Source organism: Acinetobacter sp. SWAC5, assembly GCF_003419885.1.
Classification (GTDB): Bacteria; Pseudomonadota; Gammaproteobacteria; order Pseudomonadales; family Moraxellaceae; genus Acinetobacter; species Acinetobacter cumulans.
In genome coordinates, this window is record NZ_QUWR01000001.1 from 57470 (window position 1) to 172812 (window position 115343).

97 protein-coding genes and 1 other RNA gene (1 of these 98 cut by a window edge) are annotated in these 115343 nt (G+C 40.7%); 73 read left to right on the plus strand and 25 right to left on the minus strand.

All coding sequences use genetic code 11. The annotated features are described in order from the left end of the window. From DYI81_RS00295 to DYI81_RS00305, 3 genes are all read right to left on the minus strand, one after another. A protein-coding gene (locus tag DYI81_RS00295; RefSeq protein ID WP_117006379.1) for an HlyD family secretion protein crosses the window boundary here: on the minus strand, positions 1-124 show its 5' end (the start). Its footprint begins 998 nt before the window's first position; only the first 124 of its 1122 coding nucleotides appear in the window; it begins with the start codon at positions 122-124; the stop codon falls past the left edge of the window. 71 nt (positions 125-195) lie between these two features. Then, complete coding sequence (locus tag DYI81_RS00300; RefSeq protein WP_117006380.1) at positions 196-1854, minus strand: MFS transporter; 1659 nt, start codon at positions 1852-1854, stop codon at positions 196-198. An 11-nt stretch (positions 1855-1865) separates the two neighbouring features. Then, positions 1866-2414 (minus strand): TetR/AcrR family transcriptional regulator, encoded by a 549-nt coding sequence (locus DYI81_RS00305; protein ID WP_117006381.1) that lies wholly within the window; start codon positions 2412-2414, stop codon positions 1866-1868. A gap of 392 nt (positions 2415-2806) precedes the next feature. Here DYI81_RS00305 and DYI81_RS00310 point away from each other — a divergent pair, with 392 nt between their 5' ends. From DYI81_RS00310 to DYI81_RS00335, 6 genes are all read left to right on the plus strand, one after another. Beyond that, entirely contained in the window at positions 2807-3034 is a 228-nt protein-coding gene (locus tag DYI81_RS00310) for an NF038215 family lipoprotein (protein ID WP_227865858.1), read from the plus strand. Between the two features lie 243 nt (positions 3035-3277). Further along, entirely contained in the window at positions 3278-3901 is a 624-nt protein-coding gene (locus tag DYI81_RS00315; protein WP_117006382.1) for a LysE family translocator, read from the plus strand. A gap of 138 nt (positions 3902-4039) precedes the next feature. After that, positions 4040-5134: a DUF6670 family protein gene (locus tag DYI81_RS00320; protein WP_117006383.1), complete on the plus strand. Its 1095-nt coding sequence runs from the start codon at positions 4040-4042 to the stop codon at positions 5132-5134. 612 nt (positions 5135-5746) lie between these two features. Next, positions 5747-6388: a CsgG/HfaB family protein gene (locus DYI81_RS00325; protein WP_106985960.1), complete on the plus strand. Its 642-nt coding sequence runs from the start codon at positions 5747-5749 to the stop codon at positions 6386-6388. A 12-nt stretch (positions 6389-6400) separates the two neighbouring features. Beyond that, complete coding sequence (locus DYI81_RS00330; RefSeq protein WP_106985961.1) at positions 6401-6778, plus strand: DUF4810 domain-containing protein; 378 nt, start codon at positions 6401-6403, stop codon at positions 6776-6778. Further along, positions 6775-7455, plus strand: coding sequence for a GNA1162 family protein (locus DYI81_RS00335; protein WP_106985962.1), 681 nt, complete (start codon positions 6775-6777; stop codon positions 7453-7455). Before DYI81_RS00330 ends, DYI81_RS00335 begins: the two co-directional genes overlap by 4 nt. Positions 7456-7795: 340 nt before the next feature. On the opposite strand, the gene DYI81_RS00340 is transcribed toward DYI81_RS00335, so the two are convergent. From DYI81_RS00340 to mutM, 4 genes are all read right to left on the minus strand, one after another. After that, entirely contained in the window at positions 7796-8536 is a 741-nt protein-coding gene (locus tag DYI81_RS00340) for a DUF4145 domain-containing protein (RefSeq protein WP_106985963.1), read from the minus strand. A 331-nt stretch (positions 8537-8867) separates the two neighbouring features. Beyond that, complete coding sequence (gene metG / locus DYI81_RS00345) at positions 8868-10925, minus strand: methionine--tRNA ligase (RefSeq protein WP_106985964.1); 2058 nt, start codon at positions 10923-10925, stop codon at positions 8868-8870. 349 nt (positions 10926-11274) lie between these two features. Then, positions 11275-11559, minus strand: a complete 285-nt coding sequence (locus DYI81_RS00350) for a peptidylprolyl isomerase (protein ID WP_117006384.1) — start codon at positions 11557-11559, stop codon at positions 11275-11277. Continuing rightward, on the minus strand, positions 11556-12395 hold the full coding sequence (gene mutM, locus DYI81_RS00355) for a bifunctional DNA-formamidopyrimidine glycosylase/DNA-(apurinic or apyrimidinic site) lyase (RefSeq protein WP_106985966.1): 840 nt from the start codon (positions 12393-12395) through the stop codon (positions 11556-11558). The genes DYI81_RS00350 and mutM overlap by 4 nt, the downstream gene beginning before the upstream one ends. A gap of 451 nt (positions 12396-12846) precedes the next feature. Here mutM and DYI81_RS00360 point away from each other — a divergent pair, with 451 nt between their 5' ends. The 3 genes from DYI81_RS00360 (at position 12847) to DYI81_RS00370 (ending at position 16719) form a co-directional block, all read left to right on the plus strand. Continuing rightward, a complete protein-coding gene (locus tag DYI81_RS00360) occupies positions 12847-14109 on the plus strand; it encodes a carbohydrate porin (RefSeq protein WP_117006385.1) in 1263 nt (420 codons plus the stop codon). A 431-nt stretch (positions 14110-14540) separates the two neighbouring features. After that, entirely contained in the window at positions 14541-15662 is a 1122-nt protein-coding gene (locus tag DYI81_RS00365) for an NADH:flavin oxidoreductase/NADH oxidase (RefSeq protein ID WP_117006386.1), read from the plus strand. A 130-nt stretch (positions 15663-15792) separates the two neighbouring features. Then, the gene (locus tag DYI81_RS00370; RefSeq protein ID WP_117006387.1) at positions 15793-16719 is read left to right on the plus strand and encodes an AEC family transporter; all 927 of its coding nucleotides are present in this window, start codon (positions 15793-15795) and stop codon (positions 16717-16719) included. Positions 16720-16880: 161 nt separating this feature from the next. On the opposite strand, the gene DYI81_RS00375 is transcribed toward DYI81_RS00370, so the two are convergent. Further along, positions 16881-17690, minus strand: coding sequence for a tetratricopeptide repeat protein (locus DYI81_RS00375; RefSeq protein ID WP_117006520.1), 810 nt, complete (start codon positions 17688-17690; stop codon positions 16881-16883). A 232-nt stretch (positions 17691-17922) separates the two neighbouring features. Between DYI81_RS00375 and DYI81_RS00380 the strand changes: the two genes are divergently transcribed. Next, positions 17923-18168 (plus strand): hypothetical protein, encoded by a 246-nt coding sequence (locus DYI81_RS00380; protein ID WP_106985968.1) that lies wholly within the window; start codon positions 17923-17925, stop codon positions 18166-18168. 158 nt (positions 18169-18326) lie between these two features. Here DYI81_RS00380 and DYI81_RS00385 read toward each other — a convergent pair whose 3' ends face one another. Then, complete coding sequence (locus DYI81_RS00385; RefSeq protein WP_117006388.1) at positions 18327-19772, minus strand: NCS1 family nucleobase:cation symporter-1; 1446 nt, start codon at positions 19770-19772, stop codon at positions 18327-18329. Between the two features lie 191 nt (positions 19773-19963). Between DYI81_RS00385 and DYI81_RS00390 the strand changes: the two genes are divergently transcribed. After that, positions 19964-20674 (plus strand): aspartate/glutamate racemase family protein, encoded by a 711-nt coding sequence (locus DYI81_RS00390; RefSeq protein ID WP_276310158.1) that lies wholly within the window; start codon positions 19964-19966, stop codon positions 20672-20674. Between the two features lie 179 nt (positions 20675-20853). Here DYI81_RS00390 and DYI81_RS00395 read toward each other — a convergent pair whose 3' ends face one another. Continuing rightward, on the minus strand, positions 20854-21582 hold the full coding sequence (locus DYI81_RS00395; RefSeq protein ID WP_117006390.1) for a folate-binding Fe/S cluster repair protein: 729 nt from the start codon (positions 21580-21582) through the stop codon (positions 20854-20856). A 619-nt stretch (positions 21583-22201) separates the two neighbouring features. On the opposite strand from DYI81_RS00395, the gene acnD reads away from it, so the two are divergent. From acnD to DYI81_RS00495, 20 genes are all read left to right on the plus strand, one after another. Beyond that, the gene (gene acnD / locus DYI81_RS00400) at positions 22202-24820 is read left to right on the plus strand and encodes a Fe/S-dependent 2-methylisocitrate dehydratase AcnD (RefSeq protein ID WP_117006391.1); all 2619 of its coding nucleotides are present in this window, start codon (positions 22202-22204) and stop codon (positions 24818-24820) included. Positions 24821-24897: 77 nt separating this feature from the next. Beyond that, positions 24898-26538 carry an AAA family ATPase gene (locus tag DYI81_RS00405; RefSeq protein ID WP_117006392.1) on the plus strand — a complete coding sequence of 547 codons (1641 nt, stop codon included), beginning with the start codon at positions 24898-24900 and terminating at the stop codon, positions 26536-26538. A 1-nt stretch (position 26539) separates the two neighbouring features. Continuing rightward, complete coding sequence (locus DYI81_RS00410; RefSeq protein WP_117006393.1) at positions 26540-27424, plus strand: hypothetical protein; 885 nt, start codon at positions 26540-26542, stop codon at positions 27422-27424. A 36-nt stretch (positions 27425-27460) separates the two neighbouring features. Then, complete coding sequence (locus DYI81_RS00415) at positions 27461-27826, plus strand: hypothetical protein (RefSeq protein ID WP_117006394.1); 366 nt, start codon at positions 27461-27463, stop codon at positions 27824-27826. Positions 27827-27915: 89 nt separating this feature from the next. Next, entirely contained in the window at positions 27916-28152 is a 237-nt protein-coding gene (locus DYI81_RS18200) for a hypothetical protein (protein WP_117006395.1), read from the plus strand. A gap of 122 nt (positions 28153-28274) precedes the next feature. Then, entirely contained in the window at positions 28275-28850 is a 576-nt protein-coding gene (locus DYI81_RS00425; protein WP_117006396.1) for a DUF4126 domain-containing protein, read from the plus strand. Positions 28851-29037: 187 nt separating this feature from the next. After that, positions 29038-29241, plus strand: coding sequence for a hypothetical protein (locus DYI81_RS00430; RefSeq protein ID WP_106986545.1), 204 nt, complete (start codon positions 29038-29040; stop codon positions 29239-29241). A gap of 363 nt (positions 29242-29604) precedes the next feature. After that, complete coding sequence (locus tag DYI81_RS00435; protein WP_106986546.1) at positions 29605-29862, plus strand: hypothetical protein; 258 nt, start codon at positions 29605-29607, stop codon at positions 29860-29862. A gap of 767 nt (positions 29863-30629) precedes the next feature. Next, positions 30630-31337, plus strand: a complete 708-nt coding sequence (locus tag DYI81_RS00440; RefSeq protein WP_106986547.1) for a DUF1003 domain-containing protein — start codon at positions 30630-30632, stop codon at positions 31335-31337. A 290-nt stretch (positions 31338-31627) separates the two neighbouring features. Next, the gene (locus DYI81_RS00445; protein WP_117006397.1) at positions 31628-32077 is read left to right on the plus strand and encodes a hypothetical protein; all 450 of its coding nucleotides are present in this window, start codon (positions 31628-31630) and stop codon (positions 32075-32077) included. A gap of 733 nt (positions 32078-32810) precedes the next feature. After that, positions 32811-33476 (plus strand): RluA family pseudouridine synthase, encoded by a 666-nt coding sequence (locus DYI81_RS00450; RefSeq protein WP_117006398.1) that lies wholly within the window; start codon positions 32811-32813, stop codon positions 33474-33476. 206 nt (positions 33477-33682) lie between these two features. Continuing rightward, entirely contained in the window at positions 33683-34066 is a 384-nt protein-coding gene (locus tag DYI81_RS00455) for a ribonuclease E inhibitor RraB (protein ID WP_106986550.1), read from the plus strand. 282 nt (positions 34067-34348) lie between these two features. Beyond that, positions 34349-34795 carry an SRPBCC family protein gene (locus tag DYI81_RS00460; RefSeq protein WP_106986551.1) on the plus strand — a complete coding sequence of 149 codons (447 nt, stop codon included), beginning with the start codon at positions 34349-34351 and terminating at the stop codon, positions 34793-34795. A 219-nt stretch (positions 34796-35014) separates the two neighbouring features. Further along, positions 35015-35359, plus strand: a complete 345-nt coding sequence (locus tag DYI81_RS00465; protein WP_117006399.1) for a zinc ribbon domain-containing protein YjdM — start codon at positions 35015-35017, stop codon at positions 35357-35359. A gap of 142 nt (positions 35360-35501) precedes the next feature. After that, positions 35502-35870, plus strand: a complete 369-nt coding sequence (locus tag DYI81_RS00470; protein WP_117006400.1) for a 5-carboxymethyl-2-hydroxymuconate isomerase — start codon at positions 35502-35504, stop codon at positions 35868-35870. Positions 35871-36035: 165 nt separating this feature from the next. Continuing rightward, a complete protein-coding gene (locus DYI81_RS00475) occupies positions 36036-36371 on the plus strand; it encodes a YegP family protein (protein ID WP_106986554.1) in 336 nt (111 codons plus the stop codon). Between the two features lie 165 nt (positions 36372-36536). After that, entirely contained in the window at positions 36537-37187 is a 651-nt protein-coding gene (locus tag DYI81_RS00480) for a DUF2939 domain-containing protein (RefSeq protein WP_165382514.1), read from the plus strand. 62 nt (positions 37188-37249) lie between these two features. Continuing rightward, positions 37250-37696 carry a nuclear transport factor 2 family protein gene (locus DYI81_RS00485; RefSeq protein WP_106986556.1) on the plus strand — a complete coding sequence of 149 codons (447 nt, stop codon included), beginning with the start codon at positions 37250-37252 and terminating at the stop codon, positions 37694-37696. Between the two features lie 185 nt (positions 37697-37881). Beyond that, the gene (locus tag DYI81_RS00490) at positions 37882-40296 is read left to right on the plus strand and encodes an AI-2E family transporter (RefSeq protein ID WP_117006402.1); all 2415 of its coding nucleotides are present in this window, start codon (positions 37882-37884) and stop codon (positions 40294-40296) included. Positions 40297-40410: 114 nt separating this feature from the next. Then, positions 40411-41463: a DUF1176 domain-containing protein gene (locus DYI81_RS00495; RefSeq protein ID WP_171356281.1), complete on the plus strand. Its 1053-nt coding sequence runs from the start codon at positions 40411-40413 to the stop codon at positions 41461-41463. Positions 41464-41510: 47 nt separating this feature from the next. Here DYI81_RS00495 and DYI81_RS00500 read toward each other — a convergent pair whose 3' ends face one another. Further along, positions 41511-42278 (minus strand): hydroxymethylpyrimidine/phosphomethylpyrimidine kinase, encoded by a 768-nt coding sequence (locus tag DYI81_RS00500; RefSeq protein ID WP_117006404.1) that lies wholly within the window; start codon positions 42276-42278, stop codon positions 41511-41513. A gap of 100 nt (positions 42279-42378) precedes the next feature. Here DYI81_RS00500 and DYI81_RS00505 point away from each other — a divergent pair, with 100 nt between their 5' ends. From DYI81_RS00505 to DYI81_RS00530, 6 genes are all read left to right on the plus strand, one after another. Further along, positions 42379-43023, plus strand: a complete 645-nt coding sequence (locus DYI81_RS00505; RefSeq protein WP_117006405.1) for an HAD-IA family hydrolase — start codon at positions 42379-42381, stop codon at positions 43021-43023. Positions 43024-43546: 523 nt separating this feature from the next. After that, a complete protein-coding gene (locus DYI81_RS00510) occupies positions 43547-48565 on the plus strand; it encodes a SwmB domain-containing protein (RefSeq protein WP_171356282.1) in 5019 nt (1672 codons plus the stop codon). Between the two features lie 128 nt (positions 48566-48693). After that, entirely contained in the window at positions 48694-49878 is a 1185-nt protein-coding gene (locus DYI81_RS00515) for a low temperature requirement protein A (RefSeq protein WP_106985471.1), read from the plus strand. A 289-nt stretch (positions 49879-50167) separates the two neighbouring features. Further along, positions 50168-51448, plus strand: coding sequence for a carbohydrate porin (locus DYI81_RS00520; RefSeq protein WP_117006407.1), 1281 nt, complete (start codon positions 50168-50170; stop codon positions 51446-51448). A gap of 165 nt (positions 51449-51613) precedes the next feature. Beyond that, positions 51614-54016 carry a glucose/quinate/shikimate family membrane-bound PQQ-dependent dehydrogenase gene (locus DYI81_RS00525; protein WP_117006408.1) on the plus strand — a complete coding sequence of 801 codons (2403 nt, stop codon included), beginning with the start codon at positions 51614-51616 and terminating at the stop codon, positions 54014-54016. A 234-nt stretch (positions 54017-54250) separates the two neighbouring features. Beyond that, entirely contained in the window at positions 54251-56359 is a 2109-nt protein-coding gene (locus DYI81_RS00530) for a TonB-dependent receptor (protein WP_117006409.1), read from the plus strand. Positions 56360-56406: 47 nt separating this feature from the next. Here DYI81_RS00530 and DYI81_RS00535 read toward each other — a convergent pair whose 3' ends face one another. From DYI81_RS00535 to DYI81_RS00545, 3 genes are all read right to left on the minus strand, one after another. After that, on the minus strand, positions 56407-57477 hold the full coding sequence (locus DYI81_RS00535; protein WP_117006410.1) for a hypothetical protein: 1071 nt from the start codon (positions 57475-57477) through the stop codon (positions 56407-56409). 94 nt (positions 57478-57571) lie between these two features. Next, on the minus strand, positions 57572-58861 hold the full coding sequence (locus DYI81_RS00540; protein WP_106985476.1) for a ribonucleotide-diphosphate reductase subunit beta: 1290 nt from the start codon (positions 58859-58861) through the stop codon (positions 57572-57574). Between the two features lie 958 nt (positions 58862-59819). Further along, positions 59820-62651 carry a ribonucleoside-diphosphate reductase subunit alpha gene (locus DYI81_RS00545; protein WP_117006411.1) on the minus strand — a complete coding sequence of 944 codons (2832 nt, stop codon included), beginning with the start codon at positions 62649-62651 and terminating at the stop codon, positions 59820-59822. A 600-nt stretch (positions 62652-63251) separates the two neighbouring features. Here DYI81_RS00545 and bfmR point away from each other — a divergent pair. Beyond that, a complete protein-coding gene (gene bfmR, locus DYI81_RS00550; protein WP_106985478.1) occupies positions 63252-63968 on the plus strand; it encodes a response regulator transcription factor BfmR in 717 nt (238 codons plus the stop codon). 40 nt (positions 63969-64008) lie between these two features. Continuing rightward, positions 64009-65667, plus strand: coding sequence for a sensor histidine kinase BfmS (gene bfmS, locus DYI81_RS00555; protein WP_117006412.1), 1659 nt, complete (start codon positions 64009-64011; stop codon positions 65665-65667). Between the two features lie 108 nt (positions 65668-65775). Here bfmS and DYI81_RS00560 read toward each other — a convergent pair whose 3' ends face one another. Further along, a complete protein-coding gene (locus DYI81_RS00560; protein WP_117006413.1) occupies positions 65776-66132 on the minus strand; it encodes a hypothetical protein in 357 nt (118 codons plus the stop codon). Positions 66133-66744: 612 nt separating this feature from the next. Between DYI81_RS00560 and ndhC the strand changes: the two genes are divergently transcribed. The 24 genes from ndhC (at position 66745) to DYI81_RS00680 (ending at position 92970) form a co-directional block, all read left to right on the plus strand. Then, positions 66745-67290, plus strand: coding sequence for an NADH-quinone oxidoreductase subunit A (gene ndhC, locus DYI81_RS00565; protein WP_106985481.1), 546 nt, complete (start codon positions 66745-66747; stop codon positions 67288-67290). 6 nt (positions 67291-67296) lie between these two features. Next, positions 67297-67974 carry an NADH-quinone oxidoreductase subunit B gene (locus tag DYI81_RS00570; RefSeq protein WP_086212662.1) on the plus strand — a complete coding sequence of 226 codons (678 nt, stop codon included), beginning with the start codon at positions 67297-67299 and terminating at the stop codon, positions 67972-67974. Between the two features lie 87 nt (positions 67975-68061). After that, positions 68062-69849, plus strand: a complete 1788-nt coding sequence (gene nuoC / locus DYI81_RS00575) for an NADH-quinone oxidoreductase subunit C/D (RefSeq protein ID WP_106985482.1) — start codon at positions 68062-68064, stop codon at positions 69847-69849. Between the two features lie 13 nt (positions 69850-69862). Then, the gene (nuoE, locus tag DYI81_RS00580; RefSeq protein ID WP_106985483.1) at positions 69863-70372 is read left to right on the plus strand and encodes an NADH-quinone oxidoreductase subunit NuoE; all 510 of its coding nucleotides are present in this window, start codon (positions 69863-69865) and stop codon (positions 70370-70372) included. Next, positions 70369-71700 (plus strand): NADH-quinone oxidoreductase subunit NuoF, encoded by a 1332-nt coding sequence (nuoF, locus tag DYI81_RS00585; protein WP_106985484.1) that lies wholly within the window; start codon positions 70369-70371, stop codon positions 71698-71700. The genes nuoE and nuoF overlap by 4 nt, the downstream gene beginning before the upstream one ends. An 11-nt stretch (positions 71701-71711) precedes the next feature. Beyond that, positions 71712-74390 (plus strand): NADH-quinone oxidoreductase subunit NuoG, encoded by a 2679-nt coding sequence (gene nuoG, locus DYI81_RS00590; RefSeq protein WP_117006414.1) that lies wholly within the window; start codon positions 71712-71714, stop codon positions 74388-74390. Positions 74391-74393: 3 nt separating this feature from the next. Further along, positions 74394-75401, plus strand: coding sequence for an NADH-quinone oxidoreductase subunit NuoH (gene nuoH, locus DYI81_RS00595; protein ID WP_117006415.1), 1008 nt, complete (start codon positions 74394-74396; stop codon positions 75399-75401). Between the two features lie 16 nt (positions 75402-75417). After that, positions 75418-75960, plus strand: a complete 543-nt coding sequence (gene nuoI / locus DYI81_RS00600; RefSeq protein WP_106985487.1) for an NADH-quinone oxidoreductase subunit NuoI — start codon at positions 75418-75420, stop codon at positions 75958-75960. Continuing rightward, positions 75960-76478, plus strand: coding sequence for an NADH-quinone oxidoreductase subunit J (nuoJ, locus tag DYI81_RS00605; RefSeq protein WP_171356291.1), 519 nt, complete (start codon positions 75960-75962; stop codon positions 76476-76478). The genes nuoI and nuoJ overlap by 1 nt, the downstream gene beginning before the upstream one ends. Further along, positions 76478-76786, plus strand: coding sequence for an NADH-quinone oxidoreductase subunit NuoK (gene nuoK / locus DYI81_RS00610; RefSeq protein WP_005007970.1), 309 nt, complete (start codon positions 76478-76480; stop codon positions 76784-76786). Before nuoJ ends, nuoK begins: the two co-directional genes overlap by 1 nt. Then, complete coding sequence (gene nuoL, locus DYI81_RS00615) at positions 76783-78672, plus strand: NADH-quinone oxidoreductase subunit L (protein WP_117006417.1); 1890 nt, start codon at positions 76783-76785, stop codon at positions 78670-78672. The genes nuoK and nuoL overlap by 4 nt, the downstream gene beginning before the upstream one ends. A gap of 1 nt (position 78673) precedes the next feature. Continuing rightward, positions 78674-80284: an NADH-quinone oxidoreductase subunit M gene (nuoM, locus tag DYI81_RS00620; RefSeq protein ID WP_117006418.1), complete on the plus strand. Its 1611-nt coding sequence runs from the start codon at positions 78674-78676 to the stop codon at positions 80282-80284. 3 nt (positions 80285-80287) lie between these two features. Then, positions 80288-81832 (plus strand): NADH-quinone oxidoreductase subunit NuoN, encoded by a 1545-nt coding sequence (gene nuoN / locus DYI81_RS00625; protein ID WP_106985491.1) that lies wholly within the window; start codon positions 80288-80290, stop codon positions 81830-81832. Positions 81833-81955: 123 nt separating this feature from the next. Continuing rightward, positions 81956-82591 (plus strand): uracil phosphoribosyltransferase, encoded by a 636-nt coding sequence (upp, locus tag DYI81_RS00630; protein WP_106985492.1) that lies wholly within the window; start codon positions 81956-81958, stop codon positions 82589-82591. Between the two features lie 83 nt (positions 82592-82674). Continuing rightward, entirely contained in the window at positions 82675-82968 is a 294-nt protein-coding gene (locus DYI81_RS00635; RefSeq protein ID WP_106985493.1) for a cold shock domain-containing protein, read from the plus strand. 379 nt (positions 82969-83347) lie between these two features. Beyond that, the gene (locus tag DYI81_RS00640) at positions 83348-85387 is read left to right on the plus strand and encodes a UvrD-helicase domain-containing protein (protein WP_117006419.1); all 2040 of its coding nucleotides are present in this window, start codon (positions 83348-83350) and stop codon (positions 85385-85387) included. Positions 85388-85430: 43 nt separating this feature from the next. Then, positions 85431-85883, plus strand: a complete 453-nt coding sequence (gene dut, locus DYI81_RS00645) for a dUTP diphosphatase (protein WP_106985495.1) — start codon at positions 85431-85433, stop codon at positions 85881-85883. A 585-nt stretch (positions 85884-86468) separates the two neighbouring features. Continuing rightward, complete coding sequence (locus DYI81_RS00650; RefSeq protein ID WP_117006420.1) at positions 86469-87890, plus strand: phosphomannomutase/phosphoglucomutase; 1422 nt, start codon at positions 86469-86471, stop codon at positions 87888-87890. A gap of 10 nt (positions 87891-87900) precedes the next feature. Further along, entirely contained in the window at positions 87901-88809 is a 909-nt protein-coding gene (gene argB, locus DYI81_RS00655; RefSeq protein ID WP_117006421.1) for an acetylglutamate kinase, read from the plus strand. A gap of 152 nt (positions 88810-88961) precedes the next feature. Beyond that, positions 88962-89741: a GNAT family N-acyltransferase gene (locus tag DYI81_RS00660; protein ID WP_117006521.1), complete on the plus strand. Its 780-nt coding sequence runs from the start codon at positions 88962-88964 to the stop codon at positions 89739-89741. Between the two features lie 101 nt (positions 89742-89842). After that, positions 89843-90691 (plus strand): class II glutamine amidotransferase, encoded by an 849-nt coding sequence (locus DYI81_RS00665; protein ID WP_106985522.1) that lies wholly within the window; start codon positions 89843-89845, stop codon positions 90689-90691. 276 nt (positions 90692-90967) lie between these two features. Beyond that, positions 90968-91423, plus strand: coding sequence for a bacteriohemerythrin (locus tag DYI81_RS00670; RefSeq protein ID WP_106985498.1), 456 nt, complete (start codon positions 90968-90970; stop codon positions 91421-91423). A 141-nt stretch (positions 91424-91564) separates the two neighbouring features. Next, positions 91565-92647, plus strand: a complete 1083-nt coding sequence (locus DYI81_RS00675) for a hypothetical protein (RefSeq protein ID WP_117006422.1) — start codon at positions 91565-91567, stop codon at positions 92645-92647. After that, positions 92647-92970, plus strand: a complete 324-nt coding sequence (locus tag DYI81_RS00680; protein WP_106985500.1) for an RnfH family protein — start codon at positions 92647-92649, stop codon at positions 92968-92970. The genes DYI81_RS00675 and DYI81_RS00680 overlap by 1 nt, the downstream gene beginning before the upstream one ends. Positions 92971-93013: 43 nt before the next feature. Here DYI81_RS00680 and bamE read toward each other — a convergent pair whose 3' ends face one another. Continuing rightward, positions 93014-93412 carry an outer membrane protein assembly factor BamE gene (gene bamE / locus DYI81_RS00685; RefSeq protein ID WP_117006423.1) on the minus strand — a complete coding sequence of 133 codons (399 nt, stop codon included), beginning with the start codon at positions 93410-93412 and terminating at the stop codon, positions 93014-93016. Positions 93413-93524: 112 nt separating this feature from the next. On the opposite strand from bamE, the gene fur reads away from it, so the two are divergent. After that, positions 93525-93962, plus strand: coding sequence for a ferric iron uptake transcriptional regulator (fur, locus tag DYI81_RS00690; protein WP_067766225.1), 438 nt, complete (start codon positions 93525-93527; stop codon positions 93960-93962). Positions 93963-94076: 114 nt separating this feature from the next. Here fur and DYI81_RS00695 read toward each other — a convergent pair whose 3' ends face one another. Further along, on the minus strand, positions 94077-95198 hold the full coding sequence (locus DYI81_RS00695) for a PilT/PilU family type 4a pilus ATPase (RefSeq protein WP_106985502.1): 1122 nt from the start codon (positions 95196-95198) through the stop codon (positions 94077-94079). 31 nt (positions 95199-95229) lie between these two features. Beyond that, positions 95230-96267, minus strand: a complete 1038-nt coding sequence (locus DYI81_RS00700; protein ID WP_106985503.1) for a type IV pilus twitching motility protein PilT — start codon at positions 96265-96267, stop codon at positions 95230-95232. 123 nt (positions 96268-96390) lie between these two features. Here DYI81_RS00700 and DYI81_RS00705 point away from each other — a divergent pair, with 123 nt between their 5' ends. After that, positions 96391-97080, plus strand: coding sequence for a YggS family pyridoxal phosphate-dependent enzyme (locus tag DYI81_RS00705; RefSeq protein WP_117006424.1), 690 nt, complete (start codon positions 96391-96393; stop codon positions 97078-97080). A gap of 57 nt (positions 97081-97137) precedes the next feature. On the opposite strand, the gene DYI81_RS00710 is transcribed toward DYI81_RS00705, so the two are convergent. The 3 genes from DYI81_RS00710 to DYI81_RS00720 form a co-directional block, all read right to left on the minus strand. After that, positions 97138-100734 carry an AAA family ATPase gene (locus tag DYI81_RS00710; protein WP_117006425.1) on the minus strand — a complete coding sequence of 1199 codons (3597 nt, stop codon included), beginning with the start codon at positions 100732-100734 and terminating at the stop codon, positions 97138-97140. A 9-nt stretch (positions 100735-100743) separates the two neighbouring features. After that, positions 100744-101997: an exonuclease SbcCD subunit D gene (locus DYI81_RS00715; RefSeq protein WP_106985506.1), complete on the minus strand. Its 1254-nt coding sequence runs from the start codon at positions 101995-101997 to the stop codon at positions 100744-100746. Between the two features lie 139 nt (positions 101998-102136). Beyond that, on the minus strand, positions 102137-102514 hold the full coding sequence (locus tag DYI81_RS00720) for a VOC family protein (RefSeq protein WP_117006426.1): 378 nt from the start codon (positions 102512-102514) through the stop codon (positions 102137-102139). Between the two features lie 440 nt (positions 102515-102954). On the opposite strand from DYI81_RS00720, the gene DYI81_RS00725 reads away from it, so the two are divergent. Continuing rightward, a complete protein-coding gene (locus DYI81_RS00725) occupies positions 102955-103404 on the plus strand; it encodes an ABZJ_00895 family protein (protein ID WP_117006427.1) in 450 nt (149 codons plus the stop codon). A gap of 65 nt (positions 103405-103469) precedes the next feature. After that, the gene (locus tag DYI81_RS00730) at positions 103470-104378 is read left to right on the plus strand and encodes a TIGR01777 family oxidoreductase (protein ID WP_117006428.1); all 909 of its coding nucleotides are present in this window, start codon (positions 103470-103472) and stop codon (positions 104376-104378) included. Between the two features lie 67 nt (positions 104379-104445). Here DYI81_RS00730 and DYI81_RS00735 read toward each other — a convergent pair whose 3' ends face one another. Continuing rightward, positions 104446-105555, minus strand: a complete 1110-nt coding sequence (locus DYI81_RS00735) for an FAD-dependent oxidoreductase (protein ID WP_117006429.1) — start codon at positions 105553-105555, stop codon at positions 104446-104448. A 199-nt stretch (positions 105556-105754) separates the two neighbouring features. On the opposite strand from DYI81_RS00735, the gene DYI81_RS00740 reads away from it, so the two are divergent. Beyond that, positions 105755-106996, plus strand: a complete 1242-nt coding sequence (locus DYI81_RS00740; RefSeq protein WP_106985511.1) for an outer membrane protein transport protein — start codon at positions 105755-105757, stop codon at positions 106994-106996. Positions 106997-107060: 64 nt separating this feature from the next. On the opposite strand, the gene hemB is transcribed toward DYI81_RS00740, so the two are convergent. Beyond that, positions 107061-108074: a porphobilinogen synthase gene (hemB, locus tag DYI81_RS00745; RefSeq protein WP_117006430.1), complete on the minus strand. Its 1014-nt coding sequence runs from the start codon at positions 108072-108074 to the stop codon at positions 107061-107063. A 107-nt stretch (positions 108075-108181) separates the two neighbouring features. On the opposite strand from hemB, the gene DYI81_RS00750 reads away from it, so the two are divergent. The 3 genes from DYI81_RS00750 (at position 108182) to DYI81_RS00760 (ending at position 111618) form a co-directional block, all read left to right on the plus strand. Then, positions 108182-108679 carry a thioesterase family protein gene (locus DYI81_RS00750; protein ID WP_117006431.1) on the plus strand — a complete coding sequence of 166 codons (498 nt, stop codon included), beginning with the start codon at positions 108182-108184 and terminating at the stop codon, positions 108677-108679. Positions 108680-108930: 251 nt separating this feature from the next. Next, positions 108931-110082, plus strand: a complete 1152-nt coding sequence (locus DYI81_RS00755) for an HlyD family efflux transporter periplasmic adaptor subunit (protein ID WP_106985514.1) — start codon at positions 108931-108933, stop codon at positions 110080-110082. Between the two features lie 6 nt (positions 110083-110088). Next, positions 110089-111618 carry a DHA2 family efflux MFS transporter permease subunit gene (locus DYI81_RS00760; RefSeq protein WP_117006432.1) on the plus strand — a complete coding sequence of 510 codons (1530 nt, stop codon included), beginning with the start codon at positions 110089-110091 and terminating at the stop codon, positions 111616-111618. Positions 111619-111691: 73 nt separating this feature from the next. Here the strand turns inward: DYI81_RS00760 and glpK are convergent, their stop codons facing one another. Further along, positions 111692-113176 (minus strand): glycerol kinase GlpK, encoded by a 1485-nt coding sequence (gene glpK, locus DYI81_RS00765; protein WP_117006433.1) that lies wholly within the window; start codon positions 113174-113176, stop codon positions 111692-111694. Between the two features lie 129 nt (positions 113177-113305). Between glpK and ssrA the strand changes: the two genes are divergently transcribed. Both ssrA and DYI81_RS00775 read left to right on the plus strand, forming a co-directional pair. Then, positions 113306-113664, plus strand: a transfer-messenger RNA (tmRNA) gene (ssrA, locus tag DYI81_RS00770). A gap of 514 nt (positions 113665-114178) precedes the next feature. Continuing rightward, positions 114179-114763, plus strand: coding sequence for a TetR/AcrR family transcriptional regulator (locus tag DYI81_RS00775; protein WP_117006434.1), 585 nt, complete (start codon positions 114179-114181; stop codon positions 114761-114763). 15 nt (positions 114764-114778) lie between these two features. Here the strand turns inward: DYI81_RS00775 and DYI81_RS00780 are convergent, their stop codons facing one another. Next, positions 114779-115135, minus strand: a complete 357-nt coding sequence (locus tag DYI81_RS00780; RefSeq protein WP_218646850.1) for a MarR family winged helix-turn-helix transcriptional regulator — start codon at positions 115133-115135, stop codon at positions 114779-114781. Between the last annotated feature and the right edge of the window lie 208 nt (positions 115136-115343).

Below are 115343 nucleotides of genomic sequence, written 5' to 3' on the forward strand. Positions count from 1 at the left end.
ACAATACAAAAAACATCAGTACCAACACACGTTTATCGGTTGGTATTAATTTACTACTGGGTGTAGCCACAGGTGCAGGTGTGGTCGTTGGAGTAGGTGTAGTCGGCTTTTCTTGTTCTGACATGAAAATTCTCTATATGCGCTAAATTTCAATCGGTATCGTGATTTTTAATGAGGGTACGTATTTGCTGTGCTTTAGCTGGTATTGTTTTGCACATGTTTAAGCGCACGATAATTACGGTAACGGTTGATGCCAATCGTATATAGCCCCCAAAAAAACAGCATCACTGCAAAAATTTGATTGAGAAAAATGACATCATTATAAGCACGTACTTGGGCTTCCTTGGTGACCGCTTGATTAAGCGTACGTAAGGCTTGATTTTGCTGTAATTGCGGGTCAAGGGTGTAAATATGTGCACTACGATTATAAGTTTCTAGCCGTTGTTCAACTTGTGGGCTGGTGAGGGGTAAATCATTCATAATTTCCGCTTGATAATGCTGTGTACGCATTTGCTGGTAGCTAGAATAAAATGACGATCCAACTAAGCCACCAAAAGTTTGACTGGCAGAAAATAAAACAATAAAGGTTACCATGTGGCTAGGGCCTTTTTGCAAAGCACTAATAATGCCTGTGAGCAATAAGGGACCAATAAACATGCCACTGGCAAAACCGACCAAAAACTGACTACGGTAAAAATTTTCTGGACGGACATCTACGGTTAAATGATGGTCTAAAGCACTGGCAATTAGAATGAGAAATACAGCAGCCAATAAATGGAGCACCATTTTTTCACGAGAAAAGGTAAGGGCGCTAAATAAGGTACCCAATACAATGCCCGCCATAATGACGGCATAAAAAGTCACAAATTGGTCTGGGCCCATGCCCATCGTTTTTAAGAAATTAACAGCAGCATAGCTTTGTTCGGACATTAAAAAACGAATGGCAAATGCGCCAATAATAAAACGCACTGTAGCCGAGGTACTCAGCCAGCGCGTAATAATCAGAGGGTTGACGCGATAATGTTCATAGCACAAGCCGACACAGATCAGCACCAAGGCGGTGATGAGTAAATAGGCCAGCCATTCGGCATTTTGCCACCACAAAATAGGCCCTTGGGTTAGCACGACACATAAGCATGCAAAGCCAGTTGCCAAAAGCACAAAGGTAAAGATGTCTTGAAATTCAAAGACGGCAATACGTAGGCTACGTGGGAGTTTGAGCGAAACGACCATGGCCAAACAGCACAGTGCTAAGCCCAACTCGAAGGTATATAACAGCGCCCAATCATTTACATCGACCAAATAAGGCGACATGATCCATGCCAAAGGGATGCCCAATTGCTGAAAGCCCAGTGCTAAATACAGACCACGACCAAAATTGACTCGCGAAAAGGCCTGCATAATGTAATACATGCCTAATGAGCTAAGCGGGGCTGCCACCAAACCACTGACAATGCGTACAAATACAGCCATTTCAAAGGTATGAACAAACAAATGTAAAATTAAAACTGCAATAAAGGCCACCAGACCAATTTCCGAAAATAGCCTTAGTCCGTATTGTTGGCGGGCTTTAAATAAAATCAGGTTTGAGCTGACATTGGCCATGACATAGGCTGCGGGAATCCATGCCACTTCAGAAGGTGTTAGGCCATATTCACCTTGGATTAGAGGCAAATTCGCGGTAATAAAACCATTACTTAAGCTGCCCGAAAGAGCAACAAAAAGCCCAATGCAGAAGTATAAATAGCGCTTATAAGTGGGGTGTGCAATGGCCGCGGGAGACCCAGGTAGAGTGGGTTTCTCTTCGGCAGTCCAATCGGGAGCAGGTTCTAAAAGACGCGGTGGCTGGCTCATAGTGAAGTGACCTAAGCACGTATACCATTGAGTAATAATTCAACTGCACGGGTGGCTAATTGTTCTTGTTCGGCATGGGTGTAGCCTTGTAGTGCAGAGCGAAGGATCGACGTTACCATGGCATAATCTTGGGTACTAAAGTCAGTACGACAAAGTCCATGTTGAATTGCTGTATCAATCAGCGGTTGTAAAATGCTGTCACGACGTTGGTAAATTTGTACCATTGCAGGGTCATGGCGGTCGATGACACGCCAGTATTCCATTAGCGCGGTAAGATAAGGAATATTATGAATATGGTCGTAAATGAGTCGAATAAAGCCATCTTGATATTGCGCATGCTGACGCGCTCGATACTCTAAACGATTGAGGGCTTGCTCCATCAATGCCAAGACCAACTCACGACGATCTGAAAAATTACGATAAAACGTTGCCCGTCCCACTTGAGCATCATCAATGATCAGTTGTAATGGAGCATTGATGCCATGCATACGAAAAATACGAATGGCTGCTGCCAAAAGCTCTTCACGGTTTTGGGTGGCACGTTCTTGGCGTAAAGACATAATAAGTTCTAAAGTAAATGTATATTTATAGTGTTATTTAACGGACAAAAATGTCCGTTGTAAATATTCTAAATTGTTGCAAATTGTAAGAGTAAATCATGTGGCCACAGCGAAAGATCGGCTGTGTACTGCTTATAACCAGATGAAAATTTTTAAGGAACGTGTTGTTTAGCGAGTAATTTTTTATAAAAAATAAATAAAATTATATATTTAAGATAAATCAGTTTATTGTATTCATTCAGCATGGGATTGGATTGTCGCGTGTAGTTTTCAGATGCTCTAAGCACATTGATCTCCCCAAAACAGCCTGAATATATACGATAAAAAGGGGATGCATCTTTGAATAATAATGCTATGCTGAAAATAACAACAATAATGATAGAGGGGATAACATGACAAAATTATCCGTGGCGATGTGCCAGAAATTCAGCACAGTCATACTGGTCGGCATAGTGATGAACCTCACTGCCTGCGAGTCCAAAGAGGATTTGAGTAAACCTCAAACTGAAGCGCGAACCATGATTATTGGCGGAGTTCCTGTCAATGAACGTGATTATAGAAGTCCAAAAGATGAACTCGCGTTAAATGAAGCAAGTGCACAAGATGATGATCGTTATTAAATAGATGTTCAAACACTACAAAGCAGAATAAGCGATTAAAAAAAGCCATACATCAACGTAGGGCTTTTTTTATATGTGCCGTTTAATCCATCTACTGAAGGCTTAAAACTGATGAATGATTCGCTGTTTTTTTCATCTTCTAGTGATTTATACGGTCAATTTGCGTATGTAGCGAAATAAATAGTGAGAAATTCAGTGATGATCCCGCTAAAATTAGGACGAATTTTTTAGACGAGAAGTGCTGTGGAATCATTGTGGATTTTAGGTTCAATTGCTGCTGCTTTATTATTAGGAGCAATGAGCCCAGGGCCAACCTCGATCTATGTGGCTAAAAACTCAATTGCGATTTCACGTCAGCATGGCTTATTTACAGCACTTGGCACAGGACTAGGCGCCGCTATTTTTGCTTTATTGGCCGTGCTTGGTTTACAAGCCTTTTTATTGGCAGTGCCGTCTGCATATTTGGCCTTAAAAATTTGTGGTGGTTTATATTTGCTTTGGATGGCATTTAAAATTATTAAACATGCCAAAGAACCGATTGATGCAGGGCAAGATGTTACAGCACAAATGTCTTTACGCAGAGCTTTTACCACGGGCTTAATTACCCAGCTGTCAAACCCTAAAATTGCCATTGTTTTGGCCAGTATTTTTACAGCACTTTTACCCAAAGAAATTCCAACCTATTTTTATTTTGTGTTGCCTCTGCTGTGCTTTTTTATTGATGCAGGTTGGTGCTCTTTGGTGGCAGTTGCGCTTTCTGCAGAAAAGCCACGCCGTATCTATCTGAAATTTAAAGCAGGCTTTGACCGCGCAGCTGGTGCTATAATGACTGTACTTGGTTTAAAGCTAATTTTTGGTATGAAATAAGTCTATTTTTACGCTAAAAAATTGTCTGACAATTTATGCTGTGTGACCTCAAAACACATTTGTCAGGCCTTATTGGCTATGAACAAGTCTAGATTTAGCCCGTAATTTGGAAGCATCTTATTCTCCCTAGAGCGATATATGCTTTCATTATTAAAAAGTAAACCGCAACAAAATACGCTCCGTCAGTTATTCAATTATCAGCTTGGGCAAGGCCTCACACCAATTTTAGGTGCTGTCCGTCCTGAACAGCAAGCAAGCCTCCCGCGTGACTTTAATTTTGATGCACATTTATTTCATGCTCAGTTTGGCAGTAGTCATTATGGCGTGATGATTCCTGACTTGCCTGAACCATATCGTTATCTTTCCTTTGCCTCGGTCATTGCTGAGCCAGGTGCGCAGATCACGCAAGCCTCAGCCAAATTGTCGGCCTATTCGCCTACAGACACAGCAACTTTGGTACATAGCACAGCGCTGTCGACTCAAGCTGAAGCATTTCGAATGTATTCAGTTTCACAAGATTTAAAATTTCAGCAATCGCCATTTCGAGTTGATTTTGCTAAGGATGCATCACTTTATGAAGAGGCGGGCATTTACCGTTTGGTGTCGGCCTTAGATGATTTAAAAGTGGATTTAAGCTTAACGCCTACAACAGCGTTGACATGGTTTGCACATAGTCGTTGGTATCAACATTTTAGTTTGCTTATGCGCTATGACGGCACGATTAGCCAACAGGGACATAGCGTGGAAGTCAGTGGTTTATGCACGTTAGAACATTTTAAATCGGCATCGGTTTCGATGTTGCCCAAGGCTTTAGGCTTACAGGATATAAGTTTGCCTTTAACGTCGTTTTCTTATCAGGTGATTAACTTAAATGCCGAAGAACAGTTGGTCTTGGCCTTTGTCGGATTTGCTGGTCAGCCTGCCTATACTTCGGTGAATTACCGTCATATCGACGGAACTTCTATTCAATATGATCATGCGTATTTTGAAGTAATTGCATCTAAAACAGAGCCTATGATTACACCCGATGGCCATGCGATGGAAGTACCACAGTCGTTCTGCTGGACGGCACATCATGAAGGTGTAAAAGTGTTGGATATTGTGGCGGTTATGGATACGCCTATGTGTTATGGCTTGGCCGCAGGATATGTGAGCTCTTATCAGTGGACGGGGGAGTTCCAACAGTTAAAAGCGCAGGGGCGTGGTTATGTTGAGTTTATTGATCGGCGTTAAGATTGCCACTTATGACTCATCTGTATATATAAAATATTGCAAATCTGTATATTGATTTTTGGGCATTAAACTGAAATTTATTTTTTAATAAAGTTTTATAAATTAATATCTTACATATATTTCCAATTTGTTGCTATTGCCTTTATGATGGTGTGTATCTGTATAGCTTTGGATGATGGTATGAGCTTTTGGAGAAAGAAAAATAACGCAAGTTTTGTGTTTTTTATTCTGGTGACGTATTCACTGCTTGGCTTTGGTCTAGGTTATATTATTTGGGATGTAATTCTGAACTAAGTATGTTGTGTTGTTTTAAAGCCTCTAGTGATAGGGGCTTTTTATTGCTTCATACAACCGCATTTTTAAAAAACAAGAAGCGCAAATACAAACAAAAATTTAAATGACATATCCAATTTTATGGCTGTTTTGCTCAATGAAATAAATCAACACTCAGAAAAACAACAACATTTTAGGTAATGAACAGTACAGCTTAAGTCATCTGCAGAAATACAGAAATACTGTTATTTTTACGTAATATTGCTATGATCTATTCGCGTTTTATAAAAAAATCAGAGGGATATAATGTCATATAAGTTTTTAGCAAGCATAGTTTTCATGGGTTTAACATTAAGTGCATGTTCGACCACTGAAACATCAAGAACGCTTCAAGCACCACAAGTAACTGCAGCTACGGCAACGGTAAAATATACAGGTGTTAAAACACCAGTATCTATTGGTAAATTTGATAACCGTTCGAGCTATATGCGTGGTATCTTTTCAGACAATGTTGACCGTTTAGGTGGTCAAGCAAAAACGATTTTAGAAACGCATCTTCAGCAAACAGGTTATTTCTCTGTTTTAAACCGCGATAACTTATCTGAACTTCAGCAAGAATCAGGTTTTAGCAAATCAGCGCAATCAATTAAGGGGGCGCGATTTGTATTAACTGGTGACGTGTCTGAGTTTGGTCGTAAAGAAGTTGGTGATCACCAACTCTTTGGTGTGCTCGGTCGAGGGAAAACTCAAATTGCTTATGCAAAAGTTAACTTAAATGTCGTTGATGTAAAAACGGCTGAAATTGTGCACTCTGTACAAGGTGCAGGTGAGTATGCATTAAGTGAGAGAGAAGTCCTTGGCTTTGGTTCTACTGCATCTTATGACTCAACTTTAAATGGTAAAGTTTTAGATTTAGCCGTACGTGAAGCAGTGAATAATCTTGTGCTTGATTTACAGACTGGCAAGTGGTCTAACAAGTAATAGGATGTTTCCGTGCGACATATTTTTTTATTGATGAGCGGTCTTATTTCGCTAAGTTTAGTTGGGTGCGCAACAGCGCCAAAGTCATTGTACAGCTGGGGTGAATTTCCGCAGCAAACTTATTTATCTTTAAGTTTGCCTGAGAAAGCGATGCCACAAGATCAAGTATTAAAACTTGAAAAAGACGTTGAAAAAGCTAAGGCGAAAAATTTAGCTGTTCCACCTGGACTATATGCACATTTGGGACTGCAATACCTAAATATGAATGATGCGCCGCGTGCGATTCAATATTTTGAGCTTGAGCGTCAGATTTATCCTGAGTCGACTGTGTTAATGGATCGTTTATTGAAAAAAATGACGGGTCAAACTTCAGCAGGAGCAAAAAAATGAAGAATTTAAAAACTTTATTTACAGTTACTGCTGTTGTTGGCTTATTAACAGGTTGTGCAACTGCACCTAAAAATACACGTGATTTAAGTACTTATACTGCGAATATGCCAAAATCTATTTTGGTGATGCCGCCTGTGAATGAGTCACCTGATACGCGTGCAAGCAATAGTTATTGGTCGACTGTGACCGTACCTGTTGCAGAAGCGGGCTATTATGTTTATCCAATTAGTGTTGTTGACACCATGTTTAAAGAAAACGGTGTGTATAACGGCGCGGATGCAGCAACGATTAGTCCTCAAAAACTTCAAGAAATTTTTGGTGCCGATGCTGCGCTTTATGTGAAAGTGAAAGAATACGGTTCTAAGTATCAAGTTATTCAAACTGTTGCAACGGTTGCTGTTGAAGCGAAGTTGGTTGACCTTAAAACGGGTGAGCTACTTTGGGAAGGAACGGAAAAGCAAGTAATGTCTAACAGCAATAATAATGCTGGTTTAGTGGGTATGCTTGTGGGTGCTTTGGTTGATCAAATTTCGAATCATTTAAGCGATAAAGCTTATGTGTTGTCGGGTACGGTGAGTCATTTACTTTATTCACCTCGTTTAAGTGAGCAGAAGGGCTTGTTGTATGGGCCTCGTTCGCCGAACTTTGCACAGAATGGATTAAGTCCTCAGAAATAATTAAAAGCCCCTCTAGTTAGGGGCTTTTTAGTTTTTATATTTTCTCAGATATTTTTTGAGTTTTCATAGATTTCTAAAAATTTAGTTCCGTAACTACGTTGCGATTCTTTGCTTCTAAACGGAAAGGAAATATAACGAAATTATTTATAGTAATAGTTTCTCCCTCTCCCTATGGGAGAGGGTTGGGGTGAGGGTGTTTTAATAATTGGGAATACGAGCCTTACTTTTGACGGATCAAAAGTAACAAAAATCCTTTGTTCGTTAGAGGGTGCGTCCGTATGCTCCTAACGAACGGGCGACATCCATGTCGCTAGTCACGTTATTAGATTTATAGTGAATTCTAAGATTTTGCTCGACGTTCCAATCTTCTTCTACTTGATTCTTTAATTTGTTCAGGCACTGTATAAATTTCAGTTAATAGTGCTTCTGTGAAATCTAAACAATCTAACGCTTCATTCTCACCAGTATTTCCATCATGTGCCGAATCATTGCCATCATGACGAATACAATGAGCAAGCTCCTCTAATCGTTTAGGTATTTTTTGTTTTTCAATTAGGAAATCAATTCGATTAGCTAATTTATTTCTTTGGTCTTTATTTAGTTGGTGCTCAGAGGTTTGATTTTCTTCTAAAAATTTGTTTAATAAATCTTTTGTGACAAGGTCGAGGCATAATCTAAACATAGAGCCACTCGCAACAAAACAACTCATCGAAAGACATTTTGTAGCTTCATCAAAAATATCTTTGATAGTTTCCGGTACAGAATGAGGGCACAACCTCTGATTTTTAGTTGGTGGAATAAGTAGTCTATTAACTTCAAAATGGTCATTTATATTTGTTTTTTCATTTAGACATAGGTTCGAGTCAAAAGAAGAATATTCGTTCGGGTAAAGATCTCTAAAGTTGTTTCCTTTTTGAATGATTAAAATACATCCTTTTTTACAATGACTACATTGAGAAAAAGCTTCCCAATGGATTTGGTGCTGATAATAGCTATTTTTATGAATAGTTGTAATAAATACATCAAAGCGAATATTGTTAGATCCGCAAAAATTACAATTATGAACGAGGAAATACTTCATTTTTTATCAGTTTATACAGATTTTAATCATAGAAATAATACACTGAATTATTCTTTAATCTAGAAGAAATCGAATGATCAGGAAGCGACATGGATGTCGCCGTTCACTTGTGGTACATGGACGTATCATCAAGTGGACAAAAGATTTTTGTTACTTTTGATCTTTCAAAAGTAAGGTACTGCCTACGCAAAGCAATTAATTTTTCATAAAGCCAACATGGGGGAGTGATTCAATAAATCCTCTCCCTAACCCTCTCCTAAAAAGAGAGGGAACTTAAAGGCATAAAAAAAGCCCCTACATCGTAGAGGCTTTTTATCTAAGACTTTAAATCTTAAGACACTTTATCACCAGCTTTAGCACCAGTTTCAGGTGAAATCACCCAAACACCTTCGCCATTACCCGCAGCGAGTACCATACCGTTAGAAATACCAAAACGCATCTTACGCGGTGCAAGGTTAGCCACCATCACCACCAATTTGCCTTTAAGGTCCTCAGGTTGGTAGAACTCACGAATACCGCTAAATACATTACGTGGCTCAGCTTCACCGACATTTAACGTCAATTGAAGTAGCTTGTCAGAACCTTCAACCGTTGCAGCTTCTAAAACTTCAGCTACACGTAGGTCAACTTTCATAAAGTCTTCGATGCCAATAATTTCAGCTTCACCGACTTTAGGCTCTGGTTTCTTTTCAGCTTTCTTCTCTTTTTTCTTTTCCGCTTTTGGCACTTCCGCAGGGGCAGCTAAAGAATCTTTAGATGCATCGACCATCGCAGCAACTGCTTTCGGGTCTACACGTTGCATCAATGGTTGGAATTGAGCAATTTCATGATCAACCAAAATCGTTTGTACAGAAGCAAAGTCGAAAGATTCTAATTTTAAGAAGCTCTGAACTTCTGCTGCCAATGTAGGCAATACAGGTGCAAGATACACCGCCAATTGACGGAATAAGTTAATACCGACAGAACATACATCATGAACTTGTTGTTCTTCGCCTTCAATTTTCGCTAAAGCCCAAGGCTTTTTCTCGTCGATATATTGGTTGGCTTTGTCAGCAAGCGCCATGATTTCACGGATTGCCGCAGAGAATTCACGCGCTTCGTATTGAGCAGCGATTGACGCACCTGCATCAATAAAGCTTTGAACCAATTCAGGCTCTGCACAAGTCGCAGAAAGTTTGTTATCAAATTTTGTATTAATGAATTTCGCACAACGGCTTGCGATGTTGACCACTTTACCAACAAGGTCTGAATTCACTTTCTGAACGAAATCATCAAGGTTCAAATCAGAATCTTCAACTTTGTCAGAAAGTTTAGACGCGAAGTAGTAACGTAAGTATTCAGGGTTTAAATGCTCAAGATACGTTTCCGCTTTAATGAACGTACCGCGAGATTTAGACATCTTCTGACCGTTTACAGTCAAGAAACCGTTTACGAATAAGCTTGTTGGGGTACGGTAGTTTGCACCTTCAAGCATTGCAGGCCAGAACAACGCATGGAAGTAAACGATGTCTTTACCAATGAAGTGATAAACTTCATTTTTCGAATCTTTTTTCCAGTAGTCGTCAAAGCTTAGGTCAGGACGTTTAGTTTTGATGTAGTTTTCAAAGCTCGACATATAGCCGATTGGCGCATCTACCCAAACGTAGAAGTATTTGTTTGGCGCATCTGGAATTTCAAAACCGAAGTAAGGCGCATCACGCGAGATATCCCAATCAGATAAACCTGCTTCAAACCATTCATCCAACTTGTTGGCAATCGACACAGGCAGACGACCTTCGTCACGTGTCCATTTTTGCAGGTATTCACCAAAGTTCGGCAGTTTAAAGAAGTAGTGATCTGAAGATTTTTCTACAGGTGTCGCACCGCTTAACGTCGATTTTGGATTCAACAATTCAGTTGCGTTGTATGTTGTACCGCAAACTTCACATGAATCGCCGTATTGGTCTTCTGCTTTACATTTCGGGCATGTGCCTTTAATGAAACGGTCCGACAAGAACATTGCTTTTTCAGGATCAAACAATTGCGTTACAGGACGTACTGCAATGTTGTTTGCTTCGCGGTTTTTAATATAAATCTCAGAAGCACGTGCTTGGTTTTCAGCACTGTTGGTTGAGTCGTAATGGTCAAAATCAACTTTAAAGCCAGCAAAGTCACGCTCATGTTCTTTTTGTACATTGGCAATTTGCTGTTCAGGTGTAATGCCGTTGGCTTCTGCACGTAGCATGATTGCTGTGCCGTGAGCATCGTCCGCACATACATAAGTCACGTTATGACCCATTGCACGCATGGCACGAACCCAAATATCTGCTTGGATATAACCGAGTAAATGACCCATGTGAATTGGGCCATTCGCGTATGGAAGGGCATTAGTAACTAAAATATTACGCACGGATTAACTCTCTCAGTCGTATTCATTATGCAATGGGCAATAATTTTACCTGATCAAAGAAGGAATACAAAGCAAAGCTTTATCTGAATGTCGGTCACGCAGACCGTGTAGACGCATATCGAAAGGGTGAGCATCGCAAGAGTTATCTATAAAATGAATAGGCTTTTGTGCTCATGCTTTGATCGGACTGGACTGAAGGCGGATGTGCTGAAGAAAGTTAGATTAGAAAATGTATGGGAATTTTAAGCGAGCGAATAAAAAAGGATCGATCATACTTTACATCATCGATCCTTGGTATTGCGCAGTGCTAGATGGCTAATTCAAATGCAACAGTGGCTATCTGCTGATATTAAAAATCCATACGGAATTTAATTTCTAATAAATGCCAGCCAAATTGGCTTTTGATTGGGCCATGTAATTCACGTTCTGGCAAAGTAAACACCGCTTTGTCGATTGGGCCAACCAGCTGACCTTTTTTAATGTCGCCGAGTTCACCGCCTTTTTTGCTTGAAGGGCAAGTCGAATGTTGCTTTGCAATTTTGGCAAAGTCTGCGCCGTCTTTAATTTTCTTTTTAAGCTGTTCAGCAAGTTCTTTATCTTTCACTAAAATGTGGCGGACAATGGCAGATTTCATTTTTTACCTCGTTGAACTGTTTTTACTTGCTTAAAGGGTTGGCATTCTGGACAAAACACGGATGCGCGTTGACCTAGTTTAATATTTTCCAAAGTCGTTTCACAGTTAATGCACATTTCACCCGCACGGCCATAAGCCAATAGGGTTTGCTGGAAATAGCCATTTTCGCCCATGGCATTGGTGTAGTCACGTAATGTCGAACCGCCTAGATCAATGGCTTGCTTTAAGATGCGTTTGATTTCAATAACTAATTTTTCAACCTGTTGCTGGCTTAAATCCTTTGCAGGTTGTGCGGGATGAATCCCCAAATTAAATAAACTTTCCGTGGCGTAAATATTGCCCACACCTACGACCACATGGTTGTCCATAATGGCCACTTTAATGGCGGTATTTTTATTTTTAAGCTTGTCGGCCAAATAGGGCGCATCAAAGTGATCACTTAAAGGTTCAGGCCCTAAGGTGTCAATGAGCTTGGTTTGTGAGTCTTCATTTAGCCATAAAATACAGCCAAAACGACGCGGGTCGTGGTAGCGCAGTTGCATATCTTCAAATTGAATAATCAGATGATCGTGCTTACGGTATTCCTCATGTGATTCACAGATCCGAAAACTGCCTGACATGCCCAAATGCCACAGCATGCTGTCTTGTTCAAAGCTGGCCAAAATATATTTTGAACGGCGTGAAAGTTGTTGCAAGCATTGGCCAACCAGTTTGTTTAGGTCATTTGGAATAGGCCAGCGCAAGCTACTTTGACGGACTTCAACGGATTGCACACGTTGACCGAGCAACGGTAAAAGACTGGTCTTGGTAGTTTCAACTTCTGGTAATTCAGGCATTGTGTCAGGTGTACTTTAAGGTTGTAGCTAATATTGGGATGTTTACGATGGTTTACAAGGCATAGCGCATAAAGCTTCGAACAGAATAAACATACCTTTTATTGGCTAATAGATGAAATAACAGATGCAAAATAACATCCGAACTATATAGATTAAATTTGAGTGATTTAGCACAATTTTTAACTGTTCTATATTTGATAAGACATTGAAATAATAAGACTTCAGTCTAAATAGGGAGGATTTTTTGTTGTGGAATTTTAAACACGATCAACTTAGTTAGATGTTTTTAAATAAATTTATATAACAATAAATATTTCATAAATTAAAGTTTGTTAAATAATAAAAATAATGCTGAGATTTAATCGTAAATATTATGTAACTATTACACCAAAATGGTGTAACCCTTTGTGTGGGGGCATCTTGTAACTCTCTCAAAATTTAGGTTTTTCCGATGAAAAATTTTACTCTAGCGATCATACCCCTTTGTCTTATGGCGAGTATGAGCAATGTCTTTGCTGCTGAACAGGCATTTGATAGCAAAGGTCAATATATGCTGGGTGATTGGAATGGTAAGCGTACCGAATTGGCTCAACAAGGTGTGAAATTTGAAGCCAATATTGCAGCCGATGTGGCTTATTTGGCTGAAGGTGGGCGCAATGAAGATCACGCTGCTACAGTAGCCAGCCAACTTTGGTTGGGAACAGCTTTAGATATGGAAAAACTTGCGGGTTGGGATGGGGTTACAGTTCGTGCTGTGGTTACAGCTCGCCAAGGCCAAAGTACAACATTAGATGACTTACAAGACCGCAGTGCACCACAACTGGCCAATGTACAAGCAAACTTTGGCCGTGGTAACCAAAAGACGCGTTTGTCTGAGCTTTCGATTGAAAAGAAATTTAAAGAGCAAGGTTTAAGTATTAAAGCTGGCCGTTTAGGTTTAGGCATGGACTTTAACGTGATGGCTTGTGATTTCCAAAGTACTGCATTTTGTGCTGCGCAAATGGGTAAATGGCAGGGCAATATGTGGATGAACACGCCTGTTTCTCAATGGGGCGCACGTGTAAAACAGCAGTTGAATCCTGAGTGGGCAGTACAAGTTGGTGTATATGAATTTAACCCTGAAAATGCATTAGAACGTCATGGTTGGAATTTAGATACAGACAATGCAGATGGTGTCACCATTCCTGCAGAAGTGATTTGGACACCAAAAACATTGGTGAATGGCTTGGCTGGTAGTTACCGCTTAGGGGCTTTGTATAACACTGCCAATGAAGTGAAAAACCAAAAAGATATTGCCAATACCACAGATGCGAAAAACCGTACTTTTGCAGGCTGGTTGGCGATAGAACAACAGCTCACTTCAACAGGTGAAGGCAAGCGCGGTTTACATAGCTTTGCAAACTTTACATGGCATGATCGTGTGACCAATAAAGTAGATAACTCACAGCAAGTCGGCTTGAAATATATTGGATTGGCAGATCGCTTACCTAACGACATGATTGGTTTAGGCTTAAACCGCGTGCACGTGAATGACCGTCTTTCACAAACCACTTACGATGCAAGTGCAGAATACAATATCGAGCTGAACTATAGCCATAACCCAACCAAATGGTTAACGCTACGTCCAAACTTACAATATGTCATTAACCCAGGTTCTACCAACCGTGTTGATAATGCATTGGTACTTGGCTTAAGTTCAAAAGTGACTTTCTAAGCACTTTACATCTTGTATAGCATATAAAAAACAGGCGATTTAAAGCCTGTTTTTTTATGCACGAGCATTGCTCAGACTTGGGTATAGACACTTAAGTTTAGAAGGGTAATTGAGAATGTAGTTTATGGAAATTTGTTGTGAGACCTCTGATGGGGAAGATAAAAGTGTGGCCATGATTGACGTTTAAGCTATGAATGTATACGCGTACGAAACGAAAACAGTCATCTTGAAAAAGTCATGATGATAGGGAATGATTTGCAAAAAAAAGTATGCATCAAAGCAATCATTATTCCTTTAAAATTGATGAAAAATATACAAATATTATGGTTGTCAATCCGCCTGATGAACGCTATTTTGAAGTGGCCAAAGGTTTAAACTAGACTGCTGGTGAAAGTATAAACAATCATTGAAAAATAAAACCGAGGATGAACGTGACTTTATTGTTTAAGCCTTTGCAGTTCGGACAGTTAATGCTGTCAAATCGAATTTTGATTGCACCCATGTGCCAATATTCTGCCAATGAGCAAGGGGAGCTCAGTTTTTGGCATGAACAGCAGTGGGCAAATTATGCGTTGTCTGGGGCGGGTCTGTGTATTGTTGAAGCAACAGCAGTACAGCCTGAAGGCCGAATTAGCTATGCAGATTTAGGTCTGTGGAATGATCAGCAAGCGGCACAGATGAAAGCATTGCTGACGAAAGTGAAAACACTGTCACCTATGCCATTTGCAATACAGTTGGCGCATGCAGGGCGTAAAGCTTCGACGGATAAACCGTGGCAAGGCCGAGGTCAAATTGCACCAGCGCATGCGCAGGGCTGGCAAACGGTTTCCGCCAGTGACATTCCATTTACGGAACAAGATCATGCACCGCATGCTTTAAGCCAAGTCGAAATTCAGCAGATCATTGCGGACTTTGCCGCTTCTGCTAAGCGTGCGGTCGATGCGGGCTTTGAACTGATTGAATTACACGCAGCACATGGCTATTTGTTGCATCAATTTATGTCGCCACTGTCGAATCACCGAGAGGATGAATATGGAGGTAGTTTTGCCAATCGTATTCGTTTAACTTTAGAAGTATTGCAAGCCATGAAGGATGCTGTACCTGAAGGCTATCCGATTGGCGTACGTATTTCTGCCAGTGATTGGATGGATCATGTAGACAGTTGGACACTTGAACAGAGTGTAGAATTGGCGCAATCTTTAGAACAGCTTGGCGCGGCCTATATTCATGTATCTTCGGCAGGTTTACATCAGGCGCAACAAATTGATATACATGCCAATTATCAAGTTCCTTTTGCGGCAGCTGTAAAGCAAGCTGTAAACATTCCTGTGATTGCCGTGGGTTTGATTACTGAAGCCATGCAGGCCGAAGGAATTTTACAGTATGAACAGGCCGATGCGATTGCCATTGCACGTGCCGTACTTTATGACCCACGTTGGCCTTGGCATGCAGCTGCGGAATTGGGTGAAGTGATTGCCATTGCACCGCAGTATTTACGCTGTCAGCCACATGCTTTAAACAGTCAATTTGAACCCTTTTCACTCAAGAATTGAGTTTAAGTGCATAGCATTACGCTAAAATGAAGCTATTGAGCTAAGAATTTTTAAACTGCAACTTCGGTTGCAGTTTATTTTTTTTGCACGTTTTTGGCTCAACGTATAATCGAAAACAGGAGTGTAAGGAATGGTTTTTGAAGTCATTATTCCCATATTTATACTATTGGCTTTGGGGTATTTAGCGGTCAAATTGCATGTGCTGGCTAAAGCTCAGGTCGAAGTGATTGGTAGTTTTGTCATCAAAATTGCTTTGCCTGCACTGATGTTTCAGTCCTTGGCCAGTAAAGACTTTTCCGAAATTTGGCTTCCAGATTTTTTTTTGGTGTTCGCAGTCGCGGCCTATTTCTGTTATGGCTTAGGGTTTTATCTTAGTATTCGGCATTTTAAACAGCGTATGAGCCACGCTTCTATCTTGGCCTTAGGCGCCAGTATGTCTAATACAGGCCTACTGGGGACTGCGGTGCTCAGTCTTTTGCTGGGTAGTAAAGCCATGACCTACATTATGCCAATTTTAATTTTTGAAAGTGTGTTGCTCATTCCAACGGTGTTAATTTTAATAGAATTGGGCAGTCAAAAGGGCGCGAGCGTGGTTGCTGTTTTTCGAAACACCTTTTTGATGCTTTTTAAAAATCCGCTTTTTGTTAGCGTCATTGCGGGTATTGTATTTGCGGTATTGCATATACCAATGCCAACGCAGTTGAATGCTGTATTGGATATGTTGGGGCATACCGCATCACCATTGGCTTTGTTTGCGATTGGTGGGGGTATTGTGGGTATGAGTTTGAAATATATGAACCTGCAAACCATTTATTTGGTCTTGAGCAATAATATTTTAATGCCTGTATTGGTATATGCGGGTTTACGTTATGGTGTAAATGCCAGCCAAGAAATGGTCTATGCTGGAACTATTATTGCAGCCCTACCCATGCCAACCATTTTTGCCATATTGGGCCAATTGAATGGCTTAAAGGATGAAGCGCTTACACCATTACTCATGAGCACCATTATTGGCTTTGCTGGGGTAAGCTGTTTAATTGCGCTGTGGTATGGCTAAGGATGTAAGTGATCCTCGCAAATGACGTTAATGTTGAGTAGCTATGTTTTTAAGTTTTAAAACTATAGTCTGAAATATATCGACACCTTACAATGGCATCTCATAATGCAAAAAAAACCCTGAAGAGTCAGGGCTTTTTTATCGCTTGCATAGCAATCAGATTAGCTCTTTTTCGCTGGTGCTTTGCTTCCACCTTTGGCTTGTTCAGCCATAAGTTTATCTACAACAGCTAAAGATTCTTTCGCTTGTGGAATGTTCTCTTTAGCTAAAGCTGCAAAGATTTTTTTCGCTTCAGGTAAGTTTTGCGGAATGATGTTGCCATTTACAAACATATTACCTACAGCCATTAGCGCAGGGATATAACCTTTTTTCGCAAGATCTTGAATGCTGGTTAGGCCAGTTTGTACAGATTTTTCGTCTTTGTTTTTAAAGCCTAAACTAATGTCATACAAGGCTTTGGCATGAATCGCTTGGTAGTTGCCTTTTTTGATTAGTGGATCAAGTTTTGCGAGGCCAGCTTTGTCAGATTCAGGTTTGTTTTCTGAAAATAACAACACCGCTAAATCGATAGACGCATCGTCAAAGCCTTGAGATGATGCTTTACCTAGGTATTGTTTGGCTTTGTTGATGTCTGTTGGTAAGCCCAAAGAGCCAGTCATGTAGTTTTTACCCAACACATAGTTGGCCACAGGGTAGCCTTTATCAGCAGATTGTTGATAAAGCTCGATCGCTTTTTTCTCATTCTTGGCCGTACCTTGGCCAGTTTGAGTTAAATAAGCAAGATTATACAGCGCCTGAGCATTGCCTTGTTTTGCCAATTTATCTAATGCTTGATAAGCACCTGTCATATTGTTGGCTTTCACCATGCTTTCAATTTTTGCAAACTCAGGATCAATGCTTTGAGTATTTGTTTCTGCCGCCGCAAATTGAGAAGAAAGTGCAATAAGGCCTGCTAAGAGTAGTTTTTTCATTTTTAAACCTTTTAAAAAACAGTCACATAATTCCATCTATGTGTATAGGAATAAGATTAACAGATTCATCATAAATAGAAATATTTGAAAGTAAAGAGTGCTTCTGTGAAATATTTTAAGCGTTTAAAAATATCTCAGTTACTTTATATTGCATCGACAAACTTAAAATATCTTTTGCATTTGTTACTCAGTTTGTTTTAATCGCTTTTGTAATATACGAGTGAGTTCTTAAATGTTTATTAAAAGCATTAAGCGAAATTATGACAAAGTGAATCAAGATGAAAGCATTGCACATGAAGATAAAATAGATGCGCTACTAATGAAGCTTGGCGCTGAGTTTTTAGTGAGTCAAGAAGATCGGGTTTATATCTTTGAAAAAGGGGAACTTAGAGTTAAGTTTGATGCTAAACATGCACGTGATTTTTCCTTTAAAGATTATCTTTGTAAAGATATGAATAAGTTGTTTCATGGTTTTTGAAGCCGAAGTTTCAAACTGCTTGATTATATAGATTAACTTGCAAATATTGTTTTTGAGATAATTAAAAAATCCAGTCAAGGGTGCTTGGCTGGATTTTAATTTTCGCTCATCCGCTTTGTATCGAAGTATTTGTAAAGCAGATGACTTTACTGTTTTATTTAGAGCTTTGACGGAATTTGAGGTATTTTTACTTTAATTTTTGATTTTGATTCACGTGCAAGGAAGTAATAAAAGCTAGCACCTAGAAATGCACCAATGAACCAGTTAAATGGTGCAAGGTGTTGTAGGGCAGGTACAAGAGTAAAGATTAAACCTATAACGACAGCGGGTGCTAGTGAGGCAATGGCTTTTGGGTTGAAACCACCTTTGTACCAGTATGCACCGCTAGAATTATCATTAAATAAATCATCAACGACAACATTTTGTTTTTTAATAAAATAGAAGTCCGCAATTAAAATACCAAACAATGGTCCGATAAAAGCAGCCAAAACATCCAAGGTGTAATGGATGAGTTCTGGTGAGTTGAATAAATTCCAAGGGGTGATGAGAACAGAGCCAACTGCAGCAATCATGCCCCCAGTTCTAAAACTAAGTTTTTGCGGTAAAATATTTGAAAAGTCAAAGCCTGCAGAGACGAAATTTGCCACGATGTTAATACCAATCGTTGCTGTTAAAACGGTTAATAGTCCAAGTACAACTGCAAAGGTATTATCAATCATTGCTACTGTTTCTAACGGATCTGTCACCATTTTTCCAAATAAGCTATATGTGCCAGAGACGGTGACAACAGTAATAAGCGAGAAAAAAATAAAGTTAAAAGGGAGTCCCCAAAAGTTTCCTTTTTTCACTTGTTGCATGGATTTTCCATAACGTGAAAAGTCGCCAAAATTTAATAATGGACCAGAAAAATACGATACAACTAGCGCAATTGCGACCATAGTTTGGGCAAATTGTTCTGAGGCACTGAGTTGTTTAGTACCTAAATTGAATGAAATATTAGACCAGCCGACTTTTGCAACTAGCCATGCTGCTAAAGCAAACATTACTACATAGACTAATGGGCCTGCCCAATCAATAAAAACTTTGATGGTACTCATCCCTTTCCAAAATACGAGTGCTTGAAGTAACCACATCAGGCCAAAGCAGATCCAGCCGATTGCACTTAAGCCTGCAAAGCTGAGCTGAGTTAATGGGCTAAGGCTTGGGAAAAATTTCAGTAAAATCAGCATTAGAGCATTTGACGCTAACCATGTTTGAATGCCATACCAAGACACAGCAATTAAACCGCGGATTAAAGCAGGAATATTTGCGCCATATACACCAAAGGACTGTCGTGCAATGACCGCATAAGGCACACCTGAAACTTGACTCGGTTTTGCCACAAGATTAGCTGCGACTTGCACAATTAAAATACCGACGATGAGTGCGACAAAAACCTGCCAACTGGCTAAGCCTAAGGCAAATAAACTGGCCGCAACGATATAACCGCCCATACTGTGAACATCAGACATCCAAAAAGAAAAAATGTTATACCAAGACCAATTTTGCTTTGCCGGTGCTAAATCATCATTGCTTAATTTAGGGCTATATTCTGGTTTATTCATGCTACACCTTCTATTTTTTCGTTCTAAGAGGGTATGAGCAGAAACTATGCCAAATTGTTTAAATTGAATTAAGATATTGAAAAATAATAATTATTTTATAAATAAAGCTGGATTGATTTTTGCATTAGGTATTAAGTTCGATCGTTATTTTGATTTTTGGGTATAAAAATGAAGCAAAAAAAAGAGTGTGTATATCAATGAGTATAAAAATACAGGTTATTAATCCAAATACATGCATAGAAATGACGCATGCAATTGGAGAAGCTACACAAAAAGTTGCATTGCAAGAAACTGAGATCATTGCAGTTTCACCAAGTCATGGCCCGAAATCGATTGAAGGGCATTTTGATGAAGCTATGTCTGCAGTAGGCATACTTGAATTGGTACAACAAGGTAAAGCTCAAGAGGTACATGGTCATGTGATTGCATGTTTTGGTGATCCAGCTTTACATGCAGCAAGAGAAGTTGCGAGTGCGCCAGTCATTGGTATTGCAGAAGCTGCATTTCATGCTGCGACTTTAATTTCGACTAAATTTAGTATCGTCACAACGTTGCCACGTACTAAAATTATTGCAGAGCATTTATTGCATCAGTATGGCTTTGCGGGACACTGTGCACAAATTCGCTGTATAGATTTACCAGTTTTGGCTTTGGAATATGACAAAAAAACTGCTTATCAGAAACTGTTGGAAAGTTGCCGAGAAGCTAAAGCACAGGATGGTATTGGTTCGATTGTTTTGGGTTGTGGTGGTATGGCAGAAATGGCAGAACAGGTGAGTGCAGTGTTAGATATTCCCGTGATTGATGGTGTGCGAGCAGCTGTAAAATTAATTGAAGCACTTCACGGCATGGGATTGAAAACGAGTAAATGGGGGGATTATGACTACCCAAATCAAAAGTAAACTGTTGATGTGATCAATATCTTTTTTCTGTTGCTAAGTCTAGTTGAGGAATAAAAAAGCCAAAATCAGAATTGATTTTGGCTTTTTTATTTTTTGTGTATTTGTACTTCGAAATGGCACTTAAAAAAAACTATGCGTATATCGTACTCATTTCATTAAATACACAATCATTATAGGGCTTAAGCAGGACGCGCTACATCACCATTCAATGCATCAGGCAAATCTAAAACGGTTATAGCTAATTCAGCCAGTGCGTCTGGACGTGCCACAACCAAAGCCACATAGCCATTTTCAGTCGCAGCACTATTCACCACTTGTACTTGCGCATGGAGCTGTTCAGCTTGTGCAGGTACAGTTCCTGTACCTTGAATTGCATGTAGCCAAGCTTTCGGTTTCGCTTTAAACCAAAGTCGCGCGATGACTTCTTGGCCCAAATAACAGCCTTTGTCATAGTGTACGCCTTCACGCTGATGTAAACGTAGCTCTTGAGGTTGAAAAACATGCTCAATGGCTTGGTCAATATAGGCTTGGCCTGCTTGAATGGCTTGAATTTCCCAAGCGCTAATATCTGTTGCTTCAGTTGCGAAGGTGGTTGTGTTTTCAGTTAAAGTTGGGAAAACGGCACCAACTTCTTCCAGTTTCATTTTAGAAAAAGCACCGAATTTTTTAATATGTTTGGCAAATTCTTCTGCTTGATCGGCAGTAGTCACAATCTCAAAACTTTCAGCATTCAATTTAGTGAGCCACAAACCAAAATGAATACGGCCTTTTAGGTCACAAATAGCGGTATAACGTGTTTGATTTTCTTCGAGACGTTCGACGTGTAAGGTTACTTGGCCTTGTAAAAATTTTTGTGCATCTACACCATTTAAGGTGAATTTTTGGAAGCTGAGGGAAGCGCCAGTCATAAGATCGCCTATGCAAAATACTAAAAATATATGGACTGAAATATAGCACATACTCAGACCGAGCTGATTGCCTCAGCTAGGGAAAATGCATGCAGTAAAAGAAGAAAACGCTACCTCAAAACTGTGGCAGCGTGTGATGGCAAAACGAGCAAGGCCGACATCAAAATGATGGATTGAACTGTATGTCACAATTCGAATTAGGCGGAAAAAGCAAGATACCTAAAGGGAGAGGAGAATATTCAGCAGTTTAAGTCGCTTTCTGCGATGGCTTAATCCCTAAATAAGGAGGTCAAGCGAAAAAAAGACAATAGCAGCAACTGAGATTGATCATTAAAAATGGATATTTCCAGTAAAATTGAAGTATGAACGTCTGCTTTAGCGTGGATATAAGACTAAAGAATGGGTTTGAAATTGCCTGATTTTTGGGCGAAAACATGATTTAGAGTAAATATACAAAAACAAATGTAACCAAATGTTTCTAAAACACCTGTTTTTTATGTTAAGTTTATGAAAAATATAAGATTTGGGAAATGGGGTTTTGACAGTGTAGTATGCCTAGCGACATAAGACGAAAACGTCAAAAAATAAGCTGCAAAAAAATGTATGAGGGCAGGAAGGCATGAACAACAACTACCGTAAACCGCTGCAAGGTACCCAGCTAGAATACTTCGATGTGCGTCAAGCCGTGGAAGACATTCAGCCAGGCGCATACGCAAAATTACCATATACATCAAAGGTACTGGCAGAGCAGCTGGTACGTAAATGTGATCCTGCGATTTTAGAGCAGTCTTTAAAAGAGTTGATTTTCCGCAAACAAGACCATGATTTTCCTTGGTATCCAGCACGTGTGGTGTGTCATGACATTTTAGGTCAAACGGCACTGGTTGACCTTGCAGGCTTACGTGATGCCATTGCTGACCAAGGCGGCGACCCATCTAAAGTGAACCCAGTTGTGCCAACACAGCTGATTGTCGATCACTCTTTAGCTGTAGAGTTTGGCGGTTTTGACCCAGACGCATTTGAGAAAAACCGTGCGATTGAAGACCGCCGTAACGAAGACCGTTTCCATTTCATTGAATGGACGAAAACAGCGTTTGAAAATGTGGATGTGATCCCTGCGGGCAACGGCATTATGCACCAAATCAACTTGGAGAAAATGTCTCCAGTGATTCAAAACCGTGGTGGTTTGGCCTTCCCTGATACTTGCGTAGGTACAGATTCACATACACCACATACCGATGCGCTTGGCGTAATTTCGATTGGTGTGGGCGGTTTAGAAGCTGAAAACGTAATGCTCGGCCGTGCATCTTGGATGCGTCTGCCAGACATCATTGGTGTTGAGTTTGTCGGTCAGCGTCAAGCGGGCATTACCGCAACCGATATCGTTTTAGCATTGACTGAATTCTTGCGTAAAGAGCGTGTAGTTGGTGCGTATTTAGAATTCTTCGGTGAAGGCGCGGACAGCATGTCTGTAGGCGATCGTGCGACGATCTCGAACATGACACCTGAATATGGCGCAACGGCCGCCATGTTCTACATTGACCAAAACACCATTGATTATTTAACGCTGACAGGCCGTGAAGCAGAGCAAGTTCAGCTTGTAGAAAAATATGCCAAAGAAATTGGTCTTTGGGCGTCGGATATGACAGCAGCGGAATACCCGCGTGTACTTCGTTTTGATCTTTCAACTGTAACGCGTAACATTGCTGGCCCATCAAACCCGCATGCTCGTGTTTCAACGGCTGACTTAAAAGCTAAAGGCATTGCAGGCAATTTAGACGCAGCACGTGCGCAAGAAGCGGAAGGTTTAATTCCAGATGGCGCTGTGATTATTGCAGCCATTACTTCATGTACCAATACTTCAAACCCGCGTAATACGGTGGCAGCAGGCTTGCTTGCACGTAAGGCGAATGAGCTTGGCTTAGTGCGTAAACCTTGGGTGAAATCATCATTTGCACCGGGCTCTAAAGCGGCTGCTTTATACCTTGAAGAAGCAGGTGTATTGGGTGATTTAGAAAAACTCGGTTTTGGTATCGTAGCCTATGCATGTACTACGTGTAACGGTATGTCGGGTGCGCTAGACCCTGTGATTCAGCAAGAAATTATCGAACGTGACTTGTATGCAACTGCGGTACTTTCGGGTAACCGTAACTTCGATGGCCGTATCCATCCATACGCAAAACAAGCTTTCTTGGCTTCACCTCCTTTAGTTGTAGCGTATGCGATTGCAGGGACGATTCGTTTTGACATCGAAACAGATTCTTTAGGCAATGACAAAGACGGTAACCCAATTTACTTAAAAGACATTTGGCCGTCTGATGCTGAAATTGATGCATTGGTAAAAGAAGCTGTTAAGCCTGAGCAATTCAAAAAAATCTACATTCCAATGTTTGATTTGGGTGTGAATGAAAAAGCGGCTAGCCCACTGTATGACTGGCGTCCGCAAAGTACCTATATCCGCCGTCCGCCGTATTGGGAAGGGGCGCTTGCTGCACCACGTACCTTAGCCAATATGCGTCCGCTTGCAATCTTGGGTGATAACATCACCACAGACCATTTATCACCATCGAATGCGATTGTTTTAGATTCGGCTTCAGGTGAATACTTGAAGAAAATGGGCGTGCCTGAGGAAGACTTTAACTCGTACGCAACGCACCGTGGCGATCACTTAACCACGCAACGTGCAACATTTGCCAACCCGAAACTGTTCAATGAAATGGTGGTTCGCTCTGACGGTACGATCAAGCAGGGTTCTAAGGCGCGTGTAGAGCCTGAAGGCGAAGTGATGCGTATGTGGGAAGCGATTGAAACTTATATGAATCGTAAGCAACCGCTGATCATTATTGCAGGTAAAGACTATGGTCAGGGTTCTAGCCGTGACTGGGCTGCTAAAGGTGTACGTCTTGCCGGTGTAGAAGTGATTGTTGCTGAAGGTTTTGAGCGTATTCATCGTACGAATCTTGTGGGTATGGGCGTGTTACCGCTTGAGTTTAAAGCGGGTACTGACCGTAAAACGTTGAAGTTAGATGGTACGGAGTTGTATAGCGTGATTGGTAATATTGCGCCTCGTTCGACTTTAACTTTGGTGGTTGAGCGTTCGACTGCTGACGGTAAAGAAGAGATTGTTAAAGTGCCTGTAACTTGCCGTTTGGATACTGAAGAAGAAGTATCTGTGTATGAAGCGGGTGGTGTGTTGCAACGCTTTGCACAGGATTTCTTGGAAGGGAATGTAGCTTGATGATCTGATCTAAAAGTATTTGATATTGTTGTAAAAAGACCCTACATTTATGTGGGGTTTTTAGATTTATATGAATTATGCAAGTTATTTATACTGAAAGTATTAGTACAAATTATCATGGTATCTTTTTAACAAAAGATAATTATCGTACAGGGCATGATGAGCCTTGGGATGATTTTGATTATAAGGTTAAATTTAAGATTTATTATAAAAATAGCAAGCAGGATAGTGAGCAACTTTTAGGTTTCGTGAGAATACTGAAATTAGACATAAAAAATACTTTTGAGTATTTTAAAAAATTCGGTATTCAACTTGATGAAAAAAATTTTGATGTTAGTAATTTACTTGATGAGACTACGATTAGTTTACCTTTGGAAGTAAATTTTTATAAAAAAGTAAGAGTTCTTTTTGAAAGTGATGATGAGAGAATTAATATTTTTTTTAATGCTATTAGAGATGCTAGTTACTTTATTGATGAGAAAGAGAAATTTTCAAAATTTGGAGGCTATTCTAGTACATTAATGAGAGAGGGTTCTACCTCAGAGGCTATCATTGAAAAAGGGTATCAAATATCACTAGGTAAGTCTTTAAATACCTCAAAATTTAGAGTTGATATTGCATTTGATGAGGATAAGTTTGATGATCTTGTTTTAGATTTTAATATTGAAAAAGAATATGGTGAGAGAAATATAAATTTATTAATTGGAAGAAACGGTTCGGGGAAAACCTATATTATTGATAATTTAATTAGAACTATCTTGGGGATGAGTGCGAAAAAAATTGATTACCCATATTTTAATAAAGTTTTAGTTTCTGCTTTTTCTCCATTTGAAAATTTTCTAACAGTCAATGATTTAAGTGATTTCTATAAATTAAAAAATACTGAAGGAACTCAAAAAAAGGTAAATAGAAATAAAAGAATACCTGTAAATAAATACAACTATATTGGTTTTAGAAATGAAGAGAATAAGTTTGATAAAAACCATCCGAAAAAAAGAAGTGTTGAAGCTATTTTAAGTATTATTAAATATGATAAAGATAATTTGTGGTGGGGTGAAATAAATAAAAAGAAATTACTGGAAGATACGTTGGGTTTAAGTATTGATTTTGATGATATTTTTATTTCAAGCAAGAAGGGTGAATTCATATCAATAGATGAAATAAGTTTTTCTGACTCTACGCATTTAGATAAAAATAAGGGGCTTTTTTTTAAAAAGAAAAATGATGTTGTAGCTTTAAGCTCAGGTCAGGAAATATATTCTTATTTAATCCCAACCTTAATTAGTGAAATAGAAAGTGAGACATTATTACTGGTTGATGAGCCTGAATTGTATTTACATCCAGGGCTTGAACTTGGGTTGATGAAAATGCTTAAAAAATTATTAAAAGCTTTTAAATCATTTGCTGTAATCGCAACACATTCAAGCATTATTACCCGTGAAGTTGATAGGGAAGCTGTTAATATATTAAAAAGAGAAGGGGGTTACACAACTATTACCTTGCCAAGTATTCAAACTTATGGTTCAGATATCGAGAGTATTATTGCAGAAGTATTCGAGGATGATCTTGAAAGTAAAATTTATGAAGATGTAATTGATGAGTTGATAGATGAAGATGCTAAATTAAGTATTGGAACCATAAATCAAGAGTTTGGTGATGCAGGATTAGTTTATTTTATAAGCAAAAATAGTGATGAAAATATAGAGTTTGAAGATTAGTATGGATTTTTTGAATAGTTTTATTGATGATGGTACTGACTGGTGGGATAGTGCAACTCATATTGACTCAAAAAAGGGGAATAAGGGAGCATTAATCTCATTAAAAGGAGATATTTTTTCTCAGTATCTACTTTATGAGAGAGTTATTTCACTTCATCGTGATAATCCAAAGATGCCAAGTTTTATAAATGATGATAACAAAAAATTATTATTAGACTATTATAATAATCCTCCGGTTATGCTTAAAAGTAAACTTCAAAGTAGAAGGAATAATACACTTAATATTTGTCCGTATTGTGGTGATTTGGTGAGACCAAATACACTAGATCACTTTATCCCCAAAGAAAATTTTTCTCACTATGCTATTTTTCAAAATAATCTAGTTCCTCAGTGCAGAAAGTGTGCAAGTATAAAGAGTAGTAAATATTTTGAACCCACGCAGGGGTGTCTTTTTGTCCATCCATTTTATAGTGATATTTTATCTAGAATAAAATATAAGATAACTTTATCTTTTGATTCATCTATTAATTCTATCCAAGTTGAAGATGTAAAGCTTAATACATCTAATCTAACAGCTATAGACAAAGAAAGGATTAGATGCCATTTGAAAGAACTACATGTCAAATCTAGAATTAATGAATATTGCATGAGAGAATTTAAGGAGTTAAGAAGAAAAGCGAAAAAGAATAGCTTTTCATTAGATGTATTTATCTCTGGAAAACTTAGTATTACTAATGAAAATGGTCTCGATTGGTGTACTGCTTTCTATGAATCTTTAAATTCATGTAATGAGGCAAAGGAATTTTTGAATATATTGATAGCACAAACTTCGACTAGGAGAGGTTCATTAACCTGTAGAGATATTGAAGTATTCGATTTTGAATAAAATTTATGAATAATTATTATTTGAAAAAAACTGAAAATGCCCAAAAAATCCCCCGAACAAAAAGCCGAAGAAGAACGTCTCTATATTTTGGCATGTGGTGCATCCAATTCAGCCGAGCTTGAACCATTTTTAACAGACCCAAATCAAGCGATTCGTGTCACGGTAGCCATGAATCCCGATGCCGATGCAGAAATACTAGACCGCTTTGCCAATGATAAATTCTGGGGGGTACGCATCGAAGTTGTAGGTCATCCAAATGTCAGTGAAGCAACTTTGCGTAGATTATTTGAATCCAAAGTCAGTAAACGTGGCGTAGTGCATCACGTAGCGCATGAAAAATTGTTAGAGTGCGGAATATTTTTTGGCGAGGATGGAATGCCTTTAGATGATACCAACAAATAGAAAAACACTTTAAAACGGTTATCACAAATAAGAATAGATGAACCCTATAAAAACGTGATGAATTTAAAACAAAATTATTTCTTGCAAAAATGACACCATCATTTTACAAAATAGATAATAGACATCGCACAAAAAAAGACTATACTTTGTCCACCATTTCTAAAAACACATGGAGAACAAAAATGGTAATTGCAGGCTCTAAACCAGGAACTGGCTTCTATTTTTGTGTTCAATGCGGCCACCGCACCTACTTAGAAATTGGTACTGATCGTCTACCACCTTGTACCAAATGTCTGGGCACCGAATACAACGATAAGGTTGCCTAAGCACAGCACATTAAAACAGCCAATCCTGTTTTAAAATAAAAGCCCTATTACAGCATAGGGCTTTTTTGTTCGCTCAAAAAAAGTAAAAATAAAAAACAGACCGCCAAAACAGGACACATAGCATGGAAACACTACTTGGCCTTTGCATAGGCATAGGACTTAGCGCAGCCTGCGGATTTCGCGTATTTGTACCATTACTGGTCATGAGCCTAGCTGCCATTATGGGCTGGTTTGAGCCCATGAAAGGCTTCGAATGGCTGGCCATGCCATCGGTATGTATTGCCTTAGGTTTTGCCACACTCTGTGAAATAGGTGCGTATTACATTCCGTGGGTAGACAACATGCTCGACACGATTGCCACACCAGCAGCCATGGTCGCAGGCACACTTACCACAATGGCAGTCAGCTCAGGTGAAATGTCCCAATTTGCCAGCTGGGCAGCAGCCATTATTGTTGGAGGCGGTACAGCCACAGCCGTGCAGATGAGTACAGTTGCCGCACGGGGCGTATCCACAGCCACCACAGGTGGTATAGCCAACCCAGTATTGTCTACAGGCGAGTGGATAGGTGCATTTGTACTGTCGATCTTGGCCTTTTTAGTGCCTGTATTGGTGGTGGTCTTGGGCATTGTGGCTATGATTTGGTTTGTACGTTGGATTAAAGCCAAAAAAAATGTAGTTAGATCCGACATGGTGTAACTGTTGTGCATCAGCCTTAAAAATAAAAGTAGAGTTTAAATCTAGCAACTTAATTGATTTTTATCATTTAAAAACGATTGATTTTTACTCATAAAAGGCATAATTTTATTATGGAATTAAAACCATAAAGTTTTTATGGTTTTATTCGAGCTTGAACGATTAAAACAAAATGAAGGGGGAGCTGTGAATGATAAAATTTATTGTAGATGAGCAACCTACAGAAAAAGGTGTGCACTTAATACATAATGGGGATATTGGCTGTGAGGCATTACCAAAATACGATGACCAAATATTAATCGGCTATTTTGCCGATTTTGAGCTGGCTTATAAACGTGCCAGAATGAACTGGCCCAGAGAAAAAGTAGAAGGCTGTGCCTGCTGTAAGCCTTAACTGATCAAAGCTTTTTTGGCTGTTTCATCGCGTGTATGTTGCTACACTGCGTAGCCTAAATATAAAACTCTACCTTCGGGTGGAGTTTTTTTTCGCGCCTAAAAAGTAATTTGAGTTTGGATGATCACGTGAGGCGCAGATCAGCCAAAGTAGGGTCGTAAAAGGCTTGTGATTATCATTATGCAGTAGTGTAAATGGTGTTAAACGTTGGAGCGCACACAAGCATCTATGTATATGGCCTAAATATTGCTAAATCAACCTGAGCATCACATGAATGTGTAATGCAGATACTGTGCTTGCCATAAATGCACAAGCACCATGCAAAATTTTCATATCAACCCGTTCAATGTAAGGAAAGCGTGCATGCATACTCTAGCAGCAACAGATGTTGGCCATAAACTACCTAAAAAAGCGCATGCGTATGCGGCGTGGCCTTTGGTCCTCATTATATTTGGTGGGGCGATTGGCTTGTTATATGGCGCTTTGGCTTATGTAATCAACATTAAAGTATATGGATCTGAATTAAGTAAATTAAATAAAATCTTAGCCAATTTGCTCTGTGGCATGTCGGCATTAAGTGCGTGGTGGTTTACAGCACAGTGGGTGCAAAGCTATTTTTAAATATGATCTCTTTTAAAAATTATATCGCGGGGCTGGATTGTGAAAATTCTTCGCTCAGATGACATAAAGAACGATGAAAATATCTCTAAAAAGCGTGTCTATGGGAAAATATTTTATAAATTTTAAAAATATGAAAAATATTTCTGAAATCAACTCAAATGAGTAAAACTTCGGAAATTAATCCCTAAGTCATTTCGCTACTATAGATCGCAAGGGTGTGATAGAGATCGAAAAGAGCAGCATGCTGTGAGGGCGCACGACGCGAGAGCAGTACTTACCCAAAAGGTCTCGATTCGGCTTAGGACGCTATAGACCAAGAGTTTATAGGCTATAAGATTATGACTTACAAAGTGATAATAGTTGAAGTAAACCAACCGTTTTCTCTGACACCACCCTAAAAAATTCTGACAAATAATGCATACATTAAATAAAAAGAACTAAAAATCAAAACAGATAAAAACTAAAATAGATAAACCCCAGATTAAAAGCCGAACATCCTCCCCACAAGCAAAATTGCACGTATCTATTCAGCTCAAGCTATATCAAGATTATTCCAGAATTCATTCTATACATACATGGAGTGGCTGTATGGAATTGAAAATGCTGAATAGCCAATAGCATTGATATATTTGTTAAAGATTGAACTATTTTTTAGAATTTTATAGTTTCGTTCCATACATTGCGTCAAAATAATCGACGGGTAAAAATATAAAAAACATTGGCATGAATGTGCTTATGGACGATTGATGCGTACTAGGGGCGTGTATATGAACGCAAAAAATGAAACCTTTCCTTGTTTAGTGTGCCAAAAAAAATTCAGTTCGCATTTTTTAGTTCCAATGGGTACGGTCAGAGAAAGCATTACGCAAGAAATTAGCCAAGACTTTCCAGAGTGGAAACCACAGGACTACATTTGCTTAAGTGACTTAACGCGCTACCGTGTGCAGTATGTACAATCGCTTTTACAGTCCGAGCAAGGTGAAGTCTCGGACTTAGAAGTTGAAGTGTTGCATAGCATGCAACAACATGAGCTGATTAGTAAAAATGTAGAAACCACCTTAGAACAGCAGTGGACTTTGGGCGACCGACTCGCAGACAAAATTGCGACTTTTGGTGGTAGTTGGACTTTTTTAATCTGCTTTACGCTGTTTTTAATTGTTTGGATTGCGGTCAATAGCATCATTATGGTGAAACACCCGATCGACCCTTATCCTTTTATCTTGTTAAATTTACTCTTGTCCTGCGTGGCCGCCATGCAAGCGCCAATTATTATGATGAGCCAGAACCGACAAGAAGCCAAAGACCGACAGCGCTCAGAAAATGATTATCAAGTGAACTTAAAGGCAGAACTTGAAATCCGACATTTGCATGAAAAAGTTGACCATTTGCTTTTACATCAGTGGGATCGACTTACTAAAATTCAGCAGGTACAACTTGATTTACTCGAAGAGATGAATAAGCAGCGCCATCAATAAGGTGCTTTATCTTGTGTCGTCAATTGCGATTCAATCTTCATAGGAAAATTGCGTAGCTTTGGTTTTCCATTCATCGCCTTAAAATATACGATGAATGGAAACAAGGGTTTAGCCGTTGGTCGGCATAAAATTTAAGCTTTAACATGCTTTAAATTAAAACTGTGAGATAGATCATTATTTAATCAAAATTTAACTTTAAGCTTTTAACTTTTGATTTAAAAACATGATCATCCAGTCGATATTTAATCCCTTAAAATAATTATAGGTTTCTTGCTAGGGGGATTATTGCAATGGCTCAGTTTGATATTGAAATAAGGCATCCACACCATGCTTCAGACAACGAATTAGAATTGGTACATGTCAAAAGTATTGCGGAAGCATCAACAGCATTTGATGCGATGCATTGGTTTAATTTGCAATTATTGCTACTTCAGCTACAGGGGCGACAGGCTTATTTTATGGTGACCAATCCCGAGTCGAGCCAGTCCATTAAAATTAGCTTAAATGAATTATCGACGTCAGATTCCTTAGAGTTTGTCTTACAAAGCGACATCGAAGTCATTTCAGAACAACGTGAAGTCTTTGGTTTATTTAAGCGTAAAACCAAAGATTATGTTGAGTTTAAACAGCTCAATTTAAGAAAAGCACATGAATATTTGGATCGTTTTTTAAATGGCCAGTTGGATGCACTCAAACAACAGTATTTAAAGGGGGATACTGAAGTGGCGTGTAGCTCATAAAGTGGTTTAGCCTGTTGTATTGAAACCCTCTAGCGAAGAGATCGTGAAATAAAAATAGATTTTTTAATGCTTATTTGCGATCTTGAATGCCTATTTTTACTAGGTTTGAAAAGTATTTTAATATTTTTACGAATGGGTGAAAAAAAATTCCAAAATAGATAAAAATGAGTCTGTAGTAGGGAAACAATCCCGCCTGCTTTTTTCTAAACTTTATCTCAAGGGTGTGATAGAGATCGAAAAGAGCAGTATGCTGTGAGGGCGCACGACGCGAGAGCAGTACTTACCCACAAGGTCTCGATTCGGCTTAGGACGCTATAGACCAAGAGTTTATAGGCTATAAGATTATGACTTACAAAGTGATAATAGTTGAAGTAAACCAACCGTTTTCTCTGACACCACCCTCAAAGTTCAAGTGATCACCCAATAAAAATGAACAATTAAAAAAAACTACGCCAAATACAACCAGCAAAAAAGCATTTCAATAGAAAATAAATTTCAAAGCAACCCAATCCACTCGAAAATATCTTCCAATTTGTGTGTTAATAGACATGACTTACACGTGGCTAAGAACGTTTAATGTCAGATGTATAATTCATTCCTGAGCTATATTTTTGTACACAGCAATCGCAAGTCTGGCAAATGTGTTTTGCGAGCTGAACCGTTGGCAGATGATTGACACACCGCAGTGCAGTTGATATTTTTCGCCCGAACCTGCTCCAAATGCTGTAGCCTCATGCCTGCTGACGAAAAATTTGTATATATGCCTCCCCAAGGACCACTTCAGATTGTTTATGAAGATGATGATTTGGTGATTATTGATAAACCTGCGGAATTATTGTCTGTGCCAGGTCGTCTACCTGAGCATCATGACAGCGCTTATTTGCGCGTACTGGCTTTATACCCAAATGCCAAAATTACCCACCGTTTAGATATGGCGACATCAGGCATTTTAATGTTTGCCAAACATCGCGATGCAGAAGTTGCGGTAAGTAAAATGTTTCAAGCACGCACGGTAAAGAAAAACTATATCGCTTTGGTGCAGGGCGAGCTCAAAGGTGAGGGTAGTATTAATGAGCCATTAATTACTGACTGGGAAAATCGACCGCGTCAAATGGTGCATTATGAACTGGGTAAGCCTGCACAAACCTTATATAAAGCTTTAGATTATGATGCCAGCCAAGATATCAGCCGTGTACTGCTCACACCGATTACAGGGCGTTCCCATCAGTTACGTGTGCATTTAATGAGTATTGGGCATCCTATTACGGGCGATCGACTGTATCATCCTAATCCAGATTGGAGTCCACTCAATCGCATGGCTTTACATGCGAGTTATTTGGCTTTTAAGCAACCTTTGAGTGGCGAACATTTGGAAATTCAAGGTGTTGTGCCTTTTTAAATGCGGGTCTAGCCATCACAATATTTTTGTAAAAGTAAGTATTGGTACAAAGCGTGCATTAAATATTAGCCTAAGTAAGCAGTTGTGGCTGAGAATATGTTGTCAAGGCAAAGGTGAGGCATTGTTTTGTAAATAAATCGCCAAATTGCAATAAAAATCGGCTACTTTATATCGAGAACCAATGACAATCATAAAAGGATTCGAATATGTCACGCGATTACGAACAATATCCAGATGATGACAATGGCAATGTGCTATGGCAAATGCATGAAGATGGTGATGACTTGACGGAAGCGCATGAAATTGAATATTCAATTGCGTTTACCAGTGAAGAAAAAGCTGATCAGTGTGCGATTTATTTGCTAAAAGAAGAACAAAAAATCAGTTTATTTGAGGATGAAGATACCAATGAATGGGTAATTACCATTTATGTGTATATGGAACCTGAATATGCCGACATTGTCGATTTGGAAGAATGGTTTAGCAAAATTGCTGTGCAATTTGAGGGGGAGTATGACGGCTGGGGCTGTATGGCCTATATTTATGATGATGAAGACTTTGATCCAGAAGAAGAACTCAACAGCCAATAACCGTGCAAAATTTACAAAAAGCCTAGTCTTATTCGATTAGGCTTTTTTTATTTGGCTGTAGAAGCATTTGAACACTGTCAAATATTGTTCGTGTATTTAAATTAACATCATGAATATCGGTCTATGTTATGGACCTCGTAAAGCTCCTAAAGGAGGCTACACTCGAAGCGGACTTGATTTGATCTATTGAACGCGTTATATGTGTCAATCAGAAAAAAAGCGAAACAATAAATACAGATCGCAGAGTATTGGAACAATACAAAAACTATAAGGAGTATGCACATGAGTCATAAAGTTCACCTACAACGTATATTTACAGCACCACCTGAGCGCGTATTTCGTGCATTTACCGATCCTAATGCCTTAGTAAAGTGGATGGCCCCTCATGGTTTTATTGCAAAGGTTGAACATGCAGAGGTGCGCACGGGGGGCAGTTACCGCATGTCATTTACCAACTTTTCAACGGGAACCAGCCATGCTTTTCATGGTCGTTATCATGAGGTGATTGAAAACCAGTTGCTACGTTATAGCGATATATTTGATGCGGAAGAACTGGCGGGTGAAATTGAAGTGATTGTGCAATTAAAAGAAGTGTCTGTGGGTACAGAAGTTACGATAGTGCAACAGGGACTTCCAGATGTGATTCCACCCGATGCATGCCATTTAGGCTGGCAGGAGTCTTTACAGTTACTGTCTTTTTTAGTGAATCCATCTATTCCAGACCAATAATTTTGACCTGCTTTGCGACGCTGTTAAATAGGTGATTTGCTTCGCCAAGCGTATTGATAGATCAGATCTAGCGAATGAAATTTTGTACTGAGTTCTCGTATTTTTAAATGAGCTAAATAACCATAGTTTTTGTATGTCTTTCTAGCTTCCTGTTATAGTGGCTTTTTTTTGGCATGTATTGTGCCGTTTTTTTGTGTTTGATCTACATTTGAGGTTGTTATGACTTTACCCCATTGCCCAAAATGCCAATCTGAATATACCTATGAAGATGGTGACTTATTGATTTGCCCAGAGTGCTCACATGAATGGCGTGCAGGTGAACAAGACCTGAGCGAACAAGAGGTCGTTATTAAAGATGCTAATGGCAATGTTTTAGCCGATGGCGATGCTGTAACCGTGATTAAAGATCTTAAAATTAAAGGCTCATCATCTGTAGTTAAAGTGGGCACGAAAGTAAAAAGTATTCGCCTTGTACCAGAAGCATCAGATGGCCATGACATTGACTGTAAAGTGGATGGAATTGGTGCGATTAAACTGAAATCTGAATATGTCAAAAAAGTTTAAATACCTTAGGGTTTGATATTGACCAGATATTAATCAGTTATTCCCAATACGTTGCAACTTGTAGCTTTTTAAGAGGGTGAAAGCATGCGTCGTATTGGGGGATCAGGCATAATTTGTTTTTACTTCGTTGGGAAACCACACCATGCCTCATATTCATGTTGAATATTCTAACAATATTAAAAATATTGATGCCAAGCAGGTACTCAAAACCTTAAACCATACTCTTTTTGCAACGGGTCATGTGAGCTCGGCTTTAGACATTAAAAGCCGTGCAGTATGTCAACAGGATTGGTTGATTGGATTAGAGCCAGATGAGACGCAGGCTTATGTGCATATTAAATTGTCATTACTGAGTGGCAGAAGTTTAGAAACCCAAGCTGAAATTTCTGAGCAACTCTTACAAGCCTTGCAACAGGTTCTACCTGCTCAGTCAGGTATGACGGTACAAATGTGCGTTGAAGTGTTAGAAATGACGAAAACCACCTACAGTAAGCAACTGGTTCAAGCCTAAATTCAAATAGCGCTTTTCAGCGCTATTTTTAATGATGTCATACGCACTTCTATTTTTAAAAAAATCAGCAATTTTTTTAGTTTATGGCATTTATTTAGCGTTTTAAATAAGGTATGTTGATTAAAATATGTTCTAAAAATAGTTAAGAATAACAAGAGGTGTGGTATGGCTGGTTGGTATGAAATATCGCTTGCAAGTGATGGTCAATTTCGCTTTGTACTGAAAGCAGGAAATGGCGAACCCATTTTGACGAGTGAATTGTATAAAGCAAAAGCATCGGCACACAACGGCATTGAGTCTGTGCAAAAAAACTGTACCGATGATCAGCGTTATGATCGATTAGAAGCTAAAAATGGGAAACCATATTTCAATTTAAAAGCCGCCAATCATCAAATTATTGGTACGAGTCAATTTTATGCCAGTGAGCAATCGCGTGAAAAGGGCATTGAATCGGTCAAAACCAATGGAGTTTCAACCGTCATTAAAGATATAACGACCTAAAGCTATACGCTGTCATCAGAGTCTGAAATCTTTCATCATGATGAATTGATGCACAGCGTAATGGCATCGAATGATGATGAGTTGAAAATGATGTAAAGCAAAAAATATAAAAGTACCTAGGTGAACTAACCTAGGTCTTTTTTGTATGGAATGAATATAGGCACGATGAAGGTATTGAAATACAGTTTTTTTGTGGGGCTAGGCTTAGCCATACTGACTTATGTGATTTCGCCCTATTGGGTGTTGCATCGTATTCAGCAAGCCTATGAACAAAATCAGGCAAATAAAATTTCCCAATACATTGATTACGATGCAGTTAAAATTAGTTTAAAACCCCAGTTAGAACAACGTTTTCAGCACTATACAGGAGGTGAGTCATTGCCCCCAAGCCTACAAAAATGGCAAGTTAAACTGAGTCAGAAGTTTTCAGACTATGCAGTCGATATGGTGCTTAATCCACAGACATTGATGCTGTTAATGCAAGGGAAAACCTTATCCGAGTTGATTCAAAAAGAGGATTTATTGGGTGCAAAATCTGTGTTAGGTTCTGTGCAAAATGTATGGCAGGAAGCACAGCCCATAAGTGATACAGAGACACAAGGTCTACAGCTGACAGCCGATGACGATCTTGTGCAAGCTTCTCATGCTGTTGAGCAAGCGCGCAGTCGACCACAGGCACACTATACGAGTTGGAATCGCTTTGAAGTGATCGTGCCACACGAGGCAAAATCAAATACGCATGTAGAACAAAACACTCGATTTATGATGCAACGCCGTGGGCTTAGCTGGAAAATAACCGCAGTACAACTGCCTTAAATTTAAATTGAGAGCCTTAGGGTAAAAGCCAAAGGGTAGCGCAATTCACAGGACAATAAAGAATGAGTTATCCAGTCAAAATTCATGGAGAGCAACAGGCTGGGTTAGAAATACAAGAATTTTTATCCGCTTGGGATAATGTGGTGTGTCAGTTGGATATTCAGAAAATCGTGGGCTATTGCGTTGCAGATGTTTGTTTCTTTGATACCAGTAGCCAGACATCTGGAATATTAGCCTATCAGGCTTTATGGCAACGTTATAGCAGTGTGTTCCAAGCCAATGTTCGGGTTTATCGTCGAGATGTACTCATTCACGCCACTGAAAGTATGGGTTTTATTAGTTGTTATTCTAAAGTTGACCGAGATGATGGTGTTGAAACGCCTAAAATTCCTTGGTGTCGTTCTACATTGGCTGTACGAAAAACTGCGCAAGGCTGGAAAATTCAGCATCAACATATTTCCTTGCCTGTGGATTTTGCTACTCAGCAGGCCATCCCTTTGTATTTCTAATATATATCTGCTTATTTTTCTAATGGCATCATGGGATTAAAGCCAGCATGATGAGCAAGCCATAAAAAGCTTTAAATCACATTAACTTGTGCCTTAACGTTGCAAATCATTACATGATTATCATACGCAGTGTTTGATGTTCAGCCTAAATTAACAATAAGAATTCATGGTTCAGGATGAAGACAATGGATCATAACAACAAAAATAGCACCAACGCACCGTATCAGCCACTGCCGAAAAATGACAAGACTGTGGATGGGATAAATTCCCCCGTTGCAACAGTTCCTGCCAGCTTGCAAAAAATCATCAGCATCACAGCAGGTTTTATTATTAGTGCTTTGGTCATTGCTGCCTTGTACTGGGGGAAGGATATTCTTATTCCTTTGGCCTTGGCGATTTTGCTGGCATTTTTAGTGGATCCCTTAGTCATGCGACTAAGAAAAAGAGGCCTGCCTCAATGGTTATCGATTGCATTGGTGGTGACTTTGGTTTTGGGTGTGCTGTCAGGTGCCGCGACATATTTGGGGTATCAACTGGGGCAATTAAGTCAGGAATTGCCACAATATCATGGCACTATACAAAAAAAACTAAACTCAGTACGGCAGTATTCTCAAGGTCCGAGCGTGTGGGATGGGGCTAAAAATACTTTAGATACCATTGAAGGCTCTATTGATAAAACCATTCCTGAAGAGCCTGATCCAAGTGTGCAAAAAGTCAAAGTGGTTGGGCAGGAGCAAAGTACAGCAGAAGCCGCGCTGGAGTGGAGCGATCGGGTACTGAATCCATTGGCAACCGCGGGTATTGTGTTTTTATTCGTAATTCTAATTTTAATTAATCGTAAAGATTTACATGACCGTTTTTTAAAAATGTTGGGTGGTAATTTAAATATAGGAACCGATGCGCTTGATGAAACAGCGAATAGAATCGGAACTTATTTAAGGATGCAGCTCACGGTCAATTTAACCTACGGCATTCCAATGGCGGCAGGGCTATGGTTTATTGGGGTGCCTGCGGCCATTATGTGGGGCATGGTGGCTGTGGTCATGCGCTTTGTTCCTTATGTTGGTCCAATGATTTCTGCAGTTTTCCCCATTACCTTAGCCTTTGCTGTAGATCCAGGCTGGAATATGGTGCTATGGACGATCGGCTTAATTTTGCTGTTAGAACTGATCAGTAATAATATTATTGAGCCATGGCTATATGGTGAAAGTACTGGGCTATCGACGCTGGCAATTATTTTGGCAGCCACCTTTTGGACCACCTTATGGGGGCCAATTGGTTTAATTTTATCTACACCATTGACGGCCTGTTTGTTGGTTTTGTCTAACTACGTACCTGCATTAAGTTTTTTAAAAATTTTGTTGGGCAGTGAGCCAGCTTTGGCCCCCTATGAACGTTTTTATCAACGCTTGGTGGCAGATGATGTGCAAGATGCTATGGATGTGGCTAATGGTTATATTAAAGATCAATTACCCAAAAAGGCGACGCCAGAACAGCGCGTACGTCGGATATATCAATTTTATGATCAAGTGGCGATTCCAGCGATTCGAATTTTTTCGAGAGGCCATAATACAGAGGCCAGTGCAGAGCATCGTTTACGCTTACATTTAGGCTTAAAACGTTTTAATCATCATTTTCAACAAACTTATAGCCTTGCAAATGTCAATGCAAATGCGTTGGCTGAGGTCTGGTGTGCTGGGGCGCGCTGGGAAGTGGATGTACAAGTGTCAGAGATGCTGGCGCATAGTTTGAATTTAAGAGAAATTCCTGCTCAGGCATATACTGAGGTTCTCATTCAGGGGCAATCAGAAGCATTGCTCGCATTAAATAGCACCGTGCAGATTATCTGTATTTCAATTTTTCATACCGCGCCAGAAGCACAAGTGCGACTATTGAGCCATCGTATTCGAGAGTATTACCCAGATACAAAGCTCATTTTCGCTTTGTGGAGTTGTGATGATGTACAGCAATTAGATCAGATCAAAGCTCAGTTTGATGCAGATGCTGTGGTCAATAACATGAATGATTTATTGCTCAGTATTGATGCTTTAAGGTTACGCCAAGGTGAAAAATGGCTAGATGAGTCTGACCTAGAACTTGAGGAAAAACGTGTAAAAGCTTTGGATGAGCTGGGTGTTTTTGATGCGCAGAATCTGAGTATTTATACCCAGTATATAGAGGAGGCAAGACAAGCCTTTGATGTGAAATATGCCCAAATTTCATGGGTTAAACAGGACTGGGTGTATACGCCTGCTAGTCCACTGGCTCAGGATGTAGATGACCCAATGAAAGCACGGCAATCTAAACATGATTCAATTTGCAGTCATTTGGTCTATCAAAATGAAAGTTTGATTATTGAAGATTTACAGCGGGATCCGCGTTTTGCACATTTGCCTGAACTATTGCATAACCGGATTCGATTTTATGCAGGTGTGGTCTTACGTAACCGTGAAGGCATTGCTTTGGGGAGTTTTTGTATATTGGATCGTCTACCGAAAAAACTTAGTGAAGATGATATGAGCTTATTAAAAGGTTTGGCCAATGATTTAATTAAAGTATTGAGTGATGAACGTACACGGGTCAAAAAATACAGGAATTAGATAACTTAACGGATGCGCATTAAGCTTAGCTGTGCTGTGTAGTCAATGCTTTGGGCTGGTATTTCATCAAAAACGGTTTTAACATGCAATTTGGATAAATTTAGAGCCAAAGGAATGGAAAAAAATAAATTTATCATCCAATGCGGGATTGGCTTAAGTCTGGTGATGTGTAGTGCCTTGGGGCATGCGCAAATTGAAGGCCAATATTTTGCGCATAAAGATTGGGAAGTTGCATGTGACAATACTGGTACTTGCCGTGTTGCGGGTTATCAAGCAGAGCAACAAAGTTCCATTATTTCAGTATTGCTACAACGCGTAGCAGGTGCACAAAGCAAATTGAGTGCACGCGTGAAAATTGATGCGACAGCATTGGATGGTGTGCAAAGCGCATTGCAGTTTTATAAAGATGGTAAACCGCAAGGCTGGATTAATATCAATCCTAAAACGGGTGAAGGCGTATTGGATGCGAGTCAAACAGAGCAATTGTTGACTGCACTACAAGGCACTAAGCCCGTGTTATGGGGAAGTGGAAAACAGCGTTGGCAATTGTCTGTAGATGGGGCAAGTGCCGTGCTATTGCGTATGGATGATTTCCAGCGCCGTATTGGTACAAACTCTGCAACATTACGTAAGGGCAAGACCGCTTCTGATCAGGTGTTAAAAGCACAAGAAATGCCGAAGGTGAATATTCAGCATTATCAAAAAGGTATGCAAAGCCGTTATAGTGTGCATTCAAAAACAGCCAAGCAGTTGTATGTACAACTCAAAAAACAGGTGAAAGCATCTGATTGTCCTTTAATATTTGAACAGAATTTTATGGAGGGCGATCGTGTGATTGCGTATCCAATTAATGAGCAAAATCTGTTGCTGGAAATTCCTTGTTGGCGCGCAGCTTATAATTATGGCAATGGCTATTGGCTGATGGATCGGCAGTTAAAACAAGTGAAGCAATTGGTGACGGTTTCGGGTAATAGTTTTAGTGAAGGGCAGATTTTTGCCAACCAACGTGGGCGTGGTATTGCTGATTGTAATAGCACAACTGAGTGGGCGTGGAATGGAAGCCGATTTGTACTGAGCTATCGAGCACGAACCGTACAATGTAAAGGATTTATTGGTGGCGCTTGGGCGCTACCTACGTGGGTAACGACAGTGCAACAGGGGGTGTAATCGTCAGTTCATATTAAAAAAGCCCTGAATGATTCAGGGCTTTTTGTTTAAAATCGCTTAGGAATTTTTTGGCCACCCTCAACAGGGGACTCGGCATTTTTTAACACACCAAATAGCCATGTTTCGGCATATTGTACTGCAGTTTTAAGTACATCGCCTTGAGCTAAACGACCTGCAATAAAGCTGGCCAGTGAACAACCAGAACCATGGTATTCACCTGCTAAACGTGGGCAACGGGTTTCTGAAATTAATTCACCCTGTATATATAAGGCATTACGAATATATTCAGGTGTATCTTCATGTCCACCTTTGACAAGGACTGCTTTTGCACCCATCGCAAATAATTTTTGCGTCGCCAGATCTAAATCATTTTCACCTGTAAGCGCACGTAGCTCAACTGTATTTGGCGTAATGATGCTAGCCAATGGAATGAGTTCGGCAAAAGCTTTAACCAAAGTCGCTTGATTGCCCAAAGAACCACCACTATTGGCCACCAATACAGGGTCCAATACATATTGATAATCTGGGTGTTGCTGTAAAAATTCAGCCAGCGCTGCAATGTTATCGGTCGTGCCTAACATACCCGATTTTACACAGCGAATAGGAAGGTCATTTACGACAGCATTGGCCTGCGCAAGAAGCAATGCTTTAGGCGTGGCTTCAAAACCAAATACCTGCTGCGAGTTTTGAATGGTCAGCGCAGTACAGGCAATGGCTGCATGTGCACCACTTTGGCCAATGGCTTCAATATCGGCTTGAAGCCCAGCACCACCAGAAGGGTCGAGGCCTGAAAAACACAGCACTGTAGGGCGCACAAGGATATCCTTCATTGAATAAATATGCGTTAGTATAGGCAACTTTGAAAGAACACTCGAGTGCATTTTTGCTCTGCGTAAATCAAGCCAAGGAACACGTGTGATTAAAAATATTTTGATAGATTTGGATGGAACACTGACTGACCCAAAAGTAGGGATTACGACATGTGCGCGTTATGGTTTGGCTAAAGTTGGGCATCCGATTGCTGATGATTTGAATATTGATTGGATTATTGGCCCACCACTGAAAGCATCATTGGCTCGAATTTTACAAGTCAGTGTAGAGGATGACTTAGCCGAGCAGGCTCTATTGCGCTATCGTGAACGATTTTCTAGCATTGGTTTATTTGAAAATATGGTCTATGCACAAGTAGCAGAGACCTTAAAGCACTTACAGCAAAAGGGATATGCTTTATATGTAGCGACTGCAAAGCCCACCATTTATGCAAAGCAAATTTTAGAGCACTTTCATTTGGCCGAGTATTTTAAAGTTATTTATGGCAGTGAGCTGAGTGGTGAACGTACAAATAAGGGTGATTTAATTGCCTATATTTTGCAACAAGAGCAGCTAGACCCAAGTGAGTGCATTATGGTTGGTGATCGTGAATATGACATATTGGGCGCGCGTCGAAATGGAATTGAAACAATTGCAGTGACCTATGGTTATGGCACGTCGGAAGAAATAGAACATGCACAGCCACGTTATAAAATAGACAGTTTTAATGCATTAATAAATTTGGTTTAATCAGTATTTTTATTCCTTCTATATATTTAAGAGAAGTTTAATTTCTTATTAAATATATAGAGGGTTTTTAATATCTTTGTTTTAAATAAAATATTTATTCGTGTTTATTAAATCGTTTTATATTTTTGTACTACATAAATGGGATTTTCATTCCTATAGAGCTGATTGTGTCATTAAGTATTTCATCATGTAGCGTTATGTAAGTTTTTAGGTTGTTTATGTATTTTGGTAACAAAAAATAATAATTACAAAATCATGTCGTTTGCTTCGCTAATCGTTGCTTTTCTTGTGATGTTAATCTCATAGGTTTGCGCAAATGAGATTTTTTATCAAATAAAAAATACAATTAAAATCATTGATCTAAACTTAATTTGAGCGGAGGTGATATATCGCACTGATCTAACGATGCATTGCACTTTTTTTGGGCGATAAATGGCATTTTTTTGAGGCATCACTACTGCTATTAACAATGATGGAAGTAAATCAAGTTAGAACCATCATAAAGTATTTGTGGAGTTTCAAAATGACTATAAAAATAGAAGTTCTCTCAAAAGATAATGGATCAATTATTGATGTAACTCAATCAAATAATATTCATTTGGTTAAAGAATCAATTGTGAAGATTGATATTGATTATAATGATGTTGCAAGTATAACTCGACAAGGTGATGCAGCAATCATTACTTTGAAGAGCGGTGAAATAATTACAGTTGATAATTTTTTTACAATGCCAGTGAATTCAAATTATTTCGTATTTGAGCATGATAATAAATTATATTGGGCTGAGTTTACGGATGCTCAAGGCAATGTTTTTACCGATCTTATCCGTTATCATCCATTAGATTCGAGCTTGGTTGGAGCAACAGGTGGTGGAGGTGTTTTTGCTGGAATATGGCCTTGGGCTTTAGGGGCTGTAGCTATTGGAGGTGGTGTTGCAATTGCCAGTAATAACTCAAACTCAAAAGATTCAGCACCTACAACCAGTGATACGACAGCACCTGATAAACCTCAAATTACCGCCTTCGACGGTAAGGTGCTACAAGGCAAAACTGAGCCAAATGCTGTTGTTAATGTGAAGGATACTGCGGGGAATTTGCTCGGTTCTGCAATTGCAGATAGTAATGGTAATGTCTCTATCAATTTTCAGCCACCTTTGACTGAAGGTAAAATTGTAGATGTCACTGCTGTAGATCAGTCTGGTAATATTTCAGATAAAATTCAAACATCTGTGCCAGATAGTACAAGTCCGCAGATGACCAGCGCGGTGGTAAATGCTGCAGGCGACATTATTTTAGGTTTTAACGAAGCACTAGATCCAAATGCCAATATAAATCCAGCAAAATTTATTGTTGTTGTGGATGGAAAAGTTGTTTTACCTGCCGAATATTCAGTCAGCATCAATGGTCAGCAAATAGAAATAAAATTAGATAATAAAATTTATGCAGGTCAGGATGTTCAAGTTATTTATACAGATACAAACCCAAATGTGAATGACAGCACTGGCGTCATCCAAGACATCGCAGGCAATGATGCCAATGGCTTTAGCACCAACAACTTAATTGGTGGTCTGGTCAACGGCTCGACCCAAACCCCGCCAGTGACACCAGACACAACAGCACCGTACTTAAGCAGTGCAAGCGTTGCGACGGATGGTAAGAGCATCAGCCTAAGCTTCAGTGAAACATTAGACTTTGGGGTAAAACCAGCAGGGGCACAATTCAATGTCTTGGTGAATGGCCAATTACAGACCATTAGCGATATAGATGTCAGCATCAACGGCAACACCGTGACCCTCATACTGCCACAAACCATCTACAGCACCGATGTGGTGAACGTGGTCTATGCAGACAAAACACCAATCCTGAATGACAGCACTGGCGTTATCCAAGACCTTGCAGGCAATGATGCCAATGGCTTTAGCACCAACAACTTAATTGGTGGTCTGGTCAACGGCTCGACCCAAACCACGCCGGCGACACCAGACACCACAGCACCGTACTTAAGCAGTGCAAGCGTTGCGACGGATGGTAAGAGCATCAGCCTAAGCTTCAGTGAAACATTAGACTCTGGGGTAAAACCAGCAGGGGCACAATTCAATGTCTTGGTGAATGGCCAATTACAGACCATTAGCGATACAGATGTCAGCATCAACGGCAACACCGTGACTCTCATACTGCCACAAACCATCTACGGCACCGATGTGGTGAACGTGGTCTATGCAGACAAAACACCAATCCTGAATGACAGCACTGGCGTCATCCAAGACATCGCAGGCAATGATGCCAATGGCTTTAGCACCAACAACTTAATCGGTGGTCTGGTCAACGGCTCGACCCAAACTCCGCCAGCGACACCAGACACCACAGCACCGTACTTAAGCAGTGCAAGCGTTGCGACGGATGGTAAGAGCATCAGCCTAAGCTTCAGTGAAACATTAGACTCTGGGGTAAAACCAGCAGGGGCACAATTCAATGTCTTGGTGAATGGCCAATTACAGACCATTAGCGATACAGATGTCAGCATCAACGGCAACACCGTGACCCTCATACTGCCACAAACCATCTACAGCACCGATGTGGTGAACGTGGTCTATGCAGACAAAACACCAATCCTGAATGACAGCACTGGCGTCATCCAAGACATTGCAGGCAATGATGCCAATGGCTTTAGCACCAACAACTTAATTGGTGGTCTGGTCAACGGCTCGACCCAAACCAAGCTTATTGCTACAGATGATACGCTTATACTTGATATTATTTCTAAAACAACAGTAGCCCATGCAGCACAAACCAGTAGCAATTTAGATGTGATTGGTCTTTTGGATTCAAACTACAACGCTGGCAATAGTGCATCCGTTACCGTTGCAGCAAATAGTGCAGGTACGCTTTCGATCCAAATTAAGCAGACAGCGTTAGTATCTGTTGCCAATGCTTTTAGATTGGATGTTATTGATGCGACAGGTAAGGTGGTTTATTCAGCAGTAACATCGAATTCTTTACTTGGTAACGTCGCTGGCTTGCCTGTTTTAGGTTTACTTGGAAATGATACTTTAGCTGCCACAATTAATGGACTTGAACCGGGTACTTATAATGTTGTGGTACGTAGCGACTCAAGTCAGTTAAATCAATTGGTACAAGGCTTAACGATTGCCGATTTGGGTGCCAATGGTATGGTTTTAGGTGCTGATAATCAGGTATTGATCGTAAATGCTGTTAAAAGCGCACTCGGTGGCGGTGCAATTGCAGATAGTATAGGTGTGCTATTAAATGGCATATTAACACCATTGAATGGCTCGGGTTTGGGTGTTGTTGTTGGTGAAATTACAACATTGCTAAATGCTCAAAGTGGATTGTTAGCACCGTTATTTGTTACAGGTGGGTTATTAACATTAACGGATAAAGTCTTGGATGCTGTATCGCAGGCTTTGTTAAACAATACTTTGACTATACTGCAAGATACGAACATTACTACGCAGTTAACCGAAACTGTATTTGGTGATTTTGATCAAGTGGGTAACGTGATTACAGGTGTTGGCGGTGCTTCAGCAGATACGCCAGCTATAGGCTCTGAGCTTATAAAAGTTACCTTCAATGGCAAAGATTATTTCCCAGATAGTCTTACAAATAAAATTACGGTTTATGGTGTGTATGGCAAGCTCGTTATTGATAAAACAGGGGATTATACCTATATAGTCACTAATGCAAATTCTGTTGGTCAGTCAGATAGTTTTAGCTATACCATCAAAAACGGTACAGATCAGGCCAGTGCAGTCCTTAAAATCAATATTGTTGATCATACAGTGGGACAATTAACTGCTGTACTTGCTCAGGATACGGGATCTCTCGCGACGGATCATATTACTTCAAATGGTAAAATCAATATCGATGGGCTTGAACAAGGGGCTACATGGTATTACAGCAAAGATGGTACGACATGGGTTCAAGGTTCTGGCAAAAGCTTCACTTTGACAGATGGAACTTATAATAATCTGCAAGTTAAACAGGTTGATACAGCTGGAAATAGTTCAGTTACAAACTTACCTGTGATTACGGTTGATACGACAGCACCTAAGCTTGCCATTTTAAGCGCGCAGGATGACACAGGTTCAAGTCAAGGAAGCTTATACAGTGGTGGCTCAACCGATGATACGCAGCCGACTTTATATGGTACTGCTGATCCTGGTGCAAGTATTAGTCTTACATTGCCAGATGGTACGTTAACATCTGTAATAGCTGATGCAATTACAGGAAAGTGGTCTTATACACAACCTACAGCTTTGGCGATAGGCACACATACTTGGTCGGCAACTACGACAGATGTAGCTGGAAATCAATCAACATCTACTTTTGATTTATCAGTAAAAGGTGCTGACCCAGTGATTGCCAATACACTACCTGTGGCGATTATTCAAACAGGTTCTTTACTTGGCTTGGTTGGCGCAGATTTACTTGGTGTTCTGAAATTGGAAGATCGACCATTTGCTGCCTATGATGTAAATAATGATTTGAAACAAGTAGAAATATCTCTTGTTTCAGTAATGACTTTAGCTGGAGGCTGGAAATATTCAACAGTACTTGCAGATCAGTTAGGTCTTCAAGTTGTTCAAACTTATGATGCAGGTGTATTAGGAGCTATCGCTGCAACTTATGGATTAAGAATTTCGGCGTCGGATGGGGGATTGGTTTCTAATGCTGCTATTTTAGAATTCTTAAGCACAGTCCATCAGTCAGCCTTACTTGGATTAAATGTGGCAAGTACATTAATAGTAGATGTGTGGGATGCGACACAATCAGGCATACCTAGTCCTACTTCTACAATACCTACATTTATTGCAAATGCATCCCCAATATTACCGCTCGTACCGATAATTCCGACGCCTCAGTCTCCAACAGGTCAATCCACTACAACCTTAGCCGATGTGAAACTGTTGGGTGCATCGCCGACTTACTTTGATCAAGCCGCTGATTATGATCAGCACGCTAATAGTACAGATGTCCGAATTTATGGATCAACTGGAAATGACACGTTAACAGGCGGTTCAGGTCATGACTTGTTAAGAGGTGGTGACGGCACAGATACATTAAATGGTGGTGCTGGTAATGACACACTCTTTGGGGGAGCAGGCGATGACGAATTGATTGGTGGTACAGGCAAAGATCTTCTGATTGGTGGTGCTGGGAATGATCTGTTAAGTGGTGGCGCTGGTTCAGACACCGTAATCTTTGAATTGCTGAACGCGGCGGATAATGATGGTGGCAATGGCCTGGACACATGGAATGATTTTCATCTTGGCAATGTAAATACTGATACAGAGGCAGATAAAATAGATATTTCTGCGCTACTGGATAGTAATGTGAATGCAGGTAATTTGGATCAGTTTGTGAAGTTGACTTATGACAGTGGCAATAAAACAATGACTGTTTCAGTCGATCGGGATGGTTCGGCAGGAGCACACGCTGCTGTTGATTTATTAATTTTAAACAATCAAAACACAGATTTTTCACTGGAAGATTTACTGAAAAACCAACAAATTTTATTTTAATTCATGAGATAGAAAATCCCGCCTTGCGCGGGATTTTTTTATTTTGTAATTCAACTTGTATGAAAGGAGTGAATTTGAAAAAATTTGTTTAAATAACTTTAAATAACTTTAAATAAAAAGCGTATTGAATGCCAAATACTCCTCCTACAATTGCACAGTGGTTAAAGCCACTATCAGCACGTGATCCCCACGAAAAGCACCGTGTTGCGACCTCGCTCGAATTACTTTTTGATTTAATTTTTGTGGTTGCCATTGCAACAGCAGGGCAACAGCTACACCATGCAATTGTTGAAAATCATTTAGCTCATGGCTTAATGCTCTATGGCATGGTGTTTTTTGCGCTTTGGTGGGCATGGATGAACTTTAGCTGGTTCGCTTCTGCTTATGACAATGACGATGCTTTTTATCGCATAGTGACTTTTGTACAGATTATTGGTTCATTGGTCATTGCCGCGGGCATTCCTAGCGCATTTCAACAGCAAGACTTCGATGTGATTATTATTGGTTATGCCATTATGCGTTTGGGGCTAGTCACACAGTGGTTTAGGGTGGCCAAGCATGATCCCGAACGGCGTAAAACTGCATTACGTTATGCAAGCGGTATTATTTTAGTGCAATTGGGCTGGTTGTTTTTTCATTTTTCCCCTGTCAATTTTACTGGTTATTTGTTCATTTTACTGGTCATTGCGGAACTATGTGTGCCTATGTTTGCAGAATCAGCTAGCCGTACGCCATGGCATGCCCATCATATTGCTGAGCGGTATTCGTTACTGACCATTATTGTATTGGGTGAATCTATTGTGGGATGTTCGATTGCCATGACAGATGCATTATCCAATCAGCGCTTTAGTACTGAGCTTATTTTTCTCATGATTGGTGGCTTGGTCATGATGTTTACCATGTGGTGGGCATATTTCGACAGTGAAATCGCGGAGCGATTAAATAGCAGAAAAATGGCCTTTGCATGGGGTTATGGGCATTTCTTTGTGTTCATTAGTATTGCGGCCTTAGGTGCCAGCTTGGCTGCGGCCGTAGATGTAGTTTCACATGAGGCCTTAATTAGCTCAATGCGTGAAAGCTATTTTGTGGCAACTTGTTTGGTTTTATACACCACCAGTTTATATGTATTACATGAGGCACATCATCAGGTAGGTTTTAAAAAGCTGTTGTATCCACTGACTGTCGTGATTGTGCTAGCTATTCCACAATTTATTGAGCCTGCTGGCTATGCCATATTTGCCATGGCCGTAGCGTATGCTTTACGCTTGATTTTAGCGAAAAGCTTTATTGCACAGCCGAAGAATCAAGTTTGATTGAGTGAATTTTTCACATCTTCCACAAAAAAAATCCTGTCTCGGCAGGATTTTTTACATAAACAGAATTGAAAGTTTGACTAAGATTTTATTTATCTTTTTTTGTTTATTGGTTTTAATTTGACTATTTATTAATAATCAAGTATTTAGTTCTAGGTTTTTAAATTATTAAAAATATGTATTTTACAAAAAATCACCAAAACTAATACTTTTTAAATATTATTTACATTAAAAAAATATAAAGGGAGTACCATAAATATACATAAATTGTGATCTAGGCACTATTTAAATGAACCTCTCTTCATTAAATAAGGCTGTATATGCAACTTTAGTGGTTTTTTTATTTTCTAATTCAGTTGTTTATGCGGCAGATGCATTTAATCCAGAAAGCCAATGGATGTTGGGTGACTGGAATGGACAACGTACCGATCTGCAAAACAAGGGTTATGACTTTAGTTTTGGTTATACCGGTGAAATGGCAACATTGCTTGATGCTAAAAATTCATCCAATCATGGCACGGAATACGCCGACCAATTTGCAATTGGAACACATCTTGATTTAGAAAAAATTGCAGGTTGGAAAGACACCGAAGCACAAATTACCGTGACACAGCGTAATGGGCGCAATCTTTCAAATACTTCTGAAGCTTTAGCAGGGCATTTGAGTTCCGTTCAAGAGGTGTGGGGCCGCGGTCAAACATGGCGCCTAACAGACTTTTGGATTAAGAAACAATTCTTAGATCAGAAATTAGATGTGAAAGTGGGCCGTTTTGGTGAAGGTGAAGATTTCAACAGCTTCGACTGTGATTTTCAAAACCTTGCGCTTTGCGGTTCGCAAGTTGGGAACTGGGTAGGCGACCAATGGTACAACTGGCCCGTCAGTCAGTGGGCTGCCCGTGTGAAATATAGTATTCGTCCAGATGTGTTTGCCCAAGTCGGGGTGTATGAATACAACCCAGAAAACTTAGAACGTGGCAAAGGCTGGAATTTAAGTACAGACGGTTCACATGGCGCGATTATTCCTGCAGAAGTGGTTTGGTCACCTAAAGTAGGTGCAGCCAAATTACCGGGTGAATACCGTGCGGGTTACTACTACAGCACAGCAGATGCGAATGTCATCAACAGCCCTGTCAATGAAAAAGATCATCATCAGGGCGGCTGGGTCGTTGCTAAGCAACAACTGACTGCACATAAAGATGATGCATCACGCGGTTTAAGCGGTTTCGTTAACCTCACAGTGCATGATTCTGACACCAATAATGTCAGCAATATGCAAAATGTCGGCTTGGTGTACAAGGGTGCATTTGATGCCCGTCCGAAGGATGAAATTGCAATTGGTGTAGGCCGAATCAGCATTAATGATGATGTGAATGACGCCAAAATTGCCAATGGCACCGTGGATGCCCGTGGTCTGCAAAGCGAAGAGTATGACGCAGAAATTTATTACGGTTTTCATGCCGCAAACTGGTTAACCATTCGCCCGAATGTCCAATATGTACGCCACGTGGGTGCATATAAAAATGGCGAAAATGCTTGGATAGGCGGTATTAAATTTAATACTGCATTTTAAGTGAATGTTCTTAGTTGCAAATGCACTCTTGATTCTTCTAGCACTTTGATGCATTCATAATTCATGCATGTTGATGGTATCACTGCATTTGGAACTAAGAATAATAAGGTGCCCGTGGATTCCCCATCCATCGGCTTTCTATAGAATCTTTTAAAGGTGTTCAACATGAATACTTCGACATCAGGTTCAGTGCTTAAAACGATATTGGCAGTAGTTGCTGCAATCTTCGGTTTAGGCCTACTGATTGGAGGGATTTATCTTGCAGTACTTGGTGGGTCTTGGTACTACATCATTGCAGGTATTCTCTTCATCGCAACTGCAGTTCTATTACAAAAGCTAAAAAGTTCTGCACTTATTGTCTATGCCGTACTTGTACTCGGTACTGTGGTGTGGGGGCTTTGGGAGGTTGGTTCAGACTTCTTTGCGCTTGCACCGCGTTTAGATATTTTAGGTGTTTTTGGTTTATTGCTACTTATTCCAGCAGTAACCCGTGGTTTTGATGCATCGAAAACCGCACAAATGGTGCTGGGCGGTTCATTGCTAATTACGATTTTAGTGATGATCTATGCCATTTTTAATGACCCGCAAGAAATCCGCGGTGAGTTGAAAACCCAGCAGCCAGAGCAGCACGCAGCAATTCCGGGTGTAGCGGATGAAGATTGGCCTGCTTATGGCCGTACACAATCAGGTTTGCGTTATTCTCCGTTAAAGCAAATTAACTCAGACAACGTCAAAGATCTGAAAGTGGCTTGGGAATATCACACAGGTGAGTTTAAAACTGAGAATGACTCAGGTGAAACCACGAACCAAGTCACACCAATTAAAGTGGGCGACAACATGTACATCTGTACAACCCACCAAAAATTGACAGCGTTGGACCCTGCTACGGGTAAGGCGAAATGGACTTTTGATCCGAAGTTAGTCGCAGACAATACATTCCAGCATTTAACCTGCCGTGGCGTATCTTATTTTGATGCAAATAATACCGTTGGTTTTGAAGCAAGCTTAGCTGCCAAAAAAACTACGTCTGCTGAATGTCCACAAAAAGTGATTCTTCCTGTGAACGATGGCCGACTTGTTGCGGTAAACCCAACTACAGGTAAACCATGTTCTGACTTTGGTCATAATGGTGAAGTTGATCTGCAAAAAGATATGCCATTCCCTTATCCAGGCGGTTATGTGCCAACATCACCTCCAGTGGTCACAGGTACAACCATTATTATTGCTGGTTCAACCACAGATAACTTCTCTACAGAAGAACCATCTGGTGTGATCCGTGGTTATGACGTAAATACCGGTGAGCTGCTTTGGGTATTTGATACAGGCGCGGAAGATCCAAACAAAATTCCAGCACCGGGTCAAAAATATGTTCAAAACTCACCAAATGCGTGGGCACCTTTAGCATACGATGCAAAACTTGATATTGTTTATGTTCCAACAGGCGTAGGTACTCCAGATATTTGGGGCGGTAACCGTACCAAGTTACATGAGCGTTATGCAAACTCAATGCTTGCACTTAATGCCACTACAGGTAAATTGATTTGGAACTTCCAAACCACACACCATGATTTGTGGGATATGGACGTACCATCTCAACCATCATTGGCGGATATTAAAGACAAAGATGGCAATATTGTTCCTGCAATCTATGTTTTAACCAAAACTGGTAATGCCTTTGTGCTTGACCGTCGTAACGGGAAAGCGATTGTGCCAATCACAGAAAAACCAGTTCCTCAAACAGTGAAACGTGGTCCGCAAACCAAAGGTGAGTTCTATTCTAAAACGCAGCCGTTCTCTGACTTTGATATGGCGCCTAAAGACAAACTGACTGACAAACAAATGTGGGGTGCCACGATGTTTGACCAATTGGTGTGCCGTGTTGCGTTCCATAAATTGAATTACGATGGCATATATACACCGCCATCTGAAAATGGCACTTTGGTCTTCCCAGGTAACTTGGGTGTGTTCGAGTGGGGTGGTATGTCGGTGAATCCTGACCGTCAAATCGCGGTAATGAACCCTATTGGATTGCCATTTGTCACCAAGTTGATCCCTCAAGATCCGAACCGTAAACAAACTGCAAAAGGTGCGGGTACAGAAGCAGGTGTTCAGCCAATGTATGGCGTGCCATACGGTGTTGAAATCAGTGCGTTCTTATCGCCATTTGGTCTGCCATGTAAACAGCCTTCTTGGGGCTTTGTGGCGGGTGTGGATTTGAATACACATGAAACAGTTTGGAAACGCCGCATTGGTACCATTCGTGACAGTATGCCGGGCATTCCATTGCCACCATTTAAAATGGGTGTGCCAATGTTGGGTGGTTCAATCTCAACTGCGGGTAACGTGATGTTTGTGGGTGGTACACAAGATAACTATATCCGTGCCATTAACGTAACCAATGGTGATGAGCTTTGGAAAGGTCGTCTTCCTGCGGGTGGTCAAGCAACGCCAATGACTTATGAAATAAACGGTAAGCAATACGTTGTGATTATGGCCGGTGGTCACGGATCATTTGGTACCAAAATGGGTGACTCACTGGTTGCCTATGCACTGCCTGATCAAAAATAAGTAAGCCGATGACTCATATTAAAAAAGCCTGATTCGTCAGGCTTTTTTTATCCAGATTTCTAGAGAGCATCGAAAGTGATTGACGCATAAACGTGATGTTGATTTGTTGCTTAAAAAACCAATAAGCTGAATATCACTTTAAAATGTTCAGAAAATACAGATTTTAAAAAAACAGATGATGTGCTCATGTTGCACCATTTTTATTGAGTGACTTAAATATAAGGTTTGTCATTTATGTATGATCAGCAGAATTTCCCATTTTTAAAGACGACGCTATCTTTATTGATTGCATGTGCCGCACAAAGTATTTATGCATTAGATGACACAAGCCAAGTGCAAAAACTAGATACTATTGTGATAGAAGCCACTCGAACTGATCGAGATGTCATGGCGACACCTGCATCTGCGTATTACATCCAGCAAGAGCCACAAAAAGGCATGAACGTTAACCTGTCCGAAGCCTTAAAAGGTGTGCCGGGTTTACAGCTGAATAACCGTGAAAACTATGCACAAGATTTGCAAATTTCCATGCGGGGTTTTGGCGCTCGTTCAAGTTTTGGTGTACGTGGAGTGCGTTTATATGTCGATGGCATTCCTGCAACTATGCCAGATGGGCAAGGCCAAACGTCGAATATTGATTTAAATAGTCTGGATCATATTGAGGTTTTGGGTGGCGGACTGTCTTCACTATATGGCAACTCATCAGGGGGAACCATTCTAACCACAAGCCGTGAAGGGCAAGGGCAGGACTCCATTACGTTGGGTTACTCAGGTGGTAGCGAAAATAAAGGTCAGGCCAGTGTTGTACTGCAAGGCGGTGCAAAAAATGCCAACGAACCGAGCTATATATTAAGTTCATCTTATTTTGATACAGATGGTTTTAGAGATCACAGCGCGGCTAATAAAGTTTTAAGCAATGCAAAACTGACTTGGAATTTAGATGATGGTTCTAAAATTAATTGGATAACTAATTACGTTAAAATTGATGCAGATGATCCGGGTGGTTTAGAGAAAAAAGATTGGAAAGAAAATCCTAAGCAAGTCGCAAAAAATGTATTGCTATACAACGCTCGCAAAGATATTGAGCAGTTGCAAACGGGTTTAACCTGGAATAAACCGATTAATGATCAGCATGAAATTTATGCCATGGCCTATGCAGGTCAGCGCTCTGTAACGCAATATCAATCGATTCCGCAAACAGCGCAGGGCGGTGCCAATCACGCAGGCGGTGTGATTGATTTTGATCGTAATTTTTATGGTACAGATCTGCGCTGGACAGGCAAAGAGCTTTTACCCAATTTAAAACTCATTGCGGGTGTTGCCATAGATGCCATGACGGAAGAACGCCGTGGTTATGAAAACTTTGCTGGAAGTGTATTGGGTGTAAAAGGCGATTTACGGCGCAATGAAGACAATAGCTTATGGAATATTGACCCTTATGCCCAAGCTTCTTATGCCTTAACTGATGCCGTAAATGTAGATGCAGGTTTGCGTTATAGCAATGTGCATTTTAAAACCGAGGATCATTTTTTAAGTAATGGTGATAACTCAGGTAAAACGGATTATCAAAAACTGTTGCCCTCACTAGCTTTGAGCTGGCAGATAGCTCCTGAACTGATGGCTTATGCGAGCTATGCGCAAGGTTTTGAAACGCCTACATTTACTGAAATGGCTTATCCAGCAGTCACAACAAACACGCCTTTTAGTTTAAAAGCGGCCGAAAGTGAAACCTATGAGCTGGGTTTAAAGTCGGATAATGCACTGGGGAAATTTACCGCTGCTGCGTTTTATACCCTGACTCAAGATGACATTGTGCCTCTTAAAAATGAAGGCGGTAAGGCAACCTTTCGTAATGCCGACCAAACTTTAAGACAAGGCATTGAATTGTCATGGCAAAAAGATGTATGGCGTGATTTGACCGCACAAGCCAGCTATAGCTATATAGATGCAACTTTTGATAAAGACACGGTAGATATTGCAGGGATTAGCCCAATTCCAAACGGCAACAATATTCCGGGGATTGCCAAAAATCAGGCATTTTTGGCTTTAGGATGGAAACCTGAAACTGGTTTACGCGCAGGTGTAGATGTTCGTTATAGCGATAAAGTTTATGTGGATGATATTAACTCGGACACAGCACCGAGTTATGTGGTTGCTGCTGCAAATATTGGCTACAAATGGACAGTGAATGACTGGGCATTTAATACCTTTACACGTGTGGATAATTTATTTGATAAAGATTATTCGGGTTCTGTGATTGTGAATGAAAGCAATAAGCGCTTTTTTGAGCCAGCAGAAGGGCGTAATTGGAGTGCGGGCTTGAGTGTGACGAAGAGTTTTTAATAGAAATATCATTGTTGCAGCTTTTACTTTTATTTATGTTGAAAAGATCATTCGATGGCTAACTGCGGAGAGTCTTCGATACTCGATTCAGGGGGATTACGAAAATAATCAATCTGTAAAAGCATTGGCCCTAAATAAAGAGGTAACAGTATTAAGAATAGATAAATAAAAATAGTATTTTTCTGCTCTTGATAGGTATGGATCATCGCACTTTTTGGGATAGATAGATCAGTACTGCTAAGTGATAGCAAAAGTACATGGTGAGTCGTATATTGATTTATATTTTTTGCATAACCAATGCGGACAGGTTTTTCTGAAAGTGAACTGAGACGATCACAGGAGTCGTAAGTATCTATGAAATCGCAGTAAATCGTGAAAATATCCCCTTGCGCAGTATGTAGTTCGGTATCTGTCCACGACCTGCGACTTTTACCTGAACCGACGGATTTATATTCATTATGGATGATCCCTTCAACAAAGTTTTCCCGAGTAGATAAGAGTTCTTGGCTTTGAAACTTTAGTGTTTCTGGGTATTTATGTAATTCATAGAGTGTTAATTGAAAGAATAATAATGTAAAAACAAAACTATGCCAGATCAATCCAGTACGGGTTAATTTATTATCTTGTATAAAGATGATCATAAAAATGATTGCAATGATAAGTAGATAACAAATGTGAAATTTTAAGCCTAGAAAACGATCTGAATTACACACCCACAATGCAATACAGGAGTAATACATACTACAACTATAAAAGATGAGTTTTTGGCGTTTGTTGAGAACTTGAATACGTTTAATTTTGTCTTTTAAAGAAGTTTCCTTTTTGTCACATTTTTCTGTACTAGAACTTTCAACTTCTATCAGTTTGTTATGGTCTTGGTCGATTTGTTGTACATACGAGACTAGCTGATTTTTATCAGAAGAAAGGGCAGTAACTTTTTTACTATCTGCTTGATAGTAGAAATAGACCGAAGCATTTTTATATAAAGTTGTGTCTTCAATTAAAATGGTGTCAGCATCAAAAATATAATGCTGTTTTTCAGATTGAATGATGCCTGAACGATTATTTCCAGAATAATAGTGAATAATGCCTTGCTGAATCAGCGGAGCTTCTGTCATATTTTATTTTAAGTTTTTGATTTTAATGAATTCTAACATTATTTATTGAAATAAAAAATCCCGCCATTAGGACGGGATTTTTTGAATCTTTCGATTACCAGCTTAACGCACCACCAGTTTGGTAGTCAGTTACGCGAGTTTCAAAGAAGTTCTTCTCTTTACGCAAGTCCATCATTTCTGACATCCACTGGAATGGGTTATTCACACCAGCAAATTGCTCAGGTAAACCAAGCTGACTTAAACGACGGTTACAGATGAATTTCAAATATTCTTCCATCATGCCAGCGTTCATACCCAATACACCACGTGGCATCGTGTCACGCGCATATTCGATTTCAAGCATTGTACCTTCAAGAATCATTTGAACAACTTCTTCTTGGAATTCAGCAGTCCAAAGGTGCGGGTTCTCAATCTTGATTTGGTTAATCATGTCGATACCAAAGTTCAAGTGCATAGATTCATCACGTAAGATGTATTGGAATTGCTCAGCAACACCGTTCATCTTGTTACGACGGCCCATAGACAAAATTTGACTGAAACCACAGTAGAAGAAGATACCTTCAAGTACACAGTAGAATGCGATCAAATTGCGAAGCAAGATTTGGTCAGTTTCAGCTGTACCTGTTTGGAAAGTAGGATCACTTAACTGTTGAGTATATTTTAAGCCCCACGCAGCTTTACGTGCTACAGATGGAACTTCGCGGTACATGTTGAAGACTTCGCCTTCATCCATACCCAAAGATTCGATACAGTATTGGTAAGCATGAGTGTGAATCGCTTCTTCAAACGATTGACGTAAAATGTACTGACGGCATTCAGGGTTGGTAATGTGACGGTAAATCGCTAATACCAAGTTGTTTGCAACCAATGAGTCAGCAGTCGAGAAGAAACCAAGTGAACGCATTACAATCGTACGCTCATCTTCAGTTAAGCCATTTTCAGACTTCCATAACGCGATGTCCGCAGTCATGTTAACTTCTTGAGGCATCCAGTGGTTTGCACAACCGTCTAGGTATTTTTGCCAAGCCCATTCGTATTTGAACGGTACAAGTTGGTTCAAGTCAGCACGACAGTTAATCATCGCTTTGTCGTCAACTTGAACACGTTGCGCACCCATTTCCAACTCTTCTAAGCCTGGTGCTACATCTAAATTACTTAGGGCAGCAGATGCTCTTTCCAACGAATTGGTTGAATGTGCTGTTGCTCCTCGGGCTGGATTGGTTCCAGCGGGTTGTGCAACTGCCAAATTCGTCTGTGGTTGCTGTGCATGAGATACCACTTGCGAATCAGCCGCTTTTTGCGGTTCGACGGGCGCAGGCTGCTGTGCTGGTGCAGCTTGTTTCGGTTCATCATCTTCGAAATCGTCCCAACTTAGGATAGACATATCAATTCTCACAAATTATACGCTTCACTTATTTACAAAACATGGATGAATGTCTTAAAAACAAACAAACATTTTGTAAAGTTAGGCGATTTAGTTATTTAATAAATTTGGGAGGTATTGTAGTTTTTATTGGCTAAATTTGATAGATGAGTCGGATGCTAAATTAACCATTGAAGTTATAATTGTCATATAATTTTTTGATTTTTATAGCATTAGTTGTTGTTTATGTTTTATTGAAAAAATCAATAAAAATCATTGACTTATATTTTTAATCCACGTCGAAAATCCCCGATAGAATCGAGGTCTTTAAGAAAAACTAGTCGGTGTTGGTATGATCGAATTCACGCGGTGACTAGGAAATAAATAAGTTTTAAGTCTAGATAAACACGCAGTATTATTTATGTTGATTACGCGATTTATGGGCTTTGAACCAGAAATAAGCAATTGGAACGTAAAAGGTCAAAATAAAGGAAACTACCAAAGCAATTAGCCCTATTTGATAGTTATGAGTCATGTGCATCATGGTTCCCCCTTTACAGTTAAAGTTGAGAGGCTAAAGAGCCTCTCTAGTCATCTCAATTACTTGGGTTGACTACGATAGTGTGCACATACATTTTCGAATCGATTAAATCGACGTCGAATATATGAGCGAACATGTACACTTTTGATATGTCCCATGGCTCGTTCCTTTACAAATCAAAATGACTTGTACTGGCTCGAATAATAATTCAATGGTAGAATTATCACCGCATTGATATATGCCAGCCTCTTCGTGACCATTTTGGTATCACTTCGAGATTGTAAGCCTTCTAGTTAGTTTTGACGGACGCTAGAGGGCTTTTTTATTGCTTAAATTTTGAATCCCCCTAAATCCCCCTTTTGCAAAGGGGGACTTGCATCCCGCCATTTGCTTCAAGGAATCTCCCTCCTTTGAAAAAGGAGGGTCGGGGAGGATTATTTACTGACAAGCCTCACAATCAGGGTTGTCAATTGAACATGCTTGCGGCACTGGCGCTGCATTTGCAAAGCCGTCTTCCTCTGCAGGAGCTTCTGGTTTTGCTTCTGGAGCTGCAACCGCGGCTACTGGCGCTGCTACAGTTGCAGGTTTAACTGCGTTTAATGCGCCTGTGTTAATTGTAGATTTCTCAGCAGATGTTGCACCCAATGCACGTAGGTAATAAGTTGTCTTAAGACCACGTAACCACGCCATTTTGTATGTCATGTCCAGTTTCTTACCATTTGCACCAGCGATGTAAAGGTTAAGAGACTGTGCTTGATCGATCCATTTTTGACGGCGTGATGCAGCATCCACAATCCAACGTGGCTCAACTTCGAACGCAGTCGCGAAGATCGCTTTAAGCTCTTCAGGAATACGAGAAATCTTTTGAACAGAACCTTCAAAGTGTTTCAGGTCGTTCACCATCACAGAATCCCAAAGACCACGGTCTTTCAACGCACGTACTAGGTACGGGTTGATTACAGTGAATTCACCAGAAAGGTTAGATTTCACATATAAGTTTTGGAATGTTGGTTCGATTGATTGAGATACGCCACAAATATTCGAAATGGTTGCAGTTGGTGCAATTGCCATCACGTTTGAGTTACGCATACCGTCTTTTTGAACTTTAGTACGTAAAGTATCCCAGTCCAAACGTGTTGTACGGTCAACTTCAAACATGCGCTCAGGGCGTGCTTTTGCAACAAGGTCAAGCGAGTCAATTGGTAAAATACCTTGATCCCACAATGAACCTTTAAATGTTTCGTAAGTACCGCGTTCAACAGCTAAGTCGCTAGATGTTGCAATTGCGTAGTAAGAAATAACTTCCATTGATTCGTCAGCAAACTCAACCGCAGCTTCTGAACCATAAGCCAATTTCATTTCGTAAAGTGCATCTTGGAAGCCCATGATGCCCATACCAACTGGACGATGTTTCAAGTTCGAGTTACGCGCTTGAGGAACAGCGTAGTAGTTGATGTCAATTACGTTGTCTAACATACGAACCGCAGTTTTCACTGTGCGCGCAAGTTTTTCACGGTCTAACACACCACCTTGAACGTGTTGTACAAGGTTAATCGAACCTAAGTTACATACTGCAATTTCGTCTTTGCTTGTATTCAGCGTAATTTCTGTACACAAGTTAGAAGAGTGAACTACACCCACGTGTTGTTGTGGTGAACGTAGGTTACATACGTCTTTGAATGTGATCCAAGGGTGACCAGTTTCAAACAACATAGACAGCATTTTGCGCCACAAATCTTTTGCACGGATTTTCTTGTGCAACATATTTGTTTCTTTCGCAATTGCTTCGTAGTAAGCATAACGCTCAGCGAATTCAGCACCTGTTAAGTCATGCAGATCAGGCGTTTCAGAAGGCGTGAATAGTGTCCATTCAGCATCTTCAAATACACGTTGCATGAATAAGTCAGGAACCCAATTTGCTGTGTTCATGTCATGCGTACGGCGGCGGTCATCACCTGTGTTCTTACGAAGCTCTAGGAATTCTTCGATGTCCAAGTGCCAAGTTTCAAGGTATGCACATACTGCACCTTTACGTTTACCACCTTGGTTTACCGCTACAGCAGTATCGTTGGCAACTTTAAGGAACGGTACAACACCTTGTGACTTACCATTCGTACCTTTAATGTATGAGTTAAGCGCACGAACTGGTGTCCAGTCGTTACCTAAACCGCCTGCCCATTTAGACAACATTGCGTTATCACGCATTGCGCCATAAATATCAAACAAGTCATCATCAATGGTTGTTAAGTAGCAGCTAGATAACTGTGGACGAAGCGTACCTGAGTTAAATAGGGTGGGTGTAGAAGCCATGTAGTCGAAGCTAGACAATAGGTCATAGAATTCGATCGCACGTTCTTCACGGTTTGCTTCATTGAGTGATAGACCCATAGAAACACGCATGAAGAACAATTGCGGTAATTCAAAACGTACGCCATCTGAGTGGATGAAGTAACGGTCAAATAAAGTTTGTAGACCTAAATATGTAAATTGGTTTGAGCGTTCAGGTTTGATTGCAGTAGCCAATTTTGCAAGGTCAAAATTAAGAAGTTCTGGAGAAAGTAAATCAAGCTCGATACCTTTCTTTAAGAAAGTCTCAAGTGCATCACCTTCAGCGGTTTCTACATCTAAACCTAAAAACTCTAAGCCAGTTGCTACAAGCTCGTTACGGAGTAAACGCGCAGTCACGTATGTATAATTTGGTTCTTGTTCAATACGTGTACGTGTTGCCATCATCATTGTTGTAGAGATGTCTGACTCTTTTACGCCGTTGTAGAGGTTTTTAACGGTTTCTTCAACAATCGCTTGAACGTCAATGCCTTCTAAGCCTTCAGCTGCTTTTACAACATTGGCTTCTAAAGCGCTCAAATCTAGAGGTTGAAGCTGGCCATTCGCACCTGTGATTTGTAGTGTAGGGTGATGGTGTGCACCTGTCGCTTTACGCGCTTCTGCACGTTGGTCACGATAAATAACGTATGCACGAGCAACTTTTTGCTCGCCAGTACGCATTAGTGCAAGTTCAACTTGGTCTTGGATTTCTTCAATGTGGATTGTGCCACCAGAAGGCAAACGGCGATTGAACGTATTTAATACCATCTCGGTAAGTTGAGAAATACGGTCGTGGATACGGCTAGAGTCAGTACTTTGTTGACCCTCAACAGCCAAGAACGCTTTCCCAATTGCTACAGAAATTTTTTCTGCATCAAAAGTAGCCACGTCTCCGGTGCGTTTAATCACCTGAATTTGGCCTGGGGTTGAAGTAATTACGCTCATGTCAGCATAGCTCCATTATCATCTATTGTTATGTTCAGGGCCGTTTGAACTGGGCAAAAAATATGCCACAGTGTTTGAGGAATAAACACAAGACTTAGTGGTTTAAAAGTGAATTGGACACAAGATACGGGAAAAATTTGGCTAGATCAATATTGACATTTATCTAAATGTTTCGATCGGTTTTGGCTTGACGCAATCGCAAAAAAATCCATTTTTTTTATGATTCTTGTATATGCCTTATTAGACAAGGCACTAGCATAACAAAGCTAGGATTAAGTGCTTATAGATAACCTTGTGGATAAGTAAAAATGTATAAAAAGTTATTTGAACATAGAGTCACCAGATGTATAAAAATGTTGCAAATCGATATTCATTTTATCGCTTAATTTTTAAATAAAAGGCAGGAATTTGTGGGTGTATAAAGAAAAAAGATAAGGAATTCAAAGTCTCCATAAGTTTTAATCAAAAGTTGCATTGATGTATCAGTTTGGTGAACGCCCCCTTGTTTACAATGTAAACGTGTGTATATTGCAAATTATATTTAGCCGTATCTATTGGATTTCAAAAGGATACCTAAGCACTACTATAAAGGGGCTTCACATGAGTCAAGAAGAAAAGTTACCAAAAATTTTAATTGTTGAAGATGACGAGCGTCTTGCACGTTTAACGCAAGAATATTTAATCCGTAATGGATTAGAGGTTGGGGTAGAGCCAGACGGTAATCGTGCGATTCGTCGTATCATTGCTGAACAACCAGATCTTGTTGTGCTTGATGTAATGCTTCCAGGCGCTGATGGTTTAACCATTTGTCGCGAAGTGCGTCCGCATTATCATCAACCTATTTTAATGTTGACTGCACGTACTGAAGATATGGACCAAGTATTGGGTCTAGAAATGGGTGCAGATGACTATGTAGCAAAACCTGTGCAACCACGCGTATTGCTTGCACGTATTCGCGCATTGTTACGTCGCACAGACAAAGCACCAGAAGAAGAAGTAGCGCAGCGCATTGAATTTGATGATCTCGTAATTGATAACGGTGGTCGTTCAGTCACTTTAAACAATGAACTTGTTGATTTTACTAGTGCGGAATATGACCTTTTATGGTTGTTGGCATCGAATGCTGGGCGTATCCTGTCGCGTGAAGATATTTTTGAACGCCTACGTGGTATTGAATACGATGGCCAAGACCGTTCAATCGACGTACGTATTTCTCGTATTCGTCCAAAAATTGGTGATGATCCAGAAAATCCAAAACGAATTAAAACAGTTCGTAGTAAGGGTTATCTTTTTGTTAAAGAAACCAACGGCATTTAAGCGATGCCGTTTCACCAGTTTGAGCTGTAGGACACCCTAATTGTTAAAACATAGTATTTTTTTGCGCATATACACAGGTTTAGTCATACTTGTGGTGCTGGTAGCGCTGTTCAGTTATTTACTGGTACAGATTATTAACTATCAGCGTGCGCAAGAATATCGCGAGACTTTAACCGATGGTATGGCGTATATCATCAGTGAAGGGGTGGCACGTCAGAACAATCCACAACAAAAAATGGATTGGATTTCAGATGCATCAGCTTTGCTGGAATTACCTATTTACTATGTGAAAGCCGAAAAAGTTGATTTAACACGTGCAGAAGCCAAGCGTTTAGAAAAGCGTAAAGCCGTGGTGCGTTGGGATGCTCAGACGAATGTTGCTTATATTATTATGGGCTTGCAGGAAGATCCTGAGCACTTGTTATATATTAAGGCAGATAAAATTACAGAACGGCAAATGAAGGCATTGCCGGTATTTGTATTGGATTATTTGGTTTACTATCCTGGACAAGAAAAGAAATATCTAGAAAAGATTCAACATTATTTTACTTATCCAATTGAAATTCAAAATGTGCAAGATTTGCCTCTAGATTCAGAGCAAATAGGACGCCTACGTTTAGATCACAGTATTATTTTATATCGCGACAGTGCTTCTGTACGTGGTACAACCATCTCTATCGTTTCTCCTATTCCAAGTTCAACGTCTGAAGTCTTGGTTATGGGGCCTGTACCGTTATTTAATTGGATGCCTTTTCAATTGGCAGCAGGCATTACTTTATTAAGCTTATTTGTCTTAAGTCTTGGTGTGTATGGCTTGCTGGTGCCGATGCAGCGCAAACTACGTGCGGTTAATTTTGCCTTAAATAAAATGAAAACAGGCGATATGACGGTTCGTTTACCTGTAGATAGTGCGGACGAAATGGGTTCCTTGGCATCCAGTTATAACAATATGTCTGATCATATTGAACGTCTCATAGAGGCGCAGCGTGAATTAATGCGAGCGGTATCGCATGAGCTTCGTACCCCAGTTGCACGTATTCGTTTTGCCATGGAAATGTTGGCCGACGAAGATGACTATGAGTACCGTTTACAACAGGTAGAAATGATTGATAAAGATATTGAGGCACTCAATACCTTAATTGATGAGATCATGACTTATGCAAAACTAGAGCAGGGCATGCCTTCTTTAGAATTTGAAAAAGTTTCATTGTTTGAGCTCTTGGATCAGGTGGTTATAGAAACTGAAGCTTTAAAAACAGGCAAAACCCTTGAGCTACAAGCACCACCTTTGCATATAGAAGTTGATGCAGAGCGACGCTATTTGCATCGCGTAGTACAAAACTTGATGGGCAATGCTGTGCGCTATTGCGATAATCGCGTGGTAGTTAGTGGTGGTTTAGATGAATTTGGCAATGCCTATGTCTGTGTAGAAGATGATGGTCCGGGTATTCCTGAAGAAGAGCGTACTCGTATTTTTGAAGCGTTTGCCCGCTTGGATGATAGTCGTACTCGTGCTTCAGGTGGCTATGGTTTAGGGCTTTCAATTGTGAGTCGTATTGCTTACTGGTTTGGTGGACAAGTGGTGATCGATGAAAGTCCGCGTTTGGGTGGGGCACGCTTTACCATGACATGGCCTGCAAATCGCTTTAAACGGACAAAGTCTGTTGAGCGCAATGAGTCAGACAATACAGATTCATAGTAAATATAATATTAAAACCATAGGTGACTGAGTTTTCATTGCAGATCACATAAAAAGCCATTCTTTCAAGAATGGCTTTTTATACGCTCTTTTAAGCTAGGTCGTACTTTATTCATAAACTGTTGCATCAGGCGGAATAATTTTCTTGCCATTTTTTAGGCTATCTAATGCGTTACTATTAAAGTCAATCAGCAGTGAGTTATTTTGAGTATCAATGTTATAGCGACTAATGAGCTTTTCATCGCCATTGAGTGTTTCCACTATATATTCATCAGCAATATTTAAAATTCCATCGAGATTTGTGGTGGCAGAGGCTTTATCTTGACGGAACAATTCATAGATATCGCGCAAATCAAAAATGGCATTGTTCGCATCTGGGTGCTTTTCAATATAATTTTCAATATGACGAACAATCAGCTGGGCAAACAAAAAATAGTTTGGTTTGTGTGTGAATTCTAAATTCATTTCTTGCTCCCTCAGGTTCTATTTAAGTTGTTTTAATTAGGAATAGCATAATTCTTTTTAAAAGCAGATAGGTCACTTGAATTTGTTGCAAAAAAATACAAATGTGCCTGCGTTTGAATATGAGCTATGTTTAAAAAAAAGAGGATTAATTCTTATCGCAAGCTAAACTATTGGTGAAAAAATAAATTGAATAATGTTTCATTGGGGGATAATTGATGTGGTAAAAATTATTAAAATTATCGTATTGTGATATTTTTATTGAAAATAATAATAAATTATTTAACATATTTTTTTATTTGATCGGTTGGTGATATTTTTTATTAAAATATGTGTTTTTGTGGTGTGTTGGCGTGAAAATGATGAAAATTTATAAAAATAATCATAACTTGGAAAATTATTTAATAAAGCGATGATTTGCTTGAAAATACAGCCAGAGCGTAGCTTATAGCTAAAAATGTCCAAAAAATCATCCAAAAGACTAAGGCTTATGAACTAGCAAGTGAAATCAGAAATCAGGTACAATTGGCGGGATTAATTTTGTGTTTGGTGTATTTGAAGGCCAATACATACATTCTTTGTTAATAAATTAGGCCTGCCAGGAGTTATCCCCGCATGAGTGCCATTACTCCATACGAATGGGCAATTATTGCCTTCGTGATCGGCGTTACGTTTCTATGCGTCTTTATGCTCACTGTCCCGTTACTCCTAGGGGGTAAATCGTGGGGCCGTGCTAAGCAAGAGCAGTTTGAGTCAGGTGTTGTTGGTGCAGGCGGTGCTCGTATCCGCTTGTCTGCAAAATTCTATTTAGTGGCTATTTTCTTTGTCGTTTTCGACTTAGAAGCACTATACCTTTATGCATGGGCTGTATCAGTGCGTGAAGTGGGCTGGATTGGTTTTGCAGCTGCTGCCGTATTTATTTTAGTTTTACTCGTTGGTTTGATTTACGAATTCTCTACTGGTGCTCTGAACTGGTCACCATCAGACAAACGTAAAGCAGCAGGGATTAAACCTAAAATTGGTTCACCAACTATGGACCTTGCTGAAATTACCCGCTTTAACTCAATTGAAGAATTGGTAATTGACCCTACTGGTCAAATTCCAGCTCAATCTTCTGGCCGTGTGAAAAAATCAGCGGCTGCGTCATCTGATAAGGAGTAAGACGGGATGAAATATACATTAACCCGTGCGAATCCGGATGCTGATCAATATCCACTTCAAGAGCGTCAAATCGTTACTGATCCGCTTGAAGAAGAAGTGAATAAAAATGTATTCATGACTCGTTTAGAGGACTTGATGCATACAGCAGTAAACTGGGGTCGTAAGAACTCAGTTTGGCCGTTTAACTTTGGTACATCATGCTGCTACGTAGAGTATGCAACGACCTTAACAGGCGTGCATGACTTATCACGTTTTGGTGCCGAAGTAATTCGTGCTTCACCGCGTCAGGCCGATGTGATGATTGTTGCTGGTACATGTTTCATGAAAATGGCCCCTGTAATTCAACGTTTGTATGAACAAATGCTTGAACCTAAGTGGGTGATTTCTATGGGTGCATGTGCAAATTCAGGTGGTATGTACGACATCTACTCAGTTGTACAAGGTGTGGATAAAATTATTCCTGTGGATGTGTACATTCCGGGTTGCCCACCACGTCCTGAAGCGTTAATTCAAGCATTAATGTTATTGCAAGACCAAATTCAACTCGAGCGCCGCCCATTGTCTGCGGTAATTGGTGATGATCTTAAGCCAGTGTATAAGCCAAAGATGCAGCCAGAACGTGACCGCAAACAAGCACAGCGTATTGCTGTGAAAAACCTGCGCTCTATGGATGAAATTAAATAATTTAAACGACAAATGTTTGATGCACCCTACATGGGTGTAATTGTCGTTTAGGTTGACTGAATTTGTATTAAATAGGAAGCCAAGCTAATGGCTGAAACTGAAATTGCTATGCCAGAATCAACGCCTGTTGATTCACGCCCAGCATTTGCAATTGTAGAAGAGCTCAAAGCCAAATTTGGTGAGAACTTCTATGTGCAAACGACTTTCGAAGACTTTCCAACAGTCTGGGTTGAGCGCGCACGTGTACAAGACGTATTAATGTTCTTGCGTACAGTGTCACGTCCTTACGTTATGCTGTTTGACTTGTCTGCGGTAGATGAGCGTTTACGTACGCACCGCGACGGTTTACCTGCGTCTGACTTCACCGTGTTCTATCACTTGTTATCGCTAGAGCGTAACAGTGACATTCGTATCAAAGTTGCGTTAAGCGAATCGGACTTAAACATCCAAACTGCAACCAACATTTGGCCGAATGCGAACTGGTATGAACGTGAAGCCTACGACATGTTTGGTATCAATTTCGAAGGGCATCCAATGCTCCGTCGTATTTTGTTGCCAACATATTGGGAGGGTCACCCACTTCGTAAAGAATATTCTGCGCGTGCAACTGAATATACACCGTATATGCAGAACCAAGCGAAGCAAGATTTCGAGCAAGAACACCTACGTTTTGTACCTGAAGATTGGGGTCTAAAACGTGGCAATGCTGACGAAGACTTCATGTTCTTGAACTTGGGTCCTAACCATCCATCTGCGCATGGTGCATTCCGTGTAATTTTGCAGTTGGACGGTGAAGAAGTTAAAGACTGCGTACCTGACATCGGCTATCACCACCGTGGTGTAGAGAAGATGGCTGAGCGTCAAACTTGGCACTCATTCATTCCGTATACAGACCGTGTGGACTACTTAGGTGGTTGTGCACAAAACATGCCTTATGTGATGGGCGTGGAGCAAATGGCGGGTATTACTGTACCTGACCGTGCGCAATGTATCCGTGTCATGATGTCTGAATTGTTCCGTATTAATAACCACTTGCTGTTTATTGGTACTGCGATTCAGGATGCCGGCGGTATGACGCCTGTATTCTATATGTTCGCCGATCGTCAAAAAATCTATGACGCAATCGAAGCGATCACAGGCTACCGTATGCACCCAGCATGGTTCCGTATTGGCGGTACTGCGCATGACTTACCAAATGGTTGGGACAAACTAATCCGTGAAATTTTGGATTGGATGCCAGGTCGTTTGAAAGAGTACTATACTGCTGCGCTTAAAAACTCAGTATTCATCGGTCGTACCCGTAATGTTGCTCAGTACGATGCAAAATCTGCATTGGCATGGGGCGTAACAGGTACAGGTTTACGTGCTACAGGTATCGATTTTGACGTACGTAAGTACCGTCCATACAGTGGCTATGAAAACTACGACTTTGATGTACCGTTAGAGTACGAAGGCGATGCTTATGCACGTGTTCTTGTTCACTTCCGTGAAATTGAAGAATCACTCAAAATCATCAAGCAATGTTTAGACAACATGCCTTCTGGTGCGTACAAAGCAGATCATCCACTGGCTGTTCCACCACCAAAAGATAAGACATTACAAGATATTGAAACGCTGATTACGCACTTCTTGAGCGTATCTTGGGGTCCTGTAATGCCTGCAGGTGAAGCATCTGTAATGGCAGAGGTGGTGAAAGGTGCGTCGAACTACTACATCACGTCTGATAAGTCGACGATGAGTTACCGTACGCGTATTCGTACACCAACCTTCACGCACTTACAGCAAATGCCTTCTGTGATTAACGGCAGTCTTGTATCTGACTTAATCATTTATTTAGCGACAATTGACGTCGTAATGGCTGACGTGGATCGCTAAGGGGTAACGCATTATGATGATTTTGACTGATAAAAAGCCACGTGTGAATGTTGAAGGGATTTTGACTGCGGACGAAATTCACGATATCCAACATCACATTGAGCATTATCCGTACCCACGTGCAGCGTGTTTGGATGCATTAAAATGCGTTCAACGTCGTAATGGCTGGGTAGATGATGCACAAATGAATGCGATTGCTCAATTGCTGAGCATGACACTTGCTGACCTTGAAGGTGTAGCAACATTCTATAACCGTATTTACCGTCAACCAGTTGGCCGTCACGTAATTTTATTATGTGATTCAATTGCGTGTTTCTTGATGGGTGCAGAAACTTTAGCGGAAGCTTTTCAACGTGAATTAGGTATTCAGTTTGGTCAAACGACTGCTGATGGCCGTTTCACTTTGCTTCCAATCTGCTGCTTAGGAAACTGTGATAAAGGTCCAACGTTGATGATTGATGAAGATACTCACGGATTAGTTGAAGTGACATCAATTAAACAGTTATTGGAGAAGTATGTATGAATACTGAACCAAAACCAATTTATGGCGACGGTAACCCAGAAACTCATCCGCTCACTTGGCGTTTAAGCAAGCAAGCGAATGTTCGTGGTGCAGACGACTATGAAGCACTTGAAGGCTATGCAGGCTTCAAAAAAGCTTTAGGTATGCAACCGAAAGAAGTACTGGACGTGATTAAAGCTGCGACTGTAAAAGGCCGTGGTGGTGCAGGTTTCCCAGCAGGTATTAAATGGTCGCTTATGGCGCCAAATGATAACTCAGGTCCTCGTTACCTCATCTGTAACGCCGATGAAATGGAACCAGGTACGTTCAAAGACCGTTTGTTGATGGAAGATCTTCCTCACCAATTGATCGAAGGGATGTTGATTGCGGGTTATACGCTTGAAGCAACTCACGGTTATATCTTTATTCGTGGCGAATACATTGAAGCTGCGAAATACCTGAACGAAGCATTAGAGCAAATTCGTGCCAAAGGTTACTTGGGTGAAAACATCCTCGGTACAGGTTGGAGCTTTGATCTACATGTGCATACAGGTGCGGGCCGTTATATCTGTGGTGAAGAAACTGCATTGATTAACTCGCTTGAAGGTCGCCGTGCGAACCCTCGTACTAAACCGCCATTCCCGCAAGTTGCAGGTGCTTGGGGTCGTCCTACAATCGTAAACAACGTAGAGACCTACAACAACTTACCAGCAATTATGCTTCGTGGTCCTGAGTGGTATGTTGGTTTATCTCAAGGTAAATCAAAAGATCCAGGCACAAAAATTTATGGTGCTTCAGGTAAAGTGAAATTCCCTGGTTTATGGGAACTTCCATTTGGTACAACTGCGCGTGAAGTGATTGAAGATCATGCCGGTGGTATGCGTGATGGCTTAACGCTAAAAGCATGGTTACCAGGTGGTGCATCAACTGACTTCTTGGCTGCTGAACACATCGACTTACCGATGGATGCAGAAAACATCATGAAAGCGGGTTCACGTTTAGGTACGTGTTTGCTCATGGTTGTAGACCAAACTCAATGTATGGTTTCAGCAACACGTAACCTCGAAGAATTCTTTGCACGTGAGTCGTGTGGTTTCTGTACGCCTTGCCGTGACGGTTTACCTTGGGCGGTTAAAGCGCTTAAAGCATTGGAAGATGGCACGGGTAAAAAAGAAGATATTGACCATTTACAAGAGCTTACTCGTAAGCTTTGGATTGGTAAAACTTTCTGTGCTCACGCTCCAGGTGCGATGGAACCATTAATGGGCGCACTCAAACATTTCCGTGGCGAATTTGAAGCAAAAGTAGTAAATGCTGCTGCTCAAGTTAGCAACGTAGAACAAGCTTAAGGAATTCGACTATGGCTACAATTCATGTCGATGGAAAATCGTATGAAGTCAACGGCTCGGAAAACTTGCTACAAGCATGTTTGAGTCTTGGTATTGACATCCCATACTTTTGTTGGCACCCATCCTTAGGTTCTGTCGGTTCTTGCCGTCAATGTGCTGTGACTCAATATGCGAACCCGGAAGATACCCGTGGTCGTTTAGTGATGTCGTGCATGACGCCTGCATCTGACAATACCTACATCTCAGTTGAAGACAAAGAAGCCAAAGATTTCCGTGCTTCGATTGTTGAATTCTTGATGACCAACCACCCACACGACTGTCCAGTGTGTGAAGAAGGTGGTCACTGTCATTTACAAGATATGACTGTGATGACACAACACGACCGCCGTCGTTACCGTTTCACAAAACGTACGCACTACAACCAAGAGCTAGGCTCTTTCATTTCACATGAAATGAACCGTTGTATCGCATGCTACCGTTGTGTTCGTTACTACAAAGACTACGCGGGTGGTACAGACTTTGGTGTGTATGCCAATGCGTCACGTGTTTACTTTGGTCGCCCAGAATCAGGTACTTTAGAGTCTGAATTCTCTGGTAACTTAACTGAAGTTTGCCCAACAGGCGTATTTACAGACAAAACTCACTCAGAACGCTACAACCGTAAATGGGACATGCAGTATGCGCCAAGCGTATGCCAAGGCTGTTCTTCTGGTTGTAACATCTCTCCGGGCGAACGTTATGGCGAATTACGTCGCGTAGAAAACCGTTTTAACGGTGAAGTTAACCAATACTTCCTATGTGACAAAGGCCGTTTTGGTACAGGTTATGTGAACCGTGCTGATCGTCCACGTCAACCGCAGTTCCGTAATGGTTCAACTGTAGAAACTGTATCTGTAGATACAGCACTTGATACTGTAATTGCTAAAGTTCAAGGCAAAAAAGTATTGGGTATTGGTTCTCCACGTGCATCACTTGAATCAAACTTCGCACTTCGCGAATTGGTTGGTCAAGACAATTACTCAACAGGTATGTCTCAAAAAGAGCAAAGCCTTGTTGAATTAGCTGCTTCTATTATGCAAACCGAGGGTGTTTACAACCCAGGTATGCGTGAAATTGAAAGCTATGATGCAGTGTTAATTTTGGGTGAAGATCTGACTCAAACTGCGCCTCGTATGGCTTTATCTGTTCGCCAAGCTGCGAAAAATAAAGGCAAAGAGATGGCTGCAGAGCGCCGTACACAAGACTGGTTGGCTGAACCTGTACAACGTATTGCTCAAGATGCTAAATCTCCAGTTTATATTCTTGCTGCGACACAAACACGTTTGTCTGATATTGCTGAAGGCGAAGTGGTTGCATCTCCAAACGACATCGCGCGTTTAGGCTTTGCAGTTGCTGCTGCGGTTAAAGGTGAAACTGTGACTGGTCTTGCTGATGATGCGAAAGCATTTGCACAAACCATTGCTGACACTTTAAAAGTAGCTAAAAAACCACTGATCATCTCAGGTACAAGCTTACAAGACGCATCAATCATGGAAGCTGCAGCACAAGTTGCACAAAACCTTGGTAATGCAGGTCTTACATTGACTGTTCCAGAAGTGAACTCAATGGGCTTAGCAATCTTTGGTGGCCAAAGCTTAGAGCAAGCATTTGCACAAGACTTTGATACTGTTGTTGTGGTTGAAAATGACCTTTACCGTCGTTTACCTGCAGCTCAAGTAGATGCTGCGCTTGCTGGCAAAGAAGTAATCGTACTTGACCACTCAGAAACTGCGACTGTTGCAAAAGCAAATATCGTACTTTCTGCAGCAAGCTTCGCTGAAGGTGATGGTACTGTTGTTTCTCAAGAAGGCCGTGCACAACGTTTCTACCAAGTGTATGACCCAAGCTATTACAAACCTGAACTTGCGATCAAAGAATCTTGGCGCTGGTTACATGCCATTGAAACTGGTGTGAAAGGTAAAGCGATTTCTTGGACACTTCTTGATGATGTCATCGAGTCAGTTGCGAAAAACGTACCTGCACTTGAAGCAATTCAAGATGTAGCACCAGATGCGGGCTTCCGTGTACATGGCCTTAAAGTGGCACGTGAACCACGTCGTTACTCTGGTCGTACAGCAATGCGCGCACCACTTTCAATTCATGAGCCTAAACAGCCAACAGACAAAGATTCTGCATTAACGTTCTCTATGGAAGGTTATGTGGGTAATCAAACGCCATCACCATTGGTGCCGTTTGCTTGGTCTGCAGGTTGGAACTCACCACAAGCTTGGAATAAATTCCAAGACAACGTGGGTGGTCACTTGAAAGGTGGTGATTCAGGCGTTCGTTTATTCGATCGTTTAGCGAAACGTCCAGTACGTACTTTTGTTGCTCCAGCAACAGTAGTAGCAAACGCTGAAAGCTTCCGTTTAGTGCCAATGCATCACATTTTTGCATCTGGCGAATTTACAGTGAAAACACCTGCAATGGAAACACGTATTCCTGAAGCAGTATTTGCTGTAGGTGAACAAGATGCGACTCGCTTAAATGTTCAAGACGGCCAAACAATTACAGTGAAAGCTGGCGAAACAGAAATCGTATTGCCAGTACAAGTAATTGAATATTTACCGACAGGTTATATTGGTTACCCAATTGGTCTAGCACCAACGGTTTCTCTTGCTGAGCCTGTTTCAGTCGCGGTAGGAGTGTAATTCATGCAACAAGAATTAATACGTCAAACGCCGCTTTGGGCTGAGAACTGGCCGATTGCCTACTCTGTAGTTCAAGCGATTGTGATCTTACTGGTTGTAGTTTTGATCGCTGCGTTAATGTCGTTTATTGAACGTCGTCTACTTGCATTGTGGCAAGACCGTTATGGTCCGAACCGTGTAGGTCCGGGCGGTATGTTCCAGATTGTTGCCGACATGCTTAAAATCATGTTTAAGGAAGACTGGACACCAAAATTTGCTGACAAATTAACATTCCGTTTAGCACCAGCAGTTGCAATGGCAACTGCGGTGTTATCGTTCATGGTTATTCCAGTATCGCCTTATTTAGGCGTATCGGACATGAGCATTGGCTTGTTGTTCTTTATGGCAATGGCAGGTATTGCGGTTTATGCAGTATTGTTTGGTGGTTGGTCTTCAAACAACAAATATGCATTACTTGGCGGTTTACGTTCTGCTGCTCAAACCATTTCGTATGAAGTGTTCTTGGGTATCTCGTTGATGGGTGTAGTGGCAATTGCTGGTTCATTCAACATGCGTGAAATTGTTGAAGCGCAAAAAGATGTTTGGTTTGTTGTTCCTCAATTCTTAGGTTTCTTAATCTTCGTGGTTGCGGGTGTTGCGGTAACTCACCGTCATCCATTTGACCAACCAGAAGCAGAACAAGAATTGGCGGAAGGTTACCATGTCGAATATGGCGGTATGAAATGGGGTATGTTCTTCGTTGCGGAATACGTAAACGTAGTATTGATCTCTGCTTTAATCGTAACTTTATTCTTCGGTGGCTGGTTAGCGCCATTCAACCTTGAAATTCCGTATGTTCCAGCAGCATTCTGGTTCATTATTAAAACAGCATTCTTTGTAATGATGTTCGTTTTAGCGCGTGGCTCTTTAATGCGTCCTCGTTATGACCAAGTAATGAACTTTGGCTGGAAAATTTGCTTGCCATTAGCGTTAGTTAACTTGCTAGTTACTGCCGCAGTTGTGTTGTGGTAAGGGCAGGGAGAACAAAATGTTTAAATTTCTAGCCGGGTTTGGATCGATTGTACGTTCGCTTTGGATGGTGTTTAGCCACGCAACGCGTAAACGTGACACGATTCTATATCCAGAAGTGCCAGCCGAAGAAATCGTGCCACCACGTTTCCGTGGTCGTATTGTATTGACGCGTGACCCAGATGGCGAAGAGCGTTGTGTTGCATGTAACCTATGTGCGGTTGCATGTCCAGTTGGCTGTATTTCACTACAAAAAGCTGAACAAGAAGACGGTCGTTGGTACCCAGAGTTTTTCCGTATCAACTTCTCACGTTGTATCTTCTGCGGTATGTGTGAAGAAGCATGTCCGACAACTGCTATTCAGTTGACGCCAGACTTCGAATTATCTGAATACGTTCGTCAAGACCTTGTATATGAGAAAGAACACTTACTTATCTCAGGTCCTGGTAAATACCCTGACTACAACTTCTACCGTGTAACCGGTATGGCAGTTGCAGGTAAAGACAAAGGTCAAGCACAACGCGAAAGTGCGCCTGTTGATGTACGGAGTCTATTACCATGATGTGGCCGTTTTATTTGATGGCACTTGTGGCCATCGTCTCTACGATTCGTGTTGTGACTAACACGAATCCAGTACATGCTTTATTAAGCTTAATTGTTTCATTACTTGCTGTTGCTGGTATGTTCATGATCGTGGGTGCGCCGTTTGCTGGCGCACTTGAAATCATCGTATACGCAGGTGCCATTATGGTTCTGTTCGTATTCGTTGTGATGATGTTGAACTTGGGTCAACAAACCATGGAACAAGAAAGCAAGTGGCTAACTTCATCTGCGTGGGCTTATCCTGCGTTGATGAGCTTCCTAATGGGCCTCGTTCTTGTATGGATGTTGGGTTCAGACTACACCAAACCTTCTTTGGTGATGGGTGCGGAAATTGTTGGTCCTAAAGCTGTAGGTACAACACTCTTTACTCAGTACTTATTATTGGTTGAAATTGCCGCGATGTTATTGCTTGGTGCACTTGTTGCAGCATTCCATCTTGGTAAACGTGAACCAAGTGCAGAAGAGGAAAAAGAATAATGGGCAACATCCCTTTAGAACATGGTTTGATCGTTGCAACCATTCTTTTTGCACTGGGTTTTTACGGTGTAATGGTACGACGCAACTTACTATTTATTTTGATGAGCCTTGAAATCATGATGAACGCTGCTGCTTTGGCGTTCGTTTTGGCAGGGAGCGCATGGGCGCAACCAGATGGCCAAATCATGTTCATCTTGATCTTAACGCTTGCTGCGGCAGAGGCTTGTATCGGTCTTGCTATCGTCCTTCAGTTCTATCATCGCTTCCATCATTTGGATGTGGATGCTGCTAGTGAGATGCGCGGATGAGCTATTTATATTTAACAGTATTATTTCCGCTCATTGGTTTTATCCTTTTAGCGGCAGGTCGTAATAACCTACCTGAAAAACTTGCAGCGGTTATTGGTGCAGGTTCTGTTGGTCTATCTGCATTATTTGCTTTGATTGCTGGCTTGGACTTTGTAAATAACGGTTCAGTTGCAACAACACAGCATTTGTGGACTTGGTTTAGCGTTGGTGGTTTAGCACCAGGCTTCTCACTACATCTTGATGGTCTGTCATTACTGATGATGGGCATGATTACAGGTGTAGGTTTCCTTATTCACATCTTCGCAACGTGGTATATGCGTGGTGAAGAAGATTTTGCACGTTTCTTCTCTTACTTCAACCTATTCGTAGCAAGCATGTTGCTTCTCGTTTTGGGCGATAACTTGGCGTTATTGTTCTTAGGTTGGGAAGGCGTAGGTCTGTGTTCTTATCTATTGATTGGTTACTACTACCAAAACCCTGCAAATGGCTTTGCTGCGATTAAAGCGTTCACTGTAACGCGTGTGGGTGACGTATTCTTACTAATTGCATTGTTCTTAATCTACCAACAGTTTGGTACTTTAAACATTGCAGAAGTGGTTGCGGCTGCACCGACTGTATTGGCACAAAGTTCATCGATCGCAATCTGGACAGCATTAATGTTGTTCTTGGGTGCGGCAGGTAAATCTGCGCAAATTCCATTACAAACATGGTTGGCAGATGCGATGGCTGGTCCTACACCAGTATCTGCATTGATCCACGCAGCAACAATGGTAACAGCAGGTGTTTACCTGTGCTGCCGTATGTTCACTGTGTTTGAACAAGCGCCTGAAGTGATGATGTTTATCTCTATCACAGGTGCGGTAACATTATTGGTTGCTGGTTTTGCAGCATTGGTACAAACCGACATCAAACGTATTCTTGCTTACTCTACGATGAGTCAGTTGGGTTATATGTTTATGGCAGTGGGTGCTGAAGCTTACCAAGCAGGCCTATTCCACATGCTTACGCATGCGTTCTTTAAAGCGTTATTGTTCCTTTCTTCTGGTGCGGTAATTCTTGCTTACCATCACGAACAAAACATTTTCAAAATGGGTGGCTTGTTCCATAAGAACAAATTCCTATTTGCATGTTTTGCAATTGGTGGTGGTGCCTTGGCAGCAATCCCATTCATCACAATCGGCTTCTTCTCTAAAGATGCGATCTTGGGTGCGGTATGGGTGAAAGGCCAAGCTGTTGCAGTATATGATTGCTTATACTGGACTGGTGTTGCAGGTGCATTCTTAACGTCTATTTATACATTCCGTTTAATTTGGGTTGTATTCTTTGGTAAAGAAAACACGCCTTACCATGAAATTAAAGGTGTAACTTACTGGGGTCCATTGGCCATCCTTGCGGTGTTGTCAACAGGTCTTGCTTATGTATTAAAAGCACCAGTAACTAATATTTTAAATGCAGCTCAAATCCCTGCGTTTAATGTTCCTGAAGCGCTTGAGCATGGTATGCACAGTGCTGAATACACAGCTGTAGGTATTGCACTTGCAGGTCTTGTGGTTGGTGTTGTGTTATTTGCCTTCGCATACAATGCAGTTAAAGCATTTGCTAAAACTTCTTTGGGTGCGGGTCTTGCGAATATCTGCCGTAATGCACTTGGTTTCGATGCGTTATACAACCTTGTATTCGTGAAACCATATTTGCTTATCGCGAAAATCTTAGGTCGTGATCCAATTGATGGCTTGTGGCTAGTATTGCCTGCACTTGTTAAAGCAGGTAACAGCTTCACAAGTTCACGTCAAACGGGTTCTTTGCGTGAATACGCATCGAGTATGGCATTCGGTACGGTTGTCCTACTGTTGATCTTGGTCGTGATTCAGGTCGTGGGGAAATAAAATGGAAGCTAATAATTTAATTTTACCCGCTCTGATCCTTATTCCGTTCATTGCAGGTTTCGCATGCTGGTTGGTCGATAAACTCGACCAACACTTGCCACGCTATATCGCCTTGATTGGTATGCTTGTGACTTTGGGTTTAACCATTGCACTTTGGCAAACAGGTACATATAGCTATGAATTAGGTAGCCAAGCACCAACTTGGGCTGCTCAATTCAATATTCCTTGGATTCAAACACTCGGAATTAACATTCACCTTGCGGTGGATGGTTTATCACTTCTTATGGTGGGTTTAACTGCACTCCTTGGTGTGTTAGCAGTAGGCTGTTCATGGGGTGAGATTCAAAAGAATGTTGGTTTCTTCCACTTAAACCTTTTATGGTCTTTGGGTGGTGTAATCGGTGTATTCCTTGCGATTGATATGTTCTTGTTCTTCTTCTTCTGGGAGATGATGCTTGTACCTATCTACTTCTTAATCGCACTTTGGGGTCACCGTGGTGCGGAAGGCAAGTCACGCGTTTACGCAGCAACTAAATTCTTCATCTATACACAAGTTGCTGGTTTAATCATGTTAATCGGTATCCTTGGCTTAGTTGCTGTAGGTTACTCATTAAATGGTCAACTTAGCTTCAACTACAACTACTTAATGGGCGTTGCTCATACAGTAGAAGCTCAAGCACCAGCACTTGCTTATGCATTTATGGTGTGTTTGTTCATTGGTTTTGCGGTAAAACTTCCAGTTTTCCCATTACACGGCTGGTTACCAGATGCGCATGCTCAAGCACCAACAGCAGGTTCTGTTGACTTAGCGGGTATCTTGATTAAAACAGCGGCATACGGCTTACTTCGTTTCGTTATTCCATTCTTCCCAATGGCTTCAGCACAATTTGCTGATATCGCGATTATTTTGGGTCTGATTGGTATTTTCTACGGCGCGTGGTGTGCATTCCAGCAAACAGATATGAAACGTCTTTTGGCGTATACGTCTATTTCGCACATGGGCTTTGTCCTTCTAGCGATCTACGCTGGTAACATCTTAACCTTCCAAGGTTTGATGATTATGATGTTGGCGCATGGTCTTTCATCTGCTGCCTTGTTCATTATGTGTGGTCAGGTTTACGAACGTCTTCATACGCGTGATATGCGTTTGATGGGTGGTATCCGTGGTCAGTTTAAATATCTTGCATTCTTCTTGATGTTCTTTGTTGCTGCGCTTGTGGGTATCCCAGGTTTAGGTAACTTCATCGGTGAATTCCTGATTTTGATGGGCTCATATGCAAAATTCCCTGTGTATACAATTCTTGCTGCAGTAAGCCTTGTATTCGCTGGTTTGTATGGTTTGATCCTGATTCACAAAGCACTTTTTGGTACGCCAAATGAAGTGCAAAAAGCACATTATTCATCTCCATTAAAAGATTTGAATGTACGTGAAGTTGTGATTTTACTGATCTGTGCGTTGGGTCTGGTGTGGTTGGGTCTATTCCCACAAACGTTCCTTGACGTTTCTAATTCAAGCATGGCGTGGTTAGCGAATAGCTACATTCCTGTTCAAGAAACAGTTGAGACAGTTCAGCAGGCTGTCGTTTCAGCTGAAAATGTGGAGATCCAATAAGTCATGAACTTCACAATGTCATTTGCAGAGCTTATGCCTCTAGCGCCAGTCATGATTGTTGCTTTAACAGCAGTAGTGGTGATGTTGCTGGTTGCGATTAAGCGTAATCATAATTTAGCAGCAACGACATCCGTTATTGGTTTGAACCTTGCTGCCTTATATATCGTATTTATTGTGCTTGCTGGTCAATATGCACCTGCAAACGTAATGAATTTGTTCATCGTAGATCCGTTTACGATGCTGTATCAGTTTGTGATTGTGGTGGCAGCGCTTGCATGCTGCACACTGTCACATGCGTACATCGAAACGTATAAAGACAACCGCGAAGAACTTTACATCCTTATGCTTGTATCTGTAACAGGTGCAATGCTTATGGTTGCAAGCACGCATTATGCGTCGTTCTTCATCAGCCTTGAGTTAATGTCGATTCCTGTATACGGTCTATTGGCGTACACACATCAACGTTCTCAATCGCTTGAAGCGGGTGTGAAATACCTTGTACTTTCTGCAACAGCTTCAGCGATGTTGTTGATGGGTATGGCGTATGTATATGCATACACAGGTTCATTAAACTTCGTTTCTGAGCCAGGTAAATTATTTACAACATTTGGTCAACCAGCTGTTGTACTTGGCTTAGCGCTTATTGTATTTGCAGTTGCATTTAAATTGTCTCTTGCGCCATTCCATAAATGGACACCAGACGTATATGCAGGTGCGCCAGCACCAATCGCTACATTCTTAGCAACTGTTGCTAAAGTGGCGATGATTGGTTTATTTGTTCGTTACTTATTGTCTTCAGGTTTAATCCTTGCAGACAGCTTCGTAACACTATTAACCATTATTGCAGTACTTTCGATTCTTGCAGGTAACTTACTTGCAGTTCGTCAAGTGAACTTGAAACGTATCCTTGCATACTCTTCAATTGCACACTTTGGTTATTTATTGGTTGCAATTATCAGTGCAAAAAATACTGATTTCTTACAACTTCAAGGTTTTGCAACTTTCGAATCTGTAAACATTTATGTGATTACTTATGTGTTAACAACAATCGGCGCGTTCGGTGTAGTAACACTTATGTCTAGTCCATATAACAATACAGACGAAGCAGGTAGCTTGGCTGAGTACCGTGGTTTGTTCTGGCGCCGTCCAGTATTAACTGCAACTTTAACCGTGATGATGCTGTCTCTTGCAGGTATTCCATTAACTGCGGGCTTCATTGGTAAGTTCATGGTTGTGAAAGCTGCTGTTGCTGGCCAAGAATGGTTCCTTGCAGCAATGGTTATCGTTGGTTCAGGTATTGGTTTGTACTACTACTTACGAGTAATGGTTGTACTTTACATGACACCACCAGAAAACCCACGTATCGACGCTGTCGATCACTGGGGTCAAAAAGTGGGTGGTATCATGGTGTTAGGCGCTGCTGCATTAGTATTGTTGATTGGTGTATATCCAGACCCAATCATTGCAATTTCTAAAGTTGCTTTCTTTGCGATTTCACCAGAATTACAACAATTCATTTTGTCTTTAGTACAAAGCGGATTTAACTAATTTAGCCATTTAGCTGAGTTATTACAAAAAAGCCTCCTGTAAAGGGGGCTTTTTTAATTTTATCGTACGGCAAAATTTACTATAATAGATAGAATTTGATCTTAACCTTTTAGGTGTTCTCCCGTGGCTATCCATGAAATCCGTCATCCATTAATCCGTCATAAACTTGGCTTATTGCGCCGTGCTGACATCAGCACTAAGAATTTCCGTGAACTTGCGCAAGAAGTCACTATGCTTTTGACTTATGAAGCAACAAAAGATTTACCTGTGTGTGACCATGAAATTGATGGCTGGGCAGGTAAAGTAACTGTAGACCGTATTGCGGGTAAAAAAATTACGGTTGTGCCAATTTTACGTGCAGGTATTGGTATGCTGGATGGTTTCTTAAACCTCATTCCAAGTGCAAAAGTATCAGTACTTGGTTTAGAGCGTGACGAAGAAACACTTGAAGCGCGTACTTACTATAAAAAATTAGTACCAGACGTACAAAACCGTATTGCGATGATTATCGATCCAATGCTTGCAACAGGTTCATCGCTAGTTGCTGCTATTGATGTATTAAAAGCAAGTGGCTGTAAAGACATCCGCGTGATGGTATTGGTTGCTGCGCCAGAAGGGATCAAACGTGTTGAAACTGCACATCCAGATGTGACCATTTTTACTGCTTCTGTAGACAACGGTATTAATGAAAATGGCTACATCGTTCCTGGTTTAGGCGATGCGGGTGACAAAATTTTTGGTTCAGTACAAAAAGACTAATTTTAGTAGCGAATGAAAAAAGAGGCTTTCATAGCCTCTTTTTTATATAATGATGAAAAGATATTTGAGCATAGGACAGTAGCATGAAAGATGAAGTGTACGTAGGTAAAGTCAAACAATATGATCCTGAAAAGGGCTATGGTTTTATCGGTTCATCTGAGGGAGATATTTTCTTCCATATTTCAGATTTTCCATCTGCAGATGGGGAACCAAAACGTCATGATCGTGTGAAATTTACCGCAGTGAAAAATGGTGATAAATTTAAAGCGGTCAAGATTGAACGTGTAGAAGACAATTCAGCCAAAGCGAAAAAAACGAAAGTTGTGCAAAATAATAAATCAATTACATCAGCTTTACTGTCTAACTTTAAACGTTAAGTCATTTTTTGCTGTTTTAGATGCTGTATAACAGATTCAATTCAGTAACATAAAAAAGGGGCAACGTGCCTCTTTTTTATTGGCTTTGTGCGGGTCTAATTTTTAAATATGCAGGGGTATTTTTTACTGAATGGTATTCAGAACAGTTAAAAATTTAGCTCAATACATTGCGTTTGTATCTGGCAGGTTTTTAGAGTTTATGCCTGAAAAACAGACAACAAGCCTATGTGTATTTTTAAAATAATTTATAGATTATCAATATTTTGCATCTTTAAGCACTCTGAGTTTTTAAATTTCAATCGCGCTAAATCATCTTTAGGGTTATACAGCGAACACTGAGATGACTATAATCGACACCGAATCAGGATGAGGAATCACTATGTCACTCGCAAGTCAGTTAAACGACAAGCAACTTGAAGCCATGAAATATACTCAAGGACCCTTGTTAGTGCTTGCAGGTGCAGGTTCAGGCAAGACCTCGGTGATTACCCGTAAAATTGCGTATTTGGTGAAGCACTGCGGTATTCCTGCGCATCGTATTACTGCGATGACCTTCACCAATAAGGCTGCACGTGAAATGAAAGAGCGTGTGACCAAATTATTAACACGTGAAGAAGCCAAGGGCTTGTCGGTGTCGACCTTCCATACCTTTGGTTTAAATTTATTACGTCTTGAACTTAAAAATACACCTTTAAAAAATAACTTTTCCATTTTAGATGCAGATGACTGCAAACGCATTTTGATGGACTTAATGCATCGTGACAATTTATCTGGTGCTGAAAGCAAAGAATTGATCGCGAAAGCCATGAAAATGATTTCGGATTGGAAAAACGACCTGATTCCACCTGAGCAAGCTCACACCACTTGTGAAACAGCAGAAGATGTTCAATTTGCACATTTATACCAATTGTATGAGCGTAATTTACGTGCGTACAACGCCGTAGATTTTGATGATCTAATTGTAATGCCAACACGATTATTACAAGAAAATGCAGAAGTACGTGATCGTTGGCAAAACCGAATTCGTTATTTGTTGGTGGATGAATATCAAGATACCAATACCGCGCAATATATTTTGGTCAAGCTCTTGGTGGGGGTGATGGGCCAATTTACTGCGGTAGGTGATGATGACCAATCCATTTATGCATGGCGTGGTGCAAAGCCTGAAAATATGGCCTTGTTAAACGAAGACTTCCGTAATTTAAAAGTAATTAAGCTCGAACAAAATTACCGTTCGACCAGTCGCATTTTAAAAGCCGCGAATACTGTGATTGGCAATAACCCGCATATTTTTGATAAAAAATTGTGGTCAGACAAAGGCCATGGTGAAGTGATTCGTGTCATTACTTGCCGTAATGATGACGATGAAGCGGAACGCGTCGTAAAGGATTTAATTACGCACAAATTAATGAATGGCAAAAACTGGAAAGATTATGCCATTTTGTACCGCGGTAATTTCCAAGCGCGAATTTTGGAAACGCAGCTTCGCCAAATGCAGATTCCGTATAAATTATCGGGTGGTCAGTCGTTCTTTGCGCGCTCAGAAATTAAAGACATGATGAGCTATTTGCGTCTGATTATTAACCCAGAGGATGACAGCGCATTCTTACGTATTATTAATACACCTAAACGTGCGATTGGCCCTGTGACCTTAGAGAAACTGGGGCTGTTTGCACAAGAAAGTAATTTGTCCTTGCTAGCAGCATCGGGTGATCAGCGTTTAACTATGGCGATTCCCAAAAAAGCCACCACGCAATTGGCCGAATTTCATGACTTCATTGAGCGTTTCACACGTAATTTAATCGAAGATGATGAACCTGTACCCATTATCCGCCAAATGATGATTGAAGCTGGCTATATCGATTATGTGAAAGAAACGGCAGCCACACCAGCACAGGAAAAAACCAAGCTCGACAATATTGAAGTGTTGTACAGCAGTATCCAAAGTTTGATTAACCGTGCTGAAGATGTCGACGAAAAAAACATTGAAAGTGTCATTCGTAAAATGGTGTTGCTGGATATGTTGGAGCAACAGCAAGAAGAGGAAGATACAGATAAGGTCAATTTATTAACCTTACATGCATCAAAAGGTTTGGAGTTTCCTTATGTCTACCTGATTGGTTTAGAAGAGGAAATTTTGCCTCATAAAAACTCAATTGCCGCCGAAACTGTTGAAGAAGAGCGCCGCTTAATGTACGTGGGTATTACCCGTGCACGCCAAGGCTTGACCATTACTTTGGCAGAACAACGTAAAGCGGGTGGGCAAATGAAACAAATGACCCCGAGTCGCTTCTTGGATGAATTGCCACAAGATGAACTTGATTGGTTAGGTCGTAAGAAAAAACTGGCGGGTAATATTGATCCAAAATTGCAAGCACAGCATTACTTAGAAAATTTACGTGCGTTGATTAAGCGCTAATAAGCAATTTGTAAAATAAGTTACATTGAAACAGGAATGAAACATGAAAGTTCAAGTTAAAGTACTCGACTCACGTCTAGGTACAGAATGGCCAATGCCTGCGTATGCTACAGCTGGTTCTGCAGGCTTAGATTTACGTGCTTGTGTTGCCGAAACGACAGTGATTGAACCAGGTCAAACTGTGTTGATTAAAACAGGTCTTGCAATTTACATTGAAGATGTCAATTTTGCAGGTATGATTTTGCCACGTTCTGGCCTTGGTCATAAGCACGGCATCGTGTTGGGCAACTTGGTAGGTTTGATTGATTCTGACTATCAAGGCGAATTAATGGTTTCTGTATGGAACCGTAGTCAGACTGCTTTTAGCCTAGAACCAGGCGAGCGCTTAGCGCAGTATGTACTGGTACCTGTGGTGCAAGCACAGTTTAATTTAGTTGAAGAATTTGAAGCAACTGAACGTGGTGCTGGCGGTTTTGGTCATACTGGCAAAAACTAAGCAGGCAATGCATGTAAGGTAGTGTTTTCATTGCTTTACATGCATATTGACGATTGATTTATAAAAATAATAGTCATAGAAATAGATTAAAAATTAAAAAGTGTGAACCAGTTTGCGTATTAATGGGTGGCTTTATCAAATATCCCTAATATTAGTGATTGTTGGTATTATGTAATTCTCATAAACTATTGGGCAGATCAAATAGCCTAATATAGAAATAGGATAGTGCGATATTTGAGGTGCATAAACTATTCTATCTGTTTGATATATTTTATCTTTTAACTTGAACCGACTGTTTTTTTGTAATTACGTATTATTTTCACGCTTAAAATTTTTATCTTTTATAATTATGGGGTTAATAATTTTTTAAGGAATTTTGGATAAAATATTTTTTACTCAATGGTCAATTGATATTAACTATTTTATATTCAAAAGCTTAAGTTTTATTAATTGATTCTTAAACTAAAATGATTTAAAAAAGGAACACTTTTTTAAAGTATTTATGTGCTTAATTGTTTAATCAAACTGATTGTTCCTCCTAAAGTAGGCCACTGTTGATACGGGCAATTAAAAGAAGAATATCTTATGGGTTTACTCTATAACAATTTTCCGTCTCATATTTTCCGCGCGTACGACATCCGTGGTAAATCTAGTTTATTAACCAGTGATATGGTGGGTTCGATCGCCCATGGTTTAGCTCAGCAATATTTAAAACGTGGCCAAACATGCTTGGCTATTGGTTATGATGCACGTATCAATAGCCCGTTATATGCTTCAATTATTCAAGACGTGTGCGAAAGCTATGGGCTTGATGTGACGATTATTGGTTGTTGTTCTAGTCCAATGTTGTATTACATTGCACGTGATTTTTCTGGCAATGGTGTAATGGTGACTGCCAGCCATAATCCAAAAACAGATAATGGTATAAAGTGGATTGTGCAAGGCGAACCACCCACACCTGAAATGATTCAGCATGTTGCAACAGATGCAAAACATCATTTTGTGCCTAAGAAATCTGTAACACCACTTGAATTACCACACCAAATATTGCCTCAATATTGCTTACAATACCAACATGCATTATTGGCTGATATTCAGCTTCAAGCACCAATAAAAATTGTATTAGATGGTATGCATGGTTCAGCAGGTCGCTGTGCAAATTTAGTTTTAAATAAGTTGGGTTGCGAAGTGAGTGCCTTGCGTTGTGTGGCGAATGGTGAGTTTCCAGACCATGCACCAGATCCATCACAAATTGCCCATTTAAGCCAGCTACGAAATGCGGTTGTTTCACAGCAAGCAGATATAGGCATTGCGCTAGATGGTGATGGCGACCGTTTGGTGTTAATTGATGCACAAGGTACGGTCATTACTGCCGATCGTTTGTTATGTTTATTTGCGGAAATGTGTTTAAAAACGCATCCGCAAGCCGAAATTGTTTATGACGTAAAATGCTCGACGATGGTGCGTAATACAGTGCAGGCACTCAATGGCCAAGCAACCATGTTACGCACGGGAAGTACCTTTTTACGCAAGTATTTGGCGCAATCAAAAGGTCACGCGGTATTTGGTGGCGAATATGCAGGGCATTATGTATTTAATGACGGGCGTGGCTGGGGCTATGACGATGGCTTATATGCAGCACTGCGTGTGATTGAATATATGCAAGCAGAGCAATTAAGTTTGGCTGAACTCTTGGCGCGTTATCCAGAACGCGTGGGTACGGAAGATCTTTATATTTCCACCCATCATGTCGACCCAAAAGCTGTTTTGGCCGAAGTAGAACGTCAATCTCAACAGATTCATGCAGAAATTAGCAAAATTGATGGGATACGGCTTGATTTTGATGATGGATTTGGCATCATTCGAGCATCGAATACAGGCGAGTATTTCACCCTTCGTTTTGATGCGGATGATATGACGCGTATGCGCCAAATACAGCGCCTGTTTGTCAATATGTTAGTTGAGCAGTATCCAGACATCGCTCAAGACATTTCAGATGCTCAATAAGGAGAGGCGAATGCCACATCAGCATACCGGCATCGACAAAGCACAGATTTTGACAGAGGCTTTGCCGTACATTCAACGTTTTTCAGGTAAAACGCTGGTTGTAAAATATGGCGGCAACGCAATGACTGATCCTGAGCTAGAAAGCTCATTTGCACGTGATATTGTTTTATTAAAAACTGTAGGTTTAAACCCTATTGTGGTTCACGGAGGTGGCCCACAAGTTGATTCGTTTTTGAAGCAATTAGGCCGTGAGTCTGACCGTATTGACGGTATGCGCGTAACTGACCCAGCTACGATGGAAGTTGTAGAAATGGTGTTGGGTGGTAGTGTGAATAAGTCCATTGTGAACCTGATTAATAAGCATGGTGGCCGTGCAATTGGTTTAACAGGTAAAGATGGTAATTTGCTTCGTGCACAGAAATTATTGATGCAGAAGACGGCAGAAGATGGTTCTATCAAAGAAATTGATTTAGGTCTAGTGGGCGAAGTCGTTGGTGTAAAAACTGATGTCTTGGAAATGTTCACGCAAGGTGATTTTATTCCAGTGATTGCACCATTGGGTGTAGATGAAGAAGGCAACACCTATAACATCAATGCAGATTTGGTTGCGGGTAAAGTGGCTGAAGCACTCGGTGCGGAAAAACTTATCTTGTTAACCAATATCAGCGGTGTATTGGATGAAAACAAAAACCTACTGACTGGTTTAAGCACACAAGAAGTTGACCGTTTAATTGAAACGGGCGTGATCTATGGTGGCATGATTCCTAAAGTGGGCTGTGCATTAGATGCAGTGAAGGGTGGTGTGGTAAGTGCACATATTGTCGATGGTCGTGTACCCCATGCAACGTTGTTAGAAATTTTTACTGATCATGGTGTGGGTACTTTAATTACCAACCGTCAAGCTGCTAAAAAAGCTTAAGCCTTCAAGATCGTCTGCTGTAAATATAAAAAGCCCCATTTCGATGGGGCTTTTTTTTGTAGGTTTGAATTGCAACAGAATGCTATGTGGTCATGAAAATGTCATCGCGTACACCTAGTGTAAAACAACGTCAAAGAGCTGAGGTTGTGCACATGTTGGATAAACTAAATCAGTACCGTCAAAATTTTGCCTTACCCTTTTATAAAAAAAACCACAAAGCAACCAGTTATAGTTTTGAGTGGGTTGAAGACTTAGCTGGCCTTCAGCAAGTACAACAATTTAGAGCAGTGCAATTTGGGGCACAGTTTAATTTGCACTTTGCAAATGGGCTAGATCAAGATTTATATGATTTTAATTGTGAACACGCCGTATTACGTGACAAAGTCACTCAAGAAATCGTAGCGTATACCAGAATTAAGCGCTTACAAGGCTATGAGTTAGTCACAAAGAGCTATAGTCAACATGAATTTGATATAGCCAGCCAACTGGGCCATTTAGAGCATATTGTGGAAATTGGACGAACCTGTGTGCATCCACGCTATCGTTCAGGCAAAGCATTGTCTGTGTTGTGGCTAAACTTACTCCCCAAGGTGTTGTGGGAAATGAAAGCCAAATATGTCATTGGTTGTGTGAGTGTGCGGCTCAAGGGCAATGAAGCGCAGGCTTATTACACCCATCAATTTATAAAAAACTTAAAGCAAGGTACGAATTCTATACGGGCACAACAGTCGTATGAACCTGCATATCCGCAATATAGCTTTAAGCAGGATGAACGTATTCCAAAATTGTTTGATGTGTATTTAAAAATGCAGGCAACTTTGTCGCAACAGGCCTATTACGATCAAGAATTTAATTGTGTGGATTATTTTGTTTTTTTAGAGGTAGCCAAAATGGCAAAAAACTTTATTTTTCAGCAAAAAATCACGCAATAGCGTTCAAAATAGCGAGCTGTGATGGATTTTGTTATTTGTAATCGTTTCAGGACTCATGCAGAATAGCGTTATCATTGACCACACTTATGATGATGACGCTTATGTGCCAGCTGTTAGGGATGAATTGTGCGACACCAACGGATATTACGTTTTCTTTCCGTGGTTTCTCTCAGCGTGCAGGTATTACATCGGATCATTGTGATGGTTTTGGTATCGCTTTTTTTGAAGATAAAGCCTGCCGTTTATTTGTAGACAATCAATCCGCCGTTGAATCACCGATTGCTGAATTGATTCGTAATTATCCAATTAAATCACGCAATGTGATTGCGCATATTCGTAAAGCGACCCAAGGTAAAATCAATTTAGAAAATTCGCATCCATTTAGTCGTGAGCTTTGGGGGCGCCAATGGATTTTTGCTCACAATGGTGATTTACATGATTTTTCACCTGAATTAGCAGGTCGTTTTACGCCTGTAGGCAATACAGATAGCGAATTGGCTTTTTGTTATTTGCTCGAACAATTGGTTAAACGTTTTGGCTATGAAGAGCCCAGCTTAGACCAAATCTTTGATGTACTCATTGAGATTTCTCCGCAAATTGCTGAACATGGCACGTTTAACTTCTGTTTATCCAATGGCCAAGCTTTGTTTAGCTATGCCATTACCAAATTACATTGGTTGGTACGTGAGTACCCATTTAAACCTGCACAGTTAATTGATTTAGATGTGGAAGTCGATTTTAGTGAAGTGACGACTGCTGATGATCGTGTGGCAGTTATTACCACAGAGCCTTTAACTCAAAATGAAGTTTGGACGGCATTTAAACCCGGTGAGATGATTCTCTTTCAACATGGTAAGCCTATTCGTCATGCTATGAGTGAAATTGCGCGTTTAGAGCGTGAGCGTTTAGATCCATCTTTGCGTCGCGTGACATTGGCAGATCATTATTGATTGCATTCAATATTCAAAATAATTGAGCTCTATATTTTAAATGACTGTTTTTTTGAAAATAGATGTAATTATTTATATGATTTATACTTGAATTGATTAAAAAATATCTGACTCTTGTGGTCAAGATTAAATATTAAAACAATAATAAACAATGATTTACATAATATTACTTTAAATACACATAATTCCGAGTAAATCACTTCATTTTTATTTAATCTATTTCGCTATATGATTAATTTTATGTGATAAATAATTCAAAAGTGGTAGGTGGTCGTAATGAAAATGAAATGGATTCCAGAATATAATACTGGCATTGATGTGATTGACGATCAGCATAAACGTATTCTTGATTATATTAATGAAATTGATAGTGTAGATGCCAATACGGATCGTGCACGTATTCAAGAAGTATTGAATAATATTATTGACTATACACAGTCTCATTTTACCTTTGAAGAGTCTCTTCAAGAAGAAGCGGGTTATAAATACCGTGTACCACACAAACGTGTACACGATTTATTTATTAAAAAGATTGAGTCATATCGCGATCGTTTTAATATGGGCCACGCGATTGAAGCAGAACTTCATGAAGTATTATCTAAATGGCTCATTAATCATATTCAACACGATGATGCAGATTATGTCGGCGCCGTGAAAGAAAATATGATGGGAATCATTAAAGAAAAAGAACAGAAAAAAGGTAAAAACTGGTTCGCTCGCTTCTTCTCATAATTCAAGATGAACGAGATAAGAAGAACTAAAATCTAATAATGATTTAGCGCAGCAAATCACCGTAAGGTGGTTTGCTTTTTGTTTTTGATTTTCCAGACAGAGCAGGGCAAAATAGCGCTAGCTTTTTTAAAGGAACGCCTCATGCAGGATAATGCTATGTCAAAATGGTTATCGCCTCTGATGGCTTTTTGTGTCTCATTTATTATTATTGCGACTCTTGCGCCAATAACGGGGATTCAAATTGACCGTCAGCTAGATTTCTGGTTGCTCTGGCTTGCAACAATGCTCATTTTAGCATTGCCATTGTGCTATTTAGAAATCGCACTTGCAAAACGCTCAAATACCACCGCTTTACAGGCATTATCTAAATTAACACGCGATGCAGATGCATCTGCGAAATGGCGTTTGGCAGGCTGGTTAGCTGCTGTTTTTATTCCATTTTTGGTGGGTGGTGTACTGTCTAATATTAGTCAGCTTTTACAAGCTACGGCAGTTCCTGCGCTAGGAACACCTATTGTATTGGCAGGTCTTGCAGTATTGGCAATTGTTTTGTCCTTTATCCCACGCCAAATTACGGTACTTCTAACAGCTGTAGGTGTATTGGCTTCTTTAGTGTTGGCCAATGTTATGGGCACACAGCTTCCAGCATGGCATGTTACACCTGTTGAATTTAGTGAATGGGGAAGTGCAACAGTATTGGCTCTAGTTGCGAGTGGTTTAGGGCTAGGCCTATATTGGCAAAGTAGTTTATTCGCAACACAAAGCCAAGAATCTGCAACTCAAACTGCACTACCTATTTGGTTCGCACAATTATTGGCAGTTGTTGCGTTTGGTTTCTTTGCTGTCAAAACAACCGTACCTGCGTATGCATTAGCATTTGCAGCAACAATGTTTGCAGCTTTAGTGCTCAATTTAGCACGTGAACAATTACAGCAGCGCCAAATTGCAATGCCTGTGCAGTGGCTCGTAATACTGGTTCCAGTATTTATTTGGGCAATTCCAAGTATTAGCCCTATTTTCAACACAGTGTTGATTCTCTGGGGCTTGGTGATTTGTTTGGTATATGCGGTTTTCGTTGGTTGGATTATGAAAATTAGCCATTTGCGTAAAGCACTGAATTTTTCAAATGAAGCGTTTTATAATATTTGGCGTATAGCGGTGCGTATTGTTATTCCACTATCGATTGTGTTGGCGATTGTGGCTGTATTAGGTCGGATGCTCTAATGGCGGTACAAAAAATTTGGGTGGCTTATGCTGGCCCGACAGCTCAATTTCATATTTCAGTCCCATTTAATGAAGGCATGACTGCATTAGATGCGATTCGTCTTAGTGGGATTGAGCAACAAACAGAACTCCCCGAAAACCTTCAATTGGGTATTTTTGGTGTGCGTTTAAAAGATCATCAGCAAATTTTACAGGCGGGTGATCGCGTTGAGATTTATCGTGCATTAACGATTAATCCAAAAGAGATACGCCGTAATCGGGCTGCAAAAAATCCGGTCAGTCGTTATTGTCGCGGAAATCGCTTTAAACAATTATGGTCATAAAAAAAACCCCTCAACAGAGGGGTTTATTTTTATATGAAACTGATTATAGTGGCGGTGCAGTTAAAATTGCTTCTTTTGAGCCAGGTAGACCTGGTTGTGATTCTGGAATAGTGTCCAAACCTTCGATTTTTTCGACGATGCCGTTTTGGTTAAAATAAATTTTTAAATGCTGACCAGATGCAGCAGGAATCTTCGCTTTTTTAGCATAGGTTCCTGGGGTATAATTGTAGATGTAGTCCCAGCGCAAAGGATTCATTGGATCTGTAATTGTTGGGCTTCCAAGCACAAAACGAACTTGTTGGAATGTCATACCCACTTGGATTTTTGATGCTTGCGCCTTAGTTAACGGCGTTCCTTGTGGAATATCAACTTTATAAACGCCCAAGGTTGAACAGCCTACGAGCAATGAAGTGACGAACAACGTCAGCATGAGTTTTTGCATTTTGCTACACTATCCCAAATTAATTATGATGCATTTGATCCAAGGATAGATCATACTGCATCTAAAGTTTGTTGCCTATTCCAACTTTAATTTTGTTGAGAGACCTTTTTTCATGCCAATATCAAACCAAGATTTACGCAAAGCTGGACTTAAAGTTACGCTTCCACGAATTAAAATATTGGAATTACTAGAAAATTCAAGACAACATCATTTAAGCGCGGAAGACATTTATAAGACTTTACTTGAACAAGGTGAAGATGTGGGTTTAGCAACTGTGTATCGCGTGTTAACACAGTTTGAAGCTGCTGGGATTATTCAGCGTCATCACTTTGAAAACAACCACTCTGTATTTGAAATTATGCAGGAAGATCATCACGACCATATCGTGTGCCAAAACTGTAACAAAGTGGTCGAGTTTACCAATGATGTGATCGAGCACGAACAGCACGAAGTGGCGAAAAAATTCGGTTTCGAACTGACAGGCCATTCATTAAATCTATATGGTTATTGTGATGCGCCAGCATGCCAAGAAGCATACCGTAAAAAATAATGCCAAACTGGATTTGATTTAGCTTTATGTAAATCAAATCCAATAAGCACAAAAAAAGGCTGAGAGATCAGCCTTTTTTTGTGCTTGAATTTCAGAATCTTAGTAAATTACCGCCTACACTTGACCATCAAAGGTAATGTTGGTGCTGGCATTCATTAAGCGATCTCCACCTTCTTCAGACAATTTGATTTGTAGGCGTAAGTCGTTTGGTGAATCGGCGTGTTTGAGTGCATCTTTGTAGCTAATTTGTTTGGCTTTATAAAGGTCAAACAGGGCTTGGTCAAAGGTTTGCATGCCTAATTCACGAGAACGTTTCATCAGGTCTTTAATTTCATGTACATCACCTTTACGGATCATGTCTGAAATTAAAGGTGAATTGATCAAAATTTCAATCGCAGCACGGCGAGAGTTACCATCAATGGTTGGAATCAACTGCTGTGCAACCACGGCTTTTAGATTTAACGATAAATCCATAAACAATTGGTTGTGACGATCTGCTTCAAAGAAGTGAATGATACGATCTAATGCTTGGTTGGCGTTGTTGGCATGTAGTGTCGCAAATACCAAGTGACCTGTTTCAGCAAAGGCAATGGCATAGTCCATTGTTTCACGTGAACGAATCTCACCAATCAAAATGACATCAGGTGCCTGACGTAAGGTATTTTTCAGTGCGATTTCAAAAGAATCGGTATCAATACCCACTTCACGCTGGGTAATAATGCAACCTTGATGCTCGTGTACAAATTCAATCGGGTCTTCAATGGTGATGATATGACCTTTTGAGTTTTGGTTACGATAACCTACGAGTGATGCTAGGGATGTTGATTTACCTGTACCTGTTGCACCCACAAAGATGATAATACCGCGCTTGGTCATCGCTAATTCTTTTAAAATTGGCGGTAACTTGAGTTGCTCCATAGTCGGAATGATCGTTTCAATACGACGGAGCACCATGCCTGGCTCATCACGTTGCTGAAATGCACTCACACGGAAACGCGCTGATTTAGATGGATTGCTGATTGCAAAGTTACATTCACGTGTTTCTGCAAACTCTTTACGCTGTTTGTCGTTCATTATGGCATTTAATAATTGGCCAACAGTTGAACCTGGCAGTTTTGTAGAGCCAATAGGTACAATTTGACCATTAATTTTCATGGACGGCTCGACATCGGCAGTAATAAAAAGGTCAGAGGCCTTTTTTTCCACCATAAAGTCGAGCAAACCGTTAAAATCCATAAGGTTTCCTCAAATAATATAATGCTAATTTTTATAAGAAAGATTCTGGCTGTTTTGCTGCAGTACGTGCAGTTTGTGGGCTAATGATGCCTTTAGACACTAAAGTTTTTAAGCTTTGGTCTAGCGTTGTCATGCCGTAGTTTGCACCCGTTTGAATGGCAGAGTACATTTGCGCGACTTTGTTTTCACGAATCAAGTTACGGATTGCAGGAATACCGATCATGATTTCATGCGCTGCCACACGGCCACCACCATTTTTCTTTAATAGTGTTTGTGAAATAACCGCTTGTAGTGATTCTGACAACATGGCACGAACCATATCTTTTTCTTCAGCAGGGAATACGTCAATCACACGGTCAATGGTTTTAGCCGCAGATGTGGTATGTAGCGTACCAAATACTAAGTGACCAGTTTCAGCTGCTGTAAGCGCCAAACGGATCGTTTCAAGGTCACGCATCTCACCGACTAAGATAATGTCAGGGTCTTCACGCAGTGCTGAACGAAGTGCTTCGTTAAAGCCGTGGGTATCGCGGTGGACTTCACGCTGGTTAATTAGGCATTTTTTTGATTGGTGTACAAATTCGATTGGATCTTCGACCGTCAAAATATGGTCATAACGGTTGTCATTGATGTAGTCCATCATGGCTGCCAATGTCGTCGATTTACCCGAACCTGTAGGCCCAGTCACCAGTACGATACCGCGTGGGTATTCACAAATCTCTTTAAAGATTTGCCCCATACCCAAATCTTCCATTGAAAGCACTTTTGATGGAATGGTACGGAATACCGCACCAGCACCGCGGTTTTGGTTAAATGCGTTCACACGGAAACGTGCCACGCCTGGAACTTCAAATGAAAAGTCTGTTTCCAATTTTTCTTCATAATCACGGCGTTGCTTGTCATTCATAATGTCGTACACCAATTTGTGTACTTCTTTATGTTCTAATGCAGGCAAGTTAATACGACGAACTTCACCATCTACACGGATCAGTGGAGGCATACCTGCTGATAAGTGTAAATCTGAAGCGCCATTTTTAGCCGAAAATGCCAATAATTCTGTGATATCCATAAAATCCCCGAGTACGTCTAAATCTTAATTATTTTGGTAGAATAATAAGGCTTTCCCTCAGCTTAACCAACTGTTAGTTAAAGGGCAAAGGAAAAAAAGATGAATGAAATGAGAACCTCGTCAATGAATACACTTCAACACGCAAAAGAGCAGGTACTAGAGCAGATTAATCAGGCATGTCTGAAGGCTGGTCGTGCTGGTGAATCTGTACAGTTACTGGCGGTATCTAAGACGCATCCGAGTGAAATGCTGCGTGAAATGTATGCGACGGGGCAGCGTGCATTTGGCGAAAATTATTTGCAGGAATCTTTAGATAAAATTGAAGCACTCAAAGATTTAGAGATTGAGTGGCATTTCATTGGTCATGTGCAGCGCAATAAAACCAAACATTTGGCTTCAAGCTTTGCTTGGGTGCATGGTGTCGACCGTTTAATTATTGCAGAGCGATTATCAAGCCAGCGGGAAGCAACTCAAGCGCCATTAAATATTTGTCTGCAAGTGAATATTGATGCACAAGATACCAAAGATGGCTGTCAGCCGAATGAAGTTGCAGATTTGGTGGCACAGATTTCTTTATTACCGAATTTACGCTTACGCGGTTTGATGGTGATTCCTGCACCCAACAATCCGCAGGCTTTTGTTGATGCCAAAGCGCTCTTTGAGCAAGTCAAAGCACAGCATGCAAAACCTGAAGACTGGGATACCTTAAGTATGGGCATGTCGGGTGATATGACAGATGCGATTGCCGCTGGCTCAACTATGGTTCGTGTGGGGACAGCATTGTTTGGCGCACGCGATTATTCGCAGCAATAATAAATTTAATCCTCCCTAACCCTCCTTTTTCTAAGGAGGGGATTTTCAACGCTTGATTTATCCCACGACTTGAATGGTACTTGCACCTGCACCGATCGGATTGACCTGAATTTGCACTGGGATTCGTTCGTGCATTTCTTGAATATGTGAAATTAATACCACTTTACGACCTTGGTTTTGTAGCTGATCTAGCGCATTCATCACCATGTGCAGACTTGAGGCATCGAGCGTACCAAAACCTTCATCAATAAACAGGCTTTCGATTTTCGTTGTTCCTGATGCCATGCTGGCAATAGCTAAGGATAAAGCGAGCGCGGTTAAGAACGACTCACCGCCTGAAAGCGAAGAAACAGATCTGGTTTCACCATCCATATCATGATCGACAATGGCTAGGCTTAAAGAGTTTTCAAGGCGCTTTAAGGTATAGCGCTGAGAAAGCATCGCCAATTGCTGGTTAGCATACTCAATTAAAATATCGAGGTTATATTGCTGCGCCAAATCACGGAATTTCTTGCCCGTTGCATCGCCCATTAAGCTCGAAATTTTATTCCAACGGTGCTCTTCAGATTGGATCTGTTTTATCTGATCGGCAAATTGCTGCTGTTTTACGACATTGCGCTGATGTACTTCGAGTTTGAGTTTCACTTCATCACGCTGTTCCATCACTTGGGTCATTTGTTCAACCAAGCTTTGCAATTGTGCAAGCAGGGCTTCAAATGTGATTTCAGGCTGCAGTGTTAAGTGCTGCTGTAATTGTTCATCCAATGTTTTTTTGGCAGATTGTGCATCGCTATATGCACGTTCAGCCGCGATCATTTGCTGTTTAAGCTGCAGTTCTTGCTCATGTGTAATTTCACCGAGCTGCTGCAACAAGGCATCATCAAACTCAATATGCAGCGATAACCACTGTTGAATACTTTGTGCAGCTGCTTCCTGTTGATTTTGCAGCTGTAGTTGCTGTGCCTGATACTTTTGCAGCGCTACTTGTGCGGCATCAAAGGTTTGGCGTCGTTGCTCAAACTGTTGACGCACCGTATTAAACTGAGTTTGCAGCTGTTGTCGGCTTTGCTCAAACTGCAATAACCACTCATGCGGTTTTTCAACGGTTACTTGGGTCATGGTAAAAATAGCTTGAATCGCAAGATCGCTATTTTGTTTACCTTCTTCTAATAGTTTCGCAATTCGTTTTTCAGTTGTAGCAATATTCTCTAGACTGAATTTAGTTTGCTGTTTCGCCTGTTCCAGTTGCTGCATTTTCTGATTCAGTTGCGTATCTAGTTCATTGCGTTGTTTTAGGGTGTTGAGGCGCTGTTGTAGTTTCTCATAAACCTGTTCAGTAGCGGTGCGGGTCGATTGCTGCCATGCATGTTTTTCAGTGTCATTGAATAAAGACAAAATAGGTTGAATATTTTGTTCTGCATGCTGTACATCGGTCAGCTGCTTTGTCGTGTGCTGAATGTATTGAGACAAAGTCTGGCTGTTTTGCTGTGCCCGTTCATGGGTTTTTAAATCAGCTTCTGTTTGCTGTAAAGACTGCTGTGTTTTTTCAATATGATGCTTTACAGCTGTTTCAAGTAAGCTCAAATCTGCACTTAAATCATAAGGGATGCTCAGTGCATGAAGTGATTGTTCAAGCTGGGTTTGGACATTGCTCTGCTGCGTGCCGATTGCAATGAGTTGCTGTGCATTGGCTTCAAAGGCAGTGGACTGCTGTGTGCATTTTTTTTGCAGTTGCTGCCACAGATCAAAGGCTGTTTTTTCCTGCGCTAGCGCTTGCTGTTCCTGCTGTTCTTGCAGTTTCAATAGTTCATGGGAAAGCACATCTTGGTTATGTGTATAAGGGTGCTCGGTGCTGCCGCAGACCAAACATGCTTCTCCTGCGACCAGATTAGCTCTGAGCTGTTCTATATTGTCTGCATGCAGTAATCGCTGCTGCTGTAACACTGTTTGCAAACTTTCTCGAGCAGTTTTTTGAGCATGAAACTCAGTTTCAGCTGTGCTGCATTGCTGCTGACTCTGTGCGAGATCAGTTTGCAGTTTTTGCTGCTCTTGCAATTTTTGCTGCTGTTCAACATGAATAGCGTGGTAACGCTGCCAATGACTCTTGGTGACATCCAACTGATTAAGACGATTTATTAGGTCTTCACGTGATGTACGTAAGCCTGTAATTTTAGAATTGAGCACTTGGTCTTGCCCAAATTGCTGAATAAGCTGTTCAAGCTGTTGCTGTTTTTGAGCGACTTGCTGCGTAGCTTGCGCGACATCACCATATTGCTGCTCAAATTGCACATAACTTTGAATAAAGCGCTGTAAAGGGCTGAGATGTGCAGACAGCGCTTCATCTAAAACTTGAAAATGTGCTGTTTGCAGCAGTAGGGTATTTTGCTGCTCTAACTGTTGTTCTAACTGCTGCTGCACTTGTTGCAATTGCTGTTCGGATTGAAGTAGCGGGGCATGCTGCTCTTGCAGTTTTTTGAGTTCATCTTTCACAGCAATGAGCTGATCGCCTAGCACTCGGCGGTCGGCAATCCGTGCACGTACTACATCAATTTGATCTTGATGATCTACTTCAAATTGATGCTGCTGTTTTTGCTGCAGATCAATTTGTTCAAATTGCGCTTTCTCATGATTAAACTGAATTTCAATTGTGCTGAACTGCTGCTGTGCCTGAGTCAATTGAGGCTGCAGCGCCACCATTTCAGTATTTAAATTCTTGCGTTGAATGATGCTTGGACGGATTGAGGCGAATTTTTCCAGTTGTTGCAATTGCAGCTTCTGTGGCTGCAGTGCATCAAGTTGCTGCTGTTGAACAGTCAGATATTGTTCACGCTGCTGAATATCCGCAATTAGTTTGTCTTTGTGTTGAAACCATTGCTGCTGTTTGAGCAGTTGCTCCTTTTCATTTTCAAATTTTTGGTAAGTATCTGCATGGCTTTGAAATTGCGCCGTGTGTAAGGCAATATCTTCATCAGACAATATTTCAATATGTCCTAAAACATTTTCCAGCTCTTTACGCTGATTGGCAATTTCTTTGGTTTTATCAAAGGCCAATTGACCAATTTTTGCGAAGATTTCAGAGTTGGTTAGATATTCTAAAAGTTTTCCACGTTCATTATCACGTGCTTTTAAAAAAGCAGTGACCTCTGATTGTGCGAGTAGTACTGTACGGGTAAATTGTTCGAAACTGAGTTTTATAATTTCGGGGATATGCTTTTCAACCTGTTTGGTTTGATTAGCAATAATTGTTTCGTCCGTTAAGCATTTTAGTGAACGCTGTACACTTTGCAATTTACCGTTTGGGTTTTCACGTGCACGTTTAATTTCCCAACGTGCAGCATAGACTTTTTGGTCTTGAGCAACAAAGCTGAGCTCGGCAAAGCCTTGGGCTGTACCACGGCGCAATATTGTTTGTGTTGATTTCGTGAGGAGTTCTGACCCATCTACATCAATAAGTTTACCATCGCTGTTTTTAAGACGTGGTACCTCGTTGAATAACGCCAAACACATGGCATCTAAAATGGTAGATTTACCTGCGCCTGTTTTGCCGATAATTGCCACTAAACCTGCACTGGCTAAGGGCTCAGATTCAAAATCAATAAAATGCTCACCTGCTAAAGATGCCAAGTTTTTAATACGTATAGATAAAATTTTCATGGCAATTCCTTAAGCGTTCGCATCATCTTCAAGTGATTTCTGTGCTTCATCGACCAAACTTAAAAAATCTTTCATTACGGTGTCATCAGCACCGTAGCCTTGTTTTTCCCAAAGATTTTGGAATAATTTTTCAGGCGTAGGCGGATCAAGGTTGATTGCAGCTTGCTGCTGATTATTTTGATCTGAAGTTAAATAACGGCGGCTGATGCGCACCAAACGATAACGGTTTGGCGCTAAAGCCTCTTCAAACTGCTGTCTTAAATTAGGTGCAGGCGGGGTGTCGGTATGATATTCAATTTCGACATATTCACGCTGATCAATATCTTCAATTTCACCGCTTGCCAAAGCAGATAATTGTTCCAAAACTTTTGGAATTGTGCCTTTGATTCGATGCAATTGCACACTGCGCGGAATCGCTAAGGACTCCATTTGAAAGCGTGATTCATCGCTTTGAGTCGGGTCAATACTGATCTCAAGCACTTGGTGCTTATAATTGATTTCACTAAATGACAGGGGAATCGGTGAGCCGCTATAACGGATATGAGCCTGTCCGACTTTTTGCGGTTTATGCAAATGCCCAAGTGCAACATAGTCGATTACATCATCAAATAGCGCAGTCGAAAGCGCTTCTTCATTGCCAATAATAATCGGGCGCTCTGAGTCCGAGGTTTCACCGCCTTGCATGTGGGCATGTGACATTAAAATTAAGGCTTGATCTGGGGTTTTACGTGCTTTGGCTTCTGCAATTAATTGCTGATGTACATAGGCAATGGCATTTTGACTATTGGTGGTTTGATCATTTAAACCAGTAATCTCGGCAGCCCGTAAAAAAGGTAAAGTCAGACACCATGCCACGATATTTTTTTGTTCATCATAAATAGGTACGAGCAGTCGGTCTAAATCGAGCTGACCTTCGGTATTTTTATGGACCACGCCAACAGCTTTGGCATGGTATTTTTCTAATAATGGCTCAACTTGCTCAATACGGTAGCCTGAGTCATGGTTGCCTGCGATCATCAGGGTTTGCATGTGCGGGGCACGTTCATGCGCATCCGCTAAAAACTGATAGAGCTGCTTTTGCGCTCTAGATGCAGGGTTGATGACATCAAAAATATCACCTGCAATGAGCAGGGCATGCGGCTGTTTTTGTGCTATTTGCTCAAGCAGCCAATTGAGAAACTGTTCATGTTCGTAGTCACGCGAATGGTTATAGAAGAATTGTCCTAAATGCCAATCAGAAGTATGAAAAAAACGAACAGTCATGCTAGCCCCAAAACATCAAAAGATTTGATTGGGCTCTAAAGTATCATAAATACTGAATATTCCGTTGGTTATTGATTATTCATGCGTCAAGCTAAGTCGCTTAGGGCGTTGCTAAAATATGAGCATTTGTACAAAGTGGTTATGCTGCATTGGGATCGACTTGCACAAGTCCAAAAGTATTGTGGTCGGGATCTAAGAAATAGCCTTGCCAGCATTTGCCTGCAATGGCGAATTTTTCCATAGCGACTTGACCGCCATTCGCTAAAATTTTAGCTGCTGTTGCATCAAAATTTTTAACTTCAATCGAACAGGTAAAGGCATTGGTGCCACAATGTGTGGGCGGGGTCTGGGCAGGTCGCTCGAGTAAGCCACCATGTATACCCGCAGTTTCAATTTGATAATATTGAATGGGAAGGCCGTCTACACGATGAAAAGTCCAACCAAATATTTCACTGTAGAATTGTGTGTCTCGTTCAGGATTTGAAGATTGAATTTCAAAATAAATAACAGCATTCATGCGGAGATGCTCCAGCAGAAGGAATGAGATGAGATTGATCTTAAGGTATAGCTTTGCAGACGATGTGCGTTTTTCTGTAAAGATGAGTGCTTGGATTGAAATTTTAAAAATTGAGTTAGAATGATAAGACTGAGTTTTGTGTTGAAATAAAAAACGCAGAAAATAAAAGACCGACGATTCGAGTGATGGTGAAATCGTCGGTCAAAAAATCTATTTCAAGGTTTAAGATTTGGCTGCTGTTCAAAGGCTCAAACCTGAAAAGAAAATTATTGCTTTAAGAAAGGTCACCGAAACATTGTGGATGCCAGTACAAATCATCGGCTGCTACAGACCTTGTACCCTATATAACGCTACCTATGAGAGATTGGTTGACAATAAAATGAAAAAAAATTCATTTTTTTTTATACTGAACTGATTTTATTTCTTAGGTCATCATTCAGATGTCGCTAACTCATTATTTTGTCATGTTTTTTATCATTTGCTTGGTGCTCAGCTGTGTTTGCGGTGTGTTGGCCGCGCTACTACCAATGGGTGTAGGCGGTATTTTAACAGCTGTACCCTATATCGTGGCAATGGTTTGGGTGCTTTATATCTTTTTAAAGCGAAATCAACGTGCACCAACACAGGCAGAGCGTAAAAAAATCACTTTAGGCTTTACCTTAATTTTTTGGGGTTACAACATTGCCTTTCAAATTTTAGGCGTTGCTTTATTTGCGATAAAAGATCCTGAAATTTGGCAAAACTTTATATCGTACTTACAACAGCCTAAGTTTATGAGTTTGGTGGTTATTATGGGTATGCTGTTGGCGATTCCATTGTATTTACTTACCTATTGGTTTTATGGCGCGCAAGCAAAGCGCATGTCAGTTAAAATGTTTGGCCATGAATAAGGCTTGAACAAAACATGAACTTATCTTATAGATGGTAGGGTATCTCCATTTATTAGAGACGGTTTATGCTGAAGGAACGGGTGTTAATTACAGGGGCGAGTGGTTTTATTGGTACACGCCTGACGGAATACTTGTTAGCTAAAGATTATGCGGTTATTGGTTTAAGTCGTAAAAAAGATTTGGTTTCGCCGCATCCTGATATGCAATGGATAACAGCGCTCAGTGAGTTAAAAACAGACCAGATTGATTATGTGATTAATTTGGCGGGTGAAAGCATTGGGCAGGGGCGCTGGACGGCTGCGCGTAAGCAAAAATTAATTGCCAGTCGAGTACAAACAACTGAGCAATTGTACCGGTACTTAGAACAGCGCCGTATTGTACCCAAATGCATTATTTCGGGCTCTGCAATTGGTTATTATGGAATAGACACCACTGAGCAGTGGCAACAGGCATGTACCGAGCAGTCGCCCGCCCAAACCATCTTTCAATCTGAGCTGTGCCAACAGTGGGAACAGACTGCGCTACAATTTTCGAATCAAAATACTAAAATCATTCGGCTGGGGATTGTGCTGTCTGCAAAAGGTGGCATTTTACCGCAAATGTTATTGCCTATTCGATTGAACGTGGCTGGAAAAATAGGTCACGGACGCCAACCCGTGGTATGGATTCATATTCGTGATGTATTGCAAAGCATTGAATTTATAATGACATCGAATGTACCTAAACAGGTGTGGAACTTGGTGGCACCTGAGCGAGTGAGTCAGGCAGATTTTGTCTCTTTAGCATCCAGACAATTAAATAAACGACCACTATTAAACTTACCTTCAGGTTTAATGAAGTTAGTGCTAGGTGAGCAATCACAATTGATTTTAAATGGTCAATATGTCAACCCCCAAGCTTTACTCGATGCTGGCTATAAGTTTCAGTTCTCTACACTCAAAGAAGCATTAGCCAATTTATTAGCGTCACATTAAGTTCATATAAGCGAGCAATAAAAAATGCCTGATGAACAGGCATTTTTTATATGGCGCGCTGTGAGGTTTAATGGAGGCTCGTTAATGCTAAAGGGCTGTAGGCCTGTGGATTAACAAGGGTGTCTTGTTGTAGCACCAGCTGACGCAGTAACTGTGCAGAAGCTGGCCCCATACATAAGCCATTTCGATAATGACCGAAATTCGCCCATAAGTTGGTGGTATTAGGCATTTGTCCAATATAGGGAATACCTGTGGGTGAGCTTGGGCGTAAGCCAGCCCATTGTTTTACAATCTGAAGTTCTGCAAGTGCAGGAACCATTTTCAGGCTGGCCTTATAAATATCTTGTTGAACGTGTGTAGATGGACGGTGATCAAATCCTAAATGATTCATGCTTGATCCACAGACAATATGACCGTCGCGACGTGGAATTAAGTACATTACTTCATTCATACACATGGTCGGTAGCCAATTTTCTGGGCCTTTAAACAGGAGCATTTGACCTTGAACGGGAGCTATAGGAATCTGTAGCCGAAGTTGGCTAGACCAATGTTCTGACCATGCTCCTGTGCTAATGACATAATGATCTGCTTCAAAATGTTCACCACGTGTGCTTTCGATCGCTTGAATTTGTGTATCTTGAATAATGAATTGTTCAATCCACGTCTGTTCATAAAACTGCACCTGCGGATGCTGTTTTAAGTAGCCAATGATGGATTTAAGCAGGCGAGGATTACGCACATTGGCAATTTGAGGAAAATAAATGGCTTGTTCAAATTGATGAGAAATCCGTGGATTCAGCTGTTTTATTTTGTCGTATTGTAGATGTTCGCAGTATTGCATAGGTTCATCATGCAATTTGGCATAATTCAAACCAATCTCAAAATCAGCTTGATCAAAAATCAGCATGCCTGTTTCATGTATTTCGAAGTCGATACCAGAAATAGGGCATAGTTTTTCATTCCATGTGCGATATAAGTCTTTACCGTGTTTGGCCAAGTCATTGACCGCTTGCGGGTAGCGCCAAGGATACATCGGAGAGAGAATACCGCCCCCTGCCCAAGAGGCTGCTTTACCCGCAGATTGTTGATCGAAAATTGAAACTGAACAGCCTTGATCTATAAATTCTAGGGCAGACAATAAGCCGCTAATGCCTGCACCTATGATGGCAATATGCATTCCGTGTTACTGCATCTTCAAAAATAAGGGCAATTATAAAGCATCTGATTGGCTTTTGAGTCTTAGAATGCCGATATGACCAATCGATTTGTTTTCTTTTTTCTATATCTCTAAAAAAGATAAGCTTGTTGTTTTTTATTCGATTACAAAATATCGCAAACAAAATATGATTTCCTTAATTAAAAATAAGGGCGTCACGATGAAAACAATTTATAGCGCATTATCTTTGGGGATATTGGCAATATTCAGTAGTGCAACACATGCGACGACTGGATATTTTATGCATGGTTATGGTGTTAAAGCGCAGGGTAATGCAGGTACATCAATTGCAAATTTTAATGACGCATTAACAATTGCCAGTAACCCAGCAGGTTTGAGTTGGGTGGGGCAGCAAGTCAATGTTGGCGCAACAGTATTTGCGCCAGATCGTTCTGCCAATATTCAAGATAGCCCGCAAGCCAATGGTGAATATGATGCCAATGGACGTGAATATTTTGTGATTCCAGAAGTGGCTTATAGTCATCCAGTGAATGATCAAATTGCTGTAGGTTTTGCGATTTATGGCAATGGCGGGATGAACACCAGCTATAAACAAAGCCCTTTTGAAAAATATGGCAGTACAGGCCCTGCTGGCGTAAATTTATCTCAAGTATTTTTCTCGCCTGCTGTGGCATGGAAATATGCACCGAACCAATCTGTGGCGGTCGCATCGAATATTATGTATCAGCAATTTGAAGCCAAGGGCATTGATGGTTTTGCCCAGCTTTCACAAGACAGCAGTAATTTAAGTAATCGCGGAAAAGATTCGTCAACGGGTATTGGTTTTAAATTGGGATGGTCTGGGCAGTTCTTTGATGACCAATTGACCTTAGGTGCTAAATATTCATCTAAAGTTAAAGCTGGTACATTTGATAAATACCGTGGTTTATTCGCAGAAAATGGTGGTTTTGATGTGCCTGAAAGCTATGGTGTAGGCGCTGCATTTAAACTTACACCCGCATTAACGCTGGCAGCTGATGTTGAACGGATTAACTATTCAGATATTGCTTCCGTGGGTAATCCGCTCAATTTAACCCAACCGCTGGGGACTGCTCAAGGAGCGGGTTTTGGCTGGCAAGATATTAATATTTATAAAGTGGGTGCAACTTATCAGGCTACACCTAAACTTAGCTTACGTGCAGGTTATAGCCATAATGATCAGCCCATTCAAGCGGATCAGACCTTCTTAAATATCTTAGCTCCAGGCGTGGTACAAGATCATTTAAGTCTGGGGGCTACATGGTTAATCGACACACATCAGGATGTCAGCATTGCATATACCCATGCTTTAGAAAAAGAAGTGAAGGGGCAAAACTCTATTCCCGCAAACTTTGGTGGGGGCAATGCCAACCTAAAAATGAATCAGAATATTTTAGGTTTAGCCTATAGCTATAAGTTTTAAGCATCTTAAGCAAAATAAAAAAAGCATCTGATCAGATGCTTTTTTTATGGCTAAATGAAGACACTTATTTCATGTCTTTTAACATGAGCGCGGCTTCTTCGGCAAAGTAGGTCCAAATACCATCAGCACCTGCACGGCGACAGCTCATCAGTGATTCAATAATCACATTTTCAGATAACCAACCGTTTTGAATGGCACCCGCCAACATGGCATATTCACCGCTGACTTGATATACAAAAGTTGGAATACCAAAAGTATCTTTGACTTCACGGACAATGTCGAGATAAGGCATACCAGGCTTCACAATCACCATGTCTGCACCTTCTTGGATATCTAAGGCGATTTCATGGAGTGCTTCTGCGCGGTTACCAATATCCATTTGATAATTGTACTTGTTACCACCTTTTAAGTTGCTTGAAGACCCGACAGCATCACGGAAAGGGCCATAGAAACTAGATGCATATTTTGCAGAATACGCCATGATATTGGTATAGATATGGCCATTGGCTTCAAGTGCTTGGCGAATCGCGCCAATACGACCATCCATCATATCGCTCGGTGCAACAACATCTGCACCCGCTTCAGCATGACTTAAAGCTTGTTTAATTAAACATTCTACAGTTTCGTCATTTAACACATAGCCTGTGTCATCAATAATGCCATCTTGACCATGAGTCGTGTACGGATCGAGTGCGCCATCGGTAATCAATACCATTTCAGGCAATTCTTTTTTAAGCAGGCGAACTGTATTTTGGACTAAGCCATTGTCTTGCCAAGCGGCTTCAGCGCTCAGACTTTTGTCTTCTTGTGGAGTTACAGGAAACAGCGCTAATTTTGATACGCCTAATTCCATTAAGCTTTCAGCTTTTTTAAGCAGTAGATCTGCAGATAAACGCTGAACATTTGGCATGCTTGGAATATCTTGGGTTTGATTTTGACCAGGCAATACAAATACAGGATAAATAAGGTGATCAGCCGTCAGTTGGGTCTCTCGAACCATGGCACGCAATTTATCATTTTTACGAATGCGGCGCATACGAGTGGCAGGAAATGCTGGACGATTGAACGTATAGGTCATAACAATCTCAATGATCAGTCTTAAACTAGAGCTATTGTAGACTTATAATCCTGTTTTAGGACAACACGCTTCATTTTTTTATTCAATTAAGGTAATTCGAGCAGACTATGACGGACGCAGCAAAAAATTGGACAGGTAATATGGATTTAAGCTCGAATGTAGACATGACACAAATTTTACAAGGTTTGTGTCAGGCGTTTAATGCATCGCCATTTTTTGCTCAAAGTCTCATGCACATGTCAGTGGTAGACGGGCAAATTGAAGCACGTGTAGATATGGCACCAAATTTGGTGGGTAATGTGGCATTTCAAATTTTGCATGGCGGTGTGGCTGCAACTTTGCTAGACAGCATTGGCGGCATTTCTGCAATGGGTGAGCTCTATAAGCATGCAAAAGCTGAAGATATGACCGAAACCAGTAAAAAGGTATCCCGTTTGGCAACAGTGGACATGCGTGTAGATTATTTAGCACCAGGCCGTGGCCAATATTTTACAGCCCGAGCAGAAACTTTACGTTTAGGTCGTAAGGGCTGCACCATGCGTATGACTATGCACAATGATGAAGGCAAAGCGATTGCAACAGCGATTGCATCGTATGCATATTAATATTGGCTTAAGCTAACTTTATAATAATACAGAATAATTGACAGCACAGGATGCGAATCTTGTGTTGTTTTAAAGAAATGAAGACTGAACAGTTACATTTATATTCTCAAAACATGATTATCTCGCTATAAAATGCGTCAAATTTAAAAAATGACTTTTTCATCGACATCATAGAGGACAAAAATGTCCGATATTTGCGGGATGCAAATATGTTGCCGTTTGAGTAAGTCTGTTGGATTTAGGAAAAATCAATGACAGATGCCCAAGAAACACTGCCAGAGACTCAAACAGTGCCTCAACTCAGCGATTCAGAACTGAAAGCCAAAAGAAAGAAAAGTTTGACCTTTGTTGCATTAATTTTAGTGATTGCTGTAGCGATTTATCTGATTTGGAAATTATTTTTTAACCAAAGTGTATCAACCGATAATGCTTATGTGGGTGCTGAAACAGCATCAGTCACATCGATGGTGACAGGGCAAGTGGCTGATGTATTGGTTAGTGATACGCAGCAGGTTAAAAAAGGTCAGGTCTTAGTTCAGGTTGATCCACGGGATGCTGAAATTGCCTTGGCACAAGCAAAAGCAGAATTAATGAAGGCACAGCGTCAATATAAACAAACGGCAGCCAACAGTAGTGCTTTAAATTCACAAGTCTTTGTGAGCGATGATGGTATTCATAGTGCTGAAGCACAAGTGGCCAAAGCTAAAGCAGAACTCAATAAAGCACAAGATGAACTGAATCGTCGTCAGCAATTGAGTGCTTCGGGTGCAATTTCTAAAGAAGAATTAAGCACCGCACAAAGCGCCGTAAATAATGCACAAGCAGGGTTTGACCTCGCTCAAGCAGGTTTAGCGCAGGCAAAATCGAGTCAAAAAGCTGCACAAAGCTCTTTAGCAGCCAACAATGCTTTAATTCAAGGCAGCAATGAACATTCAACCCCTGATGTATTGGTTGCTCAAGCAAAACTCAAACAGGCTGAATTAGATCTAGAGCGCACAGTCATTAAAGCGCCTTTTGATGGTGTGGTGACCAGTCGTAAAATTCAGGTTGGCCAGCGTGTGGCACCGGGTTCAGTGTTATTGATGGTTGTGCCAATTTCACAGTTATATGTCGATGCCAATTTTAAAGAAAGCCAATTAGAGCGTGTCAAACCAGGGCAAAAAGTCACACTTACGTCAGATCTATATGGTGATAGCGTGGAGTACACAGGCACAGTGGTGGGCTTTTCTGGTGGAACAGGCGCAGCTTTCGCTTTAATTCCAGCACAAAATGCAACAGGAAACTGGATTAAAGTTGTACAGCGCTTACCTGTTCGTATTCGTTTAGATCAACAGCAATTGGCCGAACATCCACTGCGTGTGGGCTTGTCGATGGAAGCAAAAATTGACTTAAGCACGAAGTAAACACCTATGAATAGCTATGTTCCTTATGGTGATTTAAAAGGTAGCCGATTGATATTGGCAGCCTTTGTGCTGGCATTGGCAAACTTTATGGTTGTGCTCGACATGACCATTGCCAATGTATCGGTCACACATATTACGGGTAGTTTGGCTGTTTCTAGTTCGCAAGGGACGTGGGTCATTACATCCTATGCGGTGGCAGAGGCCATTTGTGTGCCTTTAACAGGTTGGCTGGCAGGACGCTTTGGCGGGGTCAAAGTTTTTACTGTGAGCCTAATCGGGTTTACGGTATTTTCGGTACTATGCGGTCTATCGACCAGCTTAGAAATGCTGGTGTTTTGCCGAATAGGTCAAGGCTTGTTTGGTGGCCCAATTATGCCACTCAGCCAAATGTTGCTCCTTCGTATTTTTCCACCTGAAAAACAATCACAAGCCATGGGCATGTGGGCCATGACTACCGTCGTTGGGCCAATTTTAGGGCCAATTTTGGGTGGTTCCATCAGCGATAATTTGTTGTGGCACTGGATTTTCTTTATTAATATTCCAGTGGGAATCATCTGTGCGATGGCAGCGATGCGTTTATTGAAACCCGCTGAAACAGAAATCGCGAAACTCAAAATTGATATGGGTGGCCTCGTTTTATTGGTGCTATGGATTGGCGCTTTGCAGTTGATGTTGGATTTGGGCCATGAACGAGACTGGTTTAATAGCCCAGTGATTATGGTTCTGGCGCTGACCGCACTGATTGGATTGGTGATTTTTACCATTTGGGAGCTGACAGAGCGGCATCCTGTGGTCAATATTCAAATCTTTAAATATCGAAGCTTTACTATATCAGTTGTGGCATTGGCCTTAGGCTTTGGTGCATTCTTTGGCAGTATTGTACTGATTCCGCAGTGGCTACAAATTAACTTGGGCTATACCGCAACTTGGGCCGGTTATTTAACTGCAACCATGGGCTTGGGCAGTTTAACCATGTCGCCATTGGTGGCGAAGCTGGCGACAAAATACGACCAACGTGCGCTAGCAAGTTTTGGTCTTAGTATATTGGGTGGTGTAACTCTGATGCGCGCCTTTTGGACTACAGATGCAGATTTCTTTTCTTTAGCATTGCCCCAAATTCTACAAGGTTTTGCGGTGCCATTTTTCTTTATTCCACTGTCTAATATGGCTTTGGCTTCAGTTCAACCACAAGAAATGGCTTCTGCTGCGGGCTTAATGAACTTTTTAAGAACCATGGCAGGTGCAATCGGCGCATCGATTGCAGTTACAATTTGGGATGATCATACCAAACTTGCACGCGCCGATATGGTGGGAAGCTTACATGTAGAAGATACACAAGCGACGTTGATGCAACAAGGCATGAGCTCACAAGGGGCTTTGTGGTATATCACCAGCTTAGTCGATAAAGAAGCCTTAACCTTGTCTGCCAATCATGTATTTTTACTCTTGGCGATGATCTTTATATTCGCAGCCCTCATCATTTGGTTATGCCCACGACCTAAAATTGTGGAAGGGGCAGGCGGACATGCACATTAAGCCTTAGCCTTAAATGAACATCAGATAAAAAACCGCATTGATTGCGGTTTTTTATCTGTTGAGAATGATGTGTTTATAAATCAGATTTGGCACGTTTTAAAGCAGACTGCCAGCGGTTTAAATGATATTCGCGCTCATCTGCTTGCATGTTTGGCTCAAAAGCACGTTCTAACTGCCAAGATTGCGCTATTTCATCTAAGTTTGAAAATACGCCTGCCTTTAAGCCTGCTATAGCTGCAGCACCCCAAGCGGTTGATTCTAAAAGTTTAGGACGAAGTACAGGCACATTTAAAATATCGGCTTGAAATTGCATCAGCATGTCATTGGCACAGGCACCGCCATCTACACGTAACTCTTTTAAAGGTTTTGAAATATCTGACTGCATAGCGCTCAGCACATCAGAGACTTGAAATGCTATTGATTCTAAGGCTGCTCGTGCGATATGTGCTTTACCTGTGCCCCGTGACATTCCACAAAGTAAGGCACGTGCTTCACTGTCCCAATGCGGTGCGCCAAGTCCAGTAAAGGCAGGGACTAATACGACGCCTTCGGTTGAGGAGACTTGGCAGGCTAGCTTTTCCACATCACCACTTTTTTGAATAATTCCGAGTCCATCGCGGAGCCACTGCACAATGGCGCCAGCCATAAATACACTGCCTTCTAGGGCATAGGTGGTTTGACCTTGCGCTTGCCAAGCAAGCGTCGACAATAATTTATTAGTGCTATATTGGACTTCATTTCCAGTATTGAACAACATAAAACAGCCAGTACCATAGGTGTTTTTGGCTGTACCAGCTTCAAAACAGGACTGTCCAAACAATGCAGACTGCTGGTCACCCAATATGCCTGTAATTGGAATATTTGCCCCCAGTAGCCCCGTAGCTGTATCTGCTACATAGCTGTCGGAACTGATAATTTTAGGCAAGATGGATGCTGGAATATTAAATAATTCGAGTAATGATTCATCCCATTGTTGCATTTGTAAATTCATGAGCATGGTACGTGAGGCATTACTGGCTTCAATTATATGCTTAGCACCTTGGGTTAAATTCCATACCAACCAGCTATCGATCGTACCAAATGCCACATGGCCTTGTTGTGCTAGTTCTCGTAAGCCTTCGGTATTTTCGAGTAGCCAAACCAGTTTCCCTGCGCTGAAATAGGGGTCGACTCTGAGCCCAGTTGTATGGTGAATTGATTCTTGTAAATTTTGTTGGATAAGTTGATTACACCAGTTCGCTGCACGACGGTCTTGCCAAACAATAGCAGGAGCGAGAGGCTTACCCGTGCGTTTATCCCAAACCACAGTGGTTTCACGTTGGTTGGTGAGGCCGATTGCTTTAATATCTTTAGCTAGAATACGCGCAGAGGCTAGAGCTTGCTGTACTACGGCAATTTGAGAGCTCCAAATTTCTTGAGCATCTTGTTCAACCCAGCCAGAGTGTGGGGTTTGAATATGTGTTTCACGTTGAGCTGTTGCCTGAACTTGTCCATGTTCATTAAATATGATTGCACGACTTGAGGTCGTACCCTGATCGAGGGCCAGTAAATAGCTCATATCTTTTTCTTTTGTGGTCTTGAAAAATAAAATATTAGCGCAATTATGTAATTAAGCGCATTCAATTGTGTAATTGTTCAGAAAATACATCGTATTTTTTATCAGTTATGCTATGATTGTTCATACTTTGGGGATGTTTCTGGCTTCGACGCTGGTGATGAAACTCATAGATGCATGTCGAGAGCGCATTTTCTCTCGTAAATCAAATTTGCATTTTTTAGTCGCAAACGACGAATCATACGCTCTAGCTGCCTAAGGGCAGCTTGTCCGCATCTCTGAATACTTGTGGTTAGAGATCCCGACTGAAGCGCAAGCACACAAGTCCGTATAAAGCCAAGCCTCGGGGCTTTGTACTAAACTTAGAGGATCGCGATTTGTACCCTGTTCGTCGGGTCACAAAGAGTTAAAACAATAGACGATATCTAAGCATGTAGTATTCTCGAGCGTAGTGCTGGCGGACGCGGGTTCAACTCCCGCCATCTCCACCAAAATTCTTGTTTTAAATCAGCCACTTATATTAAGTGGCTTTTTTATTGCCACAAATTTCTCACATAAATATTCTAATAACAGCTTTTTTAGACATGAGTATTCACTATTTATTAATGTAATGCTCGAACAAATAAAAAATCCAAAACATATATCTATTTGTTTTATTTTAATTTTCTCTATTTAATTCTATCTTTTAATCGTATGCCCACTCAAAATCAAATGGCTATTTGAATTTTTGTTAATACCAGTCAGAGAATGTATGCGAATCTTCATAAGCCCATTAAGCGAGTACAGAGAGATAAATGAATGATTCAAAGCAGTGTGCTTCTGAGCTTAGATCCTGTGCTAGACATTTTTGAGCCTCTCATTTGAGCAAAGAGTGTACCTTCACTATGCTCTATCATTCAAAACTAAACATTATGTTAAGCTTGCTTGACATGATGCAATGTGGTTATTCATTATAGGCGTACATCAATGTATCTAAATTGATTGCTTCCGAAGAGTTAAAATCCTATGACCATATCCCGCCACGAAAAGATCTTTTTGCTCAAACAGAAGATTTTAGAAGTGACCGAACAGCTACTGCTCGAAAATAATCAGGATATTGTAGTTGGGGAATTAGCAGAAGAATTAGACATTGCGAAGGGCACCATTTATAAATATTTTAAATGTAAAAATCAGCTCTATCTCGAATTGCTCATTTTGAATGAAACACGACTCTTGGAGATCGCTCAAAAATTTAAAACGGATGTGCAAGAGGGAATTCGGCAGTTCATGCTCTATCATCTGATGAATTCAAATCGAACCGTGCTACTGCATAGTATTGAAGAGCGAATTACCAGTCAGGAAAGAGGAATAAAAAATAAGTTTGAGCAACTGTACGAAGTTCGAGAAAAAAGAATTATCGAGGTTAAAGATATTACGGTCGAATATCTAATTTCTCGCAATTGTGCCATTAGCCTGCGTGATTATCTTTCTTATGTTTGGACCATCACACATGGTGCCTGCCTGTTGTTAAGTTCAACTTATTATCAAAAATCTATTGGCGAACGCCAGAATCTAATTAATTTTTATATAAAACAAGCTATTAATGTATAGCTTGTACTTTCAGTATTAACTCTCTGGCCAATCTAATTCCAAGATACGTCTGAGCTGTTTAACGTTGTCCTCACCCAAATGTTTTGCGAGTTCTTGCTCGGCTTGATGAATTTCTGCCAATGCAACATCCGACATTTCTTTACCGTTCGTCGAAAACTTAACCATTTTGATGCGTTTGTCATTTGGACTATCAATAACTTCTAAGAACTTAGAATTAAGACCTTCAGCGACTAACTGATGCACCGCTTGGCGGGAAATTTTTAAGCGACGAGCCAATTCGGACATTGGCACAGGTGTTTCGCCAAGATAACTATAAAGCCTCGCCATCGATGGTGTTACGTAGCCATAACCATTTTTTTCTGCATTTTTCATTAAATGGTCTTCGATCCATTCAAGGCGAGATCGAAGCAAAGTTCTTAGAGATTTCACGGCTAATACATGGCTAAAAATGAGCTCTCAATATAAGCAATATGCATTTTTTTTTCCATTTTTATCTACGACTTTTTTCTAATTTTTAAAACGTCAAGTACACTTGACAATGTATTCATATCAAATTAGTTTGTTTTTGCTAGGAACGCAA

Excerpts from the sequence above, each read along its gene's own strand:
- DYI81_RS00300 (WP_117006380.1), bottom strand. The coding sequence starts at position 1,854 with ATGAGCCAGCCACCGCGTCTTTTAGAACCTGCTCCCGATTGGACTGCC.
- DYI81_RS00305 (WP_117006381.1), bottom strand. The coding sequence starts at position 2,414 with ATGTCTTTACGCCAAGAACGTGCCACCCAAAACCGTGAAGAGCTTTTG.
- DYI81_RS00310 (WP_227865858.1), top strand. The coding sequence starts at position 2,807 with ATGACAAAATTATCCGTGGCGATGTGCCAGAAATTCAGCACAGTCATA.
- DYI81_RS00320 (WP_117006383.1), top strand. The coding sequence starts at position 4,040 with ATGCTTTCATTATTAAAAAGTAAACCGCAACAAAATACGCTCCGTCAG.
- DYI81_RS00325 (WP_106985960.1), top strand. The coding sequence starts at position 5,747 with ATGGGTTTAACATTAAGTGCATGTTCGACCACTGAAACATCAAGAACG.
- DYI81_RS00335 (WP_106985962.1), top strand. The coding sequence starts at position 6,775 with ATGAAGAATTTAAAAACTTTATTTACAGTTACTGCTGTTGTTGGCTTA.
- DYI81_RS00340 (WP_106985963.1), bottom strand. The coding sequence starts at position 8,536 with ATGAAGTATTTCCTCGTTCATAATTGTAATTTTTGCGGATCTAACAAT.
- DYI81_RS00350 (WP_117006384.1), bottom strand. The coding sequence starts at position 11,559 with ATGAAATCTGCCATTGTCCGCCACATTTTAGTGAAAGATAAAGAACTT.
- mutM (WP_106985966.1), bottom strand. The coding sequence starts at position 12,395 with ATGCCTGAATTACCAGAAGTTGAAACTACCAAGACCAGTCTTTTACCG.
- DYI81_RS00360 (WP_117006385.1), top strand. The coding sequence starts at position 12,847 with ATGAAAAATTTTACTCTAGCGATCATACCCCTTTGTCTTATGGCGAGT.
- DYI81_RS00370 (WP_117006387.1), top strand. The coding sequence starts at position 15,793 with ATGGTTTTTGAAGTCATTATTCCCATATTTATACTATTGGCTTTGGGG.
- DYI81_RS00375 (WP_117006520.1), bottom strand. The coding sequence starts at position 17,690 with ATGAAAAAACTACTCTTAGCAGGCCTTATTGCACTTTCTTCTCAATTT.
- DYI81_RS00380 (WP_106985968.1), top strand. The coding sequence starts at position 17,923 with ATGTTTATTAAAAGCATTAAGCGAAATTATGACAAAGTGAATCAAGAT.
- DYI81_RS00385 (WP_117006388.1), bottom strand. The coding sequence starts at position 19,772 with ATGAATAAACCAGAATATAGCCCTAAATTAAGCAATGATGATTTAGCA.
- DYI81_RS00395 (WP_117006390.1), bottom strand. The coding sequence starts at position 21,582 with ATGACTGGCGCTTCCCTCAGCTTCCAAAAATTCACCTTAAATGGTGTA.
- acnD (WP_117006391.1), top strand. The coding sequence starts at position 22,202 with ATGAACAACAACTACCGTAAACCGCTGCAAGGTACCCAGCTAGAATAC.
- DYI81_RS00405 (WP_117006392.1), top strand. The coding sequence starts at position 24,898 with ATGCAAGTTATTTATACTGAAAGTATTAGTACAAATTATCATGGTATC.
- DYI81_RS00410 (WP_117006393.1), top strand. The coding sequence starts at position 26,540 with ATGGATTTTTTGAATAGTTTTATTGATGATGGTACTGACTGGTGGGAT.
- DYI81_RS00415 (WP_117006394.1), top strand. The coding sequence starts at position 27,461 with ATGCCCAAAAAATCCCCCGAACAAAAAGCCGAAGAAGAACGTCTCTAT.
- DYI81_RS18200 (WP_117006395.1), top strand. The coding sequence starts at position 27,916 with ATGACACCATCATTTTACAAAATAGATAATAGACATCGCACAAAAAAA.
- DYI81_RS00425 (WP_117006396.1), top strand. The coding sequence starts at position 28,275 with ATGGAAACACTACTTGGCCTTTGCATAGGCATAGGACTTAGCGCAGCC.
- DYI81_RS00430 (WP_106986545.1), top strand. The coding sequence starts at position 29,038 with ATGATAAAATTTATTGTAGATGAGCAACCTACAGAAAAAGGTGTGCAC.
- DYI81_RS00435 (WP_106986546.1), top strand. The coding sequence starts at position 29,605 with ATGCATACTCTAGCAGCAACAGATGTTGGCCATAAACTACCTAAAAAA.
- DYI81_RS00440 (WP_106986547.1), top strand. The coding sequence starts at position 30,630 with ATGAACGCAAAAAATGAAACCTTTCCTTGTTTAGTGTGCCAAAAAAAA.
- DYI81_RS00445 (WP_117006397.1), top strand. The coding sequence starts at position 31,628 with ATGGCTCAGTTTGATATTGAAATAAGGCATCCACACCATGCTTCAGAC.
- DYI81_RS00450 (WP_117006398.1), top strand. The coding sequence starts at position 32,811 with ATGCCTGCTGACGAAAAATTTGTATATATGCCTCCCCAAGGACCACTT.
- DYI81_RS00455 (WP_106986550.1), top strand. The coding sequence starts at position 33,683 with ATGTCACGCGATTACGAACAATATCCAGATGATGACAATGGCAATGTG.
- DYI81_RS00460 (WP_106986551.1), top strand. The coding sequence starts at position 34,349 with ATGAGTCATAAAGTTCACCTACAACGTATATTTACAGCACCACCTGAG.
- DYI81_RS00465 (WP_117006399.1), top strand. The coding sequence starts at position 35,015 with ATGACTTTACCCCATTGCCCAAAATGCCAATCTGAATATACCTATGAA.
- DYI81_RS00470 (WP_117006400.1), top strand. The coding sequence starts at position 35,502 with ATGCCTCATATTCATGTTGAATATTCTAACAATATTAAAAATATTGAT.
- DYI81_RS00475 (WP_106986554.1), top strand. The coding sequence starts at position 36,036 with ATGGCTGGTTGGTATGAAATATCGCTTGCAAGTGATGGTCAATTTCGC.
- DYI81_RS00480 (WP_165382514.1), top strand. The coding sequence starts at position 36,537 with ATGAAGGTATTGAAATACAGTTTTTTTGTGGGGCTAGGCTTAGCCATA.
- DYI81_RS00485 (WP_106986556.1), top strand. The coding sequence starts at position 37,250 with ATGAGTTATCCAGTCAAAATTCATGGAGAGCAACAGGCTGGGTTAGAA.
- DYI81_RS00490 (WP_117006402.1), top strand. The coding sequence starts at position 37,882 with ATGGATCATAACAACAAAAATAGCACCAACGCACCGTATCAGCCACTG.
- DYI81_RS00495 (WP_171356281.1), top strand. The coding sequence starts at position 40,411 with ATGGAAAAAAATAAATTTATCATCCAATGCGGGATTGGCTTAAGTCTG.
- DYI81_RS00510 (WP_171356282.1), top strand. The coding sequence starts at position 43,547 with ATGACTATAAAAATAGAAGTTCTCTCAAAAGATAATGGATCAATTATT.
- DYI81_RS00515 (WP_106985471.1), top strand. The coding sequence starts at position 48,694 with ATGCCAAATACTCCTCCTACAATTGCACAGTGGTTAAAGCCACTATCA.
- DYI81_RS00520 (WP_117006407.1), top strand. The coding sequence starts at position 50,168 with ATGAACCTCTCTTCATTAAATAAGGCTGTATATGCAACTTTAGTGGTT.
- DYI81_RS00525 (WP_117006408.1), top strand. The coding sequence starts at position 51,614 with ATGAATACTTCGACATCAGGTTCAGTGCTTAAAACGATATTGGCAGTA.
- DYI81_RS00530 (WP_117006409.1), top strand. The coding sequence starts at position 54,251 with ATGTATGATCAGCAGAATTTCCCATTTTTAAAGACGACGCTATCTTTA.
- DYI81_RS00535 (WP_117006410.1), bottom strand. The coding sequence starts at position 57,477 with ATGACAGAAGCTCCGCTGATTCAGCAAGGCATTATTCACTATTATTCT.
- DYI81_RS00540 (WP_106985476.1), bottom strand. The coding sequence starts at position 58,861 with ATGTCTATCCTAAGTTGGGACGATTTCGAAGATGATGAACCGAAACAA.
- DYI81_RS00545 (WP_117006411.1), bottom strand. The coding sequence starts at position 62,651 with ATGAGCGTAATTACTTCAACCCCAGGCCAAATTCAGGTGATTAAACGC.
- bfmR (WP_106985478.1), top strand. The coding sequence starts at position 63,252 with ATGAGTCAAGAAGAAAAGTTACCAAAAATTTTAATTGTTGAAGATGAC.
- DYI81_RS00560 (WP_117006413.1), bottom strand. The coding sequence starts at position 66,132 with ATGAATTTAGAATTCACACACAAACCAAACTATTTTTTGTTTGCCCAG.
- ndhC (WP_106985481.1), top strand. The coding sequence starts at position 66,745 with ATGAGTGCCATTACTCCATACGAATGGGCAATTATTGCCTTCGTGATC.
- DYI81_RS00570 (WP_086212662.1), top strand. The coding sequence starts at position 67,297 with ATGAAATATACATTAACCCGTGCGAATCCGGATGCTGATCAATATCCA.
- nuoC (WP_106985482.1), top strand. The coding sequence starts at position 68,062 with ATGGCTGAAACTGAAATTGCTATGCCAGAATCAACGCCTGTTGATTCA.
- nuoE (WP_106985483.1), top strand. The coding sequence starts at position 69,863 with ATGATGATTTTGACTGATAAAAAGCCACGTGTGAATGTTGAAGGGATT.
- nuoF (WP_106985484.1), top strand. The coding sequence starts at position 70,369 with ATGAATACTGAACCAAAACCAATTTATGGCGACGGTAACCCAGAAACT.
- nuoG (WP_117006414.1), top strand. The coding sequence starts at position 71,712 with ATGGCTACAATTCATGTCGATGGAAAATCGTATGAAGTCAACGGCTCG.
- nuoH (WP_117006415.1), top strand. The coding sequence starts at position 74,394 with ATGCAACAAGAATTAATACGTCAAACGCCGCTTTGGGCTGAGAACTGG.
- nuoI (WP_106985487.1), top strand. The coding sequence starts at position 75,418 with ATGTTTAAATTTCTAGCCGGGTTTGGATCGATTGTACGTTCGCTTTGG.
- nuoJ (WP_171356291.1), top strand. The coding sequence starts at position 75,960 with ATGTGGCCGTTTTATTTGATGGCACTTGTGGCCATCGTCTCTACGATT.
- nuoK (WP_005007970.1), top strand. The coding sequence starts at position 76,478 with ATGGGCAACATCCCTTTAGAACATGGTTTGATCGTTGCAACCATTCTT.
- nuoL (WP_117006417.1), top strand. The coding sequence starts at position 76,783 with ATGAGCTATTTATATTTAACAGTATTATTTCCGCTCATTGGTTTTATC.
- nuoM (WP_117006418.1), top strand. The coding sequence starts at position 78,674 with ATGGAAGCTAATAATTTAATTTTACCCGCTCTGATCCTTATTCCGTTC.
- nuoN (WP_106985491.1), top strand. The coding sequence starts at position 80,288 with ATGAACTTCACAATGTCATTTGCAGAGCTTATGCCTCTAGCGCCAGTC.
- DYI81_RS00635 (WP_106985493.1), top strand. The coding sequence starts at position 82,675 with ATGAAAGATGAAGTGTACGTAGGTAAAGTCAAACAATATGATCCTGAA.
- DYI81_RS00640 (WP_117006419.1), top strand. The coding sequence starts at position 83,348 with ATGTCACTCGCAAGTCAGTTAAACGACAAGCAACTTGAAGCCATGAAA.
- dut (WP_106985495.1), top strand. The coding sequence starts at position 85,431 with ATGAAAGTTCAAGTTAAAGTACTCGACTCACGTCTAGGTACAGAATGG.
- DYI81_RS00650 (WP_117006420.1), top strand. The coding sequence starts at position 86,469 with ATGGGTTTACTCTATAACAATTTTCCGTCTCATATTTTCCGCGCGTAC.
- argB (WP_117006421.1), top strand. The coding sequence starts at position 87,901 with ATGCCACATCAGCATACCGGCATCGACAAAGCACAGATTTTGACAGAG.
- DYI81_RS00660 (WP_117006521.1), top strand. The coding sequence starts at position 88,962 with ATGTTGGATAAACTAAATCAGTACCGTCAAAATTTTGCCTTACCCTTT.
- DYI81_RS00665 (WP_106985522.1), top strand. The coding sequence starts at position 89,843 with ATGTGCCAGCTGTTAGGGATGAATTGTGCGACACCAACGGATATTACG.
- DYI81_RS00670 (WP_106985498.1), top strand. The coding sequence starts at position 90,968 with ATGAAAATGAAATGGATTCCAGAATATAATACTGGCATTGATGTGATT.
- DYI81_RS00675 (WP_117006422.1), top strand. The coding sequence starts at position 91,565 with ATGCAGGATAATGCTATGTCAAAATGGTTATCGCCTCTGATGGCTTTT.
- DYI81_RS00680 (WP_106985500.1), top strand. The coding sequence starts at position 92,647 with ATGGCGGTACAAAAAATTTGGGTGGCTTATGCTGGCCCGACAGCTCAA.
- bamE (WP_117006423.1), bottom strand. The coding sequence starts at position 93,412 with ATGCAAAAACTCATGCTGACGTTGTTCGTCACTTCATTGCTCGTAGGC.
- fur (WP_067766225.1), top strand. The coding sequence starts at position 93,525 with ATGCCAATATCAAACCAAGATTTACGCAAAGCTGGACTTAAAGTTACG.
- DYI81_RS00695 (WP_106985502.1), bottom strand. The coding sequence starts at position 95,198 with ATGGATTTTAACGGTTTGCTCGACTTTATGGTGGAAAAAAAGGCCTCT.
- DYI81_RS00700 (WP_106985503.1), bottom strand. The coding sequence starts at position 96,267 with ATGGATATCACAGAATTATTGGCATTTTCGGCTAAAAATGGCGCTTCA.
- DYI81_RS00705 (WP_117006424.1), top strand. The coding sequence starts at position 96,391 with ATGAATACACTTCAACACGCAAAAGAGCAGGTACTAGAGCAGATTAAT.
- DYI81_RS00710 (WP_117006425.1), bottom strand. The coding sequence starts at position 100,734 with ATGAAAATTTTATCTATACGTATTAAAAACTTGGCATCTTTAGCAGGT.
- DYI81_RS00715 (WP_106985506.1), bottom strand. The coding sequence starts at position 101,997 with ATGACTGTTCGTTTTTTTCATACTTCTGATTGGCATTTAGGACAATTC.
- DYI81_RS00720 (WP_117006426.1), bottom strand. The coding sequence starts at position 102,514 with ATGAATGCTGTTATTTATTTTGAAATTCAATCTTCAAATCCTGAACGA.
- DYI81_RS00725 (WP_117006427.1), top strand. The coding sequence starts at position 102,955 with ATGTCGCTAACTCATTATTTTGTCATGTTTTTTATCATTTGCTTGGTG.
- DYI81_RS00730 (WP_117006428.1), top strand. The coding sequence starts at position 103,470 with ATGCTGAAGGAACGGGTGTTAATTACAGGGGCGAGTGGTTTTATTGGT.
- DYI81_RS00735 (WP_117006429.1), bottom strand. The coding sequence starts at position 105,555 with ATGCATATTGCCATCATAGGTGCAGGCATTAGCGGCTTATTGTCTGCC.
- DYI81_RS00740 (WP_106985511.1), top strand. The coding sequence starts at position 105,755 with ATGAAAACAATTTATAGCGCATTATCTTTGGGGATATTGGCAATATTC.
- hemB (WP_117006430.1), bottom strand. The coding sequence starts at position 108,074 with ATGACCTATACGTTCAATCGTCCAGCATTTCCTGCCACTCGTATGCGC.
- DYI81_RS00750 (WP_117006431.1), top strand. The coding sequence starts at position 108,182 with ATGACGGACGCAGCAAAAAATTGGACAGGTAATATGGATTTAAGCTCG.
- DYI81_RS00755 (WP_106985514.1), top strand. The coding sequence starts at position 108,931 with ATGACAGATGCCCAAGAAACACTGCCAGAGACTCAAACAGTGCCTCAA.
- DYI81_RS00760 (WP_117006432.1), top strand. The coding sequence starts at position 110,089 with ATGAATAGCTATGTTCCTTATGGTGATTTAAAAGGTAGCCGATTGATA.
- glpK (WP_117006433.1), bottom strand. The coding sequence starts at position 113,176 with ATGAGCTATTTACTGGCCCTCGATCAGGGTACGACCTCAAGTCGTGCA.
- DYI81_RS00775 (WP_117006434.1), top strand. The coding sequence starts at position 114,179 with ATGACCATATCCCGCCACGAAAAGATCTTTTTGCTCAAACAGAAGATT.
- DYI81_RS00780 (WP_218646850.1), bottom strand. The coding sequence starts at position 115,135 with ATGAAAAATGCAGAAAAAAATGGTTATGGCTACGTAACACCATCGATG.